This is a genomic window from Pseudomonas protegens CHA0, assembly GCF_000397205.1.
Lineage (GTDB): Bacteria > Pseudomonadota > Gammaproteobacteria > Pseudomonadales > Pseudomonadaceae > Aquipseudomonas > Aquipseudomonas protegens.
This window is the reverse complement of record NC_021237.1, coordinates 1-109,812: the sequence shown is the minus strand read 5'-3', so window position 1 is coordinate 109,812 and position 109,812 is coordinate 1. Positions and strand designations below refer to the sequence as shown.

General features: G+C 63.6%; 110 protein-coding genes (1 of these 110 only partly in view). 50 read left to right on the top strand and 60 right to left on the bottom strand.

The features are described 5' to 3' along the window. Nucleotides 1-3 carry the final stretch of a DUF7844 domain-containing protein gene (locus PFLCHA0_RS00550; RefSeq protein ID WP_015633665.1) on the top strand. 1,959 nt of this gene lie to the left of the window's left edge, so 3 of the gene's 1,962 nt are visible here — the last part of the coding sequence; its start codon lies off the left edge, out of view; the stop codon is at nt 1-3. Between the two features lie 103 nt (nt 4-106). On the opposite strand, the gene PFLCHA0_RS00545 is transcribed toward PFLCHA0_RS00550, so the two are convergent. After that, nucleotides 107-508, bottom strand: a complete 402-nt coding sequence (locus PFLCHA0_RS00545) for a GFA family protein (protein WP_011058493.1) — start codon at nt 506-508, stop codon at nt 107-109. Nucleotides 509-827: 319 nt separating this feature from the next. On the opposite strand from PFLCHA0_RS00545, the gene PFLCHA0_RS00540 reads away from it, so the two are divergent. From PFLCHA0_RS00540 to PFLCHA0_RS00500, 9 genes are all read left to right on the top strand, one after another. Next, nucleotides 828-2,135, top strand: coding sequence for a CitMHS family transporter (locus PFLCHA0_RS00540; protein WP_015633664.1), 1,308 nt, complete (start codon nt 828-830; stop codon nt 2,133-2,135). Nucleotides 2,136-2,202: 67 nt separating this feature from the next. Beyond that, nucleotides 2,203-2,970 (top strand): TerC family protein, encoded by a 768-nt coding sequence (locus tag PFLCHA0_RS00535; RefSeq protein WP_011058491.1) that lies wholly within the window; start codon nt 2,203-2,205, stop codon nt 2,968-2,970. A gap of 216 nt (nt 2,971-3,186) precedes the next feature. Then, on the top strand, nt 3,187-4,845 hold the full coding sequence (locus PFLCHA0_RS00530; RefSeq protein WP_011058490.1) for a Na/Pi cotransporter family protein: 1,659 nt from the start codon (nt 3,187-3,189) through the stop codon (nt 4,843-4,845). 56 nt (nt 4,846-4,901) lie between these two features. Further along, nucleotides 4,902-6,284 carry a M16 family metallopeptidase gene (locus PFLCHA0_RS00525; RefSeq protein WP_015633663.1) on the top strand — a complete coding sequence of 461 codons (1,383 nt, stop codon included), beginning with the start codon at nt 4,902-4,904 and terminating at the stop codon, nt 6,282-6,284. A gap of 179 nt (nt 6,285-6,463) precedes the next feature. Further along, nucleotides 6,464-7,507: a DUF5924 family protein gene (locus PFLCHA0_RS00520; protein ID WP_015633662.1), complete on the top strand. Its 1,044-nt coding sequence runs from the start codon at nt 6,464-6,466 to the stop codon at nt 7,505-7,507. 54 nt (nt 7,508-7,561) lie between these two features. Further along, nucleotides 7,562-8,710 (top strand): ABC transporter permease, encoded by a 1,149-nt coding sequence (locus tag PFLCHA0_RS00515; RefSeq protein WP_011058487.1) that lies wholly within the window; start codon nt 7,562-7,564, stop codon nt 8,708-8,710. Next, nucleotides 8,707-9,510: an ABC transporter ATP-binding protein gene (locus tag PFLCHA0_RS00510; RefSeq protein WP_011058486.1), complete on the top strand. Its 804-nt coding sequence runs from the start codon at nt 8,707-8,709 to the stop codon at nt 9,508-9,510. The genes PFLCHA0_RS00515 and PFLCHA0_RS00510 overlap by 4 nt, the downstream gene beginning before the upstream one ends. Before the next feature lies 1 nt (nt 9,511). Further along, nucleotides 9,512-10,450 (top strand): MlaD family protein, encoded by a 939-nt coding sequence (locus PFLCHA0_RS00505; protein WP_011058485.1) that lies wholly within the window; start codon nt 9,512-9,514, stop codon nt 10,448-10,450. After that, a complete protein-coding gene (locus tag PFLCHA0_RS00500; RefSeq protein WP_011058484.1) occupies nt 10,447-11,076 on the top strand; it encodes an ABC-type transport auxiliary lipoprotein family protein in 630 nt (209 codons plus the stop codon). The genes PFLCHA0_RS00505 and PFLCHA0_RS00500 overlap by 4 nt, the downstream gene beginning before the upstream one ends. A gap of 72 nt (nt 11,077-11,148) precedes the next feature. Here the strand turns inward: PFLCHA0_RS00500 and PFLCHA0_RS00495 are convergent, their stop codons facing one another. From PFLCHA0_RS00495 to PFLCHA0_RS00475, 5 genes are all read right to left on the bottom strand, one after another. Beyond that, nucleotides 11,149-12,378, bottom strand: coding sequence for a nucleoside recognition domain-containing protein (locus PFLCHA0_RS00495; protein WP_015633661.1), 1,230 nt, complete (start codon nt 12,376-12,378; stop codon nt 11,149-11,151). A 176-nt stretch (nt 12,379-12,554) separates the two neighbouring features. Continuing rightward, complete coding sequence (gene gltP / locus PFLCHA0_RS00490; RefSeq protein ID WP_011058482.1) at nt 12,555-13,886, bottom strand: glutamate/aspartate:proton symporter GltP; 1,332 nt, start codon at nt 13,884-13,886, stop codon at nt 12,555-12,557. Nucleotides 13,887-14,631: 745 nt separating this feature from the next. After that, nucleotides 14,632-15,099 (bottom strand): inhibitor of vertebrate lysozyme family protein, encoded by a 468-nt coding sequence (locus PFLCHA0_RS00485; RefSeq protein ID WP_015633660.1) that lies wholly within the window; start codon nt 15,097-15,099, stop codon nt 14,632-14,634. Between the two features lie 2 nt (nt 15,100-15,101). After that, nucleotides 15,102-15,266 carry a DUF1328 domain-containing protein gene (locus PFLCHA0_RS30970; protein WP_003170804.1) on the bottom strand — a complete coding sequence of 55 codons (165 nt, stop codon included), beginning with the start codon at nt 15,264-15,266 and terminating at the stop codon, nt 15,102-15,104. Between the two features lie 81 nt (nt 15,267-15,347). Continuing rightward, nucleotides 15,348-15,632 carry a hypothetical protein gene (locus tag PFLCHA0_RS00475; protein WP_015633659.1) on the bottom strand — a complete coding sequence of 95 codons (285 nt, stop codon included), beginning with the start codon at nt 15,630-15,632 and terminating at the stop codon, nt 15,348-15,350. Nucleotides 15,633-16,073: 441 nt separating this feature from the next. On the opposite strand from PFLCHA0_RS00475, the gene algB reads away from it, so the two are divergent. Next, a complete protein-coding gene (algB, locus tag PFLCHA0_RS00470) occupies nt 16,074-17,420 on the top strand; it encodes a sigma-54-dependent response regulator transcription factor AlgB (protein ID WP_011058479.1) in 1,347 nt (448 codons plus the stop codon). A 10-nt stretch (nt 17,421-17,430) separates the two neighbouring features. Then, nucleotides 17,431-19,215: a KinB sensor domain-containing domain gene (locus PFLCHA0_RS00465; protein ID WP_015633658.1), complete on the top strand. Its 1,785-nt coding sequence runs from the start codon at nt 17,431-17,433 to the stop codon at nt 19,213-19,215. A 4-nt stretch (nt 19,216-19,219) separates the two neighbouring features. Here the strand turns inward: PFLCHA0_RS00465 and PFLCHA0_RS00460 are convergent, their stop codons facing one another. The 7 genes from PFLCHA0_RS00460 to PFLCHA0_RS00430 all read right to left on the bottom strand — a co-directional run bounded on the left by PFLCHA0_RS00460 (nt 19,220) and on the right by PFLCHA0_RS00430 (nt 26,624). Next, a complete protein-coding gene (locus tag PFLCHA0_RS00460; RefSeq protein WP_015633657.1) occupies nt 19,220-20,839 on the bottom strand; it encodes an EAL domain-containing protein in 1,620 nt (539 codons plus the stop codon). Nucleotides 20,840-20,915: 76 nt separating this feature from the next. Beyond that, entirely contained in the window at nt 20,916-21,695 is a 780-nt protein-coding gene (locus PFLCHA0_RS00455) for an N-acetylmuramoyl-L-alanine amidase (RefSeq protein ID WP_015633656.1), read from the bottom strand. Nucleotides 21,696-21,796: 101 nt separating this feature from the next. Beyond that, nucleotides 21,797-23,968 (bottom strand): GGDEF domain-containing protein, encoded by a 2,172-nt coding sequence (locus PFLCHA0_RS00450; RefSeq protein ID WP_015633655.1) that lies wholly within the window; start codon nt 23,966-23,968, stop codon nt 21,797-21,799. Then, complete coding sequence (locus PFLCHA0_RS00445) at nt 23,965-24,843, bottom strand: endonuclease/exonuclease/phosphatase family protein (RefSeq protein ID WP_011058474.1); 879 nt, start codon at nt 24,841-24,843, stop codon at nt 23,965-23,967. The genes PFLCHA0_RS00450 and PFLCHA0_RS00445 overlap by 4 nt, the downstream gene beginning before the upstream one ends. 12 nt (nt 24,844-24,855) lie before the next feature. After that, nucleotides 24,856-25,485: a thiol:disulfide interchange protein DsbA/DsbL gene (locus PFLCHA0_RS00440; RefSeq protein WP_011058473.1), complete on the bottom strand. Its 630-nt coding sequence runs from the start codon at nt 25,483-25,485 to the stop codon at nt 24,856-24,858. Nucleotides 25,486-25,682: 197 nt separating this feature from the next. Continuing rightward, a complete protein-coding gene (locus tag PFLCHA0_RS00435) occupies nt 25,683-26,288 on the bottom strand; it encodes a c-type cytochrome (RefSeq protein ID WP_011058472.1) in 606 nt (201 codons plus the stop codon). A gap of 45 nt (nt 26,289-26,333) precedes the next feature. After that, nucleotides 26,334-26,624: a c-type cytochrome gene (locus PFLCHA0_RS00430; protein ID WP_015633654.1), complete on the bottom strand. Its 291-nt coding sequence runs from the start codon at nt 26,622-26,624 to the stop codon at nt 26,334-26,336. Between the two features lie 191 nt (nt 26,625-26,815). Here PFLCHA0_RS00430 and yihA point away from each other — a divergent pair, with 191 nt between their 5' ends. Continuing rightward, nucleotides 26,816-27,457 carry a ribosome biogenesis GTP-binding protein YihA/YsxC gene (yihA, locus tag PFLCHA0_RS00425; protein WP_011058471.1) on the top strand — a complete coding sequence of 214 codons (642 nt, stop codon included), beginning with the start codon at nt 26,816-26,818 and terminating at the stop codon, nt 27,455-27,457. A gap of 415 nt (nt 27,458-27,872) precedes the next feature. On the opposite strand, the gene polA is transcribed toward yihA, so the two are convergent. After that, nucleotides 27,873-30,665, bottom strand: coding sequence for a DNA polymerase I (gene polA / locus PFLCHA0_RS00420; protein WP_015633652.1), 2,793 nt, complete (start codon nt 30,663-30,665; stop codon nt 27,873-27,875). Between the two features lie 74 nt (nt 30,666-30,739). On the opposite strand from polA, the gene PFLCHA0_RS00415 reads away from it, so the two are divergent. Continuing rightward, nucleotides 30,740-31,027, top strand: a complete 288-nt coding sequence (locus PFLCHA0_RS00415) for a DUF2782 domain-containing protein (protein ID WP_011058469.1) — start codon at nt 30,740-30,742, stop codon at nt 31,025-31,027. A gap of 65 nt (nt 31,028-31,092) precedes the next feature. Beyond that, complete coding sequence (locus tag PFLCHA0_RS00410; RefSeq protein WP_015633651.1) at nt 31,093-32,043, top strand: homoserine kinase; 951 nt, start codon at nt 31,093-31,095, stop codon at nt 32,041-32,043. A gap of 90 nt (nt 32,044-32,133) precedes the next feature. Here PFLCHA0_RS00410 and PFLCHA0_RS00405 read toward each other — a convergent pair whose 3' ends face one another. Beyond that, entirely contained in the window at nt 32,134-33,054 is a 921-nt protein-coding gene (locus tag PFLCHA0_RS00405; protein ID WP_041751896.1) for a zinc ABC transporter substrate-binding protein, read from the bottom strand. A gap of 66 nt (nt 33,055-33,120) precedes the next feature. On the opposite strand from PFLCHA0_RS00405, the gene zur reads away from it, so the two are divergent. The 4 genes from zur to PFLCHA0_RS00385 are packed head-to-tail and all read left to right on the top strand — an operon-like array spanning nt 33,121 to nt 35,926. Next, nucleotides 33,121-33,603, top strand: coding sequence for a zinc uptake transcriptional repressor Zur (zur, locus tag PFLCHA0_RS00400; protein WP_011058466.1), 483 nt, complete (start codon nt 33,121-33,123; stop codon nt 33,601-33,603). Then, nucleotides 33,603-34,388: a zinc ABC transporter ATP-binding protein ZnuC gene (gene znuC, locus PFLCHA0_RS00395; protein WP_011058465.1), complete on the top strand. Its 786-nt coding sequence runs from the start codon at nt 33,603-33,605 to the stop codon at nt 34,386-34,388. Before zur ends, znuC begins: the two co-directional genes overlap by 1 nt. Next, nucleotides 34,381-35,169 carry a zinc ABC transporter permease subunit ZnuB gene (znuB, locus tag PFLCHA0_RS00390; RefSeq protein WP_011058464.1) on the top strand — a complete coding sequence of 263 codons (789 nt, stop codon included), beginning with the start codon at nt 34,381-34,383 and terminating at the stop codon, nt 35,167-35,169. The genes znuC and znuB overlap by 8 nt, the downstream gene beginning before the upstream one ends. Before the next feature lie 37 nt (nt 35,170-35,206). Next, nucleotides 35,207-35,926, top strand: coding sequence for a PA5502 family lipoprotein (locus PFLCHA0_RS00385; RefSeq protein ID WP_015633649.1), 720 nt, complete (start codon nt 35,207-35,209; stop codon nt 35,924-35,926). A gap of 56 nt (nt 35,927-35,982) precedes the next feature. Here the strand turns inward: PFLCHA0_RS00385 and katE are convergent, their stop codons facing one another. Further along, nucleotides 35,983-38,175, bottom strand: coding sequence for a catalase HPII (gene katE / locus PFLCHA0_RS00380; RefSeq protein WP_225368716.1), 2,193 nt, complete (start codon nt 38,173-38,175; stop codon nt 35,983-35,985). 215 nt (nt 38,176-38,390) lie between these two features. On the opposite strand from katE, the gene PFLCHA0_RS00375 reads away from it, so the two are divergent. The 3 genes from PFLCHA0_RS00375 to PFLCHA0_RS00365 are packed head-to-tail and all read left to right on the top strand — an operon-like array spanning nt 38,391 to nt 40,896. Then, complete coding sequence (locus PFLCHA0_RS00375; protein ID WP_011058461.1) at nt 38,391-39,398, top strand: methionine ABC transporter ATP-binding protein; 1,008 nt, start codon at nt 38,391-38,393, stop codon at nt 39,396-39,398. Next, nucleotides 39,398-40,063, top strand: a complete 666-nt coding sequence (locus PFLCHA0_RS00370) for a methionine ABC transporter permease (RefSeq protein WP_011058460.1) — start codon at nt 39,398-39,400, stop codon at nt 40,061-40,063. Before PFLCHA0_RS00375 ends, PFLCHA0_RS00370 begins: the two co-directional genes overlap by 1 nt. 59 nt (nt 40,064-40,122) lie before the next feature. Next, nucleotides 40,123-40,896: a MetQ/NlpA family ABC transporter substrate-binding protein gene (locus PFLCHA0_RS00365; protein WP_015633648.1), complete on the top strand. Its 774-nt coding sequence runs from the start codon at nt 40,123-40,125 to the stop codon at nt 40,894-40,896. Between the two features lie 207 nt (nt 40,897-41,103). Here the strand turns inward: PFLCHA0_RS00365 and PFLCHA0_RS00360 are convergent, their stop codons facing one another. From PFLCHA0_RS00360 to PFLCHA0_RS00340, 5 genes are read right to left on the bottom strand one after another with little or no spacing between them, the layout of a single operon-like run. Beyond that, a complete protein-coding gene (locus PFLCHA0_RS00360; RefSeq protein ID WP_015633647.1) occupies nt 41,104-41,739 on the bottom strand; it encodes an SCO family protein in 636 nt (211 codons plus the stop codon). Continuing rightward, a complete protein-coding gene (cyoE, locus tag PFLCHA0_RS00355; protein WP_015633646.1) occupies nt 41,736-42,638 on the bottom strand; it encodes a heme o synthase in 903 nt (300 codons plus the stop codon). Before cyoE ends, PFLCHA0_RS00360 begins: the two co-directional genes overlap by 4 nt. Then, entirely contained in the window at nt 42,626-43,705 is a 1,080-nt protein-coding gene (locus PFLCHA0_RS00350) for a COX15/CtaA family protein (RefSeq protein WP_015633645.1), read from the bottom strand. Before PFLCHA0_RS00350 ends, cyoE begins: the two co-directional genes overlap by 13 nt. A 10-nt stretch (nt 43,706-43,715) precedes the next feature. After that, nucleotides 43,716-44,306 carry a hypothetical protein gene (locus PFLCHA0_RS00345; RefSeq protein WP_015633644.1) on the bottom strand — a complete coding sequence of 197 codons (591 nt, stop codon included), beginning with the start codon at nt 44,304-44,306 and terminating at the stop codon, nt 43,716-43,718. Beyond that, entirely contained in the window at nt 44,272-45,012 is a 741-nt protein-coding gene (locus PFLCHA0_RS00340) for an SURF1 family protein (RefSeq protein ID WP_041751894.1), read from the bottom strand. The genes PFLCHA0_RS00345 and PFLCHA0_RS00340 overlap by 35 nt, the downstream gene beginning before the upstream one ends. A gap of 70 nt (nt 45,013-45,082) precedes the next feature. Between PFLCHA0_RS00340 and PFLCHA0_RS00335 the strand changes: the two genes are divergently transcribed. Continuing rightward, the gene (locus PFLCHA0_RS00335) at nt 45,083-45,286 is read left to right on the top strand and encodes a twin transmembrane helix small protein (protein ID WP_011058453.1); all 204 of its coding nucleotides are present in this window, start codon (nt 45,083-45,085) and stop codon (nt 45,284-45,286) included. Nucleotides 45,287-45,292: 6 nt separating this feature from the next. On the opposite strand, the gene PFLCHA0_RS00330 is transcribed toward PFLCHA0_RS00335, so the two are convergent. The 4 genes from PFLCHA0_RS00330 to coxB all read right to left on the bottom strand — a co-directional run bounded on the left by PFLCHA0_RS00330 (nt 45,293) and on the right by coxB (nt 49,676). After that, nucleotides 45,293-46,180: a cytochrome c oxidase subunit 3 gene (locus PFLCHA0_RS00330; protein ID WP_015633642.1), complete on the bottom strand. Its 888-nt coding sequence runs from the start codon at nt 46,178-46,180 to the stop codon at nt 45,293-45,295. A gap of 33 nt (nt 46,181-46,213) precedes the next feature. Then, entirely contained in the window at nt 46,214-46,771 is a 558-nt protein-coding gene (locus PFLCHA0_RS00325) for a cytochrome c oxidase assembly protein (RefSeq protein WP_011058451.1), read from the bottom strand. Nucleotides 46,772-46,870: 99 nt separating this feature from the next. Next, nucleotides 46,871-48,466: a cytochrome c oxidase subunit I gene (gene ctaD / locus PFLCHA0_RS00320; RefSeq protein WP_011058450.1), complete on the bottom strand. Its 1,596-nt coding sequence runs from the start codon at nt 48,464-48,466 to the stop codon at nt 46,871-46,873. A gap of 82 nt (nt 48,467-48,548) precedes the next feature. Beyond that, entirely contained in the window at nt 48,549-49,676 is a 1,128-nt protein-coding gene (gene coxB / locus PFLCHA0_RS00315) for a cytochrome c oxidase subunit II (protein WP_011058449.1), read from the bottom strand. A gap of 373 nt (nt 49,677-50,049) precedes the next feature. On the opposite strand from coxB, the gene PFLCHA0_RS00310 reads away from it, so the two are divergent. Further along, complete coding sequence (locus PFLCHA0_RS00310; protein WP_015633641.1) at nt 50,050-50,700, top strand: hypothetical protein; 651 nt, start codon at nt 50,050-50,052, stop codon at nt 50,698-50,700. An 83-nt stretch (nt 50,701-50,783) separates the two neighbouring features. Here PFLCHA0_RS00310 and PFLCHA0_RS00305 read toward each other — a convergent pair whose 3' ends face one another. From PFLCHA0_RS00305 to PFLCHA0_RS00295, 3 genes are all read right to left on the bottom strand, one after another. Then, on the bottom strand, nt 50,784-52,319 hold the full coding sequence (locus PFLCHA0_RS00305) for a SulP family inorganic anion transporter (protein ID WP_015633640.1): 1,536 nt from the start codon (nt 52,317-52,319) through the stop codon (nt 50,784-50,786). A gap of 91 nt (nt 52,320-52,410) precedes the next feature. Continuing rightward, nucleotides 52,411-53,145, bottom strand: a complete 735-nt coding sequence (locus PFLCHA0_RS00300; protein WP_011058446.1) for a carbonic anhydrase — start codon at nt 53,143-53,145, stop codon at nt 52,411-52,413. 243 nt (nt 53,146-53,388) lie between these two features. Further along, nucleotides 53,389-54,447, bottom strand: coding sequence for a PA0069 family radical SAM protein (locus tag PFLCHA0_RS00295; RefSeq protein ID WP_011058445.1), 1,059 nt, complete (start codon nt 54,445-54,447; stop codon nt 53,389-53,391). Between the two features lie 199 nt (nt 54,448-54,646). Between PFLCHA0_RS00295 and PFLCHA0_RS00290 the strand changes: the two genes are divergently transcribed. Next, nucleotides 54,647-55,003 (top strand): hypothetical protein, encoded by a 357-nt coding sequence (locus PFLCHA0_RS00290; RefSeq protein WP_015633639.1) that lies wholly within the window; start codon nt 54,647-54,649, stop codon nt 55,001-55,003. 45 nt (nt 55,004-55,048) lie between these two features. On the opposite strand, the gene PFLCHA0_RS00285 is transcribed toward PFLCHA0_RS00290, so the two are convergent. Genes PFLCHA0_RS00285 through PFLCHA0_RS00275 form a run of 3 tightly spaced genes read right to left on the bottom strand, consistent with a single transcriptional unit; the run spans nt 55,049 to nt 58,908 of the window. After that, entirely contained in the window at nt 55,049-56,353 is a 1,305-nt protein-coding gene (locus PFLCHA0_RS00285) for a cytochrome c (protein WP_015633638.1), read from the bottom strand. 12 nt (nt 56,354-56,365) lie between these two features. After that, nucleotides 56,366-58,150, bottom strand: coding sequence for a GMC family oxidoreductase (locus tag PFLCHA0_RS00280; RefSeq protein WP_015633637.1), 1,785 nt, complete (start codon nt 58,148-58,150; stop codon nt 56,366-56,368). A gap of 2 nt (nt 58,151-58,152) precedes the next feature. Continuing rightward, nucleotides 58,153-58,908: a gluconate 2-dehydrogenase subunit 3 family protein gene (locus PFLCHA0_RS00275; RefSeq protein ID WP_015633636.1), complete on the bottom strand. Its 756-nt coding sequence runs from the start codon at nt 58,906-58,908 to the stop codon at nt 58,153-58,155. 292 nt (nt 58,909-59,200) lie between these two features. Here PFLCHA0_RS00275 and PFLCHA0_RS00270 point away from each other — a divergent pair, with 292 nt between their 5' ends. After that, the gene (locus PFLCHA0_RS00270; protein ID WP_015633635.1) at nt 59,201-59,860 is read left to right on the top strand and encodes a phosphatase domain-containing protein; all 660 of its coding nucleotides are present in this window, start codon (nt 59,201-59,203) and stop codon (nt 59,858-59,860) included. 119 nt (nt 59,861-59,979) lie between these two features. On the opposite strand, the gene PFLCHA0_RS00265 is transcribed toward PFLCHA0_RS00270, so the two are convergent. Further along, nucleotides 59,980-60,258 (bottom strand): YheV family putative zinc ribbon protein, encoded by a 279-nt coding sequence (locus PFLCHA0_RS00265; RefSeq protein ID WP_011058440.1) that lies wholly within the window; start codon nt 60,256-60,258, stop codon nt 59,980-59,982. Then, the gene (gene prlC, locus PFLCHA0_RS00260) at nt 60,255-62,333 is read right to left on the bottom strand and encodes an oligopeptidase A (RefSeq protein ID WP_015633634.1); all 2,079 of its coding nucleotides are present in this window, start codon (nt 62,331-62,333) and stop codon (nt 60,255-60,257) included. Before prlC ends, PFLCHA0_RS00265 begins: the two co-directional genes overlap by 4 nt. 75 nt (nt 62,334-62,408) lie before the next feature. Here prlC and PFLCHA0_RS00255 point away from each other — a divergent pair, with 75 nt between their 5' ends. Then, entirely contained in the window at nt 62,409-62,954 is a 546-nt protein-coding gene (locus PFLCHA0_RS00255) for a gamma carbonic anhydrase family protein (RefSeq protein ID WP_015633633.1), read from the top strand. Nucleotides 62,955-62,981: 27 nt separating this feature from the next. Next, the gene (locus PFLCHA0_RS00250; protein ID WP_011058437.1) at nt 62,982-63,632 is read left to right on the top strand and encodes an HAD family hydrolase; all 651 of its coding nucleotides are present in this window, start codon (nt 62,982-62,984) and stop codon (nt 63,630-63,632) included. Nucleotides 63,633-63,660: 28 nt separating this feature from the next. Here PFLCHA0_RS00250 and PFLCHA0_RS00245 read toward each other — a convergent pair whose 3' ends face one another. Then, nucleotides 63,661-64,770, bottom strand: a complete 1,110-nt coding sequence (locus PFLCHA0_RS00245) for an aminopeptidase (RefSeq protein WP_041751892.1) — start codon at nt 64,768-64,770, stop codon at nt 63,661-63,663. 59 nt (nt 64,771-64,829) lie between these two features. Between PFLCHA0_RS00245 and PFLCHA0_RS00240 the strand changes: the two genes are divergently transcribed. Then, complete coding sequence (locus tag PFLCHA0_RS00240) at nt 64,830-65,243, top strand: PA0061/PA0062 family lipoprotein (RefSeq protein ID WP_015633631.1); 414 nt, start codon at nt 64,830-64,832, stop codon at nt 65,241-65,243. 42 nt (nt 65,244-65,285) lie between these two features. After that, entirely contained in the window at nt 65,286-65,705 is a 420-nt protein-coding gene (locus PFLCHA0_RS00235) for a PA0061/PA0062 family lipoprotein (RefSeq protein ID WP_011058434.1), read from the top strand. Nucleotides 65,706-65,711: 6 nt separating this feature from the next. Here the strand turns inward: PFLCHA0_RS00235 and PFLCHA0_RS00230 are convergent, their stop codons facing one another. Together PFLCHA0_RS00230 and PFLCHA0_RS00225 are read right to left on the bottom strand one after the other, a co-directional pair. After that, nucleotides 65,712-65,945: a DUF1161 domain-containing protein gene (locus PFLCHA0_RS00230; RefSeq protein ID WP_011058433.1), complete on the bottom strand. Its 234-nt coding sequence runs from the start codon at nt 65,943-65,945 to the stop codon at nt 65,712-65,714. Between the two features lie 156 nt (nt 65,946-66,101). Beyond that, nucleotides 66,102-66,533 (bottom strand): OsmC family protein, encoded by a 432-nt coding sequence (locus PFLCHA0_RS00225; protein WP_011058432.1) that lies wholly within the window; start codon nt 66,531-66,533, stop codon nt 66,102-66,104. 240 nt (nt 66,534-66,773) lie between these two features. On the opposite strand from PFLCHA0_RS00225, the gene PFLCHA0_RS00220 reads away from it, so the two are divergent. Beyond that, nucleotides 66,774-67,775, top strand: a complete 1,002-nt coding sequence (locus tag PFLCHA0_RS00220) for an LLM class flavin-dependent oxidoreductase (RefSeq protein WP_015633630.1) — start codon at nt 66,774-66,776, stop codon at nt 67,773-67,775. Between the two features lie 60 nt (nt 67,776-67,835). Here PFLCHA0_RS00220 and PFLCHA0_RS00215 read toward each other — a convergent pair whose 3' ends face one another. Together PFLCHA0_RS00215 and PFLCHA0_RS00210 are read right to left on the bottom strand one after the other, a co-directional pair. Continuing rightward, entirely contained in the window at nt 67,836-68,060 is a 225-nt protein-coding gene (locus PFLCHA0_RS00215; RefSeq protein WP_015633629.1) for a DUF1161 domain-containing protein, read from the bottom strand. A 134-nt stretch (nt 68,061-68,194) separates the two neighbouring features. Next, on the bottom strand, nt 68,195-68,410 hold the full coding sequence (locus tag PFLCHA0_RS00210; protein WP_011058429.1) for a dodecin: 216 nt from the start codon (nt 68,408-68,410) through the stop codon (nt 68,195-68,197). Nucleotides 68,411-68,568: 158 nt separating this feature from the next. Between PFLCHA0_RS00210 and PFLCHA0_RS00205 the strand changes: the two genes are divergently transcribed. Next, a complete protein-coding gene (locus PFLCHA0_RS00205; RefSeq protein WP_011058428.1) occupies nt 68,569-68,895 on the top strand; it encodes an ElaB/YgaM/YqjD family protein in 327 nt (108 codons plus the stop codon). Here the strand turns inward: PFLCHA0_RS00205 and PFLCHA0_RS00200 are convergent. Continuing rightward, entirely contained in the window at nt 68,892-69,785 is an 894-nt protein-coding gene (locus PFLCHA0_RS00200) for a LysR family transcriptional regulator (RefSeq protein WP_011058427.1), read from the bottom strand. The genes PFLCHA0_RS00205 and PFLCHA0_RS00200 overlap by 4 nt on opposite strands. Nucleotides 69,786-69,932: 147 nt before the next feature. Here PFLCHA0_RS00200 and trpB point away from each other — a divergent pair, with 147 nt between their 5' ends. The 3 genes from trpB (at nt 69,933) to PFLCHA0_RS00185 (ending at nt 72,530) form a co-directional block, all read left to right on the top strand. Continuing rightward, nucleotides 69,933-71,153, top strand: a complete 1,221-nt coding sequence (trpB, locus tag PFLCHA0_RS00195) for a tryptophan synthase subunit beta (RefSeq protein ID WP_015633628.1) — start codon at nt 69,933-69,935, stop codon at nt 71,151-71,153. Next, nucleotides 71,153-71,965 carry a tryptophan synthase subunit alpha gene (gene trpA, locus PFLCHA0_RS00190; protein ID WP_015633627.1) on the top strand — a complete coding sequence of 271 codons (813 nt, stop codon included), beginning with the start codon at nt 71,153-71,155 and terminating at the stop codon, nt 71,963-71,965. Before trpB ends, trpA begins: the two co-directional genes overlap by 1 nt. Before the next feature lie 121 nt (nt 71,966-72,086). Further along, nucleotides 72,087-72,530, top strand: a complete 444-nt coding sequence (locus tag PFLCHA0_RS00185; RefSeq protein WP_015633626.1) for an anti-virulence regulator CigR family protein — start codon at nt 72,087-72,089, stop codon at nt 72,528-72,530. A gap of 55 nt (nt 72,531-72,585) precedes the next feature. On the opposite strand, the gene PFLCHA0_RS00180 is transcribed toward PFLCHA0_RS00185, so the two are convergent. After that, a complete protein-coding gene (locus PFLCHA0_RS00180; protein WP_015633625.1) occupies nt 72,586-72,912 on the bottom strand; it encodes a DOPA 4,5-dioxygenase family protein in 327 nt (108 codons plus the stop codon). An 82-nt stretch (nt 72,913-72,994) separates the two neighbouring features. On the opposite strand from PFLCHA0_RS00180, the gene PFLCHA0_RS00175 reads away from it, so the two are divergent. Beyond that, on the top strand, nt 72,995-73,660 hold the full coding sequence (locus PFLCHA0_RS00175; protein WP_015633624.1) for an NAD(P)-dependent oxidoreductase: 666 nt from the start codon (nt 72,995-72,997) through the stop codon (nt 73,658-73,660). Here the strand turns inward: PFLCHA0_RS00175 and PFLCHA0_RS00170 are convergent. Next, the gene (locus PFLCHA0_RS00170; protein ID WP_015633623.1) at nt 73,657-74,607 is read right to left on the bottom strand and encodes a choline sulfate utilization transcriptional regulator; all 951 of its coding nucleotides are present in this window, start codon (nt 74,605-74,607) and stop codon (nt 73,657-73,659) included. The genes PFLCHA0_RS00175 and PFLCHA0_RS00170 overlap by 4 nt on opposite strands. 114 nt (nt 74,608-74,721) lie before the next feature. On the opposite strand from PFLCHA0_RS00170, the gene betC reads away from it, so the two are divergent. The 3 genes from betC to PFLCHA0_RS00155 all read left to right on the top strand — a co-directional run bounded on the left by betC (nt 74,722) and on the right by PFLCHA0_RS00155 (nt 78,840). Continuing rightward, on the top strand, nt 74,722-76,236 hold the full coding sequence (betC, locus tag PFLCHA0_RS00165; protein ID WP_041751891.1) for a choline-sulfatase: 1,515 nt from the start codon (nt 74,722-74,724) through the stop codon (nt 76,234-76,236). A 17-nt stretch (nt 76,237-76,253) separates the two neighbouring features. Beyond that, a complete protein-coding gene (gene choX, locus PFLCHA0_RS00160) occupies nt 76,254-77,171 on the top strand; it encodes a choline ABC transporter substrate-binding protein (RefSeq protein ID WP_011058419.1) in 918 nt (305 codons plus the stop codon). Between the two features lie 100 nt (nt 77,172-77,271). Continuing rightward, a complete protein-coding gene (locus PFLCHA0_RS00155; protein ID WP_015633621.1) occupies nt 77,272-78,840 on the top strand; it encodes a SulP family inorganic anion transporter in 1,569 nt (522 codons plus the stop codon). A 115-nt stretch (nt 78,841-78,955) separates the two neighbouring features. On the opposite strand, the gene aroE is transcribed toward PFLCHA0_RS00155, so the two are convergent. Together aroE and hemF are read right to left on the bottom strand one after the other, a co-directional pair. Continuing rightward, entirely contained in the window at nt 78,956-79,777 is an 822-nt protein-coding gene (gene aroE, locus PFLCHA0_RS00150; RefSeq protein WP_015633620.1) for a shikimate dehydrogenase, read from the bottom strand. A 93-nt stretch (nt 79,778-79,870) separates the two neighbouring features. Continuing rightward, nucleotides 79,871-80,788, bottom strand: a complete 918-nt coding sequence (gene hemF / locus PFLCHA0_RS00145; RefSeq protein WP_011058416.1) for an oxygen-dependent coproporphyrinogen oxidase — start codon at nt 80,786-80,788, stop codon at nt 79,871-79,873. Nucleotides 80,789-80,955: 167 nt separating this feature from the next. Between hemF and PFLCHA0_RS00140 the strand changes: the two genes are divergently transcribed. Further along, on the top strand, nt 80,956-81,933 hold the full coding sequence (locus tag PFLCHA0_RS00140) for an NADPH:quinone reductase (RefSeq protein WP_026020270.1): 978 nt from the start codon (nt 80,956-80,958) through the stop codon (nt 81,931-81,933). 64 nt (nt 81,934-81,997) lie between these two features. On the opposite strand, the gene PFLCHA0_RS00135 is transcribed toward PFLCHA0_RS00140, so the two are convergent. From PFLCHA0_RS00135 to PFLCHA0_RS00125, 3 genes are all read right to left on the bottom strand, one after another. After that, nucleotides 81,998-82,555 (bottom strand): L-threonylcarbamoyladenylate synthase type 1 TsaC, encoded by a 558-nt coding sequence (locus PFLCHA0_RS00135; protein ID WP_011058414.1) that lies wholly within the window; start codon nt 82,553-82,555, stop codon nt 81,998-82,000. A gap of 54 nt (nt 82,556-82,609) precedes the next feature. Beyond that, entirely contained in the window at nt 82,610-83,716 is a 1,107-nt protein-coding gene (gene dprA / locus PFLCHA0_RS00130) for a DNA-processing protein DprA (protein WP_015633618.1), read from the bottom strand. Between the two features lie 87 nt (nt 83,717-83,803). Beyond that, entirely contained in the window at nt 83,804-84,814 is a 1,011-nt protein-coding gene (locus tag PFLCHA0_RS00125; RefSeq protein ID WP_015633617.1) for a LysM peptidoglycan-binding domain-containing protein, read from the bottom strand. A 153-nt stretch (nt 84,815-84,967) separates the two neighbouring features. Between PFLCHA0_RS00125 and def the strand changes: the two genes are divergently transcribed. The 5 genes from def (at nt 84,968) to PFLCHA0_RS00100 (ending at nt 89,663) form a co-directional block, all read left to right on the top strand. After that, nucleotides 84,968-85,474, top strand: coding sequence for a peptide deformylase (def, locus tag PFLCHA0_RS00120; protein WP_011058411.1), 507 nt, complete (start codon nt 84,968-84,970; stop codon nt 85,472-85,474). A 69-nt stretch (nt 85,475-85,543) separates the two neighbouring features. Further along, on the top strand, nt 85,544-86,503 hold the full coding sequence (gene fmt, locus PFLCHA0_RS00115; protein WP_015633615.1) for a methionyl-tRNA formyltransferase: 960 nt from the start codon (nt 85,544-85,546) through the stop codon (nt 86,501-86,503). After that, complete coding sequence (gene rsmB / locus PFLCHA0_RS00110) at nt 86,500-87,825, top strand: 16S rRNA (cytosine(967)-C(5))-methyltransferase RsmB (RefSeq protein ID WP_015633614.1); 1,326 nt, start codon at nt 86,500-86,502, stop codon at nt 87,823-87,825. Before fmt ends, rsmB begins: the two co-directional genes overlap by 4 nt. 22 nt (nt 87,826-87,847) lie before the next feature. Then, nucleotides 87,848-89,221, top strand: a complete 1,374-nt coding sequence (gene trkA / locus PFLCHA0_RS00105) for a Trk system potassium transporter TrkA (RefSeq protein WP_011058408.1) — start codon at nt 87,848-87,850, stop codon at nt 89,219-89,221. 124 nt (nt 89,222-89,345) lie between these two features. Continuing rightward, on the top strand, nt 89,346-89,663 hold the full coding sequence (locus PFLCHA0_RS00100; RefSeq protein WP_011058407.1) for a tetratricopeptide repeat protein: 318 nt from the start codon (nt 89,346-89,348) through the stop codon (nt 89,661-89,663). Between the two features lie 171 nt (nt 89,664-89,834). Here the strand turns inward: PFLCHA0_RS00100 and PFLCHA0_RS00095 are convergent, their stop codons facing one another. From PFLCHA0_RS00095 to tag, 3 genes are all read right to left on the bottom strand, one after another. Next, nucleotides 89,835-90,074 carry a PilZ domain-containing protein gene (locus tag PFLCHA0_RS00095; protein ID WP_011058406.1) on the bottom strand — a complete coding sequence of 80 codons (240 nt, stop codon included), beginning with the start codon at nt 90,072-90,074 and terminating at the stop codon, nt 89,835-89,837. Nucleotides 90,075-90,146: 72 nt separating this feature from the next. Beyond that, a complete protein-coding gene (locus PFLCHA0_RS00090; protein WP_011058405.1) occupies nt 90,147-91,034 on the bottom strand; it encodes a lysophospholipid acyltransferase in 888 nt (295 codons plus the stop codon). Between the two features lie 42 nt (nt 91,035-91,076). Then, nucleotides 91,077-91,640: a DNA-3-methyladenine glycosylase I gene (tag, locus tag PFLCHA0_RS00085; protein ID WP_015633613.1), complete on the bottom strand. Its 564-nt coding sequence runs from the start codon at nt 91,638-91,640 to the stop codon at nt 91,077-91,079. Between the two features lie 81 nt (nt 91,641-91,721). Here tag and glyQ point away from each other — a divergent pair, with 81 nt between their 5' ends. The 4 genes from glyQ to PFLCHA0_RS00065 all read left to right on the top strand — a co-directional run bounded on the left by glyQ (nt 91,722) and on the right by PFLCHA0_RS00065 (nt 96,130). Next, nucleotides 91,722-92,675 (top strand): glycine--tRNA ligase subunit alpha, encoded by a 954-nt coding sequence (gene glyQ / locus PFLCHA0_RS00080; RefSeq protein ID WP_003177094.1) that lies wholly within the window; start codon nt 91,722-91,724, stop codon nt 92,673-92,675. After that, entirely contained in the window at nt 92,672-94,726 is a 2,055-nt protein-coding gene (glyS, locus tag PFLCHA0_RS00075; RefSeq protein ID WP_015633612.1) for a glycine--tRNA ligase subunit beta, read from the top strand. The genes glyQ and glyS overlap by 4 nt, the downstream gene beginning before the upstream one ends. A 17-nt stretch (nt 94,727-94,743) precedes the next feature. Further along, entirely contained in the window at nt 94,744-95,277 is a 534-nt protein-coding gene (gmhB, locus tag PFLCHA0_RS00070; protein ID WP_015633611.1) for a D-glycero-beta-D-manno-heptose 1,7-bisphosphate 7-phosphatase, read from the top strand. An 82-nt stretch (nt 95,278-95,359) separates the two neighbouring features. Beyond that, a complete protein-coding gene (locus PFLCHA0_RS00065) occupies nt 95,360-96,130 on the top strand; it encodes a lysophospholipid acyltransferase family protein (RefSeq protein ID WP_041114926.1) in 771 nt (256 codons plus the stop codon). Between the two features lie 180 nt (nt 96,131-96,310). Here PFLCHA0_RS00065 and PFLCHA0_RS00060 read toward each other — a convergent pair whose 3' ends face one another. The 3 genes from PFLCHA0_RS00060 to PFLCHA0_RS00050 all read right to left on the bottom strand — a co-directional run bounded on the left by PFLCHA0_RS00060 (nt 96,311) and on the right by PFLCHA0_RS00050 (nt 100,333). Then, nucleotides 96,311-98,629: a CHASE2 domain-containing protein gene (locus tag PFLCHA0_RS00060; protein ID WP_015633609.1), complete on the bottom strand. Its 2,319-nt coding sequence runs from the start codon at nt 98,627-98,629 to the stop codon at nt 96,311-96,313. A gap of 18 nt (nt 98,630-98,647) precedes the next feature. Continuing rightward, nucleotides 98,648-99,646, bottom strand: coding sequence for a FecR family protein (locus tag PFLCHA0_RS00055; RefSeq protein WP_015633608.1), 999 nt, complete (start codon nt 99,644-99,646; stop codon nt 98,648-98,650). A 399-nt stretch (nt 99,647-100,045) separates the two neighbouring features. Further along, entirely contained in the window at nt 100,046-100,333 is a 288-nt protein-coding gene (locus tag PFLCHA0_RS00050) for a hypothetical protein (RefSeq protein WP_041751885.1), read from the bottom strand. 228 nt (nt 100,334-100,561) lie between these two features. On the opposite strand from PFLCHA0_RS00050, the gene PFLCHA0_RS00045 reads away from it, so the two are divergent. Next, on the top strand, nt 100,562-101,290 hold the full coding sequence (locus PFLCHA0_RS00045; RefSeq protein ID WP_011058398.1) for a response regulator transcription factor: 729 nt from the start codon (nt 100,562-100,564) through the stop codon (nt 101,288-101,290). Between the two features lie 27 nt (nt 101,291-101,317). Here PFLCHA0_RS00045 and PFLCHA0_RS00040 read toward each other — a convergent pair whose 3' ends face one another. The 8 genes from PFLCHA0_RS00040 to dnaA form a co-directional block, all read right to left on the bottom strand. Continuing rightward, nucleotides 101,318-101,638 carry an immunity protein Imm33 domain-containing protein gene (locus PFLCHA0_RS00040; RefSeq protein ID WP_015633607.1) on the bottom strand — a complete coding sequence of 107 codons (321 nt, stop codon included), beginning with the start codon at nt 101,636-101,638 and terminating at the stop codon, nt 101,318-101,320. Then, complete coding sequence (locus PFLCHA0_RS00035) at nt 101,635-102,120, bottom strand: DUF4265 domain-containing protein (protein ID WP_015633606.1); 486 nt, start codon at nt 102,118-102,120, stop codon at nt 101,635-101,637. The genes PFLCHA0_RS00040 and PFLCHA0_RS00035 overlap by 4 nt, the downstream gene beginning before the upstream one ends. Before the next feature lie 151 nt (nt 102,121-102,271). Continuing rightward, nucleotides 102,272-102,796, bottom strand: a complete 525-nt coding sequence (locus PFLCHA0_RS00030; protein ID WP_015633605.1) for a DUF4265 domain-containing protein — start codon at nt 102,794-102,796, stop codon at nt 102,272-102,274. Between the two features lie 160 nt (nt 102,797-102,956). Then, nucleotides 102,957-103,361 carry an Imm1 family immunity protein gene (locus PFLCHA0_RS00025; protein WP_015633604.1) on the bottom strand — a complete coding sequence of 135 codons (405 nt, stop codon included), beginning with the start codon at nt 103,359-103,361 and terminating at the stop codon, nt 102,957-102,959. A gap of 121 nt (nt 103,362-103,482) precedes the next feature. Then, nucleotides 103,483-105,900, bottom strand: coding sequence for a DNA topoisomerase (ATP-hydrolyzing) subunit B (gene gyrB, locus PFLCHA0_RS00020; RefSeq protein WP_011058394.1), 2,418 nt, complete (start codon nt 105,898-105,900; stop codon nt 103,483-103,485). Nucleotides 105,901-105,904: 4 nt separating this feature from the next. Next, the gene (gene recF, locus PFLCHA0_RS00015) at nt 105,905-107,008 is read right to left on the bottom strand and encodes a DNA replication/repair protein RecF (protein WP_011058393.1); all 1,104 of its coding nucleotides are present in this window, start codon (nt 107,006-107,008) and stop codon (nt 105,905-105,907) included. Between the two features lie 20 nt (nt 107,009-107,028). Next, nucleotides 107,029-108,132: a DNA polymerase III subunit beta gene (dnaN, locus tag PFLCHA0_RS00010; protein WP_011058392.1), complete on the bottom strand. Its 1,104-nt coding sequence runs from the start codon at nt 108,130-108,132 to the stop codon at nt 107,029-107,031. Between the two features lie 38 nt (nt 108,133-108,170). Continuing rightward, nucleotides 108,171-109,712: a chromosomal replication initiator protein DnaA gene (gene dnaA / locus PFLCHA0_RS00005; RefSeq protein WP_011058391.1), complete on the bottom strand. Its 1,542-nt coding sequence runs from the start codon at nt 109,710-109,712 to the stop codon at nt 108,171-108,173. Nucleotides 109,713-109,812 lie beyond the last annotated feature (100 nt).

The following is a 109,812-nucleotide window of genomic DNA, read 5'->3' as shown; positions in this document are numbered from 1 at the left end:
TAGCGCTGCCGAGCCCGCGAGGCTGCGAAAAGGACCGAAGGGCCTTGCTGGGCGGCCTTGAGAGCCTCGCGACCGCTACGCGCTCGTGCGCAGCCTACGGCCGCGGCTACAGGGTTTCCTGCGGTTCTTGCGGCAGGTGCTCGTCCAGATGCAACCAGGGCAGGCGGCTGTCGGTCCAGATATGCCGGTCTGCAGGCGCCCGTTCCGGGTGATCCAGGGTGGCGATGGTGACATCGATGCTGTCTGGGCTCAGGTGGGTAATCAGCGCCAAATGAGCACCACAGTTGCCGCAGAAATAGCGCGCACAACTTCCAGATGAGTCGTACCGGGCGGGAACGCCTTCCAGCCATTCGAAAGCCGAGGCGGGCAGGGTGATCCAGGTGGTCACCAGACCGCCACTGACCCGGCGGCAGATCGAGCAATGGCAGTGGGCGATGTCCCGCAACGGGCCGCTGAACTGGTAACGCAGCCGCCCGCAGTGGCAGCCTCCGGTGTGCAACTCTCTCATGTGCATGTCTCCCTGGCGCCGATAGCCATCACTTTATGCCGCTGGTCGCCTGCTGCAACATCCGTTCGTTCCTTTCAGCGACGAAAGCTGGCTGAAAGCTTCCCCCATTAGGATCGCCTCCACTACCGGCAACAGACCGGTTGGCCACAGCGGGCGTTTCTCGCGCTCCCGGCCCTATTAACAACAACAATGGTGATTCTGATGTCCGCTCCTACCCGCCTGTTCGCTGCAACTCCTCCCGTACGCCTCGTGCTTGCCGTTCTGCGCTGATCCCACCCGGTTCGCCATTCCCTAGCCGCGCTACGCCTGGAGTAATCCCATGCTGACTTTCCTTGGCTTTGCCATGGTCATCACCTTCATGTTCCTGATCATGACCAAGCGCCTGTCGGCGCTGATCGCCCTGATCATCGTGCCCATCCTGTTCGCCCTGTTCGGCGGGTTCGCGCCGAAGATCGGCCCGATGATGCTCGAAGGCATCACCAAGCTCGCGCCCACCGGCGTGATGCTGATGTTCGCCATTCTGTATTTCGCCCTGATGATCGACTCCGGCCTGTTCGACCCGGCCGTGCGCAAGATCCTCAAGCTGGTCAAGGGCGACCCGCTGAAGGTCTCGGTGGGCACTGCGGTACTGGCCCTGGTGGTGTCCCTGGACGGTGACGGCGCCACCACCTACATGATCTGCGTGGCCGCCATGCTGCCGCTGTACAGCCGCATCGGCATGAGCCCGCGAATCATGGCCGGCCTGATCATCCTCGCCGGCGGGGTGATGAACATGACCCCCTGGGGCGGCCCGACCGCCCGCGCGGCCAGCGCCCTGCACGTGGACCCGTCGGACATCTTCGTGCCCATGATCCCGGCCATGCTGGCCGGCGTGGTGGCGATCCTGGCGATCGCCTACATGTACGGCAAGCGGGAAAGGGCGCGCCTGGGTGAACTGCACCTGGCGGGCGACGAGATCGACCACAGCGAGATCAGCGTGTCGCAGTACCCCGACGCTCGTCGTCCCAAGCTGATCTGGTTCAACGGCGCCCTGACCTTCGCCCTGATGTGCGCGCTGATCGCCGGGCTGCTGCCGTTGCCGGTGCTGTTCATGGTGGCCTTCAGTATCGCCATGATCGTCAACTATCCCTGCCTGCAGCAGCAGAAGGATAGGGTCGCGGCCCACGCCGGCAGCGTGCTGGCGGTGGTCGGGCTGATCTTCGCGGCGGGCATCTTCACCGGCATCCTGTCCGGCACCGGCATGGTGGATGCCATGTCCAAGAGCCTGCTGGCGGTGATCCCGGAAGCCCTGGGGCCGTACCTGGCGGTGATTACCGCGCTGGTGAGCATGCCGTTCACCTTCTTCATGTCCAACGATGCCTTCTACTACGGCGTGCTGCCGGTGCTGGCCGAAGCCGCCAGCCACTACGGCATCACCGCGGTGGAAATGGCCCGTGCGTCGATCGTCGGCCAACCCGTGCACTTGCTCAGCCCGCTGGTACCCTCGACCTACCTGTTGGTGGCCCTGGCCGGTATCGAGTTCGGCGATCACCAGCGCTTCACCCTCAAGTGGGCAGTGCTGGTCTGCCTGTGCATAATGTTCGCCGCCTTGCTGATGGGGATTTTTCCGCTGTTCAGCACTCTATAAAAGCAATGCTTCTGCGCCCGGGCCGGCCTCACGGCCCGGGCTATAACACTCGCTCAAAGGAATACACATGGAATGGCTGACCAACCCGGAAATCTGGGTTGCCTTCTTTACCCTGACTGCCCTGGAGATCGTCCTGGGCATCGACAACATCATCATGATCTCGATCCTGGTCAGCCGCATGCCCAAGCACATGCAGGCGCGCACGCGAATCTTCGGTCTGGCGCTGGCGATGGTCACGCGCATTCTGTTGCTGCTGTCGATCACCTGGGTCATGCGCCTCACGGCCGACCTGTTCGTGGTCTTCGGCCAGGGCATTTCCGGGCGTGACCTGATCCTGTTCTTCGGTGGCCTGTTCCTGCTGTGGAAAAGCTCCCAGGAGATGTACCACGCCCTGGAAGGCGAGGACGAAACCATTGATGAGCCCAAGGGCAAGGGCGGCAACTTCCTCTACACCATCATCCAGATCGCCATTATCGACATCGTCTTCTCCCTGGATTCGGTGATCACCGCCGTGGGCATGGTTTCCCATGTGCCGGTCATGGTGGCGGCCATCATCGTCGCGGTGCTGGTGATGATGCTGGCGGCCGGGACCATCAGCGAATTCATCGACAAGCACCCGTCGCTGAAAATGCTCGCGCTGTCCTTCCTGCTGGTGGTGGGTACGGTCCTGATCGCCGAAGCCTTCGAAGTGCACGTGCCAAAAGGCTACGTCTACTTCGCCATGGCCTTCTCCCTGGCGGTGGAAGCCATCAACATCAAGATGCGCACCGCCATCGCGAAAAAGAAAAAACAGCAGGACCCGGTGAAACTGCGCAAGGACGTTCCTGGTCAATAATCCGGGAATGCGCTGAATGGAAAAGGGGCTCTCGAGCCCCTTTTCTGCGTCTGCAGGAAGCTGTTTTCATGACAGTTTTGTTTCAATCGCCGGTTTGGCTATGCGATGCTGGCGCCTCGTGCGTTAGCCAACTACAGCTTAAGTACATAACGTAGAACGTCGCGCAACAACGTCCACTCGCCCCGCTTGGGGCACTTCACCCCAGGGGGGGCCTCTATGCTGACCCTGCTCAATCTGCTTTCCGCCGTGGCCCTGCTGATCTGGGGTACGCATATCGTCCGTACCGGCATCCTGCGGGTCTACGGCTCCAACCTGCGCCACGTGATCGGCCAGAACATGGCCAGGCGACCACTGGCGTTCATTGCCGGGATCCTGGTCACGGCCATGGTCCAGAGCAGCAACGCCACGGCGATGCTGGTGACGTCCTTTGTCGGCCAGGGCCTGATGGCGCTGACCCCGGCGCTGGCCACCATGCTCGGCGCCGACGTCGGTACCGCGCTGATGGCCCGGGTACTGACCTTCGACCTGTCCTGGCTGTCGCCGCTGCTGATCTTCCTCGGGGTGATCTTCTTTCTCTCGCGCAAGCAGACCCGCGCCGGCCAGCTGGGCCGGGTCGGCATCGGCCTGGGGCTGATCATCCTGGCCCTGCAACTGATCGTCGAAGCCGCGGCCCCCATCACCCATGCCCAGGGCGTGAAGGTCCTGTTCGCCTCGCTGACCGGCGATATTCTCCTGGATGCGCTGATGGGTGCGGTGTTCGCCATGGTGTCCTATTCCAGCCTGGCGGCGGTGCTACTCACCGCGACCCTGGCCGGCGCCGGGGTCATCAGCCTGCCGGTGGCCATCGGCCTGGTGATCGGCGCCAACATCGGCAGCGGGGTACTGGCCTTCCTCAGCACCAGCATGCAGAACGCCGCCGGGCGCCAGGTCGCGCTGGGCAGCCTGCTGTACAAGCTCATCGGCCTGCTGCTGATCATCCCGGTGCTCGACCCACTGGCCCACTGGATGGACAGCCTGGACTTCAGCCCCCAGGAAGTGGTGATCGGCTTCCACCTGCTGTACAACACCGCCCGCTGCCTGTTGCTGCTGCCCACTGTCGGCCCCATGGCCCGGCTCTGCGCCTGGCTGCTGCCGGAGCGCCCCCAGGAAAACGGCCGCGCTCGCCCGCGGCACCTGGACCCTACCGCCCTGGCCACGCCGAGCCTGGCCCTGGCCAACGCCGCCCGCGAAACCCTGCGCATCGGTGACCTGATCGACAGCATGCTGGAGGCGATGCGCGACGCGCTGCAGGGCAAACAGACCGCCATCACCCAGGAACTGCGCGCCCTCAGCGACGACGTCGAAGCGCTGTACAGCGCCATCAAGCTGTACCTGGCGCAGATGCCCCGGGAAGACCTCAGCGACCAGGACAGCCGGCGCTGGGCCGAAATCATCGAACTGGCGTTCAACCTCAAGCTGGCCAGCGATCTGATCGAGCGCATGCTGCGCAAGGTCCAGCAGCAGAAGACCTCCCAGCGCCGCTCCTTCTCCGAGGTTGGCCTGGAAGAGTTGACCGGGCTGCACGCGCAACTGATCGCCAACCTGCGCCTGGGGCTCTCGGTGTTCCTGAGCGCCGACCCGGAAAGCGCGCGCCAGCTGCTGCGGGAAAAACGCCGTTTCCGCGCCCAGGAGCGGCGCCTGGCCCACGCCCACGTCAGCCGCCTGCAACGCAAGATCGTCCAGAGCATCGAGACCAGTTCCCTGCACCTGGAGCTGATCGCCGACATGAAGCGCCTCAACTCCCTGTTCTGCAGCAGTGCCTACGTGGTTCTGGAAACCTCGGACACCGGCGCGCTGGAGGTCGAAGAGATGGCTGACATCACTCATTCACCCTGAACGTCCACAGTCCCACGAAGTCTGTAGAACTTACGCACGCCGTAAGGAAGCTTGTTATGCGTTGTCTGTTATTCGCCTGCCTGTTGCTGGGCAGTGCACAAGGATGGGCTTTGGATCGTTTCCAGGTCGAAGGCTACACCCTGCCCAATGGCCTGCAACTGCTGCTCAAGCCCGGCAGCGAACGCGGCCACGTGGCGATCCGCCTGGTGGTGGGGGTGGGCCTGGACGACTTCGCCTGTGCCGACAAGGAGTTGCCGCACCTGCTGGAACACCTGCTGTTCAGCGGCGTGGATGACAGCGGGGAAGGCGGCCTGGAAGAACGCATGCAGGCCCTGGGCGGCGAATGGAATGCCTACACCAGCAATGCCGACACCACCTTCGTCATCGAGGCCCCGGCGCGCAACCAGCGCAAGGTCCTGGACCTCTTGCTGTCGCTGCTGACCCATACCCGCCTGGACGACAACGCCGTGGCCGCGGCCAAGCAAGTGGTGGAACGCGAAGGCGGGGGTCACTATTCGCACCTGCAACGCTGGCTCGACCGCCAGGACCTGGGACACAAGGCAGGCAACCAGCTGGCGGTGGAACTGGGGCTCAAATGCGCCGAACGCGCCGAGGTCGGAAACCTGACCCTGGCCCAGCTGGAGCAGGTACGCAAGGACTGGTACGCCCCCAACAACATGACCCTGATCGTGGTGGGCGAGCTCGATCGCCTGCTACCGGCCTACCTGGAGCGCACCTACGGTGCCCTGGAGCCGGTGGAGCCCAGCGAACACCCCGACCTGCCGCAGATCCAGGGCACCGCCGCCCCTGAGCGCACCCTGGTCCATGGCTGGGTAGGGCAGAGCGCGCAACTGCACTGGCTGTTTCCCGAGCCCGTGCTGGACCAGCAGCACGACGAGACCTTCGACCTGCTCAAGGACTACCTGGACTGGGCGCTGTATCGCCAACTGCGTCTTGAGCACGAATTGTCCTACGGCCCCTGGAGTGATCGGGAAGTCTTCGGTGGCGTGGGCTTTCTCAGCCTCAATGCCGACCTTGAGCGCGACGACCTGCCCCAAGCCCGGCAAGTGGTAGAGCAGCTCAAGGCACGGCTGCTCAAGGACGGCCTCGACCCGGCCACCTTCGCCCGCCTGAAACAGGCTGCCATCGATCGCCAGGCCTGGGCCGTGCAGGGCAACAGCGCCCTGGCGGACTATTACTGGAGCGCCCTCGGGGACTTCGACAACGGCCGCTTCAGCGACCCGGCCAAGCGCCTGAAAGCAGTGAGCCTGGAACAGGCCAACCTGGCCCTGCGCCAGCTGCTGCAGCAGCCGGGCTACCTGCGCATCGAACAACCGCTGCTCAGTGACGAACAACTGCTCTGGCTGATCGGCGGCCTGCTGTCCCTGGTCCTGCTCGGCAGCTTCGGCGTCTACTTGCTGCGCCGCCGGGCCCGCTGACCCATGGCCAGGGAGCTTGCTCCCGCCGGGCCGCGCAGCAGCCCCAGGGACAGGGCAAAACGATCACCGTGGCCGGATTACCTCACCAGCGCCTGCGCACCTGAGCAAGCTCCCTCGCCACGGACCGCCGCCGACGTTATCCTGTCGCGGTTTTTCCTGCCCTGACTGTGATCCCCCCGATGCCGAACCTGACCCTCCTTATCCAGCGCATTCTCGAACTGATGAAGCGCTATCCGGGGATCATTGCGCTCGGCGGTTTCATCTCCGGGGTCGGCAGCTTCATCCTGGTGGACCGGCAACAGAGCCTGGCCTCGTGGATCGCCGTGATCCTGCTGGTGAGCTGGGTCTGGCTGATGCTGGAGAACAGCCTGACCCAGCTGTTCACCAAGGTCTTCAAGCGCGAGATCCCGCAGCCGCTGCTGCGCTATGCGACGCAGATGATCCACCAGGAAAGCCTGTTCTTCGTCCTGCCGTTCTTCTTCATCACCACCAGCTGGAACAGTGGCCAACTGGTGTTCACCGGCCTGCTCGGCGCCGCGGCGCTGATTTCCATCACTGACCCGCTGTACTACAAATGGCTGGCCCCGCGCCGCTGGCTGTTCCTGGCGCTGCACACCCTGACCCTGTTCGCCGCCTTGCTCACGGCCCTGCCGCTGATCCTGCACCTGACCACCGCCCAGAGCTTCAAGCTGGCCCTGGGCATCGCCATGCTCCTGTCCTTTCCGAGCCTGGCCTCGATCCTGCCGATCCGCAGCCTGCGCAGCGCCCTGACCGTGCTGGCCATCACCCTGGCCATCGGCAGCACCGGCTGGCTGCTGCGCTCCTGGGTGCCGCCGGCCACCCTGTGGCTGACCGAGGATGCCATCAGCACCCAGCTCCAGGATCGCACCCCGGGCGACAGCCTGGAGCAGATCAGCACCGCCCAGGTAAGCAGCACCGGCCTGTACGCCTACACCGCGATCAACGCCCCCCGGGGCCTGGACGAGCGCATTTACCACGTCTGGCAATTCAACGGCAGCGAGGTGGATCGCGTCGCGCTGGACATCCATGGCGGGCGCAAGGAAGGCTACCGTGCCTGGTCCCACAAGCAGAATTTCCCCGCCAACCCGGCGGGCGACTGGCAGGTGCGGGTGATCACCGAGGACGGCCAGGTGATCGGCGTGCTGCGCTTCGAGATCACCGCTCCAGATCAAGACGCGGCCAAGACCGGCGAGGCAAAGTAACCGGGATCGTGCTATTACGTAGCACTGCGAAATGGCCACACAAGCTCGGAGCTTATGACTAGCAGCGTGACGCCCGGCACCGCTCAACTGGACCTTGCCCACTCCCCGGCGCAATTGCGCATCGGCGGCGACTGGACGCTGGCGCACTACAGCGACCTCAAGCGCCTCAGCCAATCCCTGGACGGCCGCTACGACAGCAGCACCCATATCGACCTCAACGGCCTGGGCGCCCTGGACACCGCCGGCGCGTCGCTGCTGGTGGAACTGCTGGGGGCAGAACGCCTGGGGCAGTCCGCCGAACACCCCGACTGCACCTTGTCCGCCGCCGACCGCGCGCTGCTGCACACGGTCTACACCTCGTTGAACGACTTCTGCGTACCGGTCAAGGAACCGGAGATCTCGGTCAGCGTGCAATTGCTTTCGCGCATTGGCAGCGCGGTCTATACCGTCTGGCAGGACACCCTGAAGGTCCTGGGCTTCATCGGCCTGATCCTGGAAACCCTGGCCCGCGGCCTGCTGCGCCCCAAGCGCTGGCGCATCACCCCGGTGGTGGCACACATCGAACAGACCGGCCTCGACGCGGCGCCCATCGTCGCCCTGCTGACCTTTCTGGTGGGCGCGGTGGTGGCCTTTCTCGGCGCCACCGTGCTGGCCAACTTCGGCGCCAGCATCTTCACCGTGGACCTGGTGGCATTTTCCTTCCTGCGGGAATTCGGCGTACTGCTCACCGCGATTCTCATGGCCGGGCGCACCGCCAGCGCCTTCACCGCGCAGATCGGCTCGATGAAGGCCAATGAAGAGATCGACGCCATCCGCACCCTGGGCCTGGACCCGGTAGAACTGCTGGTGCTGCCTCGGGTCCTGGCCCTGCTGGTGTCGCTGCCGATGCTGACGTTCCTGGCGATGCTTTCGGGGATAGTCGGTGGCGCGGTGGTCTGCGCCCTGTCCCTGGATATCTCCCCGGCGATGTTCCTCTCGCTGCTGCATTCGGATATCGGCGTGAAGCACTTCCTGCTGGGCCTGGTGAAAGCGCCGATCTTCGCCTTCCTGATCGCCGCCATCGGCTGCCTGGAAGGCTTCAAGGTCAGCGGCAGCGCCGAGTCGGTGGGCGCCCACACCACCTCCAGCGTGGTCCAGTCGATCTTCGTGGTGATCGTCATCGATGCCGTGGCCGCGCTGTTCTTCATGGAGATGGGCTGGTGAGCCGGCCGCCACGCGCGCCGGCGAAGGCAGTGATCGAGGTCCGTGGCCTGTGCAACCGCTTCGGCAAGCAGAGCGTGCACGAGAACCTCGACCTGGATGTGTACCAGGGCGAGATCCTCGGCGTGGTCGGCGGCTCGGGCAGCGGCAAGTCGGTACTGCTGCGCAGCATCGTCGGCCTGCGCCAGCCCAGCGAAGGCTCGGTGCGGGTATTCGGCCAGGACCTGCCAAGCCTGCCGGAACAGCAACGTTCGCTGATCGAACGACGCTTCGGCGTACTGTTCCAGAAGGGCGCGCTGTTCACCTCGCTGACCGTGACCGAGAACGTCGCCCTGCCATTGATCGAGCATGCCGGCCTGTCCCGTGCCGATGCCGAACACCTGGCGGCGGTCAAGCTGGCCCTGGCCGGCCTGCCGCTGTCGGCGGCCGACAAGTACCCGGCCTCGCTCTCTGGCGGGATGATCAAGCGCGCTGCCCTGGCCCGGGCGCTGGCCCTGGACCCGGACATCCTGTTTCTCGACGAACCCACCGCCGGCCTCGACCCGGTGGGCGCCGCCGCCTTTGACCAGTTGATCCTGACCCTGCGCGATGCCCTGGGGCTCAGTGTGTTCCTGGTCACCCACGACCTGGACACCCTCTACACCATCACCGACCGTGTGGCGGTGCTGGCGCAGAAAAAGGTACTGGTGGCGGATGCCATCGATATCGTCGCCGAGACCGACGACGAATGGATTCACCAATACTTCCATGGCCCTCGCGGCCGCGCGGCCTACCAGGCCGCTACACAGACCAACGAGGGATGACATGGAAACCCGAGCCCATCATGTACTGATCGGCCTGTTCACCGTGATCGTGGTGGCCGGCGCCTTGCTGTTCGGCCTGTGGCTGGCCAAGTCCAGCGTCGACAGCGCCTTCCAGGACTACCAGATCGTCTTCAACGAGGCGGTCAGTGGCCTGTCCAAGGGCAGCTCCGTGCAATACAGCGGGATCAAGGTCGGTGATGTGGTCAACCTGCGCCTGGACCCCAAGGACCCGCGCCGGGTGCTGGCACAGATCCGCCTGGGCAGCGAGACGCCGATCAAGGAGGACACCCAGGCCAAGCTGGCCCTGACCGGCATCACCGGCACCTCGATCATCCAGCTCAGCGGCGGCACGCCGCAAAGCCCGACCCTCAAGGGCAAGGACGGCGAACTGCCCACCATCATCGCCTCACCGTCGCCAATCGCCCGCCTGCTGAACAACAGCAACGACCTGATGACCGGGGTCAACCTGCTGCTGCACAACGCCAACCGCATGTTCTCCCCGGACAACGTGGCCCGGGTCAGCAGCACCCTGGACAACCTGCAGAAGACCTCCGCCAGCATCGCCGAGCAGCGCGACGACCTGCGCCAGCTGATGCAGCAACTGGGCTCCATCAGCAAGCAGACCGGCGCCATGCTGGAACAGACCACCGCGCTGATGCGCAATGCCAATGGCCTGCTCAACGACCAGGGCAAGCAGATGTTCGGCAGCGCCGAGCACGCCATGCGCTCCCTGGAGCAAAGCAGCGCCACCCTGAACAAACTGCTGAGCGACAACCAGGACTCGCTGAACAACGGCATGCAGGGCCTCAACGGCCTGGCGCCAGCCGTCCGCGAGCTGCGCGAGACCCTGAGCTCGCTGCGGGCCATCACCCGGCGCCTGGAAGCCAACCCCGGCGGTTACCTGCTGGGTAACGAGAAGAACAAGGAGTTCACGCCATGAAGCGTGCCTATCGCCTGCTTGCCCCCCTGGGCCTGAGCGCCGCCCTGGCCCTGACCGGGGCCTGCTCGATACTGCCCAAGGGCGAGCCGCTGGACATCTATCGGCTGCCGGTAAGCCAGGCCGGCGCCACGGCGCCGAACCAGGCCCTGCCGTGGTCCTTGCAGTTGCTCAAGCCCCAGGCCGGGGATGCGCTGAACAGCGCACGGATCGCGGTGATTCCCCAGGGCAACCTGATCAGCAGCTACAAGGCTTCGCGCTGGAGCGACCCGGCACCGATCCTGCTGCGCAACCGCCTGCTGGACGGCTTCCAGCGCGATGGCCGGGTCCAGCTGTTGAGCACCGATGACAGCAACCTGCAGACCGACCTGGCACTGGGCGGCGACCTGCAAGCCTTCCAGACCGAATACCAGGGCAACGCCGCCCAGGTGGTGATCCGCCTGGATGCGCGGCTGATTCGTGGCTACGACCAGAAGATCCTCGCCAGCCGGCGCTTCGAAGTGCGCCAAGCGCTGGCTGAAACCGGGGTGCCGGCGGTGGTCACAGGATTTGGCCAGGCCGGCGATGCGCTGACCCGGCAAGTGGTGGATTGGGCAGTGGGGCAGGGCAATCGGGCGCTGAAACATTGAGAGCCCTTTCGCCGGCAAGCCGGCTCCTACAGAGGGAGTAGGAGCCAGCTTGCCGGCGAAGGCTCGCTCAACTCATCCAAAGAACCAGTAGCAAACCGCAATCGCCGCCACCACACCGGCGAATTCCGCCAGCAAGGCACAGCCCACGGCGTGCCGCACCCGCTGGATGCCTACCGCGCCGAAGTACACCGCCAGCACATAGAAGGTGGTTTCGGTACTGCCCTGGATGGTGGCCGCCACCAGGGCCGGGAAGCTGTCCACGCCCTGGGTCTGCATGGTCTCGATGAGCATGGCCCGTGCCGCACTGCCCGAGAACGGCTTGACCAGGGCAGTGGGCAAGGCGTCGACGAAACGTGTGTCCCAACCGGCCCACTCCACCAGATGACGAATGCCGTCGAGGCCGAAATCCAGGGCCCCGGACGCCCGCAGCACGCCGATGGCGCAGAGCATCGCGACCAGGTATGGCAAGAGGCTCTTGGCGACGTCGAAACCCTCCTTGGCGCCCTCGACAAAGGCCTCGTAGACCTTGACCTTGCGCAGCGCGCCGACCACCAGGAACAGCATGATCAGCCCAAACAGCGTGAGGTTGCCGAGAATCGACGACAGGGACGCCAGGGCCGTGGCCGACAGGGTGGCCAGCAAGGCCATGAAGGCGCCCAGGGCCAGGGCCCCGGGAATCAGGTAGGCCAGTACCACCGGGTCCCACAGGCGCAGGCGCTGCATCACCGCGACCGACAGCAGGCCCACCAGGGTCGAGGCGCTGGTGGCCAGGAGAATCGGCAGGAACACCAGGGTCGGGTCCGCCGCGCCTTGCTGGGCGCGGTACATGAAGATGGTCACCGGCAGCAGGGTCAGGGACGAGGCGTTGAGCACCAGGAACAGGATCTGCGCATTGCTGGCAGTGGTGGCGCTGGGGTTGAGTTCCTGCAGGGCGCGCATGGCCTTGAGGCCGATGGGCGTGGCGGCGTTGTCCAGGCCCAGGCCGTTGGCGGCGAAGTTCAGGGTGATCAGGCCCAGGGCCGGGTGCCCCGGCGGCACTTCCGGCATCAGGCGCTTGAACAGCGGCCCCAGGACCTTGGCCAGCCACTCGACGATTCCAGCCTTCTCGGCGATGCGCAGAAAACCCAGCCACAGGGTCAGGGTGCCGAACAGCAGGACCATGACCTCCACCGACAGCTTGGCCATGGCGAAGATGCTTTCCACCATGGCAGCGAAGATCCCCGCGTTGCCACCCACCAGCCACTGCGCCAGGGCCGACACGGTTGCCACGATAAAGAAGCCAAGCCACAGGCCATTGAGCATCGGTCATACCCCTCGAAAGATGCGGCGAATGATAGCGGGGCGGGCAGAAACGACAAACCCCGGATTAACCGGGGCCTGTCATCTGTTGGGGCTGGATTGCTGCCGAAGGCGATCTGCAGGCAGCTGAAGGGCTTGGGGCCTCTTCGCTGGCAAGCCAGCTCCTACACAATAGGCGCTTAGCCTTTGGACGCTTCGCCTGCTGGCAGTTTTTCCTTGCTGCGCCAGTGCGGCAGGGAGTTCCAGTAACGCTGGCCCTTGGCGTCGTCGTACATGCCTTCCCAACGGGAGATGACCAGTACCGCCAGGGCGTTGCCGATCACGTTCAAGGCGGTACGCGCCATGTCCATCACACGGTCGACACCGGCGATGAAGGCCAGGCCTTCCAGAGGAATGCCGACGCTGCCCAGGGTGGCCAGCAGGACCACGAAGGACACGCCCGGAACCCCGGCGATACCTTTGGAGGTGACCATCAGGGTCAGCACCAGCAGCAGTTGCTGGCTGATGGACAGGTCGATGCCGTACAGCTGGGCGATGAAGATCGCCGCGATGCTCTGGTACAGGGTCGAACCGTCGAGGTTGAACGAGTAGCCGGTCGGCACCACGAAGCTGCAGATGGCTTTCGGCGCGCCGTAGGCTTCCATCTTCTCGATCACCCGCGGCAGCACGGTTTCCGAGCTGGCGGTGGAGTAGGCCAGGACCAGCTCATCCTTGAAGATGCGCATCAGTTTGATCACCGAGAAGCCGAACAGGCGGGCGATCAGGCCGAGGATCACGAAAGCGAAGAAGGCGATAGCCACGTACACCAGGATCACCAGCTTGGCCAGCGGCAGCAGGGAGGCGAAACCGAAGTTGGCGACGGTCACCGCGATCAGTGCAAATACGCCGATAGGGGCGTAGTTCATGATCATGTGGGTGACTTTGAACATGCTTTCCGAAACGCCCTGGAACATCTTCACCAGCGGTTCGCGCAGGTCGGACTGCAGGCTCGACAGGCCCAGGCCGAACAGCACCGAGAAGAAGATGATGGGCAGCATCTCGCCGCGGGCCATGGCCGCGAAGATGTTCGATGGAATCAGGTTGAGGATGGTCTCGATGAACGCGTGTTCATGCTGCACCTCGGCCGCAGTGGCCTGGTACTTGGAGATGTCCACGGTGCCCAGGGTGCTCATGTCGATGCCTGCGCCCGGATGGAACAGGTTGGCCAGCAGCAGGCCGACGACGATGGCGATGGTGGTCACGATTTCGAAGTAGATGATGGTCTTGAGGCCGATGCGCCCCAGTTTCTTCGCGTCACCGACACCGGCGATGCCGACGATCAGCGAGGAAATGACGATCGGGATCACGATCATCTTGATCAAGCGGATAAAGATATCGCCCGCAGGCTGCAGGACGTTGCTGATCCACCAGGCCTTTTCAGCACTGAAATGATTGAGCAGCGCGCCAATCGCAATCCCCAGGACCAGACCGATGAGGATCTGCCAGGCGAGGCTTAATTTTGCCTTCTTCATATCATTACCCTTACTTCAGTTGGACTCGGGCTGATGCGCGAACTGGAACGCTCAATGGCGGAAAAGTTTGTGCATCGGCCCCCGTATAAGGTCATCCCGAACGAGCATTTACGGCTCTCTGCGGGCGAAAAAAGGCGCAACTATTCCGATGCTAGGGAGGCACGTCTAATGCCGTAAACGCCTACCCTATGCCGAATCGGCATGAGTTTTTCCAAACAAAACGAGCGTCCCAACCGGTTCGAATACGACATTTCGGCAGGCAAAAATGCCGTGAAACGGCCATTTCAGGCGGCGTGCAGGCTTGTCGGAGGGGTCAGGAAAAAGGCTAAAAAAGTTTAGAATTGCTCTGATTCGGGCGCCCGGAAACGCTGCGCAATTCGCACAAAGTTTCTCGATATACGGTCGCAGAGAAACACCAGGAAACGTTTGATCGGAGTCAAAGGAAGATTTTTTCCCGCGCGAGCACGGAAATTGTCAGACGGACGGCTCTAGCACAGGACTTTGCCATTCAAGCACGCCGCAAGCTCATCAGGTCGGTGGCCGACCTGGGAGCTTGCGCCGCCGCTCTTTCCTGACCCGGCCCTTGCGGAGGCACTCCCTGTACCCCTAGGTCACTCCGATCACCCGTGGATCAGAACATCCCGGCCCCTTGGTCATGCACTCGCCCTCCTCGGGTGGTGCAACAGCCGAAAGCGCCAGGGCGGCCCTTTCGTCTATCTGTTATGCAATATCGGCAATTTGCACATCAGTACCAGTTCGGGTCCTTGCGCAACTGCTCCTGGAGCAGCGCTTGCATGCCGTCATCGGGCTTGCCGAGGAACCGATAATTGGCGTGGCGGGTCGGTGACTTGTCCGCGGGCAAACCCGCCGGCACGTCCACCAGCATCGCGTAGGCATGCTTCTTGTCGAAACTGAAGGCCACGATCAAACGCTGGTTCTGACAACTCTGAGCGGTTTCGCACAGAGGGCCCACCAGATACTGATCGCCGTCTTCGGTCATGGCATTCATCTGTTGCGGCGCATCACCCGAGAGGTTCATCACCCACTCGGGCAGGCGCTCCTCCTTGTGCACGACCCCCTGCCAGGTTTCACGAAACTGCGGGTCCGACCCCAGCAGCTGATTGGCTCGTGCCTGGCCATCATTGGCCGCCGACGCCAGGGCGCTGGCGCCCAGCAGCAGCGCGGCAGTCAATGTCTTCAACGAGAGACTCATGGTCAGCCTCGGCCTCGACGGCCAAAGAAGAACGAAGCGATGAACATCACCAGGAACACCACAAAGAGAATCTTGGCGATACCCGTGGCGGTGCCCGCGATACCACCGAAGCCCAGGACCGCAGCGACAATAGCAATGATCAGGAATGTGATTGCCCAGCTCAGCATGATGATTCTCCTTACTCTTCTATTAGTGGTGCTGCCTATGGAGCCAGCCCGGCGCCGCCGATTGCGGGCCCGGCCTTGGTGCTAGAACACCCAGCGTTCCTGACGTGGCGCGTCCGCGACCGGCTGTGCCTGGTCGACGGCCATCAGTTGCATGGGGGCCTGGTCGTTGAGCTGGCTGCTCACCGAACTGAAATGGGTCTGGGTGAAGTGATGAACCGGCACTCGCGGCGCGGGTGCCTGGCTGTCCTGCCAGCGCTGGAACTGTTGCCCGGCGATCAGGGTGACCAGCAACGCCAGAACGGCGAAGAGGCCTTGCTGGAGATGCAGTGGCGCAATACGCAATTGGGCAAGACGTTGGCGATTCATCCTGAAACTCCTCCCACACTGGTGGTGATGTTGTTATGGAAGCCACGGCCGGCGCTTCTCGATGAGAGGGATATTGCAGGCTGCATGCCAGCTTTTTCTTTGAAATTAAATTCAATAAAATCAAATACTTAAATCAAATTACCAAAAGCATTCCACACGCATACTGCACGATGCCCCCATGCCGGCCGTGCGAAATGCACGATGTCCCGGGAAAACAGTGAGCGTTTTTTGATCACAGGGGGAACTTTGATGAATGGCCAATAGCCTGATACAGACCCACCCAGCAGCTACTCTGGGTAAAACATGCGTAATTTCAGCCTGTTAGCCGTTTCAGCCGGAGATATCTAACCTGCTGGCGCTGGAATGGATCAGAATCAACCTTGCAACTTGCCCGATTTTTCCGGGACTAAATAAAGATCATTCATTAAGGAGCCTCGGGATATGGAGTCAGCGCCGGAGAATCAAGGCCGCATCCTTCTGGTGGATGACGAATCCGCAATCCTTCGCACCTTCCGCTACTGCCTGGAAGACGAGGGCTACACCGTGGCCACCGCCAACAGCGCGGCGCAGGCCGATGCTCTGCTGCAACGCCAGGTATTCGACCTGTGCTTCCTCGACCTGCGCCTGGGCGAAGACAACGGCCTCGACGTACTGGCACAAATGCGTACCCAGGCACCCTGGATGCGGGTAGTGATCGTCACCGCTCACTCTGCCGTGGACACCGCAGTAGATGCGATCCAGGCCGGCGCCGCAGACTACCTGGTCAAGCCCTGCAGCCCCGACCAGTTGCGCCTGGCCACCGCCAAGCAGCTGGAAGTACGCCAGCTCTCGGCACGCCTGGAAGCCCTCGAAGGTGAGGTGCGCAAGCCCAAGGACGGCCTGGACTCCCACAGCCCGGCAATGAAAGTGGTGCTGGAAACCGCGCGTCAGGTGGCCAGCACCGACGCCAACATCCTTATCCTCGGCGAGTCCGGCACCGGCAAGGGCGAGCTGGCGCGGGCCATTCACGGCTGGAGCAAACGCGCCAAGAAATCCTGCGTGACCATCAACTGCCCCTCGTTGACTGCCGAACTGATGGAGAGCGAACTCTTCGGCCACAGCCGCGGCGCCTTTACCGGGGCCAGCGAGAGCACCCTGGGCCGGGTCAACCAGGCCGATGGCGGAACCCTATTCCTCGACGAGATCGGCGACTTCCCGTTGACCCTGCAACCCAAGCTGCTGCGCTTCATCCAGGACAAGGAATACGAGCGCGTCGGCGACCCGGTAACCCGCCGCGCCGATGTGCGCATCCTCGCCGCCACCAACCTCAACCTTGAAGACATGGTGCGCGACGGGCGTTTCCGCGAAGACCTGCTGTACCGGCTGAACGTCATCACCCTGCACCTGCCGCCCCTGCGCGAGCGCAGCGAAGATATCCTGACCCTGGCCGACCGCTTCCTCGCCCGCTTCGTCAAAGAGTATTCGCGCCCGGCCCGGGTCTTCAGTGATGAAGCCCGGGAAGCGCTGCTCAACTACCGCTGGCCGGGCAACATCCGCGAACTGCGCAACGTGGTGGAACGGGCGAGCATCATCTGCCCGCAGGAACGGGTGGAAATCAGCCACTTGGGCATGGCCGAGCAACCCACCAACAACGCCCCGCGGATCGGCGCCGCCCTGAGCCTGGACGAGCTGGAAAAGGCCCACATCGGTGCGGTCCTGGCCACCAGCGACACCCTGGATCAAGCCGCCAAGACCCTGGGTATCGACGCGTCGACGCTGTACCGCAAACGCAAACAGTACAACCTGTGAGCAACACCCTATGAAGTTAGCGATGAAACTGCGCACCCGGCTGTTTCTGAGCATCTCGGCCCTGATCACCGTGGCCCTCTTGGGCCTGGTGCTCGGGCTGGTCAGCGTGATGCAGATGGCCAGCACCCAGGAATCGCTGATCCGCAACAACTTCATCACCCTGGACCTGGGCCTCAAGCTGCGCCAGACCCTGGGCGACCAGCTGATCATCATGCTCGGCAAGCAGCCGGACCGCGCCGCCCTGGAAACCTCCCGGCAGCATTATCTGGAGCTGCTCGACGAAGGCATCGCCCATGATCGGCAGACCCAGGTACAAAGTGGCTTCCAGCAGGCGCGTAGCGACTACCTGAGCTTCTACCAGGCCTTCGAGCGCAACAGCACCGCAAGCGGGCTGCATGACAACAACGAGCTGACCGAGCGCTTCAACGCCTTGCGCGGCGGGCTGATCACCGAACACAAGCGCGCCCTGGACAACATCAGCCAGGTGGAGCAGCAGGCCCGCAACCGTGCATGGCTGGTGGCCGGCCTTCTGGGCCTGGTGGCCCTGGCGGTGCTGATCATCGGCTTCGTCACGGCCCATGCCATCGCCCGGCGCTTTGGCGGGCCGATCGAAGCCCTGGCCAAGGCTGCGGACAAGATTGGCGAAGGCAATTTCGACGTCACCCTGCCCATTTCGGCGGCGGCGGAGATGAACCTGCTGACCCGGCGCTTCGGCATCATGGCCGAGGCCCTGCGCCAGCATCAGGCAACCAATGTCGATGAGCTGCTGGCCGGCCAGCAGCGCCTGCAGGCCGTGCTCGACAGTATTGACGACGGCTTGCTGATGATCGACCGCCAGGGCCGCCTGGAACACCTCAACCCCGTGGCCCAGCGCCAGCTGGGCTGGGACCAGGAGCGCCTCGGCCAGGGCCTGGGCAGTGCCCTGCAACGCCCGGAGCTGGATGAGCAGCTACAGCTGGTATTGCGCGGCGGCAACCTGGAACGGGCGCCGGACGACCTGGATATCGAGGTCGACGGCGAGTCGCGCCTGCTGACCTACAGCCTGACCCCCGTCAGCCATACCCAGGGCCATATTCTCGGCGCCGTGATGGTGCTGCACGATGTCACCGAGCAACGGGCGTTCGAACGAGTGCGCAGTGAGTTCGTGCTGCGCGCCTCCCACGAACTGCGTACCCCGGTCACCGGCATGCACATGGCCTTCGGGCTGCTTCAGGAACGCCTGCACTTTCCCGAGGAGTCCCGGGAAACCGACCTGCTCAATACGGTCAACGAGGAAATGCAGCGCCTGATGCAGTTGATCAACGACCTGCTGAATTTTTCCCGCTATCAGAACGGCCTGCAGAAACTCACCCTCGCTCCCTGCCCCCTGGAAGAGCTGCTGGTGCAGGCCCAGGGCCGCTTCAGCGAGCAGGCCCAACAGCAGGGCATCGACCTGCTGCTGGAGATCCAGGCGCCGTTGCCACGGCTGCATGCCGACCGCGCACAACTGGAGCGGGTGCTGGACAACCTGATCGACAACGCCTTGCGCCACACCGCCAGCGAGGGCCAGATCCGCCTGCAGGCGCGGCGCCATGGCGAGCGGGTGATCGTCAGCGTCGAAGACAATGGCGAGGGTATCGCCTATGGCCAGCAAGGGCGGATCTTCGAACCTTTCGTCCAGGTGGGCCGCAAGAAGGGCGGTGCCGGCCTCGGGCTGGCGCTGTGCAAGGAGATCGTTCAGCTGCATGGCGGGCGCATGGGCGTCTACTCAAGGCCCGGGCAGGGCACCCAGTTCTATCTGGCCCTGCCGCTCTAGGGCTTCATGCTTCATCATCCAGGCGCCTGGCCACCAGCCGTCGGCCACGGGTAATCAGCTCAGTGAACTGCAAGGCACTCAGGGCATGGGCGAACAGCCAGCCCTGGCCGAAGCTCACGCCCTCGCTGCTGAGCAGCAGCGCCTGGTCCTCGAACTCGATGCCCTCGGCAATCACCTTGAGTTTCAATGCGTGGGCCATGCGAATGATGTGCGGCGCCACGCCGCTGCTGGCGGCATCGTGCCCCAGGGCATCGATGAACGCCTTGTCGATCTTCAGGCAATCCACCGGCAGGCTCTGCAGGTAGGCCAGGCTGCAATAGCCGGTGCCGAAATCGTCGATCAGCACCTGATGCCCGACATCGCGCAGGGCCTGCAGGTTGTTGCGCGCCACCACCACATCGATCAGCCCACGCTCGGTGACCTCGAAGGCGATCTGCCGGGCCGCTACCCGATGCGTGGCCAGCAGCCGCGCCATGACCATGCCGATCCGCGGGACCATCACGTCGCAGGCCGCCAGGTTGACTGAGATGTACAACTGGGGATTGGCCCGTAGCACATGCCCCAGTTGCTCCAGCAGGCGCTGCAGGACGAAGTCGGTGATCTGGCGGATCTGCCCGGTGTTCTCTGCCAGCGGGATGAACAGGTCAGGGCTGGTCAGGGTACCGTCCGGGCGGCGCCAGCGCAGCAGGGCCTCGGCCCCCACGCAGAGCCGGCTACTGAGATCGAAGATCGGCTGGTACAGCACCTGCAGCTCGCCGCGGCGCAGGGCCCCTTGCAGCTCCGCCCCCAGGGACTGGCGCTGGCGGACCAACTGATACACCAACCCACCGATGAACAGCGCCAGCACCAGGCTGGAGGGCAGCAACCACCACCAACCGTCGAGCACTTCGCCCTGCAGGCTGGCGCGGGGGGTGATCAGCACCAGTTGGTACTCGGGGTTGCGAGTGGGCATGCGATAGATCAGCAGGTCCGGGGTGACCTGCAAGGGCCCGTCGCGGCCCCCCCGCCAGGGCTGTGCGGGGGGCCAGGCACGGGCCGGGCCGAGCACCGGTATCGCCCGGGCACCATGATCCACCACCACCATTAGGCTGCCACCGGCAGGCAGATCGACCACATCGGTCAGGTGCCCGCGGGAAGTGGCCACGCGAAAGTTGCCGCGCCCCAGCATCAGGGCAGCAAGGTTCTCATTGGGCTGGGTCGAGGTGTTGAGCCAGTAGCTGTAGGTCGGCCCGCGGATATCCGGCGGCCTGGCCGCCGGCAGGAGGTTCTGCCGTGGCCAGTTGGAACAGGTATGGGTGGCGTCCCTGTAGGCCGCTTCATAAATGAAGCGATAGCTGTAGCTGACCTGCTGCAGAGCTGCGATGAGATCGGCGTTGCACTCGCGCAGCGGCTGCGCCTCCAGCACGTCGAGACCTTCGCGCAGTTGCCCGAACAACTGCTCCAGCCGCTCCAGGAAACGCTGCCCTTGGGCGTTCATCTGCTCGCTTTCCCGTTGCTGGACCTGGTGCATGGCCAGCCCGGCGCTGCCCAGCAGCAAAATCACCGCACTCAGCACAGCCGCCAGCATCGCCAGCGTCCAGGGGCGATGGAACCAGGTACGCAAGGGCTCGCGAGCGGCCGGCATCGTGGGAGATCCGAAGGATTACCAATGAGTTATAGCAACTGATTGGACAATCGGCCCCAACCGTCCGGCGGCGTCATTATTTTGTCTGGTTGAGCACCATCAGGATGGCCGCACTTTCTGCGTCCGGCGTGCCATCGAAACGCCCCGGCCGGTAGTGCATCTGGAACGCGGCCAGGATGTTACGGGTCGCCTTGTCCAGCTCGCCGGTCTGCGGCGTGGCGTAACCCAGCTGGGCCAGTTGCTGCTGGTACCAACCGATGCTCGGCGGGCTCACGGTAAAGAACGCCTGCTGGCGTGCCACTGCCTGGGCATCGGGCCACAGGCCCAGGCCGGCCTCGGCCAGGCGTTTCCAGGGAAACAACGGGCCCGGATCCAGCTTGCGCATGGGGGCGATATCGCTGTGGCCAATGATGTGGCGCGGCGAGATGTTGTTGCGCTTGCTGATGTCCTTGAGCAGCACGATCAGGTTCTGGATCTGCGCTTCGCTGTAGGGGTACCAGAGCCGCCCGCTGGGGCCATCGCGGAACCCCGGGTTGACGATCTCGATGCCAATGGAACTGGAGTTGAGCCAGGTCCGGCCCTGCCACTGGCTGTCGCCGGCATGCCAGGCACGGTATTGCTCGTCCACCAGCTTGTAGATGGTGGCGGACTTGTCATCGCCGATCAGGTAGTGGCTGCTGACCTGGCCATGGGTCAATAGGGCCAGGGAGCGCTCCAGCGATGCCGAGGTGTAGTGGACGATGATGAACTGGGCGCGCTGATCGTAATTGACCGACGGGTGGCTGGTGTCGATGCGCGGGCCGCTGGCGCAGCCGGCGAGGATCAGCAGGGAGAGGGCAAGAGCAAGAAGTTTCATGGCAAAAGGCAGTACGCTGAAGACGATAATGCAACAGTGTAACGTACTGCCCTGGCGATCATGGGCAAAACCGCGCTTTCATTCAGCAAAGTGCTGGCTCCTCAACCAGCTTCCACCCGGTTACGGCCGGCATCCTTGGCCCGGTACAGCGCCTGATCGGCTCTTTTGATCACCAGATCGCTGCGATCACCGGCCTTGAACGCACTCAGCCCGACGGACACGGTGATGGTCACCGGCTCGCCCTTGAAATGGAACGGGCACGCCTCGATTGCCGCGCGCAAGGCTTCCACAATGCGCACGCCCACCGGCCAGGGGGTGTTGGGCAGCAGCAGAACAAACTCCTCGCCACCGAAACGTGCGATGAAATCGCTGCCTCGCAGGCGTTTGCGCAGTACGTTGGCGATGATCTTCAACACCTTGTCACCGGCCAGGTGACCGTAGTTGTCGTTGATCCGCTTGAAATGATCGAGATCGAGCATGGCCAGCAGCAGGCTGTTGCCATGTTGTTGCCATTGGCCGACTTCATGTTCCAGGCGTTCGCTCCAGGCAGCCCGGTTGGGCAGGCCGGTGAGCGGATCGATCAGCGCCTTCTGCCGCTGCTCTTCCAGGTGCTCACGGTAGCCCTGGGCTTCCTGCTCCATGCTCGAAACCCGCTCCGCCAGGCTTTGCAGGCGGGCGGCCACTTCCCGTTCACGCTCGTCGCGCTGCTTCTGGTGGTGGTCCATGGTGCCCAGCAGGCCCTCCAGGTGGCTTTCCAGCACTTGCTTGAGGTCATCCAGGTCGGCGGCCTCCTGCACGCTGCTTTGCAGGCCGTCGACCTGTTCACGGATCTGGCTGTCCATGGCCCGTGCTGCCGAACTGCTGTCGGCATGGCCGTCGCTGGCCGCCTGCAGGTTGCTCTGGAAGGCCTCCAGGCGCTCGTTGAGCTGCTTGAGGTAGGTCTCGAACTCATGCTGGCCAGAGTCGGTGATGGCCAGCATCAACACCGCCAGATCGTCGAGGATCGGCAGCAATTCGTACCAGTTCAACCCATGCTGCAGACGATCGCGCATGGCCTCGGCCTGTGGCCGGTGGCGCTCCGGCAGGCTCAGGTCGTCGAGCAGCCCCAGCAAGGTGTGCTCGATGTGCTTGGCCACCGAACTGTAGGAGGGCTCGGGCGAATCCGGCAGAGCGTAGAGCACATCGTGCTCCGACTGCTCCGGATCGATGGCGGCCAGGGCCTCGGCCATGACTGCCGGCAGGGGCAGGCTGTCCAGCAGCACTGCCGGGGAAACCGTCGGCAGGGGCACCAACTCGTCGGGATTGAGCGCGGCTTCGGCAACAGGCGCGAGCGGCGAATCGGAAGCGGCGACCACCCCGGGATCAACGTGCGCTTGTGGCTCCGCGACAGGCGAAATGGTGGCTTGAGGTTCGACCTCGATAGCGGGTACAGGCTCGGCGGGCGCCTCCTGCACCAGTACCGGAGGCACGAACGCCACCACCGGGGCCGGAGCGGGCACTGCAGCAACCTCCGGCTCGTCGCTGGCAACCGGCTCAGGTTCGAGCTGCGCTTCGGGCTGTGCCGTGGCGGGCGCGGCAGGCGCCGAAACCGCCTCAGGCAAGGCCTGGGTCGGCGTCTGATAGTGCTCGCGCGCGCCATCCTCCGGTGCTGGGGCTTCCTCGGCTTGTGGATGAGCCTCAGCCGCGGCTGCCGGGAGCGGCGGATTCGTCGCAACAGCTTCCTCCGCCGGGGCTGGCGTCTCGCTCGCCTCGCGGCTGCCGAACAGGCGCTGCAACAGGCTTGGGCGGTCGGGTTCGGCCGGGGTTTCCAGCTGGCTCAGGGCCTTGCCCTGCAGGCTGCTCAGTTCGCCGAGCAGCAAGGGAATTTCCCGCGCCTGGCCAACCCGGCCATCCAGTTGCTTGGCAAAGGCTTTCAGCGGACGGCTGACCTCCCGGGGCAGGGGCAGGGACTGCAACTGGCTGACCAGCGCCGTCAGCGCGCTGCTCATCTGCTCGACCCGGGTTTCCCGCCGCTGCTCGGAGTCCAGCACGGCTTTTTCCAGACGCGGCAGAAGGGCAGCAAGTCCGGCGTCCATGTCGTCGGTGCGTACCACCTCGCGCATTTCCTTCATGCACTGGTCGACCGCGCGATCGGTGCCCTCCGCCGCCAGGGTGCTGCGTACCAGGCCACGACGCAGCAAGTCGAGACGGGCCGCCCATCGGCGTTCGAGCTTTTCCTGCTGTTCGATACTTTTGAGGTATTTCTCTTTCCAGCGATTGGCGTCGTCGCTCATTCATCGGTTCCGCGAGGGGCAGGACTCAACGCGGGCAATGCATCAGCCGTGAGCGAACCCGGCAGACGAATCTCTACCGCGACCGGCAGGTGATCGGATATGGGTTGGGCCAGGACCTCCACGCGCTCCAGGGTCAGGCTGGGGCTGAGCAGAATATGGTCCAGGCAACGTTGCGGACGCCAGCTGGGAAAGGTCGCCTGCAGTTGCGGCGCCAAGAGGCTGAGGTCCCTTAGAGGGGAATGCTCCAGCAGGTCGCTGGCATGGGTGTTCATGTCCCCCATCAGCACCTGATGCTTGTAGCCGCCGATCAACTCGCGGATGTACGCCAGTTGCCGGGTTCGGGTGCGGGCACCGAGCGCCAGATGCATCATCACCACCACCAGTGCCTCGGGACCCTCGCCAAAACGCACGAGGATCGCGCCGCGCCCCTTGGGGCCAGGCAGCGGGTGGTCTTCGATGGCCCAGGGGCGCAGGCGGCTGAGCACGCCATTGCTGTGCTGAGCCAGGCGTCCCAGGTTGCGATTGAGCTGTTGGTACCAGTAGGGGAAGGCGCCCAGTTGGGCCAGGTGTTCCACCTGATTGACGTAGCCGGAGCGCAGGCTGCCGCCATCGGCCTCCTGCAGGGCCACCAGGTCGAAATCGCCAAGCAGGTTGCCGATTTTCTGCAGATTGTCGGCACGCCCATGATGGGGCAGCAGGTGCTGCCAACCACGAGTCAGGTAATGGCGATAACGTTCGGTGCTGATACCGACCTGGATATTGAAACTGAGCAAGCGCAGACGACTGTCTGCCGGCAGGCCGGACGACGCCAAATGGTGCTCGTTGACCTGCGGATCATGCAGGCCAACGATGCGTTCCGAGCTCCAGCGCGGCATGGCGGCGGGCGCTTACTTGGCTGCGCGCTCTTTGGCGATCAACTGGTCAGCCACGCTCAGCGCGCCTTCAGGACCACCGGCGGTGCCCAGGTCGAAACGATACTTGCCGTTGACCACCATGGTCGGTACGCCGGTGATCTGGTAGGCCTGGGCCTTTTTCTTGGCGTCTTCGACCTTGCCTTTGACGGCGAAGGAATTGTAGGTGCTCAGGAACTTGTCCTTGTCGACGCCTTCGCCAGCCAGGAACTCGGCCATCTCTTCAGGAGTAGCGAGCTTCTTGCCGCCATGGATGGCTTCGAATACGGCCTTGTGCACCTTGTGCTCGACACCCATGGCTTCAAGGGTGATGAACAGCTGGCCATGGATGTTCCAGATACCGCCGAACATGGCCGGGATACGGACGAAGTTGACGTCGGCCGGGAGTTTTTCAGCCCAAGGATTGATGGTGGGTTCGAAAGCGTAGCAGTGCGGGCAGCCATACCAGAACAGCTCAACCACTTCGATCTTGCCTGGCACGGCAACCGGAACGGCGCTGCTCAACTCGACATATTGTTTACCGGCTTCAAGCGGTTCGGCCGCTTGAGCGGTCACGCCAAACAGGCTGGCGGTGACGAGTGCGGCGCTGAGAATCAGATTACGCATGCTTTACTCCTGGACAATTTTGGCGCCTCGCTCGACCTGAATTCGGCCAGGTCTTGGCGGGCTTGAGTTCGCTAGTGTAGCGGCAGACGCCATAAAAAAGGGCGGCCTGAGCCACCCTTTATGCTTGCACCGTCAGATTAATCGATCATTAACGTTGCCGTGGCTTAGCACCTTGGGCAACGCTGATCGAGCCGGCCTCAGTGCAGGCCCTGAATATAGCTGGACACCGCTTCGATGTCTTTGTTGCTCAGCTTGCCAGCGATGCTGCGCATCACCAGGGTATCGCCGTCGTTGGTACGGTTGCCTTCGCGGAAGTCGGTCAGCTGCTTGGCCACGTACTGTGCGTGCTGGCCGCCCAGATGGGGGAAGCCGGCTGCTGCGTTACCCGCACCGTTTGGCGAGTGGCAACCGGTGCAGGCAGGCATGCCCTGGTCGAGCTTGCCGCCACGGAACAGTTCTTCACCACGGGCCACGACTTTAGGATCTGCTGCGCCGACGCTGCCTTTCTGGCTGGCGAAGTAGGCGGCGATGTCAGCCAGGTCCTGATCGCTCAGGTTGGTCAACAGGCCTGTCATCTCCAGCACCTGGCGCTTGCCGGACTTGATATCGTGCAACTGCTTGTTCAGGTACTTTTCCCCCTGACCCGCCAGCTTGGGAAAGTTTGGCGCCATGCTGTTCCCATCAGGGCCGTGGCAAGCACCACAGACTGCGGCTTTCGCCTGACCGGCAGCAGCGTCGCCTGCGGCATGGGCGACACCTGTGATGCCCAAGGTCAACAGCAGACTCACGAGTAATTTGTTCATCAGCTAATCCAACTACGGCTAAGGGTTAAGAGTTATGGACCGGGATCACTCGCTCATCCAATGGATGATGACTCGGTAATCCTCGGCACTGCAGTCCATGCACAAACCACGCGGCGGCATCGCCTTGAAACCCTGGGTCACGTGTTGCACCAGCGTCTCCATACCTTGCGCCAACCTCGGCGCCCAAGCTTCCTGGTCGCCCTTGCGGGGCGCCGTGGGTAGTTGGCCGGAATGACAAGCCCCACAAACACGGTTGTACACAGCTTCCGGATCCTGTGTAGCCTGAGCGCCGTAAAACGGCATCAAGACACCGGCAGCTAGCAGCCATTTCGTCATAAAACGACCTTTTCAGGGTTGAGAGCGTGGTGCGTTCTAATGCGCATTCAAGGTTTATCGCTCTCGTGAACTTCATCCTACGCTGGGACAAAGCGCACACAAAATCTGCGGCATTATATACTGGCGTTACTGAAACGGAAATGACACCGCTCGCCGCGTCCACTCTCGGCATCGCCCCAATCGGAAATCCCATGCAACTCAAGAACCCCATCCTCGGTCTGTGCCAACAGGCTACGTTCATGCTCAGCGCCGCCAAAGTCGATCAATGCCCTGACGATGAAGGCTTCGAAGTGGCCTTTGCCGGGCGTTCCAACGCCGGCAAATCCAGCGCCCTGAACACCCTGACCCACGCCAGCCTGGCACGCACCTCGAAAACTCCGGGTCGCACGCAGTTGTTGAACTTCTTCAAGCTAGACGACGATCGCCGTCTGGTCGACCTGCCGGGCTACGGTTACGCCAAAGTGCCAATCCCGCTCAAGCAACACTGGCAGCGTCACCTGGAAGCCTACCTGGGCAGCCGCGAGAGCCTTAAGGGCCTGATCCTGATGATGGATATCCGTCATCCCATGACCGACTTCGACCTGCTGATGCTGGACTGGGCGGTCGCCAGCGGCATGCCGATGCACATCCTGCTGACCAAGGCCGACAAACTGACCTACGGCGCGGCCAAGAACACCCTGCTCAAGGTGCAGTCGCAGATCCGCAAGGGCTGGGGCGAAGCCGTCACCATCCAACTGTTCTCGGCCCCCAAGCGCATGGGCCTGGAAGAGGCCTACACCGTGCTGGCGGGCTGGATGGAACTGGCCGACAAAGGCGCCGAAGCCGAGGCCTGAGAGACGTAGGGAAAATTGCCTGGGGGATGATCAGGCAAGGCAAAAGCGCGGTGCGAAAGCGAAGTTTACTGGCTGTAAATGAGCATTTCGCGCCGCGCTTTTAACGCCGCATGATCATTTCCCAGGCGGTTTTCAGGCAAAAAAAACCCCGGACTTCGTATGGGGAGGGGGAAGTTCGGGGTTCAAGTTCTAGACCGCTAGGGCGGGGTCCAGATATCTGCCAACACTTAACACAACATAGGAGCATCGAAGGGCTTCACCAGCCATTCAGTAACTCTGAGTGGGCGTTCACCTATTTAGTTCCGGCCGGTTGCAAAAACTATTGGCAATAATCGATGAAATTTTCGGTGCTAATAGCTCTTCGCTAGTTTTTGCCGCGACACTATGCCGCGGCAAAAACACCTGAAAAGTGCCCTTAATGGGCCTCATCCCAGTTATTTCCCACCCCCACTTCCACCAATAGCGGCACATCCAGGGTCGCGGCACCGCTCATGTGCCCGCGAATTTCCTCACGAACCTGGTCCACCAGGTCCTCGCGCACTTCCAGCACCAGTTCGTCGTGCACCTGGAGAATCACTCGGGCATCCAGCCCCGAGGACTCCAGCCAGTTGTCCACGGCCACCATGGCTTTCTTGATGATGTCTGCCGCGGTGCCCTGCATCGGCGCATTGATCGCGGTGCGTTCGGCGCCGGCGCGCTCCTGTGGCTTGTTGGAGTTGATCTCCGGCAGGTACAGGCGGCGACCGAAGATGGTCTCGACATAACCCTGGTCCGCGGCCTGGGCGCGGGTGCGGTCCATGTACTCGCGAACCCCCGGGTAACGCGCGAAGTAGGTGTCGATATAGGCCTTGGCCTGCTTGGTATCGACACCGATGTCCTTGCCCAGCTTCTGCGCGCCCATACCGTAGATCAGGCCGAAGTTGATGGCCTTGGCGCTGCGGCGCTGATCGGAAGTGACGTCCTTGAGCTCGACCTTGAACACCTCGGCCGCCGTGGCGGTGTGCACGTCCAGGTTGTTGCGGAAGGCGTTGAGCAAACCTTCATCGCGGGACAGGTGCGCCATGATCCGCAACTCGATCTGCGAATAGTCCGCTGCCAGCAGCTTGTAGCCTGGCGGCGCGATGAAGGCCTGGCGAATGCGCCGGCCTTCAGCGGTACGTACCGGAATGTTCTGCAGGTTCGGATCGCTGGAGGACAGCCGGCCGGTGGACGCTACCGCCTGATGATAGGAGGTATGAATGCGCCCGGTACGCGGGTTGATCTGCTCCGGCAGGCGGTCGGTATAGGTGCTTTTCAGCTTGCTCATGGAACGGTACTGCATCAGCACCCGCGGCAGCGGATAGTCGTCTTCCGCCAGCTTGGCCAGCACCTCTTCAGCCGTGGATGGCTGGCCCTTGGCAGTCTTTTTCAGCACCGGCAGGCCGAGCTTGTCGTAGAGGATGCTGCCCAGCTGCTTGGGCGAGCCCAGGTTGAACTCCTCGCCGGCGATCTCGAAGGCTTCGCGCTCCAGGGCGACCATCTTGTCCCCCAGTTCGATGCTCTGCACTCCCAGGAGCTTGTCGTCCACCAGTGCTCCCTGGCGCTCGATGCGCGCCAGGACCGGCACCAAAGGCATTTCGATATCGGTGAGCACGCTGGCCAGGCTCGGTATCGCGGTCAGCTTGTCGAACAGGACCTGGTGCAGGCGCAGGGTCACGTCGGCATCTTCCGCGGCGTAGGGGCCGGCCTGCTCAAGGGGAATCTGGTCGAAGGTCAACTGCTTGGCACCCTTGCCGGCGATGTCCTGGAAACTCACAGTGCTGTGGTCCAGGTACTTCTGCGCCAGGCTGTCCATGTCATGGCGGGTGGCGGTGGAGTTGAGCACGTAGGATTCGAGCATGGTATCGAAGGCCACGCCGCGCACAGTGATGCCATTGGCCTGGTCGCCGCCGATGGCACAGTTGGCCAGGATGTTCATGTCGAACTTGGCGTGCTGGCCGACCTTGAGCAGCTTGGGATCTTCCAGCAAGGGCTTGAGGGCCAGCAGTACGCTGTCGCGATCCAGCTGTGCCGGCGCGCCCATGTAAGAGTGGGCCAGGGGAACATAGGCCGCTTCGCCGGCCTTGACCGAGAAGGACAGGCCCACCAGTTGCGCCTGCTGCGCATCGATCCCGGTGGTTTCGGTATCGAAGGCAATCAGCTTGGCGCCCTTGAGCTTCTCCAGCCAGGCATCGAAACGCTCCTGGTCGAGGATGGTTTCGTACTGCAGCTCCAGCGGAGCTTGCTCCACAGCCTGCGGCGGCGGCACGGCGGCGGGTGCCGCCTCAGCGCCGCTGAGCTCGACACGCTTGGCATCGCGCTGCAACTCGTCGAGCCAGCTCTTGAACTCCAGCAGGCTGTAGAGCTCCACCAGCTTCTCGCGGTCCGGCTCGCCCAGGTGCAGGTCGTCGAGCCCGACATCCAGCGGCACGTCGACCTTGATGGTCGCCAACTGATAGGAGAGGAAGGCCATTTCCTTGTGTTCTTCGAGCTTGGCCGGCAAGGTCTTGGCCCCGCGGATCGGCAGGGTCGGTACGATATCGAGCTGTTCGTACAGCTCCTTCAACCCGCCATTGACCCCGACCAGCAGGCCGGAAGCGGTCTTCGGACCAATGCCCGGCACCCCGGGAATGTTGTCGGAAGAGTCGCCCATCAGCGCCAGGTAATCGATGATCTGCTCGGGAGCGACGCCGAATTTCTCCTTCACGCCTTCCACATCCATGCTGCTACCGGACATGGTGTTGACCAGGGTAATGTGCCCGTCCACCAGCTGTGCCATGTCCTTGTCGCCAGTGGAAATCACCACCGGACGATCCGCCGCGGCGCTGCTGCGGGCCAGGGTACCGATCACGTCATCGGCCTCGACCCCTTCCACGCACAGCAGCGGGAAGCCCAGGGCGATCACGCTGGCGTGCAGCGGCTCGATCTGCACCCGCATATCGTCTGGCATGCTCGGGCGGTTGGCCTTGTATTCGGCGTACATGTCATCGCGGAAGGTCCCGCCCTTGGCATCGAAGACCACCGCGAACGGGCTGTCCGGGTACTGTTTGCGCAGGCTCTTGAGCATGTTCAACACGCCCTTGACCGCGCCGGTAGGCAGGCCTTTGGAGGTGGTCAGCGGTGGCAGCGCGTGGAACGCGCGGTACAGATATGAAGAACCGTCCACCAGGACGAGGGGGGCTTGGCTCATGAGCGGGATCAACCTTTTCGGCGGGTCCGGCGCTAGAATAGCGGGACCGTTGACGACAAAGGGACAAGGTTATCATGCGCACACTAAATCGCTTGCTGCTGACCGGCTTGATTGCAATCGCTCCATTGGCCGCGATCGCCGCAGAAGATGCGCCATCAGCGGACCCGGAAGTAACCATTCGCACGGAAGGCGACAAGACCATCCAGGAATACCGGCAAAATGGCTTCCTGTATGCCATCAAGATCACGCCAAAGGGCGGCAAACCCTACTTCCTGGTGCGTGCCGATGGCTCGGACGGCAACTTCATCCGTTCGGATCAGCCGGATATGCTGATCCCTTCGTGGAAAATCTTTGAGTGGTAAACCACTCCGACTTCAACTCAATGGCGCTGGCTGGATAGCAGCGCCCGTACTGGCAGTTTTTAACCATGTCTGTGTTCACCCCCCTGGCTCGGCCCGAGCTGGAAACCTTTCTCGCCCCGTATGGGCTCGGCCGCCTGCTTGATTTCCAGGGGATCGCCGCTGGTAGCGAAAACACCAACTTCTTCATCAGCCTGGAACGGGGCGAGTTCGTCCTGACCCTGGTGGAACGTGGCCCGGTCCAGGAAATGCCGTTCTTCATTGAACTGCTGGACGTGCTGCACCAGGCCAACCTGCCAGTGCCCTATGCCCTGCGCACCACCGACGGCGTCGCCCTGCGCGAACTGGCGGGCAAGCCGGCGCTGCTGCAACCGCGGCTGGCGGGCAAGCACATCAAGCAGGCCAACGCCCAGCACTGTGCCCAGGTCGGTGAGCTGCTCGGCCACCTGCACGTGGCCACCAAGGACCACATGATCAAGCGCAAGACCGATCGCGGCCTGGACTGGATGCAGGAAGAGGGCAGGCAACTGCTGTCGCACCTGGCCCCCACGGCCCAGGACCTGCTGCAACGGGCCCTGGATGAAATCGCCGCTCAGAAGGTGAAGATCCTCGCCCTGCCCCGGGCCAACATCCACGCCGATCTGTTTCGCGACAACGCCATGTTCGAAGGCACCCACCTGACCGGCCTGATCGACTTCTACAACGCCTGTTCGGGACCGATGCTCTACGACGTGGCGATCGCCCTGAATGACTGGTGCTCCGACGATGAAGGCGTACTCGACGGCCAACGGGCCCGAGCCCTGCTGGGCGCCTACGCGGCGCTGCGCCCGTTCACTGCGGCAGAGGCCGAACTCTGGCCGACCCTGCTGCGGGTGGCCTGCGTGCGCTTCTGGCTATCGCGGCTGATCGCCGCCGAGAGCTTCGCCGGGCAGGACGTGCTGATTCACGATCCGATGGAGTTCCAGCAGCGCCTGGCGCAGCGGCAACAGGTCAGCATCGCGCTGCCGTTCGCCCTGTAAACGCTTCGCGGGCAAGCCCGCTCCTACAGAGATGCGCTCAACCTGTAGGAGCGGGCTTGCCCGCGAAAGCCATCGCGCAACAATCCCCGCTTAAAGCTGCTCCAGGCAGCCCGCCAGATCATTCCCCAACTTCTCCAGCACCTGCTCATAGCCTTGAGCGGTTGCCGGCGTGTAACCGCCCAACGCATCCAGCTCCGCCAGTTTCACCGGCAGGCCGGCCACCAGGGTTTCCGCCAGGCGCGGGCGCAGGGGCGGCTCGCTGAACACACAGGTCTTGCCCACCTGCTGCAAGCGCGCGCGCATGGCGGCGACGTGCTGGGCCCCCGGCTGGACTTCCGCTGCCACGCTGAACACCCCGGCGTGCTTGAGGCCGTAGGCGTCCTCGAAGTAGTCGAAAGCTTCGTGGAACACGAAGTAAGGCTTGCCGGCGATCCCCGCCAGGCGGGCTTTTAAGCGAGCATCCAGGGCATCCAGACGCTCGCTGAACGCCTTCAGGTTGTTCTGGTAGCGGGCGGCATTGGCCGGGTCGGCGGCGCTCAAGTCCGCGGCCATGCGGGTGGCGATCACCCGGGCATTGATCGGCGACAGCCAGAGGTGCGCGTCCAGGGTGCCGGGGCGATGATCATGGTCATGTTCGTCGGCATCTTCAGCGTGGGAGTGGCTATCTTCGGCAAAGTGCCGGAGTCTCATGCCCGGCAGGTCCTGTACCGCCACCGAGGGCAGGCTACGGCCCTTCAGCACCCGCGGCAGGAAGCCTTCCATGTCCGGGCCGATCCAGTACAGCAGGTCCACACTCTGCACCTTGCGCACGTCCGAAGGGCGCAGCGCGTAGTTGTGCGGGGAAGCTCCGGGCGGCAGCAAAACCTCGGGAACCGCCACGCCATCCTGCACGGCGGCGGCAATCAGTTGCAGCGGCTTGATGCTGGTCAGCACCCGCACTTCGGCCTGGGCCGAGCCGATCGCGAACAGGCTGAAGGTAAAAGCGACAAAAAGGCGAAAAAGTCTGGGCACGATGGACACTCGAGGAGGCGAGAACGGGTAACATAATAACGTCTCTCACAAACCTCGTCGCCGCTCATGCCTAAAACACCCCTTGCCAGCCGTCCACACGACCACTCTCACTGCGTACACAGCGCACTGTCTGAGGCCGACGCCCTGTGCGCACGGCAAGGCCTGCGCCTGACCGCCCTGCGCCGGCGGGTGCTGGAGCTGGTGTGGCAAAGCCACAAGCCCCTGGGGGCCTACGACATCCTGGCCGTGCTCAGCGAGCAGGACGGCCGTCGCGCCGCCCCGCCAACGGTTTACCGGGCGCTGGATTTCCTCCTGGAAAACGGCCTGGTGCACCGCATCGCCTCGCTCAATGCCTTTGTCGGCTGCAACCACCCCGAGCACGCGCACCAGGGCCAGTTCCTGATCTGCCGCGAATGCCACGCCGCCATCGAGCTGGAACAGAAATCCATCAGCGACGCCATCATCAGCAGCGCCCGCGACGTCGGCTTCGTGGTCGAGGGCCAGACCGTCGAAGTGGTCGGGCTCTGCTCGGGCTGCCAGGGGGCTTGATGAGCAATGCGTTGATCCGCCTCGAGCAGGTCGGGGTGACCTTTGCCGGGCAGAACGTGCTGGAGAACATCCAGCTCAGCGTCGAACCCGGCCAGATCGTCACCCTGATCGGCCCCAATGGCGCCGGCAAGACCACGCTGGTGCGCGCCGTGCTCGGCCTGCTCAAGCCCGACACCGGCAGTGTCTGGCGCAAGCCCAAACTGCGGGTGGGCTATATGCCGCAGAAGCTTCATGTGGACCCGACCTTGCCGCTGTCGGTGCTGCGCTTTCTGCGCCTGGTGCCGGGAGTGGACCGTACCCGGGCGCTGGCAGCGCTCAAGGAAGTAGGTGCCGAGCAGGTGATCGACAGCCCGGTGCAGAGCATCTCCGGTGGCGAGATGCAGCGCGTGCTGCTGGCCCGGGCGCTGCTGCGCGAGCCGGAGCTGCTGGTGCTCGATGAACCGGTGCAAGGCGTCGACGTGGCCGGCCAGGCCGAGCTCTACAGCCTGATTACCCGCCTGCGCGACCGTCACGGCTGCGGCGTGCTGATGGTCTCCCACGACCTGCACCTGGTGATGAGCACCACCGATCAGGTGGTCTGCCTCAATCGCCACGTCTGCTGCTCTGGCCACCCCGAGCAGGTCAGCGGCGACCCGGCCTTCGTCGAGCTGTTCGGCAAGAACGCACCGAGCCTGGCGATCTACCACCACCATCACGACCATGCCCACGACCTGCATGGTTCGGTCGTCACCCAGCCCGCTTCGGGCCACGCCCATGTCCATGGAGAAAACTGCAAGCATGGCTGATTTTCTGCTCTACGCCCTGCTCGCAGGCCTGGCCCTGGCGGTGGTTGCCGGCCCCTTGGGGTCCTTCGTGGTCTGGCGTCGCATGGCCTATTTCGGCGATACCCTGTCCCACGCCGCGCTGCTCGGCGTGGCCCTGGGCTTTCTGCTGGATGTCAGCCCGGCGGTAGCGGTCACGGTCGGCTGCCTGCTGCTGGCGGTGCTACTGGTGACCCTGCAACAGCGCCAACCCCTGGCTTCCGACACGCTGCTGGGGATTCTTGCACCCAGCACCCTGTCTCTGGGCCTGGTGGTACTAAGCTTCATGCATGAAGTGCGAATCGACCTGATGGCCTATCTGTTCGGTGACCTGCTGGCGATCAGCCCGGGCGACTTGGCGTGGATTCTCGGCGGTAGCGCGGCGGTGCTGTTGCTGCTGGTGGCGTTGTGGCGCCCCTTGCTGGCGATCACCGTGCACGAGGAGCTGGCCAGGGTCGAAGGCCTGCCTGTGGCCTCGCTGCGCCTGGCGCTGATGCTGCTGATCGCCGTGGTGATTGCCGTGGCCATGAAGATTGTCGGGGTGTTGCTGATCACCTCGCTGCTGATCATCCCGGCCGCTGCGGCACAGCGTCACGCCCGCTCGCCGGAGCAGATGGCCCTGGGCGCCAGCCTGCTGGGCATGCTCGCGGTGTGCGGCGGGCTGGCGCTGTCCTGGTTCAAGGACACACCGGCCGGGCCGTCGATCGTGGTCACCGCCGCCACACTGTTTCTGCTGAGTTTTGTTCTGCCCCGTCGAGGGGTGTAGACTTGCTCGCTTTTTGCGCAATTAGAGAGTCGCAGGAATGAAGCCGTTCGCCTCCCGTTATCTGCTCCTTGTCGCATTTTCCCTGCTACTGGGAGCCTGCCAAAGCACGCCACCAGCGGCCACCGAGGTCCCTGATGCACGGGCCACGGCCATCGCGCAGCTGGAACAAAACATCGCCAGCAGCGAACTGGCCACCGCGGAAGATCAACTCAGTGCCTTGCAGGCGCAGACGCCCGACGACCCGCAACTGGTGCAGTACCAGCGGCAGTTGGCCGAAGCCTATCTGCAGCGCAGCCAGATCGTCCTGCAGAAGGGCGATGTGAACGCCGCAGCCACGGCCCTGAGCCGTGCCCGGGCACTGATGCCCAAGGCTCCGGCGCTGACCGGTGGGGTCAACAATGCCATTGCCCACGCCCGCAAGGCGGAGCTGGACAAGGCCGAAGCCGCCCTGAAGGCCGCCGAAGCGCGGCCTGCGGCCAAGCTGATCGATCCGACCGCCGATAGCACCACCGTCGCCTTGAACGTCACTGATATCCGCAAGCTGCGGCATCAACTCGATGCCCTGGCCGCCGATGTGGTGAACTACCAGTGCGACGTGAGCATCCAGGTACCACGCACCGAGGATTACCCCTGGCTGTCGACCCTGCTCGGCAAGCGGGTGAAGAAGCTCGACCCGGACTTTGAACAGAAGATCAGTCGGCAAATCGTGCGCCATGTACCGGCGCAGATGGTGCTGACGCCGCGCAAGGCGCAGTAAAGCCTTCGCCGGCAAGCCGGCTCCTACACGGAGCAGGCTTGTCGGGGAAAGTGTGTTCAGGCCGGGATTGCCTTGGCCTTTTCCTCTCGGCTCCAGACCCGATGTTGCGCGATGGCGGCAATGAATGCCTTCAGCGCCTTGGCATCGGCCCCCACGATCAAGCCTTCATCCGCCTCCAGCCGCAGGCTGTGCAACAGCTCCCGGGCATCGCCGTGCAGGGCAATCGCCTTGAGGTGCTTGTACGCCTCCAGCAAGTAATGCAGGGCCACGCCATTGCCGCTCAAGGCCTTGATCGACTGCGCACCTCCGGGCACGAACACCGCATCGAAGGCCACCGATGGCAAGCCCTCCATGGACGCATCCACCGGCAGGCTCTTGCCGTCTGCCGTGGTGACCGGCGCCGAGGTCGGCCCCAGTAGCTTGGCGTGTGCCCCTTCGGCCTTGAGAGCCTTTTTCAGCGCATCGATCGCTGCACCATCGACGCCGTTGGCCGCCAGAATCGCCACCTTCCGGGTTTTGATATTGCCCGGCAACAGGTTCGCCTGGCTCAGGGCCGGCGAGCGCGAGAGCGAAGTCTTGCGCTCCGCCACCGTGGCTTTCTTCGGCGCCGCCAGCCCGAGGTTCTCGGCCACTCGCGCGGCCAGTTGCAGGTCGATGTTGGCCAGAATCTCGTTGACCTGGCGTTCGCGGATCCATTCACGTTCCACCTTGCCCAGCTCAAAGCTGTAGGCGGCGATGATGTGCTCCTGCTCGTGCTTGCTCATGCTCTTGTAGAACAGCCGCGCCTGGGAGAAATGGTCGCTGAACGATTCGCTGCGCTGGCGGATCTTGTGCGCATCGATACGCTCGTTGTAACTCTCGAAGCCGCCATCCTCGGCCGCCGGTGGGGTTTCCCGGGGCCAGCCGCCGTCGATGGAATTGGGCTCATAGGAGGCCCGGCCCTTGTCCAGGGTGATGCGGTGCATGGCGTCGCGCTGGCTGTTGTGGAAGGGCGCCAGCGGCCGATTGATCGGCAATTCGTGGAAGTTCGGCCCACCCAGGCGGCTGATCTGGGTATCGGTGTAGGAAAACAGCCGCCCTTGCAACAGCGGGTCGTTGGAGAAGTCGATCCCGGGCACTATGTGCCCCGGGCAGAAGGCGACCTGCTCGGTCTCGGCAAAATAGTTGTCCGGGTTGCGGTTCAGCACCATCTTGCCCAGGGGCGTGATCGGCACCAGCTCCTCGGGGATCAGCTTGGTCGGGTCGAGGATGTCGAAATCAAAGTTGTGCTCGTCTTCCTCGGCGATGATCTGTACGCCGAACTCCCACTCCGGGTAATCCCCGGCTTCGATCGATTCCCACAGGTCGCGGCGATGGAAGTCGGTGTCCTTGCCCGCCAGCTTCTGCGCTTCATCCCAGACCAGCGAACAGGTACCCACCGTCGGCCGCCAGTGGAACTTGACGAAGCTCGACCGGCCCTGGGCGTTGATCAGGCGAAAGGTATGCACGCCAAAGCCCTGCATGGCCCGCAGGCTTTTCGGAATGGCCCGGTCTGACATGGCCCAGATCACCATGTGCGCCGATTCCGGCTGCAGCGAGACAAAGTCCCAGAAGGTGTCATGGGCCGAGCCGCCGGTGGGTATTTCGTTGTGGGGTTCGGGTTTCACGGCGTGTACGAAATCGGGGAACTTGATCGCGTCCTGAATGAAGAACACCGGCATGTTGTTGCCCACCAAGTCGAAGTTGCCTTCGTCAGTGAAGAACTTCACCGCAAAGCCGCGCACATCACGCACGGTGTCGCCAGAGCCTCTTGGCCCCTGGACCGTGGAAAAGCGTACGAACACTGGTGTTTTCTTCCCCGGATCACGCAGGAAACCGGCCTTGGTCAATGCCGAATGGTTGTCATAGCTCTGGAAGTAACCATGGGCACCCACCCCTCGGGCATGCACGATGCGCTCGGGAATCCGCTCATGGTCGAAGTGGGTGATCTTCTCCCGCATGATGAAGTCTTCCAGCAGCGAAGGCCCACGAGCACCGGCTTTGAGGGTGTTCTGGTTGTCGGCGATCTTCACCCCCTGGTTGGTCCGCAGGGCCTGCCCGGTGGCGTCGGAGCGGAACGTCTCCAGGCTCTTGAGCTTGCTGTTGCTGTTGCCGCGGTCCAGGGTGTCGGTCCCGGCCATCTGGCTTTTTGGGGTATCGGGCTTCTTCGTGCTCATCAGGCAAAACTCCTCGTTGGCGAAATCCCTGGCGTGCCGGGGCTTCGTGGGCAAAGGCCTCCAGGCACGGCACCTGGCGGCTTTCGAGTGACTTAAGTAGTGACTGACGAGAAGGTGCGGGCGTTCCTTTTTTATGACCTTTGATCGCGTTATTGCCAAATGGCAGGATGATTGCGAAATAAATGCTAAGAACCTCTATACGGACAGGCTAAAATGCGCGCCCGGCTAACCGCTGATCCTTTTCTAACGCGCCCCACAAGGTTCGCTACGTGATCGAGTTTCAAAACGTCCATAAAACCTACCGGGTCGCCGGTAAGGATATTCCCGCCCTGCACCCGACCAGCCTTCGGGTCGAGAATGGCCAGGTGTTCGGCCTGATCGGCCACTCCGGTGCGGGTAAAAGTACTCTGCTGCGCCTGATCAACCGCCTGGAAAACCCCAGTGGCGGCACCATCGTCGTCGACGACGAAGACGTCACCGCCCTGGACGCCAGTGGCCTGCGCCGCTTCCGCCAGCAGGTCGGCATGATCTTCCAGCACTTCAACCTGCTGTCGTCCAAGACCGTGGCCGACAACGTCGCCCTGCCCCTGACCCTGGCCGGCGAGCTGTCGCGCAGCGACATCGACCGCCGGGTGGCCGAGCTGCTGGACCGGGTCGGCCTGGCCGACCACGCGAAGAAATACCCGGCGCAGCTGTCCGGCGGCCAGAAGCAGCGCGTCGGCATCGCCCGCGCCCTGGCCACCAAGCCGAAGATCCTGCTGTGCGACGAGGCCACCAGTGCCCTGGACCCGCAGACCACCGCCTCGGTCCTGCAACTGCTGGCCGAGATCAACCGCGAGCTGAACCTGACCATCGTCCTGATCACCCACGAGATGGACGTGATCCGTCGCGTCTGTGACCAGGTGGCGGTGATGGACGCCGGCGTGATCGTCGAACAGGGCCCGGTGGCCGACGTGTTCCTGCACCCCAAGCACCCGACCACCCGGCGCTTCGTCCAGGAAGACGAGCAGATCGACGAGAACGAGCAGCGCGACGACTTCGCCCACGTACCGGGGCGCATCGTGCGCCTGACCTTCCAGGGCGATTCCACCTACGCGCCGCTGCTGGGCACCGTGGCCCGGGAGACCGGGGTCGACTACAGCATCCTCGCCGGACGCATCGACCGCATCAAGGACACCCCTTACGGGCAACTGACCCTGGCCATCACCGGCGGTGACATGGAAGCGGCCTTCGCCCGCTTCACCGCGGCCGATGTCCACATGGAGGTGCTGCGCTGATGGATACCTTCTTCGCCAACATCGACTGGCTGGAAATCTGGCTGGCCACCGGCGACACCCTGATGATGCTCGGCGGCTCGCTGCTGTTCACCGTACTGCTGGGCCTGCCACTGGGCGTGCTGCTGTTCCTCTGCAGCCCGCGCCAACTGCTGGAGCAGAAGTCGCTGTATGCGCTGCTGTCGCTGGTGGTCAACATCCTGCGTTCGCTGCCGTTCATCATTCTGCTGATCGTGATGATTCCCTTCACCGTACTGATCACCGGCACATCGCTGGGGGTTGCCGGGGCCATTCCACCGCTGGTGGTCGGCGCCACGCCGTTCTTTGCCCGGCTGGTGGAAACCGCCCTGCGCGAAGTGGATCGCGGCATCATCGAGGCCACCCAGTCCATGGGGGCCAGCACCCGGCAGATCATTACCAATGCCTTGCTCCCGGAAGCCCGCCCGGGCATCTTTGCCGCTATCACCGTGACTGCCATTACCCTGGTGTCCTACACCGCCATGGCCGGCGTGGTGGGGGCCGGTGGCCTGGGCGACCTGGCGATCCGCTTCGGCTACCAGCGCTTCCAGACCGATGTGATGGTGGTGACCGTGGTGTTGCTGCTGGTGCTGGTCCAGGTTCTGCAAACCGTCGGCGACAAGCTGGTGGTGCACTTTTCCCGCAAATAAAATTGCCGGCCCAGGCCGGCAGGCGCCCGGGGTCGGGCGACTTACAAGGAGCTTGTTGGATGAAAAAACTACTCGTCGCTTTCGCAGCCGTTGCCGCGTTCTCCGCGCACGCCGCCGAAACCCTGACCGTGGCCGCCACACCAGTGCCCCACGCCGAGATCCTGGAGTTCGTCAAACCGGCCCTGGCCAAGGAAGGCGTGGACCTGAAGGTCAAGGTCTTCACCGACTACGTGCAGCCCAACGTGCAAGTCGCCGAAAAGCGCCTGGACGCCAACTTCTTCCAGCACCAGCCCTACCTGGATGAGTTCAACAAGGCCAAGGGCACCAAGCTGGTGAACGTTGCCGGTGTTCACGTCGAGCCCCTGGGTGCCTATTCCAGCAAGTACAAGCAGCTCTCCGAACTGCCGGGCGGCGCCACCGTGGTGATCCCCAACGACGCCACCAACGGCGGCCGCGCGCTGTTGCTGCTGGACAAGGCCGGCCTGATCAAGCTCAAGGATTCCAACAACATCCTGGCCACCATCAAGGACATCACCGAGAACCCCAAGGACCTGAAGTTCCGTGAACTGGAAGCTGCCACCATCCCGCGCGTGCTGACCCAGGTCGACCTGGCGCTGATCAACACCAACTATGCCCTGGAAGCCAAGCTGGATCCTTCCAAGGACGCCCTGGTGATCGAAGGCAAGGATTCGCCTTACGTGAACATCCTGGTGGCCCGTCCTGACGACAAGGATTCGGACGCCATGAAGAAGCTGGTCGCGGCCCTGCACAGCCCTGAAGTGAAGCAGTTCATTCTCGAGAAGTACAAAGGCGCCATCGTGCCGGCGTTCTGATCGGTTGCAGAAACACAAACGGGGCGCCTTGGGGCGCCCCGTTTCGTTGTAGCCGCTGCCGAAGGCCGGGATAAGGCGCCCAGCGTCTTCCGAGGGCCTCAGGAGCGCGTCCTCTTCGAGGCCGATCGCAGCCTGCGGCAGCGGCTACAGGGTTCGGCGGTTCGGCGGTTCGGCGGTTCGGCGGTTCGGCGGTTCGAGCATGTAGCGTTATTTGCGCTGCAGCATCACCGGCAGTTGGGCCACCAGCTTCTGGTTGTTCAACGGAGCACGGATGAAACCGCGCTGGGTACCGTCCGGGCCGATCACCGCCAGGTTGCCGCTGTGGTCCACGGTGTAGTTGGGCTTGCTGGTATCGGCCGGGATGAAGGGAATGCTCACGGCGTTGGCAAGCTTCTGCAGGTCTTCCACCGAGGAGGCGGTCAGGCCCTTGAAGTCCTTGTCGAAGTAGCCCAGGTACTGCTTGAGCTGCTGCGGGGTATCACGGTTGGGGTCGACGCTGACCAGGACCACCTGCAGCTTGTCCACCGCTTCCTTGGGCAGCTCGCTCTTGATCTGCCGCAACTGCGCCAGGGTGGTGGGGCAGATGTCCGGGCAGAAGGTGTAGCCGAAGAACAGCAGCGACCATTTGCCCTTCAGCTCGTCGATCACCACTGGCTGGCCGTCCTGGTCGACCATCTTCACCGCAGGCAGGGTACGGCTTTGCGGCAGCAGGATGATGCCCGCATCGATCAGTGCAGTGGGGTCGCCCTGACCCTTGCCGGACAGTACTTTGTTGACGGTAAGCCCCAGCACCAGGGCCACCAGGGCAACGAGAATAAAGACGGTTTTCTGAGTTCGAGTCATAGGATCAACAATAGGTAGTGGTCTACGAGCAGGGCGATGAACAGCAGGAACAAGTAATAAATAGAGTACTTGAAGGTGTTGATCGCCGCGTGCGGCCGAGTGCCACGGTACAGCACCCAGGCCCATTGCAGGAAGCGCCCGCCCAGGGCCAGGGCACACACCAGGTACAGCACGCCACTCATGTGGATGACATAGGGCAGCAAGCTCACCGCCAGCAGGGCAAAGGTGTAGAGCAGGATGTGCACCTTGGTGTAGTGCTCGCCATGGGTGACCGGCAGCATCGGGATATCGGCCTTGGCGTACTCCTCTTTGCGGTGGATGGCCAGGGCCCAGAAGTGCGGCGGGGTCCAGGCGAAGATGATCAGCACCAGCAGCAGCGGTTCTGCGCTCATGTGCCCGGTGGCGGCGACCCAGCCCAGCAACGGTGGAGCCGCGCCGGCCAGCCCGCCGATCACGATGTTCTGCGGCGTCGCGCGCTTCAGAAACCCGGTGTAGACCACCGCATAGCCCAGCAGCGAGGCCAGGGTCAGCCAGGCCGTGAGTGGATTGGTGAAGGTCAGCAGCAGCGCCTGCCCGGCTAGCGCCAGGAGCAGGGCAAAGGCCAGCGCCGCTCGTGGCGATACCCGGCCTTCGGCCAGGGGCCGCTTGTGGGTCCGGGCCATCAGCGCGTCGATGCGCCGGTCCACCACATGGTTGACCGCCGCCGCCCCGCCCGCGCACAGGGCAATGCCCAGGTTGCCGAACACCAGCACGGTCCACGGAACCCCAGCGCGGGTGGCGAGGAACATGCCCACCAGCGAGGTGATCAGCATCAGCACCACCACCTTGGGTTTGGTCAGCTCCAGGTAATCGCGCCAGATCGCCTGGGGATGCTGACGTTCGCTGATCAGAGTCGCCATGGCATCTCTCCTTTGATGGTGATGGGACCCGCCATCTGTTTACGCGGGCTGAGCCGCCAGCCCAGGGGCAGGCGATCCCGGGCCCGTACCAGGCTGGTACGGGCGTGGTAGTTGACCAGCACCAGGGTCAGCAGCAGCGCCGCCCCCCCGGCGTTGTGGGCCACGGCCACCGGCAGTGGCAAATGAAAGAACACGTTGCTCAGGCCCAGGCTGACCTGCGCCCCCAGCGCCACCAGCACCAGCCCGGCCAGGCGGGTCATGCCGGTCTGCCGCAGCTGCCAGGCCAGGCCCAGCAACACCAGGGTCACCAGCACCGCGCCGATCCGGTGGGTCATGTGGATGGCGGTGCGGGCATCACTGTCCAGTTGCCCGCCCAGGTAGTTGGGGCCGATGTGCTGGGTCAGGTGGAAGCCGTTGGCGAAATCCATGTTCGGCCACCACTGGCCATGGCAGGTGGGCAAGTCGATACAGGCCACCGCCGCGTAGTTGGAACTGACCCAGCCGCCCAGGGCGATCTGCCCGATCACCAGCACCAGCCCGGCGGTAGCCCAGTGCTGCAAGCGCCGCGGCACGATCAGCGCCGGCAATACCCCGGACAGGCGCAAGGTCAGCAGGAACAACAGGCTCAGGGTGGCGAAACCGCCCAGCAGGTGCGCGGTGACCACTTGCGGCCAGAGCTTGAGGGTCACCGTCCACATGCCGAAGGCCGCCTGGGCGAACACCACTGCCAGGAGGAACAGCGGCAGCTTCAGGGGCTGCCCCGGATGCCGGCGATGGGTCCAGGCCCGGGCCGCCAGGAGCACGATCAGCAGCCCCAGGGTACCGGCGAAGTATCGGTGGATCATCTCGTTCCAGCCCTTGTGGGCCTCCACCGGGGTATCGGGAAAATGCAGCTCGGCATGGGCCAACTGGGCTTCGCTTTTCGGCACGCTGATAAAGCCGTAGCAGCCGGGCCAGTCCGGGCAGCCGAGGCCGGCATGGGTCAGCCGGGTGTAGGCGCCGAGCAGCACCACGATCAGGGCCAGCAAGGTGGCAAACAACGCGAGGCGAAATCCAGGTTTGGCCATGACGATGCCCTTATCCGATGTTCGACAGTTTCAGCAGGTGGCGCAGGTCGTTGAGCAGGTCCTTGCCCTTGACCCGGGCGTCATAGCGCAGCACCAGGTTGCTGTGGGGGTCGACGATCCACAGCTGCGGCGCCTCCTTGTCGTTGGCGCCCTTGGTGAAGGTCGCCAGGTCCAGGGGGTAGCGTTGCAGTTGCGGGTATTCACGCTGCAGCTTGGCTTCGTATTCGGCGCTCAGGGGCCGGGCGCTGGCCAGGGCATGGCTGGCCCGCGAGGCATCACGGCCCAGGGCGATCTGGATCTGCCGCGCCAGGTACACCAGTTGCTGGCAATCCACTGCGCACTCCCCGGGCGCGGTGACCAGAACCTGCCAGCGATCCTCCTCGGCCTGCACGCCGATCTGGGCGCGGGTCTGGCCATTGCCGATCAGCTCGCCGTGATAACTGCGGCTTTCCGGTACCCAGAACTGCAGCTTGTACATGCCGGTGGCAAGGATCATCGGGCCGATCACCATCAGCAGGATCAGCACCAGTTGCCAGCGGCCGCGCCGCCGGTTGGGCGCCTGGGCGTCAGAGATGTTGGGTGGATTCATGGCCGTTCCCATGGCGTTTCTCCCGAGTGTTGTGCCAGCCGAAATAGAGATAGAGAGCGAACAGCGCCAGGGCCATGGCGAACCACTGCACCGCATAGGCCTGGTGTTTTTCCGGGCCCATGGCGACCACCGGCCATTCGGTCAGGTAGGCACCCGGGCCCGACTCCAGGCGCACTTCATGGTCGAAACCGCTGCGGCCCAGCTCGGCCCAGAGCGCTTGTGGCGCCACGGCGGTAATCAGCCGCGGCCAGATCGCACCGCTGGGGTCGGCGTGCAGCTGGAATGCCGCGCCCGGGGAAACGTAGACCCAGGCATCCAGGCTCAGGCTCTGCTGCGGGGTGCTGAATACGGGAGGCGTGCGCCGGTCGGGCCAGGGCAGCCAGCCGCGGTTGACCAGCAGCCAGCGACCGCTGGCCTGGTCGAGGAAGGGTTGCAGCAGCTCGACCCCGACCTTGCCGTCATGCAGGCGGTTATCCATCAACAGGCTGTGGTCGGCATCGAAATGACCGTGCAGGCGTACCCGGCGAAAAGCCGGATCCTCGCTGGCCAACAGCTCGAACAGGGCCACCGGCTCCGCCGCACGGCGCTCGGCGTAGCTGGCCAGCAACTGGCGCTTCTGCTCGCCCCGGCCCAGTTGCCAGAAGCCCAGGGCAACCAGCACCGGCAGCAGCAAAAGCACCACCAGGGTCGGCCCGATGCCCGGCCGGAAGCCCTTCATGGCTGGCCTGCAAGGCTGAGAAATCCACTCGCTATACTGCTGTACATCGCGTTTCCCCCGGAGTCCCACCATGCTCAAAGCAGCCATCGTCCTGATGCTGATTGCCACGGTTGTCAGCCTGTTCAGCGGCCTGTTCTTTCTGGTCAAGGACGACAGTTCATCCAAGCGCCTGGTGACCTCACTGAGCATTCGGGTCGCGCTGGCCGTGGTCACCGTCGGCTTGATCGCCTGGGGTTTCTTCAGCGGCCAGCTGGTCTCCCACGCGCCCTGGTAGGGCGCCTCAGAGCACGTAGACGAAAACGAACAGGCCGATCCAGACCACGTCGACGAAGTGCCAGTACCAGCTGGCGGCCTCGAAGCCGAACTGGTGCTCGGCGTCGAAATGCCCGCGCATAATGCGCATCAGCATCACGAACAGGATCAGGGTGCCAATGGTCACGTGGGCACCGTGGAAACCGGTGAGCATGAAGAAGGTGGCGCCGTAGATCCCCGAACCCAGGGTCAGCCCCAGCTCGTGGTAGGCATGGATGTATTCCTCGGCCTGAAAGCCCAGGAAGGCGCAACCCAGCAGCACCGTCAGCGCCAGCCAGATCTTCAGCGCGCCGCGATGGCCTTTCTTCAAGGCGTGGTGGGCGATGGTCACGGTGACGCTGGAACTCACCAGCAGGATGGTGTTGAGCAGCGGCAGGCCCCAGGGGCTGATGGTGCCCTTGGGCGGCGGAAAGAGTTTCGGGTCGGGGTTGTTGAGCAGCGGCCAGACGAACTCGAAGTTCGGCCACAGCATGTGGGCGATGCCCTTGTGCCCCTCACCGCCGAGCCAGGGCCCGGACATGTGCCGCACATAGAACAGCGCACCGAAGAAGGCCATGAAGAACATCACTTCGGAAAAGATGAACCAGCTCATGCCCCAGCGGAACGAGCGATCGAGCTGGGCGCTGTAGAGCCCGGCGCGGCTTTCCTTGACCACCGCACCAAACCAGCCGAACAGCATGTAGGCCAGCAGCAGGCCGCCGACGAAAAAGATCAGCGGGCCGTGGGATTCCGGTCGCGCAGCCTTGAGGTCGTTGAACCAGATACCCAGGCCCACCACGGTGACGAACATGCCCACCGTTGCGATGATCGGCCACTTGCTCTGGGCGGGAACGTAATAGTGCTCATGAGTCGCCATGGGTTGTTCTCCTTATCGGGCACGCTAGATCGTCTAGCCACCGTTCTTGGCGGCAACCGCCACCGGTGGATGACGCGCGGTGATATCGAACAGCGTGTAAGCCAGCGTCAGGTGCTTCACATCCTTGGGCATGTCACGGTCAACGATGAAACGCACCGGCATCTCGATCTTCTCGCCCGGCTGCAGCACCTGCTGGGTAAAGCAGAAGCACTCGGTCTTGTGGAAATACATGGCCGCGCTGCTGGGGGAGATGCTCGGGATCGCCTGGGCGCTCATCGGGTGGTCGCTGGGGTTGCGGGCGATGAAGATCATCTCGTTCACCGCCCCCGGATGGACCACGATGTCATCGGACTTGGGATAGAAATCCCAGACCATGTCGATGGCATTGGTGGACAGGAACTGCACCCGCACCTGGCGCGATACATCCACCTGCTGCCCCTGGTCCGCATACTGCCCACCGGTCTTGCCGTTGATCCCCAGGGCCTTGCACATCACGTCGTAGATCGGCACCAGGGCAAAACCGAAGACGAACATCGCCACCACCACCAGCAACAGGCGGGTCACCAGTTTCTTCAGCGTTACCTCGGCCATCTCAACGTCCTCCCAAGCCTGTAGGAGCCGGCTTGCCGGCGAAGCGGGCACCACCCTCTGGCGCCTTCGCGAGCGAGCTCGCTCCTACAGCACAGATGTTCATTTCACTTCCGGCGGGGTGACAAAGGTGTGGTACGGCGCCGGCGAGGGAATACTCCACTCCAGGCCTTCGGCACCTTCCCAGGGTTTGGCCGGAGCCGCTTTGCCGCCGCGGATGCACTTGATGACGATGAACAGGAAGAAGATCTGCGTCGCACCGAAAGTGAAGGCACCGATGGAGGACACCATGTTGAAGTCGGCGAACTGCAGGTTGTAGTCCGGGATCCGCCGCGGCATGCCCGCCAGCCCCACGAAGTGCATGGGGAAGAACGCCATGTTCATGCCGACGAAGGACAGCCAGAAGTGCAGCTTGCCCAGGGTCTCGTCGTACATGTGCCCGGTCCACTTGGGCAGCCAGTAGTAGGCCGAGGCGAAGATCCCGAAGATCGCCCCCGGCACCAGTACGTAGTGGAAGTGCGCCACCACGAAGTAGGTGTCCTGGTACTGGAAGTCCGCCGGGGCAATGGCCAGCATCAGCCCGGAGAAACCGCCGATGGTGAACAGGATGACGAAGGCCACCGCGAACAGCATCGGTGTCTCGAAGGTCAGCGAGCCCTGCCACATGGTACTCACCCAGTTGAACACCTTGACTCCAGTGGGCACGGCGATCAGCAGGGTGGCGTACATGAAGAACAGCTCGCCCACCAGCGGGATGCCCACCACGAACATGTGGTGCGCCCAGACGATGAACGACAGGAAGGCGATCGCCCCGGTGGCATAGACCATCGAGGTGTAGCCGAACAGTGGCTTGCGGCTGAAGGTGGGGATGATCGAGCTGACCGCGCCGAAGGCCGGCAGGATCATGATGTACACCTCGGGGTGGCCGAAGAACCAGAACACGTGCTGGAACAACACCGGGTCACCGCCGCCGGCTGCACTGAAGAAGCTGGTGCCGAAATGGATGTCCATCAGCATCATGGTCACCACCCCGGCCAGTACCGGCATCACCGCAATCAGCAGGAAGGCGGTGATCAGCCAGGTCCAGACGAACAGTGGCATCTTCATCAGGGTCATGCCCGGGGCTCGCAGGTTGAGGATGGTGGCGATCACGTTGATCGCGCCCATGATCGAGCTGACGCCCATCAAGTGGATGGCGAAGATGAAGAAGGTCACGCTTTCCGGGGCGTAGGTGGTGGACAAGGGGGCATAGAAGGTCCAGCCGAAGTTCGGCCCGCCGCCGGGCATGAACAGGGTCGAGATCAGCAACAGGAAGGCCGCCGGCAGCAGCCAGAAGCTGAAGTTGTTCATCCGCGGCAGGGCCATGTCCGGCGCGCCGATCATCAACGGGATCATCCAGTTGGCCAGGCCGACGAAGGCCGGCATCACCGCACCGAAGACCATCACCAGGCCATGCATGGTGGTCATCTGGTTGAAGAACGCCGGCTCGACGATCTGCAGCCCGGGCTGGAACAGTTCGGCACGGATCACCATGGCGAACGAGCCGCCCAGCAGGAACATGCAGAAGCTGAACCACAGGTACAGGGTGCCGATGTCCTTGTGGTTGGTGGTCAGTACCCAGCGCATCAGGCCCTTGGCCGGGCCATGGGCGTGGTCATCATGGCCGGCGTGGCCGTGGTCATCGATCACAGCACTCATGTCCTGTCTCCTGCGAGCGAATGGACTGGATGATCGGCGGCGAAACGCCGCGACCGGTTGCGCACATACCCCATGAGCCGGCTCATTTGCTTTCCGCCTGCTTCAGCGCCAGGACTTCCTTGGGCGTCACCATGTCGCCCTTGTTGTTGCCCCAGGCGTTGCGTTCGTAGGTGACGACGGCGGCGATGTCGACTTCCGACAGCTGCTTGCCGAAGGCGGCCATGGCGGTGCCCGGCTTGCCGTGGAACACCAGGCTCAGGTGAGCCTCCTTGGGACCGGTAGCGATCTTCGAGCCCTTGAGGGCCGGGAACATCGGCGGCAGGCCCTGGCCTTCCGCCTGGTGACAGGCAACGCAGGTGGTGTGGTAGATCTTGTCACCGCGGGCCACCAACTCGTCGAGGGTCCATTCCTTGCTGGTCAGCTCCTTGAGCTTGGCCGCCTCGGCCTTGCGCTCGCCCATCCAGGTGTCGTAGTCGGCCTGGCTCTTGACCTCCACCACGATCGGCATGAAGCCGTGGTCCTTGCCGCACAGCTCGGCGCACTGGCCACGGTAGATGCCGGGCTTGTCGACCCGGGTCCAGGCTTCGTTGACGAAACCCGGGATAGCATCGCGCTTGACCGCGAAGGCCGGCACCCACCAGGAGTGGATGACGTCGGCGGCGGTCACCAGAAAGCGCACCTTGGCGCCCACCGGCAGTACCAGCGGCTGGTCGACCTCCAGCAGGTAGTGCTCGCCCTTGGTGCTCTGGTTGTGGATCTGGTCGGCGGGGGTGGCCAGGTTGCTGAAGAACTCCACGTCCTGGCCGAGGTATTTGTAGTGCCACTTCCACTGGTAGCCGGTGATCTGGATATCCACGTCCGGCTCGCTGGTGTCGTACATCTTGATCAGCGTCGCCGTGGCAGGCACGGCCATGGCCACCAGGATCAGGAAGGGAATGATGGTCCAGAGGATTTCCACCGTGGTGCTTTCGTGGAATTTGGCCGGGACCTGGCCAACGGAACGGCGGTGAACGATCATCGACCAGAACATCGCACCGAAGACGATGACGCCGATCACCACACAGATCCAGAAGATGGTCATGTGCAGGTCGAATACCGCGTGGCTTATCTCGGTCGCCCCAGGCGTCATATTCACGGTCCAGGCGGCTTGCGCCTGGCTGAATACCGACCACAACAGGAGGCCCATCCAGACATGTGGATGTCGCATCATTGCGGGTTCCCCTTATCGTTCTTGTTATCCCGCCGGCTTAACACCTGCGGCAAGGGAGCGGCTGCCTAGACTACGAACTTAAACCGGCCGAGCCTTCGCTGCATTTGCAGTCGGGCATCATCAGCTAACTTCATACAAGGGCGAGTATAGACAGCGACTCCCACCTCGCAACGCGAGGGCGTAAATCAACTGAAACACTAATAAGGAGGTTTGCAGGCCACGGCGGGAAAGGGATCGAGTGCCCTGGATGGCGAAACGATATAACCGTGGTGACTAAGCATGAAATAATTATGACAAATGCGTCTTAAGCGCTTTTGTAAGCAGGCTAACTTATGTTCTCCCTATTCAATTGCCCTTGTTCCCTGGAGTTTTCATGAACACCGCCGCATTGCGCGAGCAGATCAAACTGGCCCAGCAGCACGAAGCCAGTACCGGCCTCCTGACCCGTCAGTTGGAGAGCCAATTGCCTCACCTGCACCCTGCCATCCAGCTGCCCGAAGTCGACGCCAAGGGCGTCATGACCCGTTTTGTCAGCGCCTATATCGACCAGGTTCCAGACCTTCTGGACGCCGCCAACTCTGTAGCCCGGGAAGCCGGCATCGAGTCGCAGATCAAGCCGGTGCTGAAGATCGCCGAGCAATTCTTCCTCCAGCCGCCGGCCATCATGGATGGCCACGTCGGCCTCGACGGCCTGCTGGATGAAGCCTATCTGGCCCACCGTCTGGTGGAAGAGGTCAACGACCTGTACATCAAGCATTTCGGCCGTCCGCTGATCCCCCTGGACATGACTGTCGCCAACCTCATCGCCCACCAACTGATCGGCGAAACCTTCGCCAACCAGCTGGACGAAGCGGTGCACCACGCCGTCGACGCCATGCTCGACGAAGAAAGCTTCGCCCTGGAGTCGGTGGAAGCCTACCGCGAGAAACTCAGCAGCCCGGACACCGAGGCCGCCTGGAAACGCTGGCCTTGCCTGTCACGCCAACTGGGCGTGGAACTGGAACTCGACCAGCCCGCCGCCTGACCCATTCCTCGCCAGCAAGGCTCGCAGCGAGCCTTGTGGCGAAGGGCCTGGCTCGCCCAAGCCCCTCCCGCCCACCCGGCGATTCAACCTCTCGCCGCAGCCGCCCCCACGCCGCTGGTGGTGGTCAACCGGCCCTCCAGGCGCCGCTTCAAGCCCCGCGTTTCGATCACCAGCCGCGAGCCCTTGGCACTGTTGGCCCGATTCCAGTCTTCCAGCAACTCCAGGCACGCATGGTCGATATAACTGAGGTTGCTGAGGGGCACATGCACAGTGGTGGCCGGGGGAATCGTCGCCAGTACCCGAGTCAGGGCCGGCACCTTGAGAAAGGTCGCAGCGCCGACCAGACGCAACTCCATCTCGCCTTCCTCTGCCAGGTCGATCAGGCTGATCTTCAAGCGCGACGCCTTGAACGCCAGCTTGGCCAGGGTCAGGGCAAAGCCGATCAGTACCCCGGTCAGCAGGTCGCTGAAGACAATCGCCAGGGCCGTCACCGCGTAAGTCAGCATCGGCATGCGCCCGTAGCGCCCCAGGCCGCGAAAGACCTTGAGGTCCACCAGCTTGACGCCGGTGTAGACCAGCACCCCCGCCAGGCTCGCCACCGGAATGCTCTGCAGCACGCTGGACAGCACCAGCACGAAACCCAGCAGCCACAGGCCATGGAAAATCGTCGAATAACGGGTCTGGGCCCCGGCCTGGACATTGGCCGAGCTGCGCACGATGACCCCGGTCATGGGCAGGGCACCCAGCAGACCGCAGAGCATGTTGCCCACGCCCTGGGCCGACAGTTCACGGTCGAAGTCCGAGCGCTGGCCGCTGTGCATGCGATCCACCGCGGCGGCGGACAGCAGGGTTTCGGCACTGGCGATAAAGGCCACGGCGAAGGCGGCGATCAGCAGGTTGGGGTCCGCCAGATTGAGCAGGTCGGCGGGGCGCAGCCAGTCGATGGCCTCGGCCAGGTTGGCCGGCACCTCGACGCGCTTCACCGGCAGCGCCAGCAGCAGGCTGGCCAGGGTCGCCAGCCCGACACCGAGCAGGGCACCGGGGATGAACCGCAGCGCCTGGGGCCGCCACTTGTCCCAGCCCCACATCACCGCGATGGTCGCCAACCCCAGCAAGCCAGCCTGCCACCCCAGGCTCGGCAAGGCCTGCGCCAGAGCCTGGGGAAAGCCCACAAGGTTATCCAGGCCCGAGGCCTGGGGCGCGGCATCGAGCATCACATGCACCTGGGACAGCACGATCAGCACGCCGATGCCCGCCAGCATGCCGTAGACCACCGCTGGCGCCGTGACCCGGAACCAGCAACCCAGGCGCAGGCGCCCGGCCAGCAATTGCAGCAGCCCGGCCAGCAGCAGGATCGGCCCGAGCATGGCCACCCCATGCTGGCGCACCAGCTCGAACACCAGCACCGCCAGCCCGGCCGCCGGCCCGCTGACCTGCAAGGGCGAGCCCGCCAGCCAGCCCACCACCAGGCCACCGATGATCCCGGTGATCAGGCCCTTGGCCGGCGGCAGGCCCGAGGCAATGGCGATCCCCATGCACAGGGGCAGGGCCACCAGAAACACCACCACCGAAGCCAGCAGCTCCCGTGGCAGGACACTTTTCAACTGTGCTGCACGCATGACAGTTCTCCCGACTTTTCTTCAGGCGTGGCAAAGCCGGGCCGCCAGATGGCAGCCCTGGCTACAACCACTCAGGGGGATTGAGGTGGGATCAGAAACGCGCTTTAGGCGTCGCTACCGGGATCGGGTGGCTGCCATCCAGAGGCAGGAAACAACCCTTGTCGGCGTCGTAGGCCTTGATCGAGCTGGTCTCGATGTCATAGACCCAGCCATGGATGAACAACTGGCCGTTGGCCATGCGCGAGGCCACGGAAGGATGGGTGCGCAGGTGCTGCAGTTGAGCAATGACGTTCTCTTCGGTCAGCACATGCATGCTGGAGGATTCGTCGGCGCAATCGCAGTTCTCGTGGACCATGGTCCGCGCCACTTCGGCGTGGCGCAGCCAGGCCTTGACCGTGGGCATTTTCTCCAGGCTCTGCGGGTTGAGTACCGCGCGCATGGCGCCGCAATCCGAGTGCCCGCAGACGATGATGTGATGCACCCCCAGGGCCAGCACCGCGTACTCGATCGCCGTGGAGACACCACCGTTCATCTGCCCGTAGGGCGGCACTACGTTGCCCACGTTGCGGGTCACGAACAGATCGCCCGGGGAGCTCTGGGTGATCAGCTCGGGAACGATGCGCGAGTCGGCGCAGGCAATGAACATCGCCCGCGGCCGCTGAGCGGTGGCGAGTTTCTTGAACAGCTCTTCCTGCTGCGGGAAGACTTCATGATGAAAATGCAAAAAGCCGTCAACGATGTGCTGCAGCGCTGCATCGGCGGTCTCGGCGACTTCTGTGGGTGCCGGAGCCGACGCAGCCAACGGCTGTTTATCCTTGTCACTCATGATTCATCCTCTCTGTCGGATTTGGTGAATTTTCCAGAAATATCCGGCACGACGCCAGCCATCGATAAAAAAACCACCGACCCGCTGGCGGCGACCCGTAGGTCACTCGATGAACAAGGTAGCCATGAATACTTAACTCAAACTGAACGGAAGGCTCTAGAACGCCACTATGAGCGATGGCAAAAGGCGACCAGAGTACCTCGGGAACGCTGCGCCCACTACTCAACGATAGGCCAATGCCGCTCACAACAACGACATCTGCCCGCCCGGCGGACAGAAGGCTGAACAGTCGAGATCGAAACCCTCGCGACGGTTGAGCCCCAGACGCTTGAGCGCCTTGGCAAAACGCTGGGCCAGCAGATCGGCGAAGGGCCCTTCACCGCGCATGCGGGCGCCAAAACGGCTGTCGTAGAGCTCACCGCCACGGCTCTGGCGGATCAGGCTGAGCACATGGGCCGCCCTTTGCGGGTAATGCGCCGCCAGCCACTCCTCGAACAGCGGCGCCACTTCCAGGGGCAGGCGCAGCATCATGTAGGCCGCGCTCTGCGCCCCTGCGGCATGGGCCTCGCTGAGCAGGCTTTCCAGCTCGCTGTCGTTGATCATCGGGATCATCGGCGAACACAGCACGCCCACCGGGATGCCCGCCCCGCGCATCACCCGGATGGCCCGCAAGCGCGCCTTGGGCGCCGCCGCCCGGGGCTCGAGAATGCGCTTCAACTCATCGTCCAAAGTGGTCAGGCTGATCATCACCGCCACCAGGCGCTGGCGCGCCAGCTCGCTCAGCAGGTCCAGGTCCCGGAGGATCAACGAGCCCTTGGTGACGATGGTCACCGGGTGTCGATAGCGCAGCAGCACCTCCAGGGTGCGCCGGGTCAACTGCTGTTCGCGCTCGATGGGCTGGTAGGGATCGGTATTGGACCCCAGGTTGATCGGTGCGCAGCGATAGCCGGGCTTGGACAGTTGCTGCTCCAGCAAGGCCGCGGTGTTGCTCTTGGCGATCAGCTTGGTTTCGAAATCCAGCCCCGGGGACAGGTCCCAATAGGCGTGGCTGGGCCGCGCGTAGCAATAGATGCAACCGTGCTCGCAACCGCGATAGGGGTTGATGGAGCGGTCGAAGGGCAGGTCCGGCGAACTGTTGCGGGTGATGATCGACTTGGCCGTTTCAAAGCGCACCTCGGTGCCCTGGGTCAACGGCACTTCCTGGTACCAGCCATCATCCTCGGCCACCGAACGATTGGGCGCAAAACGGTTGTGCGGATTGCTCGCGGTACCGCGACCACGGGGAGGCAGGGGGTTGAACATGGAAGCACTCCATAACTGTATGCACATACAGTAATGGAGCTGGAATTACCTGACCAGCACCGTCGGACCGAAACCCACCCCTGCCAGCGGACGTTCCCCAGTGCGACACAAGGCGTCTCGTATCCTTGGCCGACAAGCCGGCTACTGCGGGCGTGTGGCGTTAGGGTATAAGGCAGGCTCAAAGAACAGGAGCACAAGCATGCCCAGGACACCCGGCACGCTGGAAAAGATTTTCTACGCCGCAGAGGCCTACCTCCCCAGCTACGAACAAGGTGCCGACCTGATCATTGTCAGGGCCCCCGACGGGCAGTTGTGGGGAGTGGCCTGCGAATTCGAGCTGTGCACCCAGGACATCGAAAAGGCCACTGTGAGCGGCCAGCAACCTTTCGATGAAGCGGACCCGAAGTTCGCCGAGGTGCGCTGGAGCCCCTGCCACGACGGCATCGGCCTGCTCCCCGCAAGCTGGCAAGACCTGATGACCGCCGGGCTGGCGGACTGCATTGCCGGCTATCAACTGGAAAGCCGCCTGGGCATCCAGCGCTTCACCCAGGGCTGAACGGCCATCCCGGGCCGGCGCCCGCAGCGAGCGCCGGCCTTGGGGTTAGTGGCTGGTGACCTGCCCCAGGTCGTCGTTGGAGGTGCTCTGCAAGTCGCCGTTGCGCAGCGCCGCCACATCCCCGGGCTTCACCGCCGAGGCCTGGTTGCCCCAGCTGCTGCGGATGAAGTTGACCACATCGGCCACCTCCTGATCCGACAGGCGCCAGGCGAAGGCCGGCATGGTGAAGGTCGAAGGCGCGCTGTGGGTCGCTGGCAAGGTGCCGCCCTTGAGCACGATATGGATCAGCGAGGTGGCATCCGCCGATTGCAGCACGGGGTTGCCCGCCAGCGCCGGGAACACCCGGGTGTAGCCGTGGCCGTCGGTGCGGTGGCAGGCCGCGCAGTTGTCGATGTACACCGCCGCGCCCGGCTTGCTGTCGTCACCGTTCCACAGGGCCTGGGCCACTTGCTTGTCGTACTGGTGCGGCTGGTCCTTGGGGTCATTGGCCGGCAGGGACTTGAGATAGCGGGCAATCGCCGTCAGGTCTGCGTCGGTCATGTACTGCATGCTGTGGACCACCACATCGCTCATGCCGCCGAACACCGCGCTGCGATCACTGCGACCGGTCTTGAGGAACTGCACCAGTTGCTCTTCGCTCCAGCTGCCCAGGCCATCCTTGTGATCGCCACGCAGGCTCTTGGCGATCCAGCCCTCCAGCGGCGCGCTGCCAGACAGGAAGTCGCTGCCATCGCTGGCGCTCAGGGCCTTCTCCTGCATGGTCAGGGCCCGTGGCGTGTGGCAGGCGCCGCAGTGGCCCAGGCCTTCCACCAGGTAGGCACCACGGCTGATCACCGGATCGCTGCCAGCCGCAGGTGCCGGGGTCTCCACGCTCGGGGCGAACATCCAGCGCCAGATGGACAACGGCCAGCGCATGCTCAGGGGCCAGGGAATGTCACTGTCCTGGTTGTCCCGGGCCACCGGTGCCACGCCCTTCATGAAGTAGGCATACAGCGCCTGCATGTCGGCGTCGCTGACTCGGGCGTAGGAGGGAAATGGCATGGCCGGGTACAGGGTGCTGCCGCCCTTGGCCACGCCATGGCGCACGGCTTTGTCGAAGTCCTCGAAGCTGTAGTCGCCGATGCCGGTCTTGTCCGGGGTGATGTTGGTGGAATAGATCACGCCGATGGGGGTCTCCATCGGCAGCCCGCCGGCGAACGGCTTGCCGTCCTTGGCGGTATGGCAGGCTACGCAGTCACCGGCGCGGGCCAGGTATTCGCCCTGTTGCACCAGGGCTTGCTGATCCGCTTCGGCAGCATTGGCGGCTGCGCTGCCCAGCAGCGCCAGGGTGGCGATAACGAGTGCTTTCATGGTCATCGCTCCTTATGCCTGAACCAGCGGGCCGGGGTTTTTCAGGTACTGCTCGCGGATCGCCCGGGCCGACCAGTAGGTCAACGCTGCCACCAGGCCGGTAGGGTTGTAGCCCAGGCCTTGAGGGAAGGCCGAAGCCCCGGGCACGAAGACGTTGTGCACGTCCCAGCTTTGCAGGTAGCGGTTCAGGGCGCTGGTCTTGGGGTCGGTGCCCATGATCGCGCCGCCGTTCAAGTGGGTGGTCTGGTAGGACGCAGTGTTGAAGTGCTCACCGACCTTCTTGCCCAGCAAGGCAATGGCCTTGGGGTTCATCGCCTCGGCGATCTTGCCCATTTTCTCCACCATGAAGCGGTTCATCTTGATGTCGTTTTCCTGCCAGTCGAAGGTCATCCGCAGCAGGGGCAAGCCGTAGGCATCGCGGTACACCGGGTCCAGATCCAGGTAGTTGCCACGGTAGGACTGATGCGCTCCGTGGGCGTCCATGGAGACCTGATGGGTGTAGTAGTCGGCGGTGGCTTTCTTCCAGGCACTGCCCCAGGCCGGGGTACCCGGCGGGTTGGAGGTGCCGGCGATGGGCCGGCTGCCGGCCTGGTTGACCCACATCGGCGAGCCGCCGACAAAGCCGTGGGGGCCGTGGTCGAAGTTGTCGGCGTTGAAGTCGTCCACCGCCACACCGTTGCCGCCGGCGCCGATGAAGTTGTTGGTGTGCACGTCCTTGTCGAAGTAGGCCTTGATGGTGGCCATGTTCTGGTAGGCGAAATTCTTGCCCACCACGCCTTCGCCGGTGATCGGGTCGTAGGGCTTGCCGATGCCCGACAGCAACATCAGGCGCACGTTGTGGAACTGGAAGGCGCCGAGGATCACCAGGTCCGCCGGCTGCTCGATCTCGCGGCCCTGGCCATCGACGTAGGTGACGCCGGTGGCGCGGGTCTTGCTGCTGTCGAGGTTGACCCTGAGCACGTGGGAATTGGGCCGCAGCTCGAAGTTCGGCAGCGGCTTGAGGGCCGGCAGGATGTTCACGTTGGGCGAGGCCTTGGAGTACATGTAGCAGACGTAGCCGCTGCAGAAGCCGCAAAAGTTGCACGGCCCCATCTGTGCGCCATAGGGGTTGGTGTAAGGCCCCGAGGTATTGGCCGACGGCAGGTTGTAGGGCTTGTAGCCCACCTCATTGGCCGCTTTCTGAAACAGCTGTGCGGAATAGGTGTTCTTCTGCGATTCCAGCGGGAAGTGGTCCGAGCGATCCGGCGCATAAGGGTTGCCGCCCTTGCCGTCGCCCACCAGTTGGCCCTTCACGGTCCAGGCCTGGCCCGAAGTGCCGAAGACCTTTTCCGCGTAGTCGAAGAACGGCTCCAGCTCTTCATAGCTGACGCCGAAGTCCTGGATGGTCATGTCCTTGGGGATGAAGTTCTTACCGTAGCGTTCTTCGTAGTGGCTGCGCATGCGCAGCTCGATGGGGTCGACCCGAAAGTGCACCCCGGACCAGTGCAGGCCGGCGCCGCCCACGCCATTGCCCGGCAGGAAGGCCCCCAGTTGCCGGTTGGGCAGAGCCACGTCGTTGACGCTGTGGCGGATGGTCACCGTCTCTTTGGAAATGTCCTGGAAGAGTTTCTTGCGCACGCTGTAGGTGAGTTCGTCGATCACCTGGGGATAGTTGCCATCCGGGTAGGTGTCCTGCATCGGCCCGCGTTCCAGCGCCAGCACATTGAGCCCGGCCTCGGTCAGTTCCTTGGCCATGATCGCGCCGGTCCAGCCGAAACCGACGATCACTGCGTCGACCTTCTTCATCACTGTTGCCATGCTCAAGCCCTCTCGCCGCGAATCGATACAGCCGGGAAGGGGTATTGCTCGTTGCGTTCCACCCAATCCATGAAATCGGCGCGAGCGCCGGGAAAGCCGATCAGGGTCCAGCCCACCAGGCCTTTATTGCCCCCGTGGATCGGATCGCTGAAGAAGCCTTCCTTAGTGTTCTGCAACAGCAGATTGAAGAAAAGCTTGGCCGGGACCGCGTCGAACTGCGGGGTTCCGGCCTCCAGTTGCTTGAGCAAGTCGTCTCGGGTAGCGCTGTCTTGCGCAGCAAATGTTTGCCCCTTGAGCTCTTTGCACCACGCATCCGTGGCGGCAATGCCCCGGCGATAGATGTCCTTGGGCACCAGTTTGCTCTGCCAGCCCATCTCCGGTGCGGCATCGGCCTTGAACGGGCCTTGCATGTACCACAGGGCGCCAGCGGCGTAGGGGGTATTCATCTGCCGGTCGATGTATTCCGGCACGCCGGCTTCCAGGGCGCCCGGGCCCATTTCATCGGCAGGGATCAGGCGTTCCACCGCGGCCTTGATGAAGGCCCACTCCTCGGCGGTGAAATAGCCCGGCTCATAGCCCTGGCCGCTGCCGGCGGGCTGCTTGCCCGGCGTGGCCGGTGTGGCAGCGGCGGCCGTTTCAGGTGCAGCCGCCAGCAGGGAGCCGCCCAGGCCGGTGCTGGCGACGGTGACCACAGGGATCAAGGTCAGGGATTTACGCAAGAACTCACGCCGCGGGTTGTCTCGATCTTGATCAGACATGGGTGCACCTCATCAGGCATTGATGGATTGGTCAGCCGCGTCATGGCGCGACTTTGTGTTTTGGCAACGCAAAAGGCCGGGAAGACCCGGTTTTATGAACACATCAGCAAACTTTAGTTACAAATGGTAGCAGGCTAAGCATCCAGATGAATCGTTTCAGGCGGAAAAAAGATCAGAAACCGCCGGAAAAAGCGGATCAGCTTCACGATTCTTTGACAGGGGGCTCACGGGGCTTTGACCCCGGCAAATCGATACTGCGCGGCATTGAATCCCCTCATCGGTGATCCCGCGCATGTCGAGCATTCGTTTCATCCCGGCCCTTTGCCTGTCGTTGCTGGCGCTGCTGGCCGGGCCCCAGGTACAAGCCGCAGAGGCCCCCTCCAGCCGCCCGGACCAATGGGCGCAGCCAGTGGAAAAGCAGTACAACCTGTACCAGATGTCCCCGACCCTGTATCGCAGCGCCCTGCCGGACAAAGGCGCGGTGCCGCTGCTGCAGCAGCTCAAGGTGGCAACGGTGATCAACTTCCTGCCGGAATCCGACGCCAGCTGGCTGTCGGCACCGGGCATCAACCAGGTGCAGTTGCCTTATCGCACCAACCATGTGGACGACGCCGATGTGCTCAAGGCCCTGCGCGCGATCCAGAGCGCCGAAGCCCAGGGCCCGGTGCTGATGCACTGCAAGCATGGTTCGGACCGCACCGGCCTGATGTCGGCCATGTACCGGGTGGTGATCCAGGGTTGGAGCAAAGAAGAAGCGCTGAATGAAATGACCCAGGGTGGGTACGGCGACAGTTCACACTTCAAGGATGGCATTCGCTACATGATGCAGGCCGATGTCGACAAACTGCGCACCGCCCTGGCCAATGGCGATTGCAGCACCAGCGTATTCGCCACCTGTTCGGTGAAGAGCTGGTTCGAGACGGTGAGCGCGACCAGGCCGCTGAGCAACTGAGCGCCACACCCTGTGTACGAGCGAGCCTGCTTGCGAAAACCCAGGGATCGAAAGAAGGGCGGCGAATCGCTTCGCCGGCAAGCCGGCTCCTGGAGGGGAGCAGGCTTTTTACTGCGGGGTCAGTCAGTCTTTTTCTTCAACTTGGGGTTGGGGAAAAACTGCACCGATTGCACCTTGATGTCCGCCACCTTGGGCGTCGCGCTGTTGACCCGGGTCCCGAGTTCCTTGGGCACCGACAGCCCCTGTTCGTTGAGGGTGTCGGAGTAGCCACAGGCCACGCACTCGCGATGAGGCACATCGTCCTCACTCCACATCATCAGCTTGTCCTGCTCACTGCACGCCGGGCATACCGCCCCGGCGATAAAGCGTTTCTTGGTCTTCACGGGTGCGTCACTCATGCTGCCGCGTCCTCGCTGAGGCCGCTGTGGCGCAAGAGTGCGTCAATCGACGGCGCCCGTCCGCGGAAATCGACGAACAGCACCATAGGCTCCTGGGAGCCGCCACGGGCCAGGATCGCCTCGCGGAACGCACGCCCGGTGGCCGAATTGAGCACACCCTCTTCCTCGAACCTGGAGAAGGCGTCGGCCGACAGCACTTCCGCCCACTTGTAGCTGTAGTACCCCGCGGCGTAACCGCCGGCGAAGATGTGCGCGAAGCTGTTGGGGAAGCGGTTGTAGGCCGGCGGGCGCATCACCGAGACTTCGTCGCGCACGGTTTCCAGCACTTGCAGCACGCTGCGGCCGTCGCCGTGGGTGGCGTGCAGTTCGAAGTCGAACAGGGAAAATTCCAGCTGGCGCACCATCATCAGCCCGGACTGGAAGTTCTTCGCCGCCAGCATCTTCTGCAGCAGGTCCTGGGGCAGCGGTTCGCCGCTTTCATAGTGGCCGGAGATCAGTGCCAGGCCTTCCGGCTCCCAGCACCAGTTTTCCATGAACTGGCTCGGCAGCTCGACGGCGTCCCAGGCCACGCCGTTGATCCCGGACACTCCGGCGTGCTCGACCCGGGTCAGCAGGTGGTGCAGGCCGTGGCCGAATTCGTGGAACAGGGTGGTGACTTCATCGTGGGTCAGCAAGGCCGGCTTGCCGCTGACCGCCGGGGTGAAGTTGCACACCAGGTTGGCTACCGGGCTTTGCAATACCCCGTCCAGCGTGCGACGGCGATCGCGGGCACCGTCCATCCAGGCACCGCCGCGCTTGTTGGCGCGGGCATAGAGGTCGAAGAAGAGGCGGCCGACGTGCTGGCCGTTTTCCTTGATCTCGAACAGGCGCACGTCCGGGTGCCAGGTATCGAAACCTTTCTGCTCGGCGATCTCGATGCCGTACAGGCGCTGGACAATGGCGAACAGCCCGCTCAGCACCTTGTCGATGGGGAAATAGGCGCGCAGGGCTTCCTGGGAAACGCTGTAGCGCTGCTCACGCAGCTTCTCGCCGTAGAAACCGCTGTCCCAGCTTTGCAGGTCGGGGCAACCCTGTTCGGCGGCGTAGGCCTTGAGCTGCTCCAGGTCCTGGGCGGCAAACGGCTTGCTGCGCTTGGCCAGGTCCCGCAGGAAGCTCAGCACCTGGTCGCTGGACTCGGCCATCTTGGTGGCCAGGCTCAACTCGGAGAAGCTGGCGAAACCCAGGAGCTTGGCCAACTCCTGACGCAGGTCGAGGATTTCTTCCATCACCGGACCGTTGTCGTTCTGACCGGCGTTAGGGCCCTGGTCCGACGCGCGGGTGCTGTAGGCGGCATAGACTTCTTCGCGCAGGGCACGGTCCTGGGCGTAGGTCATCACTGCGTAGTAGCTGGGGAATTCCAGGGTGATCAGCCAGCCTTCCAGGTCCTTGGCCTGGGCGGCGGCTGCCATTTGCGCCTTGGCCGAGTCGGTCAGGCCGGCCAGGGCGGCTTCATCGGTGATGTGCTTGGTCCAGGCCTGGGTGGCATCCAGCAGTTGGTTGGAGAACCGGCTGCCCAGCTCGGAAAGCTTGCTCTGCACCTCGGCATAACGCTTTTGCTGCTCGGGCGGCAGGTCGATGCCCGACAGGCGGAAGTCCCGCAGGGAGTGTTCGAGGATAGTCTTCTGCGCCACGTCGAAACCGGCGGCTTCCGGGCTCTTGGCCAGGGCGTCGAAGGCCTGGAACAGCTCGCGGTTCTGGCCCATTTCCGTGGAATAGGCGCTCAGGGCCGGCAGGCAGGCCTCGTAGGCTTCACGCAGTTCGGCGCTGTTGCACACTGCGTTGAGGTGGCTGACCGGGCTCCAGGCAGCGCCCAGGCGATCATTGAGCTCGTCCATGGCCAGCACCAGGCCAGCCCAGGTCGGCTGGGTGGCTTGGGTCTTGAGGATGTCAGCGATGGCGGCGCGGTTGTCAGCCAGGATCTGTTCGATGGCCGGTTGCACATGCTCGGCGCGGATCGCCGAGAACGGCGGCAGGTCGTAGGGCTGCAGAAGAGGGTTGTTCACACTCACGGTGGGCACCTTGGCTGGAAGAAACATTGAGCCATCTTAATTACAATCGACGCCCACCGCAGCTATAGCCCCCATTAATAAATCTCAGAGAGGCATTCGCACTTGGCCATTCGCAGATACCAGAACCACACCCCGAACCTGGGCGAGCGGGCCTTTGTCGACCACTCGGCGGTGGTCATCGGCGACGTGGAAATCGGCGCCGACAGCTCGGTCTGGCCGCTGACCGTGATCCGCGGCGACATGCACCGCATCCGCATCGGCGCGCGCACCAGCGTGCAGGACGCCAGCGTTCTGCACATCACCCACGCCGGCCCGTTCAACCCCGACGGCTTCCCGCTGCTGATCGGCGACGACGTGACCATCGCCCACAAGGTCATGCTCCACGGTTGCAGCATCGGCAGCCGGGTGCTGATCGGCATGGGCAGCATTGTCATGGACGGCGCGGTGGTGGAGGACGATGTGATAGTCGGCGCCGGCAGCCTGGTGCCGCCGGGCAAGCGCCTGGAAAACGGCTTTCTCTATGTGGGCAGCCCGGTGAAGCAGGCGCGCCCGCTGACCGACAAGGAGCGCGCCTTCTTCACCTACAGCGCCGCCAACTACGTGAAGCTCAAGGACCTGCACCTGGCCGAAGGCTACGACCGGCCCTGACCCCCCTTGCACAGCCCAGGAATCCCCATGCATTACCAAACCGTACTGTTCGACCTCGACGGCACCCTCACCGACCCTCGCGAGGGCATCACCCGTTCGATCCAGTTCGCCCTGGGCAAACTGGGCATCGACGAGCCGGACCTGAGCAAACTGGAGCACTTCATCGGCCCGCCGCTGTTGCAGGCCTTCATGCAGTTCTACGGCTTCGACGAGGCCCGAGCCTGGGAAGCGGTGAACTTCTATCGCGAACGCTTCAAGGTCACCGGCCTGTATGAAAACCGCGTCTTCGATGGCGTCACGCCGCTGCTGGAAACCCTCGGCGGGCAAGGGCGGCAACTGTACATCGCGACCTCCAAGCCCTGGGTCTTCGCCCGGGAGATCGCCCGTCACTTCGACTTCGCCAAGCACTTCAAGGTGATCTACGGCAGCGAACTGGACGGCACCCGCACCGACAAGGTGGAGCTGATCGCCCATCTGCTGGAGCAGGAGCAACTCGACCCTGCCAGCACATTGATGATCGGCGACCGCAAGCACGACCTGATCGGCGCCAGGCGCAACGGGCTGGACGCGGCGGCGGTGGGTTATGGCTTTGGCAGCCATGAGGAATTGACTGCCGAAGCCCCGGCCTATCACTTCCAGACCCTGGGCGAGCTGCACCAGGCGTTTTTGCCGCGTTAAGGCACAGGCTTCGCCGGCAAGCCGGCTGCTACAGGCCCGAAGCAGGAGCCGGCGCGAGGGCGACGGTGTCCTGCAACCGGATCAGGGCCGCCTTGCGCTCCTCGGCCGGCAAACGTCCCAGCGTCTCCACGGCGGCGAAGAATGCCGGCCAGTCCCCCTTCACCTGCCTGAACAAGGCGGCAAACGCCGGCACCCATTGGTCATACAGGCCGAAGGGCAGCAGCCGGGCGTTGTTCAGCGGAGTGTTGATCCAGGCGTCATAGCGCTTGGAACCGGCCCACTGGCTGTCGCGCAACTGCCGATACTCGCTGCGCATGCGCTCGAACTCCGCGGCCTTGCGCTGGCGCATCTGCTCGGCGGGCAAGGGCAGGGCATACAGCTGCTCCAGGCGCTTGCGGGTATCGAGCACCAGCTGGGTGAACTGGTCACGCTGGCGCAACTCGCCGTCGCTCAATGGCGCCAGCCCGCGATAGGCGCGCCACTGGCGGGTGCCTTCCTGCTCGACGAAGGTGGCGTAGGACTCGTTGAACTCGGTGTCGTCCTTCACATAGAAGCGCTGGTGCGCCAGCTCGTGGAAGATCAGGGTCGCGAGGCGCTCGTCGCCCCAGTGCATCATCGAACTGATGATCGGGTCGTCGAACCAGCCCAGGGTGGAATAGGCCTCGACCCCGCCGATCGCCACGTCCATGCCCTTCAACTGCTGCAACGCCGCCTCGCCCCGGGCCGCGCCCTGGCTGTAATAGCCGCGGTAAGCCACGCAACCGGCAATGGGAAAGCAGTGGGTTTGCGGGTTCAGGGAAAACTCCGGGGTGGCGAACACGTTCCACACCACATAGGGCCGCCCGATGTCGACGTACAGCCGATAGCTGCGGTTGTCCGGCAGGTGCAGGTGCTCACTGGCAAAGCGGCGTGCCTGCTGCGACTGGGCCAGATGGGCGCGCAGGCTCGCATCGCGGCTCGGGTCGGCGACGACTTGCGCCACCGGCACACGGGCTCGCAGCAGCTGCAATTGGCCACTGGCCAGCTGGCTGTAATAACCGACGCTGCTGCAACCGTTGAGCAGCAAAAGCATCAGTGCCGGAAACAAAAACCGTAAAAGAGGATCAAGTAACCCATGGCTTGAACACGGCCTAATCAAATCGAATCATCCACAGAGAGTCTGTCCGCAAGACTATCTCGCCAGCCTGGAGTTTCGCCATGCGCGTGTTGTTGTTGACCACCGGCCTGCTGACCCTCGGCGGTTGCGCCGGCCTGCCCGACCCCGACCCGGCCCAGGCCTGGGTCGACCTGGCTCCGCCCCGGAACACCCACCTGCAGGCATTGGAGGTGGACGCCAAGAACATCGATGATCCGCGCTATTTCCAGGTCCAGCCCGGCAGCCATGAACTGACCCTGCGCTACCAGTTCGCCGTGCAACCCAGCAACATCGGGCCAGACGCCGAGCCGCTGTGGCGCGATTGCCAGCTGAACGTGAAATTCAAGGATTTCGGTGCCGGCCAGCGCTACCAGGTACAGGCCGGGAACATCGGTTTCCACCCCTGGGCCAGGCTCTACGACGAGCAGCACACCCTGCTCGACAAAGCCCGGCCGGCAGGCTGCCAGCGCAGTTGAACGGCGCTATGCTGAGGGCCTCTCGCTCACTCGGCCCCAGTCATGCGTCCATTTCTACTGTTTCTCGCCCTTGGCACCCTCAGCGCCTGCACTACGCCCCTGCCGGGCGTCGATCCGCAACAGGCCTGGATCGACCTGGCCACCCCGACGCCCGGGGGCAAGCTGGTCATGGCCGAACGTCTGGACAACCAGCGCCTGGACGACGGGCGCTTCTTCCAGGTCAGCCCCGGCAGCCACGAATTGATGGTGCGCTTCGATTTCGAAGTGTTCGCCGGCGGCATGGGCATGAACAACGATCCCCAGGAGCGCCTGTGCTACCTGAGCCTGCGCTACGACCATTTCCAGGCCGGCCAGCGCTATCGCCTGGAGGCGCGCAACCTGGGGTTCACCCCCAGCGCCCGGCTGTACAACGCCCAGCGCGAAATAGTCGCCGAGGAGCGCATGATCAACTGCGTGCCCTGAGTCGGGTCAGCGATCGTTCTTCTGATAGATGATCTTCCTGGTGCCGTTTTCACAGCTGCCGACCACCATGTTGTTGTCGTGGACCTCGTCGTTGGTAACGATTTCCAGGGTGTAGGAAGGTACGCCCTGGGCCTGGATCTTGGCTTCGATCTCGGCCTTGAGTTCCTCGCAGGGCTTGGGCGCGGCCAGGGCCGATGTGGCCAGCGCACAACTAACAACCGCCAAGGCAAAACGTTTCATGATCTAAAGCTCCCTTGCTGCGGTGCACACGGGGGTGCGCTGAAGCCGCAGTCGCGTATTCGACCACAGGTGCTTGTCCGCCGCACAGGCGCATTCGCCGACAAGCCCGCTCCTACGGACCGTTGCAGGAGCCGGCTTGCCGGCCAAGCAGTTGCCTCAACTCAGCAGCGTCGCATCCAGGCTGATCTTGGCGTTGAGCACCTTGGACACCGGGCACCCTTCCTTGGCCTTCTTGCTCAGCTCATCGAACTGCTGCTGGCTGGCACCGGGGATCTTCGCCTTGAGGATCAGGTGCACCGCGGTAATGGCAAAGCCGCCATCGACCTGGTCCAGGGTCACTTCTGCCTGGGTGTCGATGCTGTCCGCCTTGAGCCCGGCCTCGCCAAGGATCATGGAAAAGGCCATGGAGAAACAGCCCGCGTGGGCCGCGCCAATCAGTTCCTCCGGGTTGGTCCCCTTGCCGCCTTCGAAACGCGCCTTGAAACCGTAGGGCGCCTCACGCAACACGCCGGTTTCGGTCGAGATCGAGCCAATGCCGGTTTTCAGGTCACCTTCCCAGTGCGCCGAGGCTTTCTTTTTGATGCTCATCGCTTTCTCCTCAAGAACCGGTGCGAAAGTTCGCACCCTGATGTTTTTTGTTGCCTAAGGGTTCTGAGGATAGATCCGATGGCAAAGTTCAGCCGTTGTCGCCGATGCCCGTTTACCCGACAAATTCACTCAGGCTATTGAAACTCGGGTATATGCCCACATTGCATAGATCTGACTTACAGACTTCGGCAGGTTTTGGCTCATGACAAAAGCCTGCGCACCCCAAGGAGAAGCAGGCTTATGAAACCGCTGTCCGCTGTTAAATACTCGACCCTCGACCTGGTGCCCGTGCGTGAAAACGGCAGCCCGGGGCAGTCCCTGCGCAACTCCCTGGACCTGGCGCAGCATGTGGAGAAGCTCGGTTACACGCGCTTCTGGGTCGCCGAGCACCACAACATGGACGGTATCGCCAGTTCCGCTACCTCGGTGCTGATCGGCTACCTGGCGGGTGGTACTTCGACCATTCGTGTCGGTTCCGGCGGGGTCATGCTGCCCAACCACGCGCCCCTGGTGATCGCCGAACAGTTCGGCACCCTGGAAAGCCTGTACCCGGGGCGCATCGACCTGGGACTGGGCCGCGCCCCTGGTTCCGACCAGATGACCGCCCGCGCCCTGCGCCGGGAACGTTCCGGCAGCGCCGACGATTTCCCTGAGGACGTGGCCGAACTGATGGCCTACCTGGGCCCGCGTACCCCCGAACAACGGGTGATCGCCATGCCGGGCACCGGCACCAACGTGCCGGTATGGCTGCTGGGCTCCAGCCTGTTCAGTGCACAACTGGCCGGGGAACGGGGCTTGCCTTACGCCTTCGCCTCGCATTTCGCACCGCGCTACCTGCACGAGGCGATTCGCGTCTACCGCAACCACTTCAAGCCTTCGGCGGTGCTCGACAAGCCTTATGTGATGCTTGGCGTGCCGCTGGTGGCAGCCGACACCGACGAACAGGCCGATTACCTGGCGACTTCGGTGTACCAGCGCATCCTGGCGCTGATGCGTGGCCAGAGCCTGGTCCAGCGCAAACCGGTGCAAAGCATGGACGGCCTGTGGCTACCCCATGAGAAGGAAGCGGTCGCCAGCTTCCTCGGCCTGGCGATGGTCGGCAGCCCGGCGAAAATCCGCGCCAAGCTGCAGGTGCTGATCGAGCAGACCGGAGCCGATGAGCTGATCTTCACCTGCGATCTGTACGAACACGCCGATCGGCTGCACTCCTACGAGCTGCTGTCACAGGTGATGAAAGGCTGAAACGACAGGCATGAAAAAGCCGACGTTCTGCGTCGGCTTTTTTTTGACCATCCACAAGGCTCAACCGCGCTTGTAGACAATTTCCTTGGTACCGGCTTCGCAGGAGCCGACTACCTTGCCATCCGCCGCCGCGCCCTTGTCCACCACTTCCAGCGAGTAGTGCGTGGCGCCGTTGGCGTCGATCTTGGCGGCAATCTCGCTCTTGAGTTCTTCGCACGGCTTGCCAGCGGCAAGGGTTGTTCCCGCAAGACTCAACAAAGCAGCAGCTAATACTAGTTTTTTCATCGGTCACATTCCCTGGTCGGATCAAAAGAGGCGGCATTGACGCCTGCCTGACAGAGGCTCAAGACACTTGTAGCGCTTTGCCATTTCCTATGGCACTCGGCCAGCGCACAAGTTCCAGAGCCTAGCTCAAGCCTTCAACTATTGGCAATTCGGAAGCCCACCTTGAGCGTGACCTGAAAATGCGCCGCTTTGCCGTCCTTGATATGGCCCCGGGTTTCAGTCACTTCGAACCATTCCAGGTGCTTGATGCTCTTGTGCGCTTCCGCCAGCGCGTTGTTGATCGCATCTTCGATGCTGTTCGGCGACGAACCCACCAGTTCGACTTTCTTGTAAGTGTGATGATCAGTCATGGCGCTCTCCTTTTTAGCTGTGAATTACAGCCTAGCAGTGATTTTTCTTATTACTTGTGGCGCCTGCGCCCAAGGCTAAGTTCAGATTTTCTGCACTTTCCCAACACGCCGCAGTCGGAACCTACACAGCCCATTCACCACCCTGCAGGAGAGCCGACATGGCCAACACCTCGTTACGCAAAGCCTCACTGGAAAGTATGGAAGCCGAGATCTCCAGCCTGCTCAAATCGCTGGAAAGCCTGAAGGACGATGCGTCCGACGAGTCGCGCAAGACCCTCAAGGCGCTCAAGAGCAATGCCGAAAGCGCGCTGAAGCATTCGCGCAGCCTGCTCAGCGATGCCTATGAAGAAGTCAAAGTGAAAACCCGTGAAACCGGGATCGCGACCCGCGACTATGCCCAGGAACACCCCTGGACCACCGCCGGGGTTGCCGTGGGTGCCATCGGCCTGCTGGCCGCCTATCTGCTGTGCAAGCGCGGCGACTAAAGCTGCTGGCGCAGTTCGTTTTCCAGCCACTGCGCCAATTGCCGGGCGCGCCCATCAGCGGCGCGCTTGGGTAACCACAGCGCCAGTTGCCCCGGGGTGTCGGAAAAACCCCAGGGCGCAACCAGCCTGCCCGCCAGCAAGTCCTCGGCCACCAGCGGCTGCGGGGCAATTGCCACCCCCAGGCCCGCCACGGCCGCCTCCAGCAAATAATACAGATGCTCGAAACCCTGCCCGTACTTCAACGTTTCGGGATTCAGGTCGTTGCGCCGTGCCCAACTGGGCCAGGCCTGGGGGCGGGAAGTAGTGTGCAGCAGGGCCTCGCTGGCCAGGACGCCAGCCGGCGCCTGCCGCAGGCGTGGATAACCGGCATAGCGCGGGCTGAGCACCGGGCCGATGCGTTCGCTGGCCAGTTCATAGACCTGCATGTCCGCCGGCCAGGGCGGCTCGGCAAAGACCAGCAAGGCATCCAGGCCCGGGCGCCGGGGGTCGAGGTCGCCTTCACCGGCCGAAAGGTGCAGGCGCAGGTCCGGCAGGTCGGCGTTCAGGCGCCCCAGGCGCGGGATCAGCCAGCGCGCCAGCAGGCTTCCGGAACAGCCCAGGACAAAGGGCGCATCGGCGCTGCCCTGGGTCAGCTCGGCGCAGACATCCCGCAGGCGCTCGAAGGCCTCGCTGCTGGCATCGCGCAGGCGAATGCCGGCATCTGTGAGTTTAAGGCCACGGCCTTCCTTGACGAAAAGGCTCAGCCCCAGATGTTCTTCAAGCACCTTCAACTGCCGGCTGACCGCGCCGTGGGTGACGTGCAGCTGTTCGGCCGCCTGGCTGACGCTATTGAGCCGGGCAGTGGCTTCGAAGGCCCGCAGGGCATTCAGGGGAGGCAGGTCGCGGCTCATTTTATCTGTGAGTTTTCCTGACAGGTTGCGGCGATCTTATCGGTTTTCAGCATCGGATGTCAGGGGTAGAGTGGGCTCCATTGTGTTTCTACGAAGCGGTCTTTCCACCAGGCCTTCTTTCTCCAAACTTCCCCCGGGAGCGCTGCAATGACCCAGTCCCAATTACGCAATGGCCCTGACGACAACGGCCTGTTCGGCGCATTCGGCGGCCGTTACGTGGCCGAAACCCTGATGCCGCTGATCCTCGACCTGGCCCGCGAATACGAAAAGGCCAAGGAAGATCCCGAATTCCTCAAGGAACTGGCCTACTTCCAGCGCGATTACGTGGGCCGCCCCAGCCCGCTGTACTTCGCCGAACGCCTGACCGAGCACTGCGGCGGCGCCAAGATCTACCTCAAGCGTGAAGAGCTGAACCACACCGGCGCGCACAAGATCAACAACTGCATCGGCCAGATCCTGCTGGCGCGGCGCATGGGCAAGAAACGCATCATCGCCGAGACCGGCGCCGGCATGCATGGCGTGGCCACCGCCACCGTGGCCGCGCGTTTTGGCCTGGATTGCGTGATCTACATGGGCACCACCGACATCGAGCGCCAACAGGCCAACGTATTTCGCATGAAGCTGCTGGGCGCCGAAGTGATCCCGGTGGTGGCCGGCACCGGCACCCTGAAGGACGCGATGAACGAAGCCCTGCGTGACTGGGTGACCAACGTCGACAGCACCTTCTACCTGATCGGCACCGTCGCCGGCCCGCACCCGTACCCGGCCATGGTCCGCGACTTCCAGGCGGTCATCGGCAAGGAGACCCGCGAGCAGATGCAAGCCCAGGAAGGCCGCCTGCCGGACAGCCTGGTGGCGTGCATCGGTGGCGGTTCCAACGCCATGGGCCTGTTTCACCCGTTCCTTGACGACAAGAGCGTCGAGATCATCGGCGTCGAAGCCGCCGGCTACGGCATCGAGACCGGCAAGCATGCCGCCAGCCTCAACGGCGGCGTACCCGGCGTACTGCACGGCAACCGCACCTTCCTGCTGCAGGACGACGATGGCCAGATCATCGACGCCCACTCGATTTCCGCCGGCCTCGACTACCCCGGCATCGGCCCGGAACACGCCTGGTTGCACGATATCGGCCGCGTCGAATACACCTCGGTGACCGACGACGAAGCCCTGGCCGCGTTCCACCAGTGCTGCCGCCTGGAGGGCATCATCCCGGCCCTGGAAAGCGCCCATGCCCTGGCCGAAGTCTTCAAGCGCGCGCCAACCCTGCCCAAGGATCACCTGATGGTGGTCAACCTCTCGGGCCGTGGCGACAAAGACATGCAGACCGTCATGCACCACATGCAACAGTCCCAGCAGGAGAAACACTGATGAGCCGCCTGCAAACCCGCTTCGCACAGCTTAAAGAACAGAATCGCGCCGCCCTGGTAACCTTCGTCACCGCCGGCGACCCGAACTACGACACCTCCCTGGCGATCCTCAAGGGCCTGCCCGCAGCGGGCGCCGACGTGATCGAACTGGGCATGCCCTTCACCGACCCGATGGCCGACGGCCCGGCGATCCAGCTGGCCAACATCCGTGCCCTGGGGGCCAAGCAAAACCTGGCGAAAACCCTGCAGATGGTTCGCGAGTTCCGCGAAGGCAACAGCGACACCCCGCTGGTGCTCATGGGCTACTTCAACCCGATCCACCACTACGGCGTGCCGCGCTTCATCGCCGACGCCAAGGCCGCCGGTGTCGATGGCCTGATCGTGGTGGACATGCCGCCGGAACATAACAGCGAACTGTGCGACCCGGCCCAGGCCGCCGGCATCGACTTCATCCGCCTGACCACACCGACCACCGACGACGCCCGCCTGCCCAAGGTGCTCAACGGCAGCTCCGGTTTCGTCTACTACGTTTCCGTGGCCGGGGTCACCGGTGCCGGTGCCGCCACCCTGGAACACGTGGAAGAAGCCGTGGCCCGCCTGCGTCGCCACACCGACCTGCCCATCAGCATCGGTTTCGGCATCCGTACTCCGGAGCAGGCAGCCGCCATCGCTCGCCTGGCCGACGGCGTGGTAGTGGGCTCGGCGCTGATCGACCACATCGCCAGCGCCGAGTCTGCCGAGCAGGCGGTGGATGGGGTGCTGAGCCTGTGTGCGGCGCTGTCCGAGGGCGTACGTAAGGCCCGCGTCAGCTGAGGGTAAAGTTCCTGATACAGAGGAATTAGCGCCTCGAGACACAGACTAAGCAGCAAGACCCGGGGGTTCGCGACCAAGGTGGCGAACCCCTTTTTGCTGTGTGTGTTGCGAGGAATACCTGATGAAAATGCCCAAACGTCTGATTGCCGGTGCCGCGGTGCTGATGCTCAGCGCCAGCCCGTTGCTGCAGGTCATGGCCGACGAGCGCGGCGGCTATGATCGTGGCGGGCCACAACAGGGCTATTGGGACAACCGTGGCAACGAGCACCGTGGCCCGGGGGATGATCGCCGCGGCGGCCCGCCACGGGATTTCGGCCCGGTGCGCCAGACCATCCGCGACAACCACGGCTACTTCGTCCGGGGCGCGCCGCCGCCTCCCGGCATCCACCTGGTGCGCGGCCAGCCACTGCCGCGCGGCTACTACGGCGAACGCCTGGAGCCCCGGGCCCTGTCGCGCCTGCCGGTGTACCCGGGGTACGAATGGCGACGCATGGGGGGCGACATCGTGCTGATCGCCGTGGGCACCGGCATCGTCTACGAGATCCTCGACGGCGTGCTCTACTGACCTCACCCGACCGGCCGGCCCCTGCAGGAGCCGGCTTGCCGGCGGTCCGTCGCCCTCAGACCCCCCTCAGGTCCAGTGGCCGCATAGCCCCCATCCAGATCGCATGGTTGGTGTGGTCCAGCAGGTCATCACCGGTATCCGGATGCAGGAACACCACCAGCCCCTGGCGATTGAGGGCCAGCCACGGCACCACCTGGGCAAACACCTCGGGGCCGAACGCCAACTGGCAGCTCCAGTCCGGATGCGGCCCCACCGGCCGCTCGTGGACCCGGCCCATTTTCAGTTCGAACAGCTGCGCCGCCCGCTCGCACAAGGCCCGGGCCTGGTCGATGGTGCTGGCGTCAAAGTAGACATGGGCGTGGTAGCCCTTGATCCGTTGCATGCAAACCCTCGCAATCAAGACGAACCCTCAAGGCTCGCCACAGGTCACAACCGGTACCTGTGGAAAATAAGGAAGCCAGGCCATGAAAAATGCCGAAACTCCGGTGGTCAAACTGGTGCTCTATGGTGCCATGAGCAGCCTGGGCAGTGCGTTGATGGCAGAGAGCCTGAGGCGCCAGCATGAGGTGATCGCCATTCTCGACGACCTCACCGCGCTGGCCCCGCGCCCAGGCCTGCGCGCCAAGGGCGGCGACCTGTTCGACCCGGACCGGGTCAAGCAGAGCGTAGCCGGTAGCTCGGCGGTGATCTGCCTGCTGGATGCCGCCGATCTGCCCGGCAGCACCACGCCCGGCCAGGCCCCCGACCCGGTGAACCAGGTACGGGCGGTGGATGCCCTGATCGAAGGCATGCAGGGCGCCGGCATCCGTAGGTTGATGCTGGTGGGGGAGTTCAGCGTTCTCGACAACCCGCCCTCCAGCACCAGCCTGCCTCACCATGCCGCGCAGGAAATCCTCGATGCACTGCGCAGCAGCGCGCTGGACTGGACCCTGATCAACGCGCCGCGGGGCGTGGCCGGGCTGGGTATCGAGCATTTCAACCAGGTTGGCGACAGCCTCGAGCCGGGGCTTGCCGAGCCGCTGCGACGGCTCAACGGCGTGGCAATCGGCATCAGCGACGAGCTGCGCCTGAATCTGCACCTGCGCGAGCATGTGAGTTTCATCGCCACCCAACCCCAGGCCGCCACCTAGCGGGCAATGGACGGCAGCGCCAGCCCCTTGAGGCTCTGGGCGCTGCCGGCCTGCTCGCTCATCAGCCAGTCGACGAAACGCTGGATCAGCGGGCCGCGGCGCTTGCGCTGGGGCAGCACCACGTAATAGCCGTAGGCGGACAGCGCGCTCTCGGCGATGGGCCGGCACAGCAGGCCCTGCTCCAGCAGGTCATCCACCAGGTGACGCCAGCCGATGGCCACGCCCTGGCCGCCGATGGCTGCCTGGATCAGCAGGGTGTAATTGTCGAAGCGCAATTGCCCTGGGGCCGGCGCACCCGCAAGGCCCAGCTCGCGAAATACCCCGCTCCAGTCGAACCAGTGGTTGCTGCCTTCACCCCGCAGGTGCAGCAGCGGCAGTTCCAGCAGGGAAGGGGCGGGCAGCGGCGCAGCACGGTCCTTGAGCAGCAGCGGGCTGCACACCGGAAACACTTCTTCGCTGAACAGCCAGTGGCTTTCCCCCTGCCTGAAGCGCCCGTCGCCGAACAGCACCGCCACGTCGATATCGCTGCGCAGCATGCTGTGGCTGCGCTCGCTGGTGACCAGGCTCACATCCACCTGGGGGTTGGCCTCATGAAAGCGATGCAGGCGGGGCATCAGCCAATAGGCGGCGAAAGCGAAATCCGTGGCCACCTGCAGCACCTCATGCTGATGCTGCTGGCTGAGGGCGCTGAGGCCGGCATCGATGCTCTGCAGGCCGGCCTGGACCTGATCCAGCAACAAGGCTGCAGACTCGGTGAGCTCGATGCCCCGGTAGATGCGGTCGAACAGGCGCACCCCCAGCTGCCCCTCCAGGCGCTTGATCTGCTGACTGATAGCCGGCTGGGTGGTGCCCAGTTCCACCGCCGCGGCGGTGAAGCTGCGCAGGCGCGCGGCTGCTTCGAACACCCGGAGCAGGTCCAGGGACAGGTCGCCAAGGGCTTCATACATAAGCTGTGCTTATCCTAGTCATTGCTGTACATGGGCTTTACCACCAACAGCATGGGATCCATGCTCGATTGCAGCACTTTCGCATAACCATCGAATATGGAATGCCGCGAATCCATGAAGCGCAAGAACATTCTTTTCATCATGGCCGATCAGATGGCCGCACCCTTGCTGCCGTTCTACGGACCCTCGCCGATCAAGCTGCCTCACCTCAGCCGGCTGGCCGCCCAGGGCGTGGTCTTCGACGCCGCCTACTGCAACAGCCCCTTGTGCGCACCCTCGCGCTTCACTTTGGTCAGCGGCCAGTTGCCCAGCCGGATCGGCGCCTACGACAACGCCGCGGACTTCCCCGCCGACGTGCCTACCTACGCCCACTACCTGCGGCGCCTGGGCTACCGCACTGCGCTCTCGGGCAAGATGCACTTCTGCGGCCCGGACCAGTTGCACGGTTATGAAGAGCGCCTGACCAGCGATATCTACCCCGCCGACTATGGCTGGGCGGTGAACTGGGACCAGCCCGATGTGCGCCCCAGCTGGTACCACAATATGTCCTCGGTACTGCAGGCCGGCCCCTGTGTACGCACCAACCAGCTGGATTTCGACGAGGAGGTGGTGTTCAAGGCCCAGCAATACCTGTTCGACCATGTGCGCGAGGCCGGCGACCAGCCGTTCTGCCTCACCGTCTCCATGACCCACCCCCACGATCCGTACACCATTCCCAGGGCCTTCTGGGACCTGTACCGCGACGACCAGATTCCACTGCCGCAGACCCCGCCCCAAAGCGAGCTGGATCCGCATTCCCAGCGCCTGCTCAAGGTCTACGACCTGTGGGACAAGCCCTTGCCTGTGGATAAGATCCGCGACGCGCGCCGCGCCTACTTCGGCGCCTGCAGCTACATCGACAGCAACGTCGGCAAGCTGCTGCAGACCCTGGAAGACACCGGGCTGGCGGACGACACGCTGATCGTGTTTTCCGGCGACCACGGCGACATGCTCGGCGAGCGCGGCCTCTGGTACAAAATGCACTGGTTTGAAATGGCCGCCCGGGTACCGCTGCTGATCTGTGCACCGGGGCAGTTCACTGCCGGCCGGGTCAGCGCCGCTGTCTCCACCGCCGACCTGCTGCCGACCCTGGTAGAGCTGGCCGGCGGCCGGGTCGATCCCGACCTGCCGCTGGATGGCCGCTCCCTGGTCCCGCACTTGCAAGGGCAGGGCGGGCACGACGAGGTGTTCGGCGAATACATGGCCGAAGGCACCATCGGCCCGCTGATGATGATTCGCCACGGTGCCTACAAGTTCATCTACAGCGAAGACGACCCCTGCCTACTCTTCGACCTGCACCACGACCCGCAAGAGCGCTGCGACCTTGGCCAGTCGCCCGAGCATCGGCCGCTGTTCGCCGCGTTCCTGGCAGAGGCCCGGGCCAAGTGGGACATTCCGCGCATTCACCAACAGGTCCTGGCCAGCCAGCGCCGCCGCCGGCTGGTGGCCGAGGCGCTGAGCCGGGGCAAACTCAAGAGCTGGGACCACCAGCCGCTGGTAGACGCCAGCCAGCAGTACATGCGCAACCACATCGACCTCGATGACCTGGAGCGCAAGGCCCGTTATCCACAACCCTGCCAAAACCAATAAAACGTAAGGGGAAAAGCATGCAAAGGTTATCCACAGCACTGACGCTCGGGCTTCTGGCCCTGGGCAGCGCATCCGCTTGGGCCGACTCGTGCGAGACCGTGAAGATGGCCGACCCGGGGTGGAGCGATATCGCCGCCACCAATGCCATCACCGGCTTCCTGCTGGACGGCATGGGCTACAAGGCGAAGATCGACACCCTGGCCGTGCCCATCACCTTCGGTGGTCTGAAGGATGGCCGGGTGGATGTATTCCTGGGTAACTGGATGCCGGCGCAGCAAGGCTTCCATGACAAGTTCGTGGCCAATGGCGACGTCACCCAGCTGGCCAAGAACCTGGAAGGGACCGAGTTCACCCTGGCGGTGCCGGACTATGTGTGGGAGGCCGGAGTGCATGATTTTGCCGACCTGGACAAGTTCGCCGACAAGTTCGACAAAAAGCTCTACGGCATCGGCTCCGGCGCGCCGGCCAACCTGTCGCTGCAGGAAATCATCAAGAGCAACCAGTTCAACCTGGGCCAGTGGAAGCTGATCGAGTCCAGTGAACAGGCAATGCTCGCCGAAGTGTCCCGGGCCACGAAAAAGCAGCGCTTCATCACCTTCCTCGGCTGGACTCCACACCCGATGAACGTGCAGTTGAAGATGCGCTACCTGACCGGCGGCGAAAAGTACTTCGGCGCCAGCGGCAGCGTCTACACCCTGACCCGCAAGGGTTATGCACAGGCTTGCCCGAACGTCGGCAAACTGCTGGGCAACCTGCGGTTCACCCAGGAGATGGAGAACAGCATCATGGCCGCGGTGGTCAACAGCAAACTCAGCAACACCGAGGCCGCCAAGGCCTGGATCAAGGCCCACCCGGCAGTGCTGGAGCAATGGCTGGAGGGAGTGCGAACCATTGATGACAAAGAGGCCCTGGCAGCGGTGAAGAGCAGGTTGTAGCCCGAGGTGCGCCGGCCATTCGCCGGCAAGCCGGCTCCTGCACCCAAAGCCTGGCAATGCTTTACCCTGGCCCACCGAATCAACCCACCCGTGAGGAACCATGGCCTGGCCCGACCGCCAATCTCTCCTGCCTTTGCTGAGCTGGCTGCCGCGCCAGACCCGGGCCAGCGTCGGCCGTGACCTGCTGGTGGGCCTGAGCGGCGCGATCCTCGCTCTGCCGCAATCCATCGCCTATGCCCTGATCGCCGGCCTGCCCCCGGAATACGGGCTGTACGCGGCCATAGTCCCGGTGCTGATCGCCTGCCTGTGGGGTTCATCGTGGCACCTGATCTGCGGCCCCACGGCGGCGATTTCCATCGTTCTCTATGCCAGCGTCAGCCCCCTGGCAGTGCCGGCCTCCGAGGACTACATCACCCTGATCCTGCTCCTGACGCTGTTGGCCGGGGTCTTCCAGTGGCTGCTGGGAATGCTGCGCTTCGGCGCCCTGGTGAACTTCGTCTCGCACTCGGTGGTGCTGGGCTTCACCCTCGGCGCGGCGGTGGTCATCGCCCTGGGCCAGTTGCCCAACCTGCTGGGGCTGGAACTGCCGAACCAGGCCACCGCCCTCAACAGCCTGAGCCAGTTGCTGCAGCACCTGGGCGAGGTGGACCGGCCTTCGCTGCTGCTGGGGCTGGGCACCCTAGCACTGGGGGTCGCCTTCAAGCTGCTGGCGCCGCGCTGGCCCGGCCTGCTGCTGAGCCTGGTGTTCAGTGCCCTGGTGGTATGGCTGCTGCCAGGGGTGTTTGGCCATGTGCAACTGGTCAGCGCCTTCGCCGGCCGGCTGCCGCCATTTAGCCCATTGCCCCTGGACCTGGAACTGATCCTGCGGTTGCTGCCCAGCGCAGTGGCGGTGGGCATGCTCGGGCTGGTCACCAGCCTGTCGATTGCCCGCTCGCTGTCAGCACGTTCGGAACAGTTGCTGGACGCCAACCAGGAAGTCCGCGCCCAGGGCCTGTCGAACATGGTCGGGGCGTTTTTCTCCGGCTACCTGTCCTCGGGCTCCTTCACCCGCTCCGGGTTGAGCTACGAGGCCGGCGCTTGCTCGCCCCTGGCCGGGGTGTTCTCGGCGCTGTGGGTGGCGCTGTTCGCCGTGGCCGGCGCCGGGCTGATCGCCCATATCCCGATCCCGGCCATGGCCGGCAGCATCCTGCTGATCTGCTGGGGGCTGGTGGACCACCGGGGCATTCGCGCGCTGTTCCGGGTCAGCCGCGCCGAGTTCGTGGTGATGAGCCTGACCTGCGTCGCCACCCTGCTCCTGGAGTTGCAGACCGCGATCTATGCCGGGGTCCTGGCGTCGCTGTTCTTCTACCTCAAGCGCACTTCGCAACCGCGGGTGCAGCAGTCCAGCGAAGGCGATGAAGACATCCTGCGGGTCGGCGGTTCGATTTTCTTCGGCGCCAGCCATTACCTGCAGGTGCGCATGCAGCGCTGCCACGCGCCCAGGCTGGTGATCGACGCACGGCAGATCAACTTTATCGACTACTCAGGGGTGGAAATGCTGCACCAAGAGGCGCGCCGGCTGAAACGCCAGGACCGTAGCCTGATCCTGCGCCGGGCACGGCAGACGGTGAAAGAAGAGTTGATCAAGCTCGAAGGCCCGGAACGCTGCCCGATCCACTTCGAAGACTGAACCCGCAGGCGCCTTGCCCACACCCGACGTGAGAGCCGGCTTGCCGGCGAATAAGCCCTTGAGCCTGGCCCAGCCTTGAAGCCGCCTTCGCTGGCAAGCCAGCTCCTAAGGGGGGTTACTGCGCCAGCTGACGACGCAGTTCAGCCAGCACCGGGGCACTGTCGGGGCGCACGCCGCGCCACAGGTAGAAGGCTTCCGCCGCTTGCTCGGCCAGCATGCCCAGGCCATCCAGCACCAGGGCCGCGCCCTGTTCACTGGCCCAGCGGCAGAACGGCGTCGGCTCCTTGGCGTACATCATGTCGTAGCACACGGTCTTGCCCGCCTCGATCAGGCTGCCGGCAATCGGCGGCAGCTCGCCCGAAAGGCTGGCGGAGGTGGCATTGATGATCAGGTCCACCGATTCCTGCAGCCAGTCGAAGCCGCTGGCCGATACCGGCCCCAGGTCGGCGAACAACTCCGCCAGCAGCTCAGCCTTTTCCACGGTGCGATTGGCGATTACCAAGGCCTCCGGCTGCTCGGCCAGCAACGGCTCCAGGGCACCACGGACCGCGCCGCCAGCCCCCAGCACAAGGATGCGCTTGCCCTTGAGGCTGACCCCGGCGTTCACCTTCAGGTCGCGCACCAGCCCGGCGCCGTCGGTGTTGTCCCCCAGCAGGCGGCCGTCGGCCTGCTTGCTCAGGGTGTTCACCGCGCCGGCGCGCTGGGCCCGTTCGGTCAGGCTGTCGCACAGGCGATAGGCCTCTTCCTTGAACGGCACCGTGACATTGGCCCCACGCCCGTGGGCGAAGAAACTGCGAGCGGTGCCGGCGAAATCATCCAGGGGCGCCAGCAGGGTGTTGTACTCCAGCTGCTGGCCGGTCTGCTGGGCGAACAGCCGATGGATCAGCGGCGACTTGCTGTGGCCGATCGGGTTACCAAAGACAACGTACTGATCCATCTCTCATCCCATTTGCTCAACACAGGGGTAGGAACCGCATCCGCCTTGAAGGCCTTTTCGCCGGCAAGCCGGCTTCTACACAGTGGGTGCGGTTTAGTTGCTGGCTGCCAGCCAGTCGCGATCCTGCAGGAAGTATTCGGTCAGGCGCGCTTCTTCGCTGCCCGGCTCGGCCTTCCAGTCATAGCCCCAGCGCACTTGTGGCGGCAGCGACATGAGGATCGACTCGGTGCGCCCGCCCGATTGCAGGCCGAACAGGGTGCCACGGTCGTAGACCAGGTTGAACTCCACGTAGCGGCCCCGGCGGAATTCCTGGAATTCCCGCTGCTGCGCGGTGTAGGCCGCGGCCTTGCGGCGCTGGACGATGGGCAGGTAGGCCTCGATGTAGGCGTCGCCGATGGCGCGCATGAAGGCGAAACTGGTGTCGAAGTCCCATTCGTTCAGATCGTCGAAGAACAGGCCGCCGATGCCCCGCGGTTCATTGCGGTGCTTGATGTGGAAATAGCTGTCGCACCAGGCCTTGTAGCGCGGGTAGACATCGGCACCGAAGGGCGCGCAGGCCCGCTCGGCAACCCGGTGCCAGTGCACGCAGTCATCGATGTTGCCGTAGTAGGGGGTCAGGTCAAAACCGCCGCCGAACCACCAGACCGGCTCTTCGCCTTCCTTCTCGGCGATGAAGAACCTCACGTTGGCGTGGGAAGTCGGCACATGGGGGTTGTGCGGGTGGATCACCAGGGACACGCCCAGGGCCTCGAAGCCACGGCCGGCCAGCTCGGGCCGGTGGGCACTGGCCGATGGCGGCAGGCCGCTGCCGAATACATGGGAGAAGTTCACCCCACCCTTTTCGATCACTGCACCGTCGCCGATCACCCGGGTACGCCCGCCACCACCGGCAGGCCGGGTCCAGGCGTCCTCGATGAAGCGTGCGCCACCGTCTTCGGTTTCCAGTGCAGCGCAAATGCGGTCTTGCAGGTCGAGCAGGTAGGCTTTCACGGCCTCGGTGCGGGTAGTCATGGCATCACCTTGAATCGGGCAAAGCTACGCGGCGCTAGGGATGGAGCACGGGCCGGCGCAAATGGGCGCGTAGCATAACACCGCGCCGGGGCGCTCCGCAGTTGACGAAGGTCAAGCAGAGGAGTCCGATAGAGCACTTTCACGACACGTCCGAGGAGAGAATGCAGATGGCCAAACGTATCCAGTTCCGCGCCCATGGCGGCCCCGAAGTGCTCGAATATGTGGATTACCAACCGGCGGAACCGGGCCCGCAACAGGTTCGCGTCAGCAACAAGGCCATCGGCCTGAACTTCATCGACACCTATTTCCGCAGCGGTCTCTACGCACCGCCCGCCCTGCCTTCGGGCCTGGGGGCCGAAGGCGCGGGCGTGGTCGAGGCCGTGGGCAGTGCCGTGACCCGTTTCAAGGTCGGCGACCGCGTGGCTTACGGCAGCGGCCCACTGGGGGCCTACAGCGATGTGCATGTGCTGCCCGAAGCCAACCTGGTACGCCTGCCGGACGCCATCAGCTTCGAACAGGCCGCCGGGGTCATGCTCAAGGGCCTGACCGTGCAGTACCTGCTGCGCCAGACCTATGAACTCCAGGGCGGCGAAACCGTGTTGTTCCACGCCGCTGCCGGCGGTGTCGGCTCCCTGGCCTGCCAGTGGGCCAAGGCCCTCGGGGTAAAGCTGATCGGCACCGTCAGCTCGCCGGAAAAGGCCGCCATCGCCAAGGCCCTGGGCGCCTGGGAAACCATCGACTACAGCCATGAAGACGTGGCCCAGCGAGTGCTGGAACTGACCGGCGGGAAGAAATGCCCGGTGGTCTACGACGGCGTGGGCAAGGACACCTGGCTGACCTCCCTGGACTGCCTGGCTCCACGCGGGCTGATGGTCAGCTTCGGCAACGCCTCTGGCGCAGTGGACGGGGTCAACCTGGGGATTCTCTCGGCCAAGGGCTCGCTGTACGTGACCCGGCCGACCCTGGCCAGCTACGCCAACAATGCCGAGAACCTGCAGCGCATGGCCGACGACCTGTTCGGCATGATTGCCAGCGGCAAGCTGAAGATCGAGATTGGCCAGCGCTTCGCCCTGGCGGATGCGGCCAAGGCCCATATCGAACTGTCGGCACGACGCACGACTGGCTCGACTGTGCTGCTGCCTTGAACGCCTTCGCCGGCAAGCCGGTTCCTGCCGAGTATCGTAGGAGCCGGCTTGCCGGAGAAGCGCTTCAGGAAGGCCGAACGACCTTGCCGGTAGCCAGGTCACGGATCAGGCTCGGGTTCTTGCGCCCGCCCAGGCTGCCACTGAGGACCAGATCCAGTTGCCCACGGAAATACTGCTCGATGCGCAGCCGCGTGCGCGCCGCCGGGCGCCCCTGGGGGTTGGCCGAGGTGGAAATCAGCGGGCCCACCAAGGAGCACAGCTCACGCACCAGCGGATGGTCGCTGACCCGCAGCGCCACCGTGTCATGGACCCCGGTGACCCACTCGGGCAACAGGTTCTGATGGGGCACCAGCCAGGTATTGGGCCCCGGCCAGGTGCTGGACATGCGATCGATCCAGGTGTCCGGGAAGTCCTCGAAGAGGAAATCGAACTGATGGATGTTGTCAGCGATCAGGATCAGGCCCTTGTCCACCGACCGTGACTTGATCGCCAGCAGGCGATCCACCGCCTCTTCATTCCACGGATCGCACCCCAGGCCCCAGACCGCTTCGGTTGGATAGGCAATCACCGCCCCTGCGCGAATCTCTCGTGCGGCTTGCTGCACGCGCCAACTGCTGACCATTGCCGACTCTCCAGATAAAAGCTGTGCGCAGTTTACCGATCCTGCTTATAAAACCTAGCTCAGACGCGCATACCAACGCCCATTTTCATGGACCGCACGGCCTTCGATCTCCAGCTCGGTCAGGGCCGCCAGCACCCGGGGCAGGGGCCAGCCGCTGGCGCTGGCCAAGGCTTCGCTGCTGTGGGGCGCCGCATGCAGCAAGGCCAGCAACGGGTGGGTACAGGCCGCTGTCGGCAACGTGGCGCTGGGCGGCAGGTTCTGCCAGCCGGCCAGGGTCTCCAGGATGTGCTGTACGCTTTCCACCAGCACCGCGCCGTCGCGGATCAACTGATGGCAGCCCCGGGCACCGGGGTGGTGGATAGAACCGGGGATGGCATACACCTCGCGGCCTTGCTCCGCCGCCAGCCGCGCGGTAATCAGCGAACCGCTGGCGACGCTGGCCTCCACCACCAGCACGCCCAGGGCCAGGCCACTGATGATTCGATTGCGCCGGGGGAAGTGTTCCGCACGCGCCGGGGTGTCCAGCGGGAACTCGGAAACCACCGCGCTGCCCTGGTCGATCATGGCCCTGGCCAGGGCCCGGTGCCGCTGTGGATAAAAATTTTCCAGGCCAGTGCCCAGCACGCCCACGGTACGCCCGCCAACATCCAGGGCCGCCTGATGGGCAGCGCCATCGACGCCCAGGGCCAGACCGCTGGTGATGACAAAACCGGCACGGGCCAGGCTGCGGGAAAAGGCCCCGGCGGTGTCCAGCCCCGGTCGCGATGCGCGACGGCTGCCCACCATCGCCAACTGCGGCCGTTCGAGAATCGAGGGGTCGCCGGCCACGAACAGCAGCGGTGGCGCATCCTCGAGTTGCGCCAGCAAGGGCGGGTAGCCGGGCTGGTCCCACATCAGCAAATGCTGGGCCTGGCTATCTATCCAGGCCAATGCGCGACGGGCGCCGTCGCGCACCTGGGGGCTGCGCCGGGCCTCGCTGCAGGCCGGCGGCAGGTCCAGGGAACGCCAGGCACTGGCCGGGGCACTGAGTGCTTTAGAAGCGCAACCGAATGCCTGAAGCAGGCGCTGAAAACGCATCGGCCCGAGTTCGGGCAGGACGTGCAAGCGCAATCGAGCTTCCAGTTCTGCCGGGGAAATGCTGCCGCTCATCGAGTTCGACATGGATCATCCTTGATCGTCAGGGCTCCAGCCTGAGCTGGAACAAGCTGTGGATAACTCTGTTGGTAACTTGTTGAGGAAAGATCTCCCTCAGGGGTTGCGGACCTTGTCCAGCACCGCCAGCGAACGCGTGGCCTTGAGTACCAATCCGTAGCTGAGCCTGTCGTAGCTGCGGAACACCATCAGCCAGCCGGCCGCCTCGTCGGGGATTTTCAGCGGCTCGCCGGTTTGCCGGTCGCGCACGGTTTCACCGGTCTTGATCACCGCCAGCACGTTGCCCTCCAGCAGGCCGTCGCGGCGCCCGCGGTTGAGGGTCACCACATCCAGGGCGCCGATCTGGGTGACCCCTCGGGGCACGTCGATGATCAGCCCTTCCACCGGCCGTTGCGGGGCACTGGGGTTGAAGGAGCCCGGCAACCCCGAGGTATCGGCGGCCAGCAAGCGATCACCCAGGCGCACTTCCTGGTTGCTGCTCTGCAAGGCGAGGGTGGCCAGGTCACCTTCGCTCGCCACCACCCGGGCGCTGCCAATGGCGTCGGCGTTGACCCCCAGCAGTTCCTGGCTCAGGGGGTCGCGGTAGACCTTGCCCTGGCGGAACAGCTCATAGACCGGCTGCTCAGGGTCCAGCCGGCCACGGGCGAAAAGCCGGTCGCCCATGCCACCCAGCACCCGCTCGCCCTCGCCGGCCACGATATACGGCGCCTGCTCCAGGGCCCCGGGCTGATCGACGATGCGGTTGTCCAGCAAGAAGCTGCTGATCGCTTGCAGGGGGATGCTCGGAATCGGGGCAGGGGGCAGGCGCCGGGCCTGGGGCGCGAGCTTGACCGTCGGCGGCGCCGCTGGTCGCTCCAGCTGCAGGCGTGGCGGGCCGTCATTGCGCACCAGTTGCAGGCGGTCACCGGGGAAGATCTGCCCGGCGAAGCCCGCCGGCCAGAGCTCGCGCCATTGCCAGGGCTGCTGCAGATACAGGCTGGCGACGCTCCACAGGGTATCGCCCGGCTGCACCCGATAGTGCTGTGGATAACTGTCCCGCAGTTGCACCTGGGCCTGGCCGATGGCGGTCCAGCCCGCCAGCAGCAGGGCGAACAGTGATTTCCTCATGGGCTGAATCCCTTTATTATGTGCGTTCGCGTGAAACGCCAGAGCCTGCACGGCTCGCTCCATCCCAGAGCACGTTTTGCACCGGCGGCCCAGGACCAGAACCTGCGCGGACGCCGACTCCGCCCTTACTTCACACGTGTAGCAATTACGCTTATGGCCATTTTAAACATCCTCGAATTCCCTGATCCGCGCCTGCGCACTATCGCCAAACCAGTGGCCGTAGTGGACGACGAAGTGCGTCAGTTGGTCGACGACATGTTTGAAACAATGTATGAGGCCCCAGGCATCGGTCTGGCGGCGACCCAGGTCAACGTGCACAAACGCGTGGTGGTCATGGACCTGTCCGAAGACCGCAGCGAACCACGGGTGTTCATCAACCCCGAGTTCGAAGCCCTGACCGACGAGATGGACCAGTACCAGGAAGGCTGCCTTTCGGTACCGGGCTTCTACGAAAACGTCGACCGTCCGCAACGGGTCAAGATCAAGGCCCTGGACCGCGACGGCCAGCCCTACGAACTGATCGCCGAAGGTTTGCTCGCCGTGTGCATCCAGCACGAATGCGACCACCTGAACGGCAAGTTGTTCGTCGACTACCTGTCCACGCTCAAGCGTGACCGGATCAAGAAGAAGCTGGAAAAGCAGCATCGCCAGCAGGCTTGATGACCGTCTTGCAAAGGCTTGCTACGGCAAGCCTTTTTCTTTTCCGCATGTTTAACATCGAGAATTCCCATGACTGAGCCACTGCGCATCGTCTTTGCCGGCACCCCCGAATTCGCCGCCGAACACCTCAAGGCCCTGCTCGACAGCCCTTACCAGATCGTTGCGGTCTACACCCAGCCGGACCGTCCGGCGGGGCGCGGGCAGAAGCTGATGCCCAGTCCGGTCAAGCAGCTTGCTCTGGAAAACGACATCCCCGTGCTGCAACCGCCGACCTTGCGCAATGCCGAGGCCCAAGCCGAACTGGCAGCGCTCAAGCCGGACCTGATGGTGGTGGTGGCCTATGGCCTGATCCTGCCCCAGGCGGTGCTGGATATTCCGCGCCTGGGTTGCATCAACAGCCACGCTTCGCTGTTGCCACGCTGGCGCGGTGCCGCGCCGATCCAGCGTGCGGTGCAAGCCGGTGACGCGCAAAGCGGGGTGACCGTGATGCGCATGGAAGCCGGCCTGGATACCGGGCCGATGCTGCTCAAGGTCAGCACCCCGATCAGCGCCGAAGATACCGGCGGCAGCCTGCACGACCGCCTGGCCGAGATGGGCCCGCCCGCAGTGCTGCAAGCCATCGAAGGCCTGGCCGCCGGCACCCTGGAAGGCGAAGTCCAGGACGACAGCCTGGCCACTTACGCCCACAAGCTGAACAAGGACGAGGCGCGCATCGACTGGAGCCGCCCGGCCGTGGAACTGGAGCGCCTGGTGCGGGCCTTCAACCCCTGGCCGATCTGCCACAGCAGCTTGAATGGCGAAGCGCTGAAAGTGCTGGCCGCCACCCTGGCCGAAGGCAAGGGCGCGCCGGGGGAAATCCTCGGCGCCAGCAAGGACGGCCTGATCGTTGCCTGCGGTGAGCAGGCGCTGTGCCTGACCCGCCTGCAACTGCCCGGGGGCAAGGCGCTGAACTTCAGCGACCTGTTCAACAGCCGCCGCGAGAAATTCGCCATCGGCACCCTGCTCGGCCCAGCAGCGGAGGCCCAATGAACCCGCGCCTGGCCGCCGCCAAGGCGCTGACTGCCGTGCTCAACGGCAAGGCCTCGCTCAACAGCTCGCTGCCGATCCAGCTGGACAAGGTCGAGGCCCGTGATCGCGGCTTCACCCAGGACCTGGCCTTCGGCACCGCACGCTGGCAGCCGCGGCTGTCGGCGCTGGCGGCCAAGCTGCTGCAGAAGCCGTTCAAGGCAGCCGACGCCGATGTCGAAGCATTGCTGCTGGTGGGCCTCTATCAGTTGCTCTACACCCGGGTTCCGGCCCACGCCGCCATCGGTGAGACCGTGGGCTGCGCCGACAAGCTGAAAAAGCCCTGGGCCAAGGCTCTGCTCAATGCCGTGCTGCGCCGTGCCCAACGCGAAAGCGAAACGCTGCTGGCCGAGTTGGAGCACGACCCGGTGGTGCGCACCGCGCACCCGCGCTGGTTGCAGAAATCCCTCAAGGCGTTCTGGCCCGAGCAGTGGGAAGCCATCTGCGCCGCCAACAACGCCCACCCGCCGATGATCCTGCGGGTCAACCGCCGGCATCATTCCCGCGATGCCTACCTGAAGCTGTTGAGCGAAGCGGGAGTTGCGGCCAAGGCTTGCGTCTATAGCCAGGACGGCATCGTCCTCGACGAAGCCTTGGATATACGCAGCCTGCCGGGCTTTGCCGAAGGCTGGATCAGTGTGCAGGACGAGGCCGCGCAACTGGCCGCCGAGCTGCTGGAACTGGCGCCGGGGCAACGGGTGCTGGACGCCTGCTGCGCTCCGGGCGGCAAGACCTGCCACATCCTCGAAGTGCAACCGGCCCTGGCCGGCGTGGTAGCGGTGGACCTGGAGGCCAAGCGCCTGGTGCGGGTACGGGAAAACCTCGACCGCCTGGGGCTCGACGCCCAATTGATCGCCGCCGATGGCCGCGACACCCAGGCCTGGTGGGACGGCAAGCCGTTCCAGCGGATCCTGCTGGACGCTCCCTGCTCGGCCACCGGGGTGATCCGCCGCCATCCGGATATCAAGCTGACCCGCCAGCCCGAAGACATCGCCGCCCTGGCGCAACTGCAAGGCGAACTGCTGGATGCCATGTGGCAGGCCCTGGAAGTGGGCGGCATCCTGCTCTACGCCACCTGCTCGACCCTGCCCACCGAGAACACCGAGGTCATCGAGGCCTTCCTGGCCCGCACCCCGGGTGCTCGTGAATTGGACATCGGCGGCCAACTGGGGCAGCCTGCGGCCGGCCTCAAGCAGCCCCACGGGCGCCAGTTGCTGGCGCAAGAAGGCGGCCACGACGGCTTCTACTACGCCAAGCTGATCAAGATTGCCGCCGCACGCGGTTAAACGGTTTTAAGGGAGTGACTGGATGAAGATCATCATCCTCGGCGCCGGGCAAGTGGGTGGCACGCTGGCGGAACACCTGGCCAGCGAAGCCAACGATATCACCGTGGTCGACACCGACGGCGAACGCCTGCGCGACCTCGGCGACCGCCTGGACATCCGCACCGTGCAGGGCCGCGCCTCGTTCCCGACGGTGCTGCGCCAGGCCGGCGCCGACGACGCCGACATGCTGGTGGCGGTAACTAACAGCGACGAGACCAACATGGTCGCTTGCCAGGTGGCCCACACCCTGTTCCACACCCCGACCAAGATCGCCCGGGTGCGCGAAGCCGCCTACCTGACCCGCGCCGGGCTGTTCGACAACGATGCGATCCCGGTGGACGTGCTGATCAGCCCCGAGCAGGTGGTGACCAACTACATCAAGCGCCTGATCGAGCACCCCGGTGCGCTGCAGGTGATCGACTTCGCCGAAGGCAAGGCGCAACTGGTGGCGGTCAAGGCCTACTACGGTGGCCCGCTGGTGGGCCAGCAACTGCGCCAGCTGCGCGAGCACATGCCCAACGTCGACACCCGGGTGGCGGCGATCTTCCGTCGCGACCGGCCGATCATGCCCAAGGGCGATACGGTGATCGAGGCCGACGACGAAGTGTTCTTCATCGCCGCCAAGGCCCACATCCGTGCGGTGATGAGCGAGATGCGCCGCCTGGAGGAATCCTACAAGCGCATCGTCATCGCCGGTGGCGGGCAGATCGGCGAGCGCCTGGCCGAGGCCATCGAAAGCCGCTACCAGGTGAAGATCATCGAGATGAACCCGGCCCGCTGCCGCTACCTCTCCGACACCCTGGACAGCACCGTGGTGCTGCAGGGCAGCGCCTCGGACCGCGACCTGCTGCTGGAAGAGAACATCGCCGACGCCGATATCTTCCTGGCCCTGACCAACGACGACGAAGCCAACATCATGTCCTCGCTGCTGGCCAAGCGCCTGGGAGCGAAGAAGGTGATGACCATCATCAACAACCCGGCCTACGTCGACCTGATCCAGGGTGGCGACATCGACATCGCCATCAGCCCGCAGCTGGCCACCATCGGCACGCTGCTGGCCCACGTGCGCCGCGGCGATATCGTCAGCGTGCACTCCCTGCGCCGGGGCGCGGCGGAAGCCATCGAGGCCATCGCCCACGGCGACGCCAAGTCGAGCAAGGTGATCGGCCGTGCCATCGAGAACATCGGCCTGCCGCCGGGAACCACCATCGGCGCGATCATTCGCGACGAAGAAGTGCTGATCGCCCACGACGACACGGTGATCGAAGCCGGCGACCACGTGATCCTGTTCCTTGTGGATAAAAAACACATCCGCGACGTGGAGAAACTGTTCCACGTCGGCCTGAGCTTCTTCTGATCAACAACTCTGTAGCCGCTGCCGAAGGCTGCGATCGACTGCGCAGCAGGCGCTGCCCTTGCGAAGGCCCTGCGGGCCTGATCGCAACCTGCGGCGGCTACATGAGCCCACAGGAGTGACAACGATGCTTGAATCCCTGGAAAAAATGCTCGCCAAGGGTGTGGATAACGCCCTGCTGCGCTTCGGCCTGGGCAAGGGTTACCTGGATCAGGGCGATTTCGCCAAGGCCGCCGAGCACCTGCAACGTTGCGTGGCCTTCGACCCCAAGTATTCCGCGGCGTGGAAGTTGCTGGGCAAGGCCTGCCAGGGGCAGGGCGACCTGCCGGCAGCGCGCCAGGCCTGGGAACAGGGCCTGGAAGCGGCCCGGGGCCACGGCGACAAGCAGGCGGAAAAGGAAATGACGGTGTTCCTGAAAAAACTCGACCGCCAGTCTCAAGGCTGACCCCACCCCTCCTCGGTAGCCGCTGCTGCAGGCTGCGAACGAGCTGGGCGGCACTCCGATGCACTGCTCGCTAGCTCTGAAGACCCGCACAGGCTCGACAAGAGAGCGCCAAGCAAGGCCCTTCGGTCCTTTTCGCAGCCTCGCGGGCTCGGCAACGGCTACAGGGCTATTTCACAGGTAGCGCAGGGCGATCCCTTCCGCGTCCACTTGCACCACTTCCATGCGCACCCGCGGCGCCGTCACCGGCAGGCCCTGGACCTGGCCGTAGACCACCGCGCCCTTGGGCAGTCTTGCCAGGGCCGGGCTCTGTACATAGACGCCGCTGGCGGACAGGTTGCGGGTCTGCCCCAGGCATTCGCCGATGCTTTCGTGGGAAATCTTGATGCGGAACGACTTGCGATGATCGGACATCTTCTGCGCCCTTGTTCGGTGTGCTGTGGATAACTCCCGATGCGGGGTTATCCACAGATCGTGCCAGCTCCCTCAGTACCAGCGCGCCTCGCCAGGCGGGCGCTTCTTGAAGCGTTTCATGCTCCACATGTACTGGCTCGGATAGGCCCCCACATAACGCTCGACCACCTTGCTCATGGCCGCGCAGGAGGTTTCGGTATCGGTGCTGTACATGTCTTCCGGCGCCGCTTCGAGGATCACCTTGTAGCCCGAGCCGTCGGGCAGGCGCAGGGCATGGAGGAACACGCCGACCGCCTTGCCGCCGGCCAGCATGTTCGGCACGAACTTGCTGGTCAGGGCCTGGGTGGCGAAGAAGGGCACGAAGATCCCGGCGGATTCGGCCGGTTCCGGGTCGGCGGGGATGCCCACTGCCCCCCCTTTGCGCACTTCCTTGATGACGCTGAGGATGCCTTCCTTGGTGGAAGCCGCCACGCGGTTGCCCAGTTGCACCCGCTGCTTGCGCAGCAGTTCGTCCACCGCCTTGAGCTTGGGCGGACGGTAGAAAATGATCGGTTTGCACTGGCTGCAATAGAAGTGGTTGAGCACTTCCCAGTTGCCCAGGTGGCTGGTAATGCCAACCACGCCCTTGCCCGAGGCCAGGGCGTCCTTGAGTACTTCCAGGCCCTCGACTTCACGCACCAGGGCAATGGAACGCTCGGCCGGCCAGATCCAGGCGCAGGCGCTTTCAGTCAGGGACTTGCCGATGTCCTTCAGGCTCTGGCCCACCAGGCGCTCGCGTTCCGCCGGGTCCATCTGTGGAAAACACTTGGCCAGGTTGATGCGCACCACCTCGCGGGAACGATTGGGCGTCTTCCACATGATCCAGCCGATGGCTGCGCCGACCGCCTGCACCGCGCGCCAGGGCAGCAGGGCAAACAACCGCAGAGCACCCACCAGCAGGGCGCCTTTGAACTTATCCACAAATGACTCCTGATCTTGGTCATGAAGCGTGTCGCCAGCCGGCTATTCTAACCGCGCATGGGCCAGGATGGCGTACCGATCACAGTCCAGGGTGTGGTCCATGACCATCCCCGAGGCCTGCATCAGCGCATAACAGATGGTCGGGCCGACGAAAGTGAAGCCGGCCTTGCGCAAGCCGCGGCTCATGGCTTCGGCCTCCGGCGTCACCGCCGGCACTTCGCTGCGGTCCTTGAAATGGTTGATCTTCGGCACGCCACCGACGAAGGCCCAGAGAAAGGCCACCGGGTCTTCCAGCTCCAGCCAGGCCTGGGCGTTGCGCCGCGCGGCGTTGAGCTTGAGGCGGTTGCGGATGATGCCCGGGTCCTGCATCAGGTCGTCGATCTCGGCATCGCTCATCTGCGCCACGCGCTGCACATCGAAGCCGAACAGCACCTGGCGATAGTGCTCGCGCTTCTTCAGCACGGTGATCCATGACAGCCCGGCCTGGAACCCTTCGAGCAATAACAACTCGAACAAGCGCTGCCCATCGCGCAGCGGCACGCCCCACTCCTGATCGTGATAAGCCATGTACAGCGGATCTTCGGAACACCAAAAGCAGCGTGGCATAAGGCTCCAGTGGGCGTGCGCAGGACTGAATCGGGTATACTCCCGCTCCTTAAATCGCAGCCCAAGTAACAGGTGAATTTCGTGAGCCAGCCTACGCCAGCCGTGCGTACCTTCCAAGACTTGATCCTCGCCCTCCAGCAGTACTGGGCCGAGCAAGGTTGTGTGGTACTTCAGCCCTACGATATGGAAGTAGGCGCCGGCACTTTCCACACCGCTACCTTCCTGCGGGCCATCGGCCCGGAAACCTGGAACGCCGCTTATGTGCAGCCCAGTCGTCGCCCGACTGACGGCCGCTACGGCGAAAACCCCAACCGCCTGCAGCACTACTATCAGTTCCAGGTGGTCTTGAAGCCCAACCCGGAGAACTTCCAGGAGCTGTACCTGGGTTCCCTGAAGCACGTGGGCCTGGACCCGCTGGTGCACGACATCCGCTTCGTCGAGGACAACTGGGAATCGCCGACCCTGGGCGCCTGGGGCCTGGGCTGGGAAGTCTGGCTCAACGGCATGGAAGTGACTCAGTTCACCTACTTCCAGCAAGCCGGTGGCATCGAGTGCTACCCGGTGACCGGTGAAATCACCTATGGCCTGGAACGCCTGGCCATGTACCTGCAGGGCGTGGATTCGGTGTACGACCTGGTGTGGGCCGACGGCCCGTTCGGCAAGGTCACCTATGGCGATGTGTTCCACCAGAACGAAGTGGAGCAGTCGACCTACAACTTCGAACACGCCAACGTCGAGAAGCTGTTCGAACTGTTCGATTTCTACGAAAGCGAAGCCAAGCGCCTGATCGAGCTGGATCAGCCACTGCCGCTGCCGAGCTATGAAATGGTCCTCAAGGCCTCGCACACCTTCAACCTGCTGGATGCACGCCGGGCCATCTCGGTCACCGCACGCCAGCAGTACATCCTGCGTGTGCGCACCCTGGCGCGTTCCGTTGCGCAAGCCTACCTGCTGGCCCGTGCCAAGCTGGGCTTCCCGATGGCAACCCCGGACCTGCGTGATGAAGTGTTGGCTAAGTTGGAGGCGGCACAATGAGTGCGCAAGATTTTCTGGTTGAACTGGGCACTGAAGAACTGCCACCCAAAGCCCTGAACACCCTGGCCGAAGCCTTTCTGGCCGGCATCGAAAAAGGCCTGCAGAGCGCCGGCCTGAGCTTCCAGGCCAAGCACGTATACGCCGCGCCACGGCGCCTGGCGGTGCTGATCACCCAACTGGCCACCCAGCAGCCGGATCGCAGCATCAACCTCGACGGCCCGCCACGCCAGGCAGCCTTCGATGCTGAAGGCAACCCGACCCAGGCGGCCCTGGGCTTTGCCAAGAAGTGCGGCGTCGAACTCAGCGAGATCGACCAGAGCGGCCCGAAACTGCGCTACAGCCAGAGCATCAAGGGCAAGCCGACCGCCAGCCTGCTGCCGACCATCGTCGAAGATTCGCTGAACGACCTGCCGATTCCCAAGCGCATGCGCTGGGCCGCGCGCAAGGAAGAGTTCGTGCGCCCGACTCAATGGCTGGTGATGCTGCTGGGCGATGAGGTCATCGACTGCACCATCCTCGCCCAGAAGGCCGGTCGCGACTCCCGCGGCCACCGCTTCCACCACCCGCAAAGCGTGCGCATCACCGCGCCGGCCAACTACCTGGCCGACCTGCGTGCCGCCTACGTGCTGGCCGACGCCAACGAGCGTCGCGAGCTGATCAGCAAGCGCACCGCGGAACTGGCGACCCTGCAGGAAGGCACGGCGATCGTCCCGGCGGACCTGCTGGACGAAGTGACTGCCCTGGTCGAATGGCCGGTGCCACTGGTGTGCTCGTTCGAGGAGCGCTTCCTCGAAGTGCCCCAGGAAGCCCTGATCACCACCATGCAGGACAACCAGAAGTACTTCTGCCTGCTGGACGTGGACGGCAAGCTGCTGCCGCGCTTCATCACCGTGGCCAACATCGAGAGCAAGGACCCGCGCCAGATCATCGAGGGCAACGAGAAAGTCGTGCGCCCACGCCTGACCGACGCCGAGTTCTTCTTCAAGCAGGACAAGAAGCAGAAGCTCGAAGACTTCAACCTGCGCCTGCAGAACGTGGTCTTCCAGGAAAAACTCGGCAGCGTCTACGACAAGGCCGAGCGGATCTCCAAGCTGGCCGCCTTCATTGCCCCGCGCATCGGCGGCGACGCCCAGCGCGCCGCCCGTGCCGGCCTGCTGTCCAAGTGCGACCTGGCCACCGAGATGGTCGGCGAGTTCCCGGAGATGCAAGGCATCGCCGGCTACTACTACGCTCTCAATGACGGCGAGCCGGAAGATGTCGCCCTGGCCCTGAACGAGCAGTACATGCCACGTGGCGCCGGCGCCGAGCTGCCCAGCACCGTGACCGGTGCCGCCGTGGCCATCGCCGACAAGCTGGACACCCTGGTGGGGATCTTCGGCATCGGCATGCTGCCCACCGGCAGCAAGGACCCCTACGCCCTGCGTCGCGCGGCACTGGGCGTGCTGCGGATCCTGATCGAGAAGAAGTTCGACCTCGACCTGAACGACGCCGTGGCCTTCGCCGTCAGCGCCTTCGGCAGCAAGGTCAAGGCCGCCGGCCTGGCCGACCAGGTGCTGGAGTTCATCTTCGACCGCCTGCGTGCCCGTTACGAAGACGAAGGCGTGGATGTGGCCACCTACCTCTCGGTGCGTGCCCTGAAGCCGGGTTCGGCCCTGGACTTCGACCAGCGCGTGCAAGCCGTGCAGGCCTTCCGCAAGCTGCCGGAAGCCGCCGCCCTGGCTGCGGTGAACAAGCGCGTGTCGAACCTGCTGAGCAAGATCGAAGGCAATGTGCCGACCACCATCGAAGCCAAGTACTTCGACAACGCCAACGAGTTCTCCCTGTACTCGGCGATCCAGCAAGCGGACCAGGCTGTACAGCCCATGGCCGCTGCCCGCCAGTACAGCGAGACCCTGGCCCGCCTGGCTGCCCTGCGCGAGCCGGTGGACGCCTTCTTCGAGGCGGTGATGGTCAATGCCGAGGACGCCAATGTACGGGCCAACCGCTACGCGCTGCTGGCGCGGCTGCGGGGCCTGTTCCTGGGCGTGGCCGACATTTCGGTACTGAGCTGATCAGGTAGGGAACTGCTGTGAAACTGCTGATACTCGATCGTGACGGCGTGATCAATCACGACTCCGATGCCTACATCAAATCGGTGCAGGAGTGGATTCCGCTCCCCGGCGCGATCGAAGCCATTGCGCAGTTGAGCAAGGCCGGCTGGACGGTGGCGATCGCCACCAACCAGTCCGGCATCGCTCGCGGCTACTACGACCTGGCCACCCTCGATGCCATGCACGCGCGCCTGCGCGAACTGGTGGCGGAGCAGGGCGGCGAAGTCGGGCTGATCGTCTACTGCCCTCACGGGCCCGACGAAGGGTGCGCCTGCCGCAAACCGAAACCGGGCATGCTGCTAACCATTGCCGAGCATTACCAGGCAGAACTGACAGGTCTATGGTTTGTCGGTGACAGTCTCGGTGACCTGGAAGCCGCAAAAGCCGTCGACTCTCAGCCAGTATTGGTAAAGACCGGGAAAGGCGAAAAGACTCTGGGGAAAACCCTGCCGGTAGGCACCTTGATTTTTGACGACCTGGCGGCCGTTGCCGCTGAACTTATCCACAATTAGGCCCCTTCTGGCATCCTGACCAAGGACTGTTCGGGAGAGCGCTTTTTAACAGGCGGGCATGCCCGCAATGGTAAATGCCGCTATGTCGATCCTGCAGGCCATCAGAACCTTTTTCTTTTACCTGCTACTGGGCACCAGTTCCTTGCTGTGGTGCTCCCTGAGCTTTTTTATCGCGCCGTTCCTCCCATTCAAGGCGCGCTATCGCTTTATCAACGTCTACTGGTGTCGCTGCGCGCTGTGGCTGACCAAGGTATTCCTCAATATCCGCGTGGAAGTGAAGGGCGCGGAAAACGTCCCCGAGCGGCCTTGCGTGATCGTTTCCAATCACCAGAGCACCTGGGAAACCTTCTTTCTCTCGGCCTACTTCGAGCCCCTGAGCCAGGTGCTCAAGCGCGAGCTGCTGTATGTGCCGTTTTTCGGCTGGGCCATGGCCATGCTGCGGCCCATCGCCATTGACCGGGACAACCCCAAGGCTGCCCTCAAGCAGGTGGCGAGCAAGGGCGACGAGTTGCTCAAGGACAATGTCTGGGTACTGATCTTCCCTGAAGGCACCCGCGTGCCTTACGGCCAGATCGGCAAGTTTTCCCGCAGCGGCAGCGCCCTGGCGGTGAATGCCGACCTGCCGGTGCTGCCGGTGGCCCACAACGCGGGCAAGTTCTGGCCGAAGACCGGCTGGGCCAAGCGCCCCGGCACCATCACCGTGACCATCGGCGCGCCGATGTATGCCGAAGGCAGCGGCCCGCGGGCCATCGCCGAGCTCAATGACCGGGTGGCGGCCTGGAATGAACAGGCTCAACGGGATATGGGCTCATTGCCACCATTGGCCACTTCTACGGATAAGGTTGCTGTATGAGCTTCTGTGGATAACCTGTGTACGACTTTTCCTACAAGGCTTGAAATCTAATTATAAATAACTGATTTATATATATATTTCCCAAGCTCATAAAATGTGGAAAAACGTGCATAAGTTTTTCAGCAGACAAAAAAACCGGCCTTGGAGCCGGTTTTTTTCACCTGGGATATTCCCGGCCCTTCATTCCTCCAGCAAAGGCAGTTCGAGGATGAAGCAAGAGCCCCGACCCACCACGCTCTGGCAACTGATACGGCCCTGATGCCGGTCCACCACCGCCTTGACCATGGACAAGCCCAGGCCCAGGCCATCAATGCCCTTGGCCGAAGCAAAACGCTGGTACTGGCCGAACAGCTGGGGCAGATCCGCGGCATCGATACCCCGGCCTTCATCGCTGATCTCGCAGCGCAGCCAGCCTGAGGTACAACTGACCCGCACACTCACCCTGGACTCCACCGGGCTGTACTTGATGGCGTTTTCCAGCAGGTTGAACAGCGCCCGGGTCAGTAGCGACTGGTCCGCCAGCACCAGGCCTTCGGCCTCGTCGTCTAGGTCATGCTCCAGGTGAATGTCCTTCAACTGGGCCAGGGTCGTGGCCTGATCGAAGGCGTCCAGCACCAGCATGGCGAACATGCTCGGTTCGAACTGGTAGGCCTCCGACTCGGCCTTGGCCAACTGCACGAAGGCCTCGGTCAGAGCCAGGGCCCGGCGTACCTGCTGCTCGATCTGGCCGTACACCTGCCGGGGCGTCGCCGGCTGATGGCGCTGCACATCCAGCAAGGCCAGGATCGCCGAATGGGGCGCGCGCAGATCATGGGACAGAAAGCGCAACAGCACGCTGCGTTGCTGTTCGGCGTCGCGCTCGACGCTGAGGTCGGTGAGGCTCAGCAGCCAGCCAATGGCGGTATCGCTGTCCACCGGCAGCAGCGGCGCCAGTTCCATGCGCAGGCTGCGCTGCTGAACATCACGGAACTCCACCGCCGGCAGTTGTTCCAGCCGGGGGTACAAGGCCGGTTCCGTCAGGCCCGGGTAACCCAGGGCAGCCAACTGGGCAATCAGCCCTTCACCCACCAGGGAATGGGCAAACACTTCCCGTGCATTGCGGTTGGCCAGCAGGATCTTGCCGTCGGGGTCGCTGATCAGGGTCGCCACCGGCAGGTACTCCAGGCCATCGGCGATAAAACGCCGGGTGTCCCGGGTGCGGCTCAGGGCCTGCTCCAGAGCGACGATCTGCCCCTGCAGCACATCCCCGGCCGGGGCCTGGCTGCGCCGGCGTTCCGGCAACACCTTGGGCTCGCTGTCCAGGCGCGCCAGTTCCCAGCCGAAGTAGTCCAGGATCACGCTCAGCCGGCGCCAGTTCCAGATCAGGTAGGCCAGCAGCATGCCCAGCAAGCTGGCCACCGGCGACCACCAGTAGCCCAGCCGCAGCATCAATACCGAGCCCGCCAGGCCCAGCCCCATGCAACCCAGGGTTATCCACAGCGCGTGGCGCGGCCGCCACAGCAACAGGCCCAGCAACACAGCGGTCAGGGCCATGGACAGCAGCATCCCCGACCACTGGCCCAGGGCAACCACGCTGCGATGCTGGAGCAGGCCGTTGAGCAGGTTGGCCTGGATCTCCACCCCCGGGGTGGTGCCCTGGCTGCCGGATTGCGGGGTCACGTAGCGGTCCCCCAGCCCCGGGGCCGTGGAGCCCACCAGGATCAGCCGGTCGCGCAGCAGCTCCGGCGGCACTTCGCCCCGCAGCACGCTGACATAGGGCACGCTGGGAAAGCCGGCGTCGGCGCTGATAAAGGGAATGCGCACCGGGTTGGACCGCAGCCACCCCTGGGCCACGCGAGGTTTGCCGGGCCCGGGCATATGGGGGAATGCCGGCTCGGCTTCGGTCAGTTGGTACAGCAGCCACGTCAGTTGCGCCCGGGGAGCCAGCACCGGGCCTTCGCGCAGGTAGACGCTGCGCACCGTGCCATCGGCATCCGCTTCGGCATTGATATGGCCCAGGCCGCGGGCGCAATTGCGCAGCAGCGGCACCGGCGGGATTTCCTCAATGTCCTGGCCATAGCGGGCAACGCCCTGGCGCAGCACCGGCAGGAACACATTGCCGGCCCGGCACAGGGCGGCAGCCAGGCGGGTGTCGTTTTCCACCGTGCTGCCGGGTTCACTGAGGATCACATCGAACAGCACCCCTTTGGCCTCGGCCGCGCTCAGCCGGTCCAGCAGTTGGCCATGAATGGCCCGCGGCCAGGGCCAGCGCCCCAGTTGCTGCAAGCTGTAGTCGTCGATGGTCACCAGCAGGATGCGCGGGTCCACCGGTAGCGGGGTGAAGCGCCGCAGGTTGTCGTAGAACAGATTGTTCAGGGCCAGGCCGTGGCTCAGGGACAACACCGCAGTCAGCGGCAGAAGAATCAGGCTGACCCACAGCCACTCCCGCACCAGCCCGCGGAACAGGCGCTGAGCCTGGGTCGGTTCACGGCCTTCGGCCCGACGGCGCCATACGCTCATGGACGGCCCACCGGGGCGTTATTCAACACGGGTGGTCCTGGGGTAATAAAAGATGTCATAGACCCCGGTTTCGCCTTCCAGGCCGTGCTCATCGAACGCCGAAAGACGCACGTGATAAAAAAATGCCTGCAAGCCGGTGAAGTTGACCTGCGGGGTGCTGGAGAACTGCTCCTGCTTGATGTTCAGGAAGTCCTTGTCGGTGGCGACCTGGGCCCGGTAGCGGCTGGCCCCGGGCAAAGGTTGCAGGATCAGTTGCCAGACGGGCAGGGCACCGGTCTGTCCGGCCTGCCCCAGCAGCCTCGGCGCGGCCAGCAGTTCCACCGGCTTGAGCTCGCCCTGTTTCTGGATCCGCAGCCCCTGGCGCGCCATGACCTGGACTTCACCCGGCACCGGGCCTGCCGGTTTATCCACAGGGCGCTGACGCGTACGCCGCGGTGCCGGCTGCGGCGCGTCCTCTTCGCGATTCACCGCCACCTGGCCATTGAGCACCTCCACCAGGGATTGCTGATCGTCATTGCGTACCCGGAAGTGAGTACCGCGAACCCCCAGCACGCCCACCGGCGTAACGATCTGGAAACGGTCGTGATCACTGGTGCGCTTGATCACGTAGGACTCGATCTGGCCCTGCTCCAGCACAACCTGAGGGATGGCGTACTGGTTATTGAGTTGCAGGGTGACCTGGGAACTGGAAGGCAGCACCACCCGCGAACCGTCTCCCAGGGACAGGCTGACGAAGGCCGACGGCGAGGTCCTGACCCCTTCCTTCTCATCGATGCTCATGCCTTCCTGCAGGAGCACCTCGCGTCCCTTGGCGTCCAGTTTCCAGGCTTCGCCGGTCAGGTGTTCCACCGTCGCCGGCAGGGGCTGGCCACGGCACTGCTGGTTGTCATCGATATAGGGCAGCCGTGGCGCAGCCGCCTGTGCCGCACACAACGGCAGAATCAACCCGGCCAACAGCAGGGCGACACGCGCGACCTGAGGCCGGCCGGTGGACGGAAAAGGGCAGAGGTCATTCATGGATGTGCTTAGAGCCTTTGGGAAAACCGCGGCGAAATCCTACGCACCATACCTGAGGCAGATCGTTGGCAGAAAGCCGAACGCTGCGGGATGTCGCCCAAAGACAGGAACCCGGTCGGGCGAGGGCGGAAACAGGACAGGGCGAGAAGAAAGTGACACGTCCCTGTGTCGGAACCGGAGCGACAGGTCGCCCGGCCCAAAGTCCTGAGGAGGCACTCCCTGTATTCCCCTTCAACGACGCACGCGAGCGCGCGTTGTCCCGCCAGCCTGGCGGTTGACACTCCCTGTGTCGGAGCACTTCCAGGTGCCCCCGTGTGCCACTCAGCGGGAAGCAATGTAACGCTGGCCGCAAAGCTGCGACGGATTTGCAATATTTGTTCAGAATCATTGCCTCGGCCTCTAGAACACCCAGCGCGGGGCCGGTGGCTGCAGGTTCGTGGGTAGCGCTGTCCGACCGATCACGGACTCGGCGTCCAGGGTCAGGTTGGAGTCACTGCCAGCGGGCAGGGCAGACGCCGGGTATTGCCCGATGCCGGAGGGCTGACAGCAGCCCGCTGTGGACGCTGGCACGGTACAGGCACTGATTCCCAGATAAGCCGCCAGCATCAAACTGAGAAGACGCACCGGATCATCGCCGCTGAATATTCTGACAAGCGCGACCTGGCCTTTCCTGAGCAGGTTCCCCATGGTTCTTTTCCTTGTTTGTACGAGCCGGTATCGTGCTGCTCAATAGCCCGACGGCCCGTGCTCCGGGCGCCTTACCGGCTATTTGATATCAGCGTACCGAGGGACCCGGGGCTCAAGAGCAATTCGCCACAATTGTTCAGATTCAGGCCAGGTGCCTAAACTTCCCCTCAGTCCGAGCCCGGCAGCCACGGCCTCGGGCGCTCTTGGAACCATAAGGAACTGCCTCGCATGCGTGTCGCGATACTGGATGACGAACCTGCGGAACTGGCGCGGGTGGAACAGACACTGCGAGAGATTCCCGGCCCCGGCGAACAGCCCTGGACCTTGCACAGCTTCGAGCGCGGAGAAGACCTGCTGCGCCAGTTGCGCCGGGAAACCTTCGACCTGCTGATCCTCGACTGGCAAGTGCCGGACCTCAGCGGCCTGTCCCTGTTGCGCTGGACCCGGGAACACATGGATTCGCCGCCCGCGGCCATCATGCTCACCAGCCGCGATGCCGAGAGCGATATCGTCCAGGCCCTGAACACCGGTGCCGACGACTACCTGAGCAAGCCGTTTCGCCCCAACGAACTCAAGGCACGGGTCAACGCGGTACTGCGCCGCCATGGCTTGCAGCGCAACCACAGCGAAGAAGTGCAGAGTTTCAACGACCTGAGCTTCGATGATGCGGAACTGACCGTCACCCGCGCCGGCGCTCCCATCAGCCTTACCGAGCGCGAGTACCGCCTGGCTCGCTGCCTGTTCGCCAACCTGGGCCGGCCGCTGTCCCGGGAATACCTGTACGAACGGTTCTGGACCCATGAGGAAATCGTTTCCTCACGGCCCCTGGATACCCACATCTACCGCTTGCGCAACAAACTCGGGCTGACCGCGGATCGCGGCTGGCAACTGTTGACGATCTACGGCTATGGCTACCGCCTGGAAAGTGTCGCGTCGCCTGAAGAACAGGGCAGCTGACTGCTTGCCTTCAAAAGCGGCTTGATATCATTCCGAGTCCCGCCAGACATCTTCATAGCCGGCGCGGTCGATGATGAAACGCGTCCCGCTCGGCAGGTAAAGGTAATCGATAACCTCCGGCAACAGCTCGAGCAAATGCTCGGTGCACAGAGGCTGGTAGAAATCCACCGCAGTGGAATGTTCGCCGCAGTGGATAAACCAACTGACCGTGCCGTTTTCCGGCAACTCGACCCGGGTGCCATAGATGGGCGATTGCGCAAGCGAGCCTATGGCCAGCGCAATCATCGGCTCCGGGGCCTGGGGAGCAAGGTCGTAGCGTTCACAGATAAGCTGCTGTCTTTCGTTCATAGGGCCAGCCACCAATCGAGCAAGGTCTCGTCATCGGTGTCATCGAGGTTTTTATAGATGTTGGCGTAGTACCACTCGCTGCCCGTGGTCTCGCGAAAGCGGTTGAAGAACAGGGCGATGTTGTCCATGCCGTTTCGCGCCGGCACCGACAATGTCAGATTGCCCTTGTAGCGCCCGTCGAGCATGCCACCCAATTCGCTCGCCACATCCGCCGCCAGGGCCATGATGTGTTCTTCAGGGATGTGATCCGAATAGATATGGATGCAGAAGTTGCCGCCACGCTTGAGCACCACGGCGGGGGCCTGCGGATCCTTGATCGAGATGATGTCGCCCTTGGCCAGGTTCAGCGCCAGCCCTGGTGAATAGAGAATCTCGTAACTGTCCTCATCAATGCGCCGGACATGCAGCGGCTCATAGACCGGGCCACGGCTGTTCTGCCCCGCAACAACCCGAATCGATATTTCCTGGTGTTCATCATCCATAACCCATTTCCGTGCGATTGCTGTTTCTACAAAGGGTGAAATGAGCCGAACCGGCCCAGCCGCGTAGCGGGGTCAACTGATCGATAAACACATCTCGAACGCGCCTGTTCGATGGCCGGATCGTCTCTCAGCTCAGGTGCCAGCACAGCACCTAGTGATCCCTCCAGGTGACGCACTCAAGTGAGGCCAGTGAAGAGCACTCGCTCAGGCGCGCAGGCTCGATGGCCTCGTGCTGTAAACAGGCATCTTCATAGGCGACATGTTGGTCGTCGGTGATGGAGGCCAGGTATTGGTCGATTGCGCAAAAACTGACCTCGGGCACGATATCCACAGTGAACAGCGACAGGCCCCGGGTAACCGTACAGCTGGCGCCGAGGCTGCGCAGGTGCTGCACAATCCCCGAGCGCTCTGACTCGCGCTCGGCAAAAACCCGCAGCGTCGAGTGGCCGGATTGCCGCACCACGCCGGTAGCGATCCGCTCATGGGCCTCAGCGCGAGTCAGCACCCAGTCCCCCTTGCTCACGCCATAGAGATAGTAGGGCGTGTTATCCAACTGGTAGACATCTGCCCCCCGTTGAATGCCCCACATCGACTCATACTCCACCGGTGGATAACCGTCGGCGTCGACGGTGAGCTTGAAAATGATCTTGTGAAACTGTGCTGTCGAGGTATCCATTCCATCTCACCGAGGCGCCGCCATGGGCCTCATAAACTGCACGTAAAAGAAGTTTTCCTCGAAGGAAAATATGACCTCCGCACGGCCCCCGAAGGGGAAGCGTGCTTCATCGAATAGGTGGCTGCTTGTACCTGCCAAGGTCAACGTCCTTATTGTCCAGTTAACCTTCCACTTCCCAGGCCAGATCGGGATCAGCCGAGCCATAGGCCGAGAAATAAGCCAGGGCCTGTCTCGCTCGCTCTTTAGCCACACACTGATAGCGAGGGTAACTACCGGACTGGCCGCCCGCGACCAACTCAACCCGCTGATCATCAGGGGTGTCTGCGCTGAGCAGGGTCTGCAACGACTGGTCGACGTCCTGGGCGATAAAGACCACATACTGATCGGCCGCACCGCCCCCGATATGCATCAGGGTCTGATCACTGAAGAAAAAAACCGTCGAGCTGAAAGCCTTTCCGTCCAGGCGGTTGAACGCGGACAACACCTGCATCGAGTCGGGGTTTAACCACTCATGGGTGTGACAACGATTACCGGCATATTCATCTTCAACAATTTTCTTGAGCATTTGCCATGACTGCCTTGTCCGGATAAAAACGTAAATCGTTATGGATGAGGGATTGAACAATCTGCCAATAAAAAAGGCCAACGCAAGCGTCGGCCTTTTTATTTTCAGCTGTGTCGCTGGATCAGAAGTCCAGGTTGGACACCGCCAGGGCGTTGCTTTCGATGAAGTCGCGACGAGGCTCGACCGCATCACCCATCAGGGTGTTGAAGATCTGGTCGGCGCCGATGGCGTCTTCAATGGTCACCTTGAGCATGCGGCGCATGCTTGGGTCCATGGTGGTTTCCCACAGCTGGTCAGGGTTCATCTCGCCCAGACCTTTGTATCGCTGGATGGTGTGGCGCTTGGTGCTTTCCGCCATCAGCCAGTCCAGGGCCTCCTTGAACTCGGTGACGGCTTTCTTGCGTTCGCCGCGCTGAACATACGCGCCTTCGTCCAGCAGGGTGCTCAGTTGAGCGCCGAGGGAGACGACGGTCTTGTAGTCGTTGCTGCCAAAGAAGTCGCGGTTGAAGGTGACGTAGTTGGACAGGCCGTGGGAGATCAGCTCGACCTCTGGCAGCCACACATTGCGTTCACGGTCTTCGCGCAGGCTGGCCTTGTAGACCAGGCCGGACTTCTCGGAAGTGCGCAGGCGGGCGTCGTACTTGGCCAGCCAATCCTGCATGGCGGCGTGGTCGGACAGTTGCTCCATGGTCACGGCCGGCAGGTAGATGAAGTGCTCGGTCAGCTCCTGCGGGTACAGGCGCGACAGGCGCTTGAGGGTCTTCATCACCATGCGGAAGTCGTTGACCAGGCGCTCCAGCGCCTCGCCGGAGATCCCGGGGGCTTCTTCGTTCAAGTGCAGGCTGGCATCTTCCAGAGCCGACTGGGTCATGTAGTCTTCCATGGCGTCGTCGTCTTTGATGTATTGCTCTTGCTTGCCTTTCTTGACCTTGTACAGCGGCGGCTGGGCGATGTAGATGTAGCCGCGCTCGATCAGCTCCGGCAACTGACGGAAGAAGAAGGTCAGCAGCAGGGTACGGATGTGCGAACCGTCAACGTCAGCATCGGTCATGATGATGATGTTGTGATAACGCAGCTTGTCGATGTTGTACTCTTCACGGCCGATGCCGCAGCCCAGCGCGGTGATCAGGGTGCCCACCTCTTGCGAGGAGATCATCTTGTCGAAGCGTGCCTTCTCGACGTTGAGGATCTTGCCCTTGAGCGGCAGGATCGCCTGGGTCTTGCGGTTGCGGCCCTGCTTGGCGGAACCGCCAGCAGAGTCACCTTCCACCAGGTAGAGTTCGGACAGGGCCGGATCCTTTTCCTGGCAGTCCGCCAGTTTGCCCGGCAGGCCGGCGATATCCAGCGCGCCTTTGCGACGGGTCATTTCACGGGCTTTACGCGCCGCTTCACGAGCGCGGGCAGCGTCGATCATCTTGCCCACCACCAACTTGGCTTCGTTGGGGTTTTCCAGCAGGAAGTCGGAGAAGTACTTGCCCATCTCCTGTTCGACCGCGGTCTTCACTTCGGAAGAAACCAGCTTGTCCTTGGTCTGGGAGCTGAACTTCGGATCCGGCACCTTCACCGAGATGATCGCGGTCAGGCCTTCACGAGCGTCGTCACCAGTGGTGGCGACCTTGTGTTTCTTGGCCAGGCCTTCCTGCTCGATGTAGTTGTTCAGGTTACGGGTCAGGGCCGAACGGAAGCCCACCAGGTGGGTACCGCCGTCGCGCTGAGGAATGTTGTTGGTGAAGCACAACAGGTTCTCGTTGAAGCTGTCGTTCCACTGCAAGGCGATTTCCACGCCGATGCCGTCTTCACGCTGGATGTTGAAGTGGAACACCTGGTTGACCGCAGTCTTGTTGGTGTTCAGGTATTCAACGAATGCCCGCAGGCCGCCTTCGTACTTGAACAGCTCTTCCTTGCCGCTGCGCTCGTCCTTGAGGACGATGCCGACACCGGAGTTGAGGAAGGACAGTTCACGGATCCGCTTGGCCAGGACGTCCCAGCTGAAGTGGATGTTCTTGAAGGTTTCAGCCGAAGGCTTGAAGTGGATCTGGGTACCGGTGGTTTCGCTGTCACCAACGATTTTCATCCGCTCTTGCGGAACACCGTGGACATAGGTCTGTTCCCAGATCTTGCCGCTACGGCGCACGGTGAGGATCAGCTCCTCGGACAGGGCGTTCACTACCGATACACCTACGCCGTGCAGACCGCCGGAGACCTTGTAGGAGTTGTCGTCGAACTTACCGCCGGCGTGGAGCACGGTCATGATGACCTCTGCCGCGGAGACGCCTTCTTCTTTATGCACATCGACCGGGATGCCGCGACCGTTGTCGCGCACGGTGATGGATTCATCCGGATGGATGATGATGCTGATGTCGTCGCAATGACCGGCCAGCGCTTCGTCGATGGAGTTATCGACCACCTCGAACACCATGTGGTGCAGACCGCTGCCGTCATCGGTGTCGCCAATGTACATACCGGGACGTTTGCGTACGGCATCCAAACCTTTCAGCACCTTGATGCTGGTCGAGTCGTACGTATTTTCTTCGCTCATGCCTTCACTCCCGATGGTCGTGGGTCTGGGTGATACGGCCTTGTTCCACGTGGAACAAAGCGACTGGCGTTTCCGTCTGCCAGCCTTCCCTCAATAATTCGTGGTCTACACAGGTGATAAACACCTGGCAGCGTAAGTCTTCCAACAAGCGACAAAGTGCGCGGCGGTGCTGCTCGTCCAGCTCGGACGGCAAGTCATCCACCAGATAAATACACTGACCGCGGCGGGCCTGGCTCACCAGATGCCCCTGGGCAATGCGCAAGGCACAGACCACCAACTTCTGCTGGCCACGGGACAAGATGTCCGCGGCGTTGTGTCCGCCTAAGCGCAGACGCAAATCAGCACGTTGTGGGCCGGCCTGGGTATGACCCATTTGCTGGTCACGGTGGAGGGCGGTCGCGAGCACTTCACTGAGCTCCCGGTCCTTGTCCCAACCACGGTAATAGCTAAGCGTCAGGCCCTCGAGCTGCAACAGTTCGCCCAAGGTCCGCTCAAAGACTGGTTTCAAGGCTTTGATATAAGCGCGGCGGTATTCATCGATTTCAGCGCTGGCCTGACACAGTTCCCGGTCCCAGGCCGCTTGCGAAGCGGCGTCAAGTGTACCATGCCGCAGCCATGAGTTCCGCTGCCGCAGGGCCTTCTGCAAGCGCTGCCAGGTGGACATGAAGCGTGGTTCCACATGGAACACTCCCCAATCCAGGAATTGCCGACGGATCTTCGGTGCGCCCTCCAGCAGGCGGAAGCTGTCCGGGTTGATCAACTGCAGCGGCAGAATCTCGGCCAACTGCGCCGCGCTGCGGGCATTCTGACCGTCGATGCGGATCTGGAATTCCCCCTGGCGATCACGGGATATCCCCAGGCTGCTATGGCCGCCCTGGGCCAACTCCACCTGGCCGAACACCGTGCAGGCCAGCTGCTCGTACTGGATCACCGGCAGCAGGCGGGCACTGCGGAACGAGCGGGCAAGCCCCAGCAGGTGGATGGCTTCCAGCACGCTGGTTTTGCCACTGCCGTTGGCGCCGTAGAGAAGGTTGATGCGGGGGGAGGGGGAGAAGGTCACCGGGTGCAGATTGCGCACCGCGGTGACCGAGACGCGACTGAGGGACATCTAGCTTCTGCTGAGCATGATTACAGGCGCATCGGCATGACAACGTAAGCCGAGTCGTCGTTGTCGGATTCCTGCACCAGCGCACTGCTGTTGGAATCGGACAGGATCAGGCGAACCTGTTCGGTGGTCATCACGCCCAGAACGTCCAGCAGGTAGCTGACGTTGAAGCCGATTTCCAGGGAACCGCCGTTGTATTCCACGCCCACTTCTTCTTCCGCTTCTTCCTGCTCCGGGTTGTTGGCCTGGATCTTCAGCTGACCATTGGCCAGTTGCAGACGGATGCCGCGGTACTTCTCGTTGGACAGGATCGCGGTACGGCTGAAGGCTTCGCGCAGCGCCTGGCGATCACCCAGTACCAGCTTGTCACCGCCTTTGGGCAGCACGCGCTCGTAGTCTGGGAACTTGCCGTCCACCAGCTTGGAGGTGAAGGTGAATTCGCCGGTGGTGGCACGAATGTGGTGCTGGCCCAGGACAATGCTGACGTTGCCATCGGGCTCGGTGAGCAGGCGCGCCAGTTCCAGGATGCCTTTGCGCGGCACGATCACCTGGTGGCGATCCGGCTGGCCGATGTCCGCCTGCATCGAGCACATGGCCAGACGGTGACCGTCGGTGGCCACGGCGCGGATGATCCCGGCGGACACTTCCAGCAGCATGCCATTGAGGTAGTAGCGCACATCCTGCTGGGCCATGGCGAAGCTGGTGCGTTCGATCAGGCGGCGCAGTCGGCTCTGCTCCAGCTGGCAGGTCAACGAGCCCGGGCCTTCTTCCACAGTCGGGAAGTCGTTGGCCGGCAGGGTCGACAGGGTGAAGCGGCTACGCCCGGCCTTCACCACCAGCTTCTGCTCGTCGACCTTGATGTCGATCAGGGCATCGTTGGGCAGGCTCTTGCAGATGTCCATCAGCTTGCGCGCGGGAACGGTGATTTCCCCCGGCTCGGCTGGCTCTTCAAGTTGCACACGACCGACCAGCTCGACTTCCAGGTCGGTACCGGTCAGCGAAAGTTGCTGGCCTTCGACAACCAGCAGCACGTTGGAAAGCACCGGCAAGGTCTGGCGGCGTTCGACGACGCCGGCGACCAGTTGCAGGGGTTTCAACAGGGCTTCGCGTTGAATGGTGAAATGCATGGTCTAGTCCCTTGCCTTAATAAGCTGCGTTGGAGTCATCAAGTGGTCAGAGTACGCAGCAGGTTCTTGTAGTCCTCGCGGATGTCCGCGTCGGATTCCTTAAGTTCATTGATCTTGCGGCAGGCGTGCAGAACCGTGGTGTGGTCGCGACCGCCGAACACATCGCCGATTTCCGGCAGGCTGTGGTTGGTCAGTTCCTTGGACAGGGCCATGGCCACCTGACGCGGGCGGGCCACCGAACGGGAACGCCGCTTGGACAGCAGATCGGAAATCTTGATCTTGTAGTACTCGGCGACGGTGCGCTGGATGTTATCCACAGACACCAGCTTGTCCTGCAGCGCCAGCAGGTCCTTCAAGGATTCGCGAATCAGCTCGATGGTGATATCGCGGCCCATGAAGTGCGAATGGGCGATGACCCGTTTCAGGGCACCTTCCAGTTCACGGACGTTGGAGCGAATGCGCTGGGCAATGAAGAACGCTGCATCATGAGGCAGCTCGACCTTGGCCTGGTCGGCCTTCTTCATCAGGATCGCCACCCGGGTTTCCAGCTCAGGCGGTTCGACGGCCACCGTCAGGCCCCAGCCGAAGCGCGACTTGAGACGCTCTTCCAGGCCTTCGATCTCCTTCGGGTAGCGGTCACTGGTGAGAATCACCTGCTGGCCGCCTTCGAGGAGGGCGTTGAAGGTGTGGAAAAACTCTTCCTGGGAACGCTCCTTGCGGGCGAAGAATTGAATGTCATCGATCAGCAGCGCATCGACCGAACGGTAGAAACGCTTGAATTCGTTGATGGCGTTGAGCTGCAACGCCTTGACCATGTCCGCCACGAAGCGCTCGGAATGCAGGTACACGACCTTGGCATTCGGGTTCTTCTTTAATAGGTGGTTACCCACAGCGTGCATCAAGTGGGTCTTACCCAGGCCGACGCCGCCATAAAGGAACAGCGGGTTGTAGCCATGCTTGGGGTTGTCCGCCACCTGCCAGGCCGCTGCGCGGGCCAGCTGGTTGGATTTACCCTCGACGAAATTCTCAAAGGTGAAAGTGCGGTTCAGGTAGCTGGTGTGCTTGAGCGCGCCTTCTACCTGGACGGTACGCTGTTCGGCGCGTACCGGTGCCTGCTGCGAGCTGGCGCCCGCCATCGGGTCGAAGCTGTCACGAGAGGGTTCTTCGCTGACTTCGGCAGCCTTCTGTGCGGCGGCTTTCTTGGCCGGGGCAGAAGTGGGTGCCGGAGCGGGCGCGGGAGCAGCAGCCGGGGCAGCATTGGCTGCAGCTGCTTGCAGGGCTTGCGAAGCGGCAGCGGCCAGTGGCGCGTTAGGTGCGGCGCGAGGCGCCGAACTGCGTTTGCTGCCTATTAATAAGGAAAGGACCGGTGCCATGCCGTTGCCGTGTTCATCCAGCAGCTCGAGCACGCGCCCCAGGTACTTTTCATTGACCCAATCGAGAACAAAACGATTCGGTGCGTATACACGCAACTCGTCGCCTTCGGCTTCGACCTGTAGCGGACGGATCCAAGTGTTGAATTGCTGGGCAGGCAGCTCATCACGCAGAAGCTCCACGCACTGCTGCCAAAGTTCCACTGACACGGATATCCCCTAAGTTGAAAGCCGGTGAGGCAAAAACAAGCGGCCATTGTAGCGATCAGCCGCCCACTTATCCACATGTAGCGTGTCCTCAGGACACTAA

What these genes read in the sequence shown, in the direction of transcription:
- PFLCHA0_RS00545 (WP_011058493.1), bottom strand. Translation starts at nt 508, where the DNA reads ATGAGAGAGTTGCACACCGGAGGCTGCCACTGCGGGCGGCTGCGTTAC.
- PFLCHA0_RS00540 (WP_015633664.1), top strand. Translation starts at nt 828, where the DNA reads ATGCTGACTTTCCTTGGCTTTGCCATGGTCATCACCTTCATGTTCCTG.
- PFLCHA0_RS00535 (WP_011058491.1), top strand. Translation starts at nt 2,203, where the DNA reads ATGGAATGGCTGACCAACCCGGAAATCTGGGTTGCCTTCTTTACCCTG.
- PFLCHA0_RS00530 (WP_011058490.1), top strand. Translation starts at nt 3,187, where the DNA reads ATGCTGACCCTGCTCAATCTGCTTTCCGCCGTGGCCCTGCTGATCTGG.
- PFLCHA0_RS00525 (WP_015633663.1), top strand. Translation starts at nt 4,902, where the DNA reads ATGCGTTGTCTGTTATTCGCCTGCCTGTTGCTGGGCAGTGCACAAGGA.
- PFLCHA0_RS00520 (WP_015633662.1), top strand. Translation starts at nt 6,464, where the DNA reads ATGCCGAACCTGACCCTCCTTATCCAGCGCATTCTCGAACTGATGAAG.
- PFLCHA0_RS00515 (WP_011058487.1), top strand. Translation starts at nt 7,562, where the DNA reads ATGACTAGCAGCGTGACGCCCGGCACCGCTCAACTGGACCTTGCCCAC.
- PFLCHA0_RS00505 (WP_011058485.1), top strand. Translation starts at nt 9,512, where the DNA reads ATGGAAACCCGAGCCCATCATGTACTGATCGGCCTGTTCACCGTGATC.
- PFLCHA0_RS00500 (WP_011058484.1), top strand. Translation starts at nt 10,447, where the DNA reads ATGAAGCGTGCCTATCGCCTGCTTGCCCCCCTGGGCCTGAGCGCCGCC.
- PFLCHA0_RS00495 (WP_015633661.1), bottom strand. Translation starts at nt 12,378, where the DNA reads ATGCTCAATGGCCTGTGGCTTGGCTTCTTTATCGTGGCAACCGTGTCG.
- gltP (WP_011058482.1), bottom strand. Translation starts at nt 13,886, where the DNA reads ATGAAGAAGGCAAAATTAAGCCTCGCCTGGCAGATCCTCATCGGTCTG.
- PFLCHA0_RS00485 (WP_015633660.1), bottom strand. Translation starts at nt 15,099, where the DNA reads ATGAGTCTCTCGTTGAAGACATTGACTGCCGCGCTGCTGCTGGGCGCC.
- PFLCHA0_RS30970 (WP_003170804.1), bottom strand. Translation starts at nt 15,266, where the DNA reads ATGCTGAGCTGGGCAATCACATTCCTGATCATTGCTATTGTCGCTGCG.
- PFLCHA0_RS00475 (WP_015633659.1), bottom strand. Translation starts at nt 15,632, where the DNA reads ATGAATCGCCAACGTCTTGCCCAATTGCGTATTGCGCCACTGCATCTC.
- algB (WP_011058479.1), top strand. Translation starts at nt 16,074, where the DNA reads ATGGAGTCAGCGCCGGAGAATCAAGGCCGCATCCTTCTGGTGGATGAC.
- PFLCHA0_RS00465 (WP_015633658.1), top strand. Translation starts at nt 17,431, where the DNA reads ATGAAGTTAGCGATGAAACTGCGCACCCGGCTGTTTCTGAGCATCTCG.
- PFLCHA0_RS00460 (WP_015633657.1), bottom strand. Translation starts at nt 20,839, where the DNA reads ATGCCGGCCGCTCGCGAGCCCTTGCGTACCTGGTTCCATCGCCCCTGG.
- PFLCHA0_RS00455 (WP_015633656.1), bottom strand. Translation starts at nt 21,695, where the DNA reads ATGAAACTTCTTGCTCTTGCCCTCTCCCTGCTGATCCTCGCCGGCTGC.
- PFLCHA0_RS00450 (WP_015633655.1), bottom strand. Translation starts at nt 23,968, where the DNA reads ATGAGCGACGACGCCAATCGCTGGAAAGAGAAATACCTCAAAAGTATC.
- PFLCHA0_RS00445 (WP_011058474.1), bottom strand. Translation starts at nt 24,843, where the DNA reads ATGCCGCGCTGGAGCTCGGAACGCATCGTTGGCCTGCATGATCCGCAG.
- PFLCHA0_RS00440 (WP_011058473.1), bottom strand. Translation starts at nt 25,485, where the DNA reads ATGCGTAATCTGATTCTCAGCGCCGCACTCGTCACCGCCAGCCTGTTT.
- PFLCHA0_RS00435 (WP_011058472.1), bottom strand. Translation starts at nt 26,288, where the DNA reads ATGAACAAATTACTCGTGAGTCTGCTGTTGACCTTGGGCATCACAGGT.
- PFLCHA0_RS00430 (WP_015633654.1), bottom strand. Translation starts at nt 26,624, where the DNA reads ATGACGAAATGGCTGCTAGCTGCCGGTGTCTTGATGCCGTTTTACGGC.
- yihA (WP_011058471.1), top strand. Translation starts at nt 26,816, where the DNA reads ATGCAACTCAAGAACCCCATCCTCGGTCTGTGCCAACAGGCTACGTTC.
- polA (WP_015633652.1), bottom strand. Translation starts at nt 30,665, where the DNA reads ATGAGCCAAGCCCCCCTCGTCCTGGTGGACGGTTCTTCATATCTGTAC.
- PFLCHA0_RS00415 (WP_011058469.1), top strand. Translation starts at nt 30,740, where the DNA reads ATGCGCACACTAAATCGCTTGCTGCTGACCGGCTTGATTGCAATCGCT.
- PFLCHA0_RS00410 (WP_015633651.1), top strand. Translation starts at nt 31,093, where the DNA reads ATGTCTGTGTTCACCCCCCTGGCTCGGCCCGAGCTGGAAACCTTTCTC.
- zur (WP_011058466.1), top strand. Translation starts at nt 33,121, where the DNA reads ATGCCTAAAACACCCCTTGCCAGCCGTCCACACGACCACTCTCACTGC.
- znuC (WP_011058465.1), top strand. Translation starts at nt 33,603, where the DNA reads ATGAGCAATGCGTTGATCCGCCTCGAGCAGGTCGGGGTGACCTTTGCC.
- znuB (WP_011058464.1), top strand. Translation starts at nt 34,381, where the DNA reads ATGGCTGATTTTCTGCTCTACGCCCTGCTCGCAGGCCTGGCCCTGGCG.
- PFLCHA0_RS00385 (WP_015633649.1), top strand. Translation starts at nt 35,207, where the DNA reads ATGAAGCCGTTCGCCTCCCGTTATCTGCTCCTTGTCGCATTTTCCCTG.
- PFLCHA0_RS00370 (WP_011058460.1), top strand. Translation starts at nt 39,398, where the DNA reads ATGGATACCTTCTTCGCCAACATCGACTGGCTGGAAATCTGGCTGGCC.
- PFLCHA0_RS00365 (WP_015633648.1), top strand. Translation starts at nt 40,123, where the DNA reads ATGAAAAAACTACTCGTCGCTTTCGCAGCCGTTGCCGCGTTCTCCGCG.
- PFLCHA0_RS00360 (WP_015633647.1), bottom strand. Translation starts at nt 41,739, where the DNA reads ATGACTCGAACTCAGAAAACCGTCTTTATTCTCGTTGCCCTGGTGGCC.
- cyoE (WP_015633646.1), bottom strand. Translation starts at nt 42,638, where the DNA reads ATGGCGACTCTGATCAGCGAACGTCAGCATCCCCAGGCGATCTGGCGC.
- PFLCHA0_RS00350 (WP_015633645.1), bottom strand. Translation starts at nt 43,705, where the DNA reads ATGGCCAAACCTGGATTTCGCCTCGCGTTGTTTGCCACCTTGCTGGCC.
- PFLCHA0_RS00345 (WP_015633644.1), bottom strand. Translation starts at nt 44,306, where the DNA reads ATGGGAACGGCCATGAATCCACCCAACATCTCTGACGCCCAGGCGCCC.
- PFLCHA0_RS00340 (WP_041751894.1), bottom strand. Translation starts at nt 45,012, where the DNA reads ATGAAGGGCTTCCGGCCGGGCATCGGGCCGACCCTGGTGGTGCTTTTG.
- PFLCHA0_RS00335 (WP_011058453.1), top strand. Translation starts at nt 45,083, where the DNA reads ATGCTCAAAGCAGCCATCGTCCTGATGCTGATTGCCACGGTTGTCAGC.
- PFLCHA0_RS00330 (WP_015633642.1), bottom strand. Translation starts at nt 46,180, where the DNA reads ATGGCGACTCATGAGCACTATTACGTTCCCGCCCAGAGCAAGTGGCCG.
- PFLCHA0_RS00325 (WP_011058451.1), bottom strand. Translation starts at nt 46,771, where the DNA reads ATGGCCGAGGTAACGCTGAAGAAACTGGTGACCCGCCTGTTGCTGGTG.
- ctaD (WP_011058450.1), bottom strand. Translation starts at nt 48,466, where the DNA reads ATGAGTGCTGTGATCGATGACCACGGCCACGCCGGCCATGATGACCAC.
- coxB (WP_011058449.1), bottom strand. Translation starts at nt 49,676, where the DNA reads ATGATGCGACATCCACATGTCTGGATGGGCCTCCTGTTGTGGTCGGTA.
- PFLCHA0_RS00310 (WP_015633641.1), top strand. Translation starts at nt 50,050, where the DNA reads ATGAACACCGCCGCATTGCGCGAGCAGATCAAACTGGCCCAGCAGCAC.
- PFLCHA0_RS00305 (WP_015633640.1), bottom strand. Translation starts at nt 52,319, where the DNA reads ATGCGTGCAGCACAGTTGAAAAGTGTCCTGCCACGGGAGCTGCTGGCT.
- PFLCHA0_RS00300 (WP_011058446.1), bottom strand. Translation starts at nt 53,145, where the DNA reads ATGAGTGACAAGGATAAACAGCCGTTGGCTGCGTCGGCTCCGGCACCC.
- PFLCHA0_RS00295 (WP_011058445.1), bottom strand. Translation starts at nt 54,447, where the DNA reads ATGTTCAACCCCCTGCCTCCCCGTGGTCGCGGTACCGCGAGCAATCCG.
- PFLCHA0_RS00290 (WP_015633639.1), top strand. Translation starts at nt 54,647, where the DNA reads ATGCCCAGGACACCCGGCACGCTGGAAAAGATTTTCTACGCCGCAGAG.
- PFLCHA0_RS00285 (WP_015633638.1), bottom strand. Translation starts at nt 56,353, where the DNA reads ATGAAAGCACTCGTTATCGCCACCCTGGCGCTGCTGGGCAGCGCAGCC.
- PFLCHA0_RS00280 (WP_015633637.1), bottom strand. Translation starts at nt 58,150, where the DNA reads ATGGCAACAGTGATGAAGAAGGTCGACGCAGTGATCGTCGGTTTCGGC.
- PFLCHA0_RS00275 (WP_015633636.1), bottom strand. Translation starts at nt 58,908, where the DNA reads ATGTCTGATCAAGATCGAGACAACCCGCGGCGTGAGTTCTTGCGTAAA.
- PFLCHA0_RS00270 (WP_015633635.1), top strand. Translation starts at nt 59,201, where the DNA reads ATGTCGAGCATTCGTTTCATCCCGGCCCTTTGCCTGTCGTTGCTGGCG.
- PFLCHA0_RS00265 (WP_011058440.1), bottom strand. Translation starts at nt 60,258, where the DNA reads ATGAGTGACGCACCCGTGAAGACCAAGAAACGCTTTATCGCCGGGGCG.
- prlC (WP_015633634.1), bottom strand. Translation starts at nt 62,333, where the DNA reads ATGTTTCTTCCAGCCAAGGTGCCCACCGTGAGTGTGAACAACCCTCTT.
- PFLCHA0_RS00250 (WP_011058437.1), top strand. Translation starts at nt 62,982, where the DNA reads ATGCATTACCAAACCGTACTGTTCGACCTCGACGGCACCCTCACCGAC.
- PFLCHA0_RS00240 (WP_015633631.1), top strand. Translation starts at nt 64,830, where the DNA reads ATGCGCGTGTTGTTGTTGACCACCGGCCTGCTGACCCTCGGCGGTTGC.
- PFLCHA0_RS00235 (WP_011058434.1), top strand. Translation starts at nt 65,286, where the DNA reads ATGCGTCCATTTCTACTGTTTCTCGCCCTTGGCACCCTCAGCGCCTGC.
- PFLCHA0_RS00230 (WP_011058433.1), bottom strand. Translation starts at nt 65,945, where the DNA reads ATGAAACGTTTTGCCTTGGCGGTTGTTAGTTGTGCGCTGGCCACATCG.
- PFLCHA0_RS00225 (WP_011058432.1), bottom strand. Translation starts at nt 66,533, where the DNA reads ATGAGCATCAAAAAGAAAGCCTCGGCGCACTGGGAAGGTGACCTGAAA.
- PFLCHA0_RS00220 (WP_015633630.1), top strand. Translation starts at nt 66,774, where the DNA reads ATGAAACCGCTGTCCGCTGTTAAATACTCGACCCTCGACCTGGTGCCC.
- PFLCHA0_RS00215 (WP_015633629.1), bottom strand. Translation starts at nt 68,060, where the DNA reads ATGAAAAAACTAGTATTAGCTGCTGCTTTGTTGAGTCTTGCGGGAACA.
- PFLCHA0_RS00210 (WP_011058429.1), bottom strand. Translation starts at nt 68,410, where the DNA reads ATGACTGATCATCACACTTACAAGAAAGTCGAACTGGTGGGTTCGTCG.
- PFLCHA0_RS00205 (WP_011058428.1), top strand. Translation starts at nt 68,569, where the DNA reads ATGGCCAACACCTCGTTACGCAAAGCCTCACTGGAAAGTATGGAAGCC.
- PFLCHA0_RS00200 (WP_011058427.1), bottom strand. Translation starts at nt 69,785, where the DNA reads ATGAGCCGCGACCTGCCTCCCCTGAATGCCCTGCGGGCCTTCGAAGCC.
- trpB (WP_015633628.1), top strand. Translation starts at nt 69,933, where the DNA reads ATGACCCAGTCCCAATTACGCAATGGCCCTGACGACAACGGCCTGTTC.
- trpA (WP_015633627.1), top strand. Translation starts at nt 71,153, where the DNA reads ATGAGCCGCCTGCAAACCCGCTTCGCACAGCTTAAAGAACAGAATCGC.
- PFLCHA0_RS00185 (WP_015633626.1), top strand. Translation starts at nt 72,087, where the DNA reads ATGAAAATGCCCAAACGTCTGATTGCCGGTGCCGCGGTGCTGATGCTC.
- PFLCHA0_RS00180 (WP_015633625.1), bottom strand. Translation starts at nt 72,912, where the DNA reads ATGCAACGGATCAAGGGCTACCACGCCCATGTCTACTTTGACGCCAGC.
- PFLCHA0_RS00175 (WP_015633624.1), top strand. Translation starts at nt 72,995, where the DNA reads ATGAAAAATGCCGAAACTCCGGTGGTCAAACTGGTGCTCTATGGTGCC.
- PFLCHA0_RS00170 (WP_015633623.1), bottom strand. Translation starts at nt 74,607, where the DNA reads ATGTATGAAGCCCTTGGCGACCTGTCCCTGGACCTGCTCCGGGTGTTC.
- betC (WP_041751891.1), top strand. Translation starts at nt 74,722, where the DNA reads ATGAAGCGCAAGAACATTCTTTTCATCATGGCCGATCAGATGGCCGCA.
- choX (WP_011058419.1), top strand. Translation starts at nt 76,254, where the DNA reads ATGCAAAGGTTATCCACAGCACTGACGCTCGGGCTTCTGGCCCTGGGC.
- PFLCHA0_RS00155 (WP_015633621.1), top strand. Translation starts at nt 77,272, where the DNA reads ATGGCCTGGCCCGACCGCCAATCTCTCCTGCCTTTGCTGAGCTGGCTG.
- aroE (WP_015633620.1), bottom strand. Translation starts at nt 79,777, where the DNA reads ATGGATCAGTACGTTGTCTTTGGTAACCCGATCGGCCACAGCAAGTCG.
- hemF (WP_011058416.1), bottom strand. Translation starts at nt 80,788, where the DNA reads ATGACTACCCGCACCGAGGCCGTGAAAGCCTACCTGCTCGACCTGCAA.
- PFLCHA0_RS00140 (WP_026020270.1), top strand. Translation starts at nt 80,956, where the DNA reads ATGGCCAAACGTATCCAGTTCCGCGCCCATGGCGGCCCCGAAGTGCTC.
- PFLCHA0_RS00135 (WP_011058414.1), bottom strand. Translation starts at nt 82,555, where the DNA reads ATGGTCAGCAGTTGGCGCGTGCAGCAAGCCGCACGAGAGATTCGCGCA.
- dprA (WP_015633618.1), bottom strand. Translation starts at nt 83,716, where the DNA reads ATGTCGAACTCGATGAGCGGCAGCATTTCCCCGGCAGAACTGGAAGCT.
- PFLCHA0_RS00125 (WP_015633617.1), bottom strand. Translation starts at nt 84,814, where the DNA reads ATGAGGAAATCACTGTTCGCCCTGCTGCTGGCGGGCTGGACCGCCATC.
- def (WP_011058411.1), top strand. Translation starts at nt 84,968, where the DNA reads ATGGCCATTTTAAACATCCTCGAATTCCCTGATCCGCGCCTGCGCACT.
- fmt (WP_015633615.1), top strand. Translation starts at nt 85,544, where the DNA reads ATGACTGAGCCACTGCGCATCGTCTTTGCCGGCACCCCCGAATTCGCC.
- rsmB (WP_015633614.1), top strand. Translation starts at nt 86,500, where the DNA reads ATGAACCCGCGCCTGGCCGCCGCCAAGGCGCTGACTGCCGTGCTCAAC.
- trkA (WP_011058408.1), top strand. Translation starts at nt 87,848, where the DNA reads ATGAAGATCATCATCCTCGGCGCCGGGCAAGTGGGTGGCACGCTGGCG.
- PFLCHA0_RS00100 (WP_011058407.1), top strand. Translation starts at nt 89,346, where the DNA reads ATGCTTGAATCCCTGGAAAAAATGCTCGCCAAGGGTGTGGATAACGCC.
- PFLCHA0_RS00095 (WP_011058406.1), bottom strand. Translation starts at nt 90,074, where the DNA reads ATGTCCGATCATCGCAAGTCGTTCCGCATCAAGATTTCCCACGAAAGC.
- tag (WP_015633613.1), bottom strand. Translation starts at nt 91,640, where the DNA reads ATGCCACGCTGCTTTTGGTGTTCCGAAGATCCGCTGTACATGGCTTAT.
- glyS (WP_015633612.1), top strand. Translation starts at nt 92,672, where the DNA reads ATGAGTGCGCAAGATTTTCTGGTTGAACTGGGCACTGAAGAACTGCCA.
- PFLCHA0_RS00065 (WP_041114926.1), top strand. Translation starts at nt 95,360, where the DNA reads ATGTCGATCCTGCAGGCCATCAGAACCTTTTTCTTTTACCTGCTACTG.
- PFLCHA0_RS00060 (WP_015633609.1), bottom strand. Translation starts at nt 98,629, where the DNA reads ATGAGCGTATGGCGCCGTCGGGCCGAAGGCCGTGAACCGACCCAGGCT.
- PFLCHA0_RS00055 (WP_015633608.1), bottom strand. Translation starts at nt 99,646, where the DNA reads ATGAATGACCTCTGCCCTTTTCCGTCCACCGGCCGGCCTCAGGTCGCG.
- PFLCHA0_RS00050 (WP_041751885.1), bottom strand. Translation starts at nt 100,333, where the DNA reads ATGGGGAACCTGCTCAGGAAAGGCCAGGTCGCGCTTGTCAGAATATTC.
- PFLCHA0_RS00045 (WP_011058398.1), top strand. Translation starts at nt 100,562, where the DNA reads ATGCGTGTCGCGATACTGGATGACGAACCTGCGGAACTGGCGCGGGTG.
- PFLCHA0_RS00040 (WP_015633607.1), bottom strand. Translation starts at nt 101,638, where the DNA reads ATGAACGAAAGACAGCAGCTTATCTGTGAACGCTACGACCTTGCTCCC.
- PFLCHA0_RS00035 (WP_015633606.1), bottom strand. Translation starts at nt 102,120, where the DNA reads ATGGATGATGAACACCAGGAAATATCGATTCGGGTTGTTGCGGGGCAG.
- PFLCHA0_RS00030 (WP_015633605.1), bottom strand. Translation starts at nt 102,796, where the DNA reads ATGGATACCTCGACAGCACAGTTTCACAAGATCATTTTCAAGCTCACC.
- PFLCHA0_RS00025 (WP_015633604.1), bottom strand. Translation starts at nt 103,361, where the DNA reads ATGCTCAAGAAAATTGTTGAAGATGAATATGCCGGTAATCGTTGTCAC.
- gyrB (WP_011058394.1), bottom strand. Translation starts at nt 105,900, where the DNA reads ATGAGCGAAGAAAATACGTACGACTCGACCAGCATCAAGGTGCTGAAA.
- recF (WP_011058393.1), bottom strand. Translation starts at nt 107,008, where the DNA reads ATGTCCCTCAGTCGCGTCTCGGTCACCGCGGTGCGCAATCTGCACCCG.
- dnaN (WP_011058392.1), bottom strand. Translation starts at nt 108,132, where the DNA reads ATGCATTTCACCATTCAACGCGAAGCCCTGTTGAAACCCCTGCAACTG.